Origin of the sequence: Actinoallomurus sp. NPDC052274, assembly GCF_040679475.1 — a bacterium.
GTDB classification, from domain to species: domain Bacteria; phylum Actinomycetota; class Actinomycetes; order Streptosporangiales; family Streptosporangiaceae; genus Actinoallomurus; species Actinoallomurus liliacearum.
Genome location: NZ_JBFAUT010000001.1, coordinates 186,854 through 302,196 on the forward strand (window position 1 = coordinate 186,854; position 115,343 = coordinate 302,196).

The 115,343-nt window shown below is 70.9% G+C and carries 105 protein-coding genes (2 of these 105 running past the window's edge); 68 read left to right on the forward strand and 37 right to left on the reverse strand.

What is annotated here, in order from left to right; all coding sequences use genetic code 11:
• The 5 genes from AB0K82_RS00955 to AB0K82_RS00975 form a co-directional block, all read left to right on the forward strand.
• On the forward strand, window positions 1-174 hold the end of the coding sequence (locus tag AB0K82_RS00955; protein ID WP_364391154.1) for an ABC transporter substrate-binding protein. It extends 768 nt beyond the left edge of the window; only the last 174 of its 942 coding nucleotides appear in the window; its start codon lies beyond the left edge, outside the window; its stop codon occupies window positions 172-174.
• Between the two features lie 2 nt (window positions 175-176).
• Window positions 177-1,085, forward strand: a complete 909-nt coding sequence (locus tag AB0K82_RS00960) for an amino acid ABC transporter permease (RefSeq protein ID WP_364391156.1) — start codon at window positions 177-179, stop codon at window positions 1,083-1,085.
• Window positions 1,086-1,114: 29 nt separating this feature from the next.
• Window positions 1,115-1,867 carry an amino acid ABC transporter ATP-binding protein gene (locus AB0K82_RS00965; RefSeq protein WP_364391500.1) on the forward strand — a complete coding sequence of 251 codons (753 nt, stop codon included), beginning with the start codon at window positions 1,115-1,117 and terminating at the stop codon, window positions 1,865-1,867.
• Window positions 1,868-2,119: 252 nt separating this feature from the next.
• On the forward strand, window positions 2,120-2,551 hold the full coding sequence (locus AB0K82_RS00970) for an alkaline phosphatase family protein (RefSeq protein WP_364391158.1): 432 nt from the start codon (window positions 2,120-2,122) through the stop codon (window positions 2,549-2,551).
• Between the two features lie 75 nt (window positions 2,552-2,626).
• Window positions 2,627-3,583: a LysR family transcriptional regulator gene (locus AB0K82_RS00975; protein ID WP_364391160.1), complete on the forward strand. Its 957-nt coding sequence runs from the start codon at window positions 2,627-2,629 to the stop codon at window positions 3,581-3,583.
• A gap of 21 nt (window positions 3,584-3,604) precedes the next feature.
• Here the strand turns inward: AB0K82_RS00975 and AB0K82_RS00980 are convergent, their stop codons facing one another.
• The 7 genes from AB0K82_RS00980 to AB0K82_RS01010 are packed head-to-tail and all read right to left on the reverse strand — an operon-like array spanning window position 3,605 to window position 9,952.
• Entirely contained in the window at window positions 3,605-3,982 is a 378-nt protein-coding gene (locus AB0K82_RS00980; RefSeq protein WP_364391162.1) for a hypothetical protein, read from the reverse strand.
• Window positions 3,983-4,029: 47 nt separating this feature from the next.
• Window positions 4,030-4,971, reverse strand: coding sequence for a 1-phosphofructokinase family hexose kinase (locus AB0K82_RS00985; protein WP_364391164.1), 942 nt, complete (start codon window positions 4,969-4,971; stop codon window positions 4,030-4,032).
• Complete coding sequence (locus AB0K82_RS00990) at window positions 4,968-5,771, reverse strand: DeoR/GlpR family DNA-binding transcription regulator (RefSeq protein WP_364391166.1); 804 nt, start codon at window positions 5,769-5,771, stop codon at window positions 4,968-4,970. Before AB0K82_RS00990 ends, AB0K82_RS00985 begins: the two co-directional genes overlap by 4 nt.
• Window positions 5,772-5,806: 35 nt before the next feature.
• A complete protein-coding gene (locus AB0K82_RS00995) occupies window positions 5,807-6,790 on the reverse strand; it encodes an ABC transporter substrate-binding protein (RefSeq protein ID WP_364391168.1) in 984 nt (327 codons plus the stop codon).
• Window positions 6,791-6,807: 17 nt separating this feature from the next.
• On the reverse strand, window positions 6,808-7,839 hold the full coding sequence (locus AB0K82_RS01000) for an ABC transporter permease (protein WP_364391170.1): 1,032 nt from the start codon (window positions 7,837-7,839) through the stop codon (window positions 6,808-6,810).
• Window positions 7,836-8,600: an ATP-binding cassette domain-containing protein gene (locus tag AB0K82_RS01005; protein ID WP_364391172.1), complete on the reverse strand. Its 765-nt coding sequence runs from the start codon at window positions 8,598-8,600 to the stop codon at window positions 7,836-7,838. The genes AB0K82_RS01000 and AB0K82_RS01005 overlap by 4 nt, the downstream gene beginning before the upstream one ends.
• A complete protein-coding gene (locus tag AB0K82_RS01010; RefSeq protein ID WP_364391174.1) occupies window positions 8,597-9,952 on the reverse strand; it encodes an FGGY family carbohydrate kinase in 1,356 nt (451 codons plus the stop codon). Before AB0K82_RS01010 ends, AB0K82_RS01005 begins: the two co-directional genes overlap by 4 nt.
• Window positions 9,953-10,049: 97 nt before the next feature.
• Between AB0K82_RS01010 and AB0K82_RS01015 the strand changes: the two genes are divergently transcribed.
• From AB0K82_RS01015 to AB0K82_RS01030, 4 genes are all read left to right on the forward strand, one after another.
• Window positions 10,050-10,886: a class II fructose-bisphosphate aldolase gene (locus AB0K82_RS01015; RefSeq protein WP_364391176.1), complete on the forward strand. Its 837-nt coding sequence runs from the start codon at window positions 10,050-10,052 to the stop codon at window positions 10,884-10,886.
• A gap of 61 nt (window positions 10,887-10,947) precedes the next feature.
• Complete coding sequence (locus AB0K82_RS01020) at window positions 10,948-11,640, forward strand: DUF6000 family protein (protein WP_364391179.1); 693 nt, start codon at window positions 10,948-10,950, stop codon at window positions 11,638-11,640.
• Window positions 11,641-11,946: 306 nt separating this feature from the next.
• Window positions 11,947-13,647, forward strand: coding sequence for a methyltransferase (locus AB0K82_RS01025; RefSeq protein WP_364391181.1), 1,701 nt, complete (start codon window positions 11,947-11,949; stop codon window positions 13,645-13,647).
• Between the two features lie 77 nt (window positions 13,648-13,724).
• Window positions 13,725-14,159, forward strand: a complete 435-nt coding sequence (locus AB0K82_RS01030) for a hypothetical protein (protein WP_364391183.1) — start codon at window positions 13,725-13,727, stop codon at window positions 14,157-14,159.
• Window positions 14,160-14,228: 69 nt separating this feature from the next.
• Here the strand turns inward: AB0K82_RS01030 and AB0K82_RS01035 are convergent, their stop codons facing one another.
• Window positions 14,229-14,396, reverse strand: a complete 168-nt coding sequence (locus tag AB0K82_RS01035) for a hypothetical protein (RefSeq protein ID WP_364391185.1) — start codon at window positions 14,394-14,396, stop codon at window positions 14,229-14,231.
• A gap of 186 nt (window positions 14,397-14,582) precedes the next feature.
• On the opposite strand from AB0K82_RS01035, the gene AB0K82_RS01040 reads away from it, so the two are divergent.
• Window positions 14,583-16,397, forward strand: a complete 1,815-nt coding sequence (locus tag AB0K82_RS01040; protein ID WP_364391187.1) for a CocE/NonD family hydrolase — start codon at window positions 14,583-14,585, stop codon at window positions 16,395-16,397.
• A gap of 239 nt (window positions 16,398-16,636) precedes the next feature.
• On the opposite strand, the gene AB0K82_RS01045 is transcribed toward AB0K82_RS01040, so the two are convergent.
• Complete coding sequence (locus tag AB0K82_RS01045; RefSeq protein WP_364391190.1) at window positions 16,637-16,810, reverse strand: hypothetical protein; 174 nt, start codon at window positions 16,808-16,810, stop codon at window positions 16,637-16,639.
• Window positions 16,807-17,250 carry an ATP-binding protein gene (locus AB0K82_RS01050; RefSeq protein ID WP_364391192.1) on the reverse strand — a complete coding sequence of 148 codons (444 nt, stop codon included), beginning with the start codon at window positions 17,248-17,250 and terminating at the stop codon, window positions 16,807-16,809. The genes AB0K82_RS01045 and AB0K82_RS01050 overlap by 4 nt, the downstream gene beginning before the upstream one ends.
• Before the next feature lie 311 nt (window positions 17,251-17,561).
• Between AB0K82_RS01050 and AB0K82_RS01055 the strand changes: the two genes are divergently transcribed.
• The 3 genes from AB0K82_RS01055 to AB0K82_RS01065 all read left to right on the forward strand — a co-directional run bounded on the left by AB0K82_RS01055 (window position 17,562) and on the right by AB0K82_RS01065 (window position 21,853).
• Window positions 17,562-18,419 (forward strand): helix-turn-helix transcriptional regulator, encoded by an 858-nt coding sequence (locus tag AB0K82_RS01055; protein WP_364391194.1) that lies wholly within the window; start codon window positions 17,562-17,564, stop codon window positions 18,417-18,419.
• Window positions 18,420-18,452: 33 nt separating this feature from the next.
• Window positions 18,453-18,578 carry a DUF397 domain-containing protein gene (locus AB0K82_RS01060; protein ID WP_364391196.1) on the forward strand — a complete coding sequence of 42 codons (126 nt, stop codon included), beginning with the start codon at window positions 18,453-18,455 and terminating at the stop codon, window positions 18,576-18,578.
• A 770-nt stretch (window positions 18,579-19,348) separates the two neighbouring features.
• Window positions 19,349-21,853 (forward strand): NACHT domain-containing protein, encoded by a 2,505-nt coding sequence (locus tag AB0K82_RS01065; protein ID WP_364391198.1) that lies wholly within the window; start codon window positions 19,349-19,351, stop codon window positions 21,851-21,853.
• Window positions 21,854-21,864: 11 nt separating this feature from the next.
• Here the strand turns inward: AB0K82_RS01065 and AB0K82_RS01070 are convergent, their stop codons facing one another.
• Complete coding sequence (locus tag AB0K82_RS01070; protein ID WP_364391200.1) at window positions 21,865-22,350, reverse strand: HIT domain-containing protein; 486 nt, start codon at window positions 22,348-22,350, stop codon at window positions 21,865-21,867.
• A gap of 611 nt (window positions 22,351-22,961) precedes the next feature.
• Here AB0K82_RS01070 and AB0K82_RS01075 point away from each other — a divergent pair.
• Window positions 22,962-23,393, forward strand: a complete 432-nt coding sequence (locus AB0K82_RS01075; RefSeq protein WP_364391203.1) for a cold shock domain-containing protein — start codon at window positions 22,962-22,964, stop codon at window positions 23,391-23,393.
• Between the two features lie 9 nt (window positions 23,394-23,402).
• Here the strand turns inward: AB0K82_RS01075 and AB0K82_RS01080 are convergent, their stop codons facing one another.
• The 3 genes from AB0K82_RS01080 to AB0K82_RS01090 are packed head-to-tail and all read right to left on the reverse strand — an operon-like array spanning window position 23,403 to window position 26,744.
• Entirely contained in the window at window positions 23,403-25,169 is a 1,767-nt protein-coding gene (locus AB0K82_RS01080) for an alpha/beta fold hydrolase (protein ID WP_364391206.1), read from the reverse strand.
• 50 nt (window positions 25,170-25,219) lie between these two features.
• Window positions 25,220-25,789, reverse strand: coding sequence for a TetR family transcriptional regulator (locus tag AB0K82_RS01085; RefSeq protein WP_364391208.1), 570 nt, complete (start codon window positions 25,787-25,789; stop codon window positions 25,220-25,222).
• A 40-nt stretch (window positions 25,790-25,829) separates the two neighbouring features.
• Complete coding sequence (locus AB0K82_RS01090; protein WP_364391211.1) at window positions 25,830-26,744, reverse strand: LysR substrate-binding domain-containing protein; 915 nt, start codon at window positions 26,742-26,744, stop codon at window positions 25,830-25,832.
• Window positions 26,745-26,831: 87 nt separating this feature from the next.
• Here AB0K82_RS01090 and AB0K82_RS01095 point away from each other — a divergent pair, with 87 nt between their 5' ends.
• Window positions 26,832-28,172, forward strand: coding sequence for an aspartate aminotransferase family protein (locus AB0K82_RS01095; protein WP_364391213.1), 1,341 nt, complete (start codon window positions 26,832-26,834; stop codon window positions 28,170-28,172).
• A gap of 66 nt (window positions 28,173-28,238) precedes the next feature.
• Here the strand turns inward: AB0K82_RS01095 and AB0K82_RS01100 are convergent, their stop codons facing one another.
• Both AB0K82_RS01100 and AB0K82_RS01105 read right to left on the reverse strand, forming a co-directional pair.
• On the reverse strand, window positions 28,239-29,495 hold the full coding sequence (locus AB0K82_RS01100; protein ID WP_364391216.1) for a hypothetical protein: 1,257 nt from the start codon (window positions 29,493-29,495) through the stop codon (window positions 28,239-28,241).
• A 2-nt stretch (window positions 29,496-29,497) separates the two neighbouring features.
• Complete coding sequence (locus AB0K82_RS01105) at window positions 29,498-29,866, reverse strand: hypothetical protein (protein ID WP_364391219.1); 369 nt, start codon at window positions 29,864-29,866, stop codon at window positions 29,498-29,500.
• Between the two features lie 91 nt (window positions 29,867-29,957).
• Between AB0K82_RS01105 and AB0K82_RS01110 the strand changes: the two genes are divergently transcribed.
• Complete coding sequence (locus tag AB0K82_RS01110) at window positions 29,958-31,781, forward strand: hypothetical protein (protein ID WP_364391221.1); 1,824 nt, start codon at window positions 29,958-29,960, stop codon at window positions 31,779-31,781.
• A complete protein-coding gene (locus tag AB0K82_RS01115; protein ID WP_364391223.1) occupies window positions 31,778-32,065 on the forward strand; it encodes a DUF6479 family protein in 288 nt (95 codons plus the stop codon). The genes AB0K82_RS01110 and AB0K82_RS01115 overlap by 4 nt, the downstream gene beginning before the upstream one ends.
• A gap of 4 nt (window positions 32,066-32,069) precedes the next feature.
• On the opposite strand, the gene AB0K82_RS01120 is transcribed toward AB0K82_RS01115, so the two are convergent.
• Entirely contained in the window at window positions 32,070-32,852 is a 783-nt protein-coding gene (locus AB0K82_RS01120; protein ID WP_364391225.1) for a MerR family transcriptional regulator, read from the reverse strand.
• Between the two features lie 300 nt (window positions 32,853-33,152).
• Between AB0K82_RS01120 and AB0K82_RS01125 the strand changes: the two genes are divergently transcribed.
• On the forward strand, window positions 33,153-35,189 hold the full coding sequence (locus tag AB0K82_RS01125) for a glycosyl hydrolase family 28-related protein (protein ID WP_364391227.1): 2,037 nt from the start codon (window positions 33,153-33,155) through the stop codon (window positions 35,187-35,189).
• A gap of 27 nt (window positions 35,190-35,216) precedes the next feature.
• On the opposite strand, the gene AB0K82_RS01130 is transcribed toward AB0K82_RS01125, so the two are convergent.
• Complete coding sequence (locus tag AB0K82_RS01130) at window positions 35,217-35,864, reverse strand: TetR/AcrR family transcriptional regulator (protein WP_364391230.1); 648 nt, start codon at window positions 35,862-35,864, stop codon at window positions 35,217-35,219.
• A gap of 96 nt (window positions 35,865-35,960) precedes the next feature.
• Between AB0K82_RS01130 and AB0K82_RS01135 the strand changes: the two genes are divergently transcribed.
• The 4 genes from AB0K82_RS01135 to AB0K82_RS01150 all read left to right on the forward strand — a co-directional run bounded on the left by AB0K82_RS01135 (window position 35,961) and on the right by AB0K82_RS01150 (window position 41,106).
• A complete protein-coding gene (locus AB0K82_RS01135) occupies window positions 35,961-37,304 on the forward strand; it encodes a cytochrome P450 (RefSeq protein WP_364391232.1) in 1,344 nt (447 codons plus the stop codon).
• A 78-nt stretch (window positions 37,305-37,382) separates the two neighbouring features.
• Window positions 37,383-37,583 (forward strand): ferredoxin, encoded by a 201-nt coding sequence (locus AB0K82_RS01140; protein WP_364391234.1) that lies wholly within the window; start codon window positions 37,383-37,385, stop codon window positions 37,581-37,583.
• 1 nt (window position 37,584) lies between these two features.
• The gene (locus tag AB0K82_RS01145) at window positions 37,585-38,856 is read left to right on the forward strand and encodes a cytochrome P450 (protein ID WP_364391236.1); all 1,272 of its coding nucleotides are present in this window, start codon (window positions 37,585-37,587) and stop codon (window positions 38,854-38,856) included.
• 192 nt (window positions 38,857-39,048) lie between these two features.
• Entirely contained in the window at window positions 39,049-41,106 is a 2,058-nt protein-coding gene (locus AB0K82_RS01150; RefSeq protein ID WP_364391238.1) for an NPCBM/NEW2 domain-containing protein, read from the forward strand.
• 109 nt (window positions 41,107-41,215) lie between these two features.
• On the opposite strand, the gene AB0K82_RS01155 is transcribed toward AB0K82_RS01150, so the two are convergent.
• Together AB0K82_RS01155 and AB0K82_RS01160 are read right to left on the reverse strand one after the other, a co-directional pair.
• Complete coding sequence (locus AB0K82_RS01155; protein WP_364391240.1) at window positions 41,216-41,986, reverse strand: enoyl-CoA hydratase-related protein; 771 nt, start codon at window positions 41,984-41,986, stop codon at window positions 41,216-41,218.
• Between the two features lie 101 nt (window positions 41,987-42,087).
• Window positions 42,088-43,287, reverse strand: a complete 1,200-nt coding sequence (locus AB0K82_RS01160) for an ROK family transcriptional regulator (RefSeq protein ID WP_364391243.1) — start codon at window positions 43,285-43,287, stop codon at window positions 42,088-42,090.
• A 256-nt stretch (window positions 43,288-43,543) separates the two neighbouring features.
• Here AB0K82_RS01160 and AB0K82_RS01165 point away from each other — a divergent pair, with 256 nt between their 5' ends.
• The 5 genes from AB0K82_RS01165 (at window position 43,544) to AB0K82_RS01185 (ending at window position 55,176) form a co-directional block, all read left to right on the forward strand.
• Window positions 43,544-47,167 (forward strand): glycoside hydrolase family 3 C-terminal domain-containing protein, encoded by a 3,624-nt coding sequence (locus tag AB0K82_RS01165; protein WP_364391245.1) that lies wholly within the window; start codon window positions 43,544-43,546, stop codon window positions 47,165-47,167.
• 122 nt (window positions 47,168-47,289) lie between these two features.
• The gene (locus tag AB0K82_RS01170) at window positions 47,290-50,415 is read left to right on the forward strand and encodes a GH92 family glycosyl hydrolase (protein WP_364391247.1); all 3,126 of its coding nucleotides are present in this window, start codon (window positions 47,290-47,292) and stop codon (window positions 50,413-50,415) included.
• 16 nt (window positions 50,416-50,431) lie between these two features.
• Window positions 50,432-52,096, forward strand: coding sequence for a hypothetical protein (locus AB0K82_RS01175; protein ID WP_364391249.1), 1,665 nt, complete (start codon window positions 50,432-50,434; stop codon window positions 52,094-52,096).
• 45 nt (window positions 52,097-52,141) lie between these two features.
• Window positions 52,142-53,767 (forward strand): SGNH/GDSL hydrolase family protein, encoded by a 1,626-nt coding sequence (locus AB0K82_RS01180; protein ID WP_364391251.1) that lies wholly within the window; start codon window positions 52,142-52,144, stop codon window positions 53,765-53,767.
• A 179-nt stretch (window positions 53,768-53,946) separates the two neighbouring features.
• Window positions 53,947-55,176 carry an ROK family transcriptional regulator gene (locus AB0K82_RS01185; protein WP_364391253.1) on the forward strand — a complete coding sequence of 410 codons (1,230 nt, stop codon included), beginning with the start codon at window positions 53,947-53,949 and terminating at the stop codon, window positions 55,174-55,176.
• A gap of 21 nt (window positions 55,177-55,197) precedes the next feature.
• Here the strand turns inward: AB0K82_RS01185 and AB0K82_RS01190 are convergent, their stop codons facing one another.
• Together AB0K82_RS01190 and AB0K82_RS01195 are read right to left on the reverse strand one after the other, a co-directional pair.
• Window positions 55,198-56,502, reverse strand: coding sequence for an enolase C-terminal domain-like protein (locus tag AB0K82_RS01190; RefSeq protein WP_364391255.1), 1,305 nt, complete (start codon window positions 56,500-56,502; stop codon window positions 55,198-55,200).
• Window positions 56,499-57,656, reverse strand: coding sequence for a GntR family transcriptional regulator (locus AB0K82_RS01195; protein ID WP_364391257.1), 1,158 nt, complete (start codon window positions 57,654-57,656; stop codon window positions 56,499-56,501). Before AB0K82_RS01195 ends, AB0K82_RS01190 begins: the two co-directional genes overlap by 4 nt.
• Window positions 57,657-57,890: 234 nt before the next feature.
• On the opposite strand from AB0K82_RS01195, the gene AB0K82_RS01200 reads away from it, so the two are divergent.
• The 7 genes from AB0K82_RS01200 to AB0K82_RS01230 are packed head-to-tail and all read left to right on the forward strand — an operon-like array spanning window position 57,891 to window position 64,823.
• A complete protein-coding gene (locus tag AB0K82_RS01200; RefSeq protein ID WP_364391259.1) occupies window positions 57,891-59,273 on the forward strand; it encodes an extracellular solute-binding protein in 1,383 nt (460 codons plus the stop codon).
• Window positions 59,274-59,277: 4 nt separating this feature from the next.
• Window positions 59,278-60,237, forward strand: a complete 960-nt coding sequence (locus tag AB0K82_RS01205; RefSeq protein ID WP_364391262.1) for a sugar ABC transporter permease — start codon at window positions 59,278-59,280, stop codon at window positions 60,235-60,237.
• Window positions 60,234-61,130, forward strand: a complete 897-nt coding sequence (locus AB0K82_RS01210; protein WP_364391264.1) for a carbohydrate ABC transporter permease — start codon at window positions 60,234-60,236, stop codon at window positions 61,128-61,130. Before AB0K82_RS01205 ends, AB0K82_RS01210 begins: the two co-directional genes overlap by 4 nt.
• 43 nt (window positions 61,131-61,173) lie before the next feature.
• Complete coding sequence (locus tag AB0K82_RS01215; protein ID WP_364391266.1) at window positions 61,174-62,022, forward strand: NAD(P)-dependent oxidoreductase; 849 nt, start codon at window positions 61,174-61,176, stop codon at window positions 62,020-62,022.
• Entirely contained in the window at window positions 62,019-62,687 is a 669-nt protein-coding gene (locus AB0K82_RS01220) for a ThuA domain-containing protein (protein ID WP_364391268.1), read from the forward strand. Before AB0K82_RS01215 ends, AB0K82_RS01220 begins: the two co-directional genes overlap by 4 nt.
• On the forward strand, window positions 62,672-63,772 hold the full coding sequence (locus AB0K82_RS01225) for a Gfo/Idh/MocA family oxidoreductase (protein ID WP_364391270.1): 1,101 nt from the start codon (window positions 62,672-62,674) through the stop codon (window positions 63,770-63,772). Before AB0K82_RS01220 ends, AB0K82_RS01225 begins: the two co-directional genes overlap by 16 nt.
• Before the next feature lie 43 nt (window positions 63,773-63,815).
• Entirely contained in the window at window positions 63,816-64,823 is a 1,008-nt protein-coding gene (locus AB0K82_RS01230; protein WP_364391272.1) for a sugar phosphate isomerase/epimerase family protein, read from the forward strand.
• Window positions 64,824-64,848: 25 nt separating this feature from the next.
• Here AB0K82_RS01230 and AB0K82_RS01235 read toward each other — a convergent pair whose 3' ends face one another.
• The gene (locus tag AB0K82_RS01235) at window positions 64,849-65,913 is read right to left on the reverse strand and encodes a lactonase family protein (protein ID WP_364391274.1); all 1,065 of its coding nucleotides are present in this window, start codon (window positions 65,911-65,913) and stop codon (window positions 64,849-64,851) included.
• Between the two features lie 125 nt (window positions 65,914-66,038).
• On the opposite strand from AB0K82_RS01235, the gene hypF reads away from it, so the two are divergent.
• Window positions 66,039-68,309: a carbamoyltransferase HypF gene (hypF, locus tag AB0K82_RS01240; RefSeq protein ID WP_364391277.1), complete on the forward strand. Its 2,271-nt coding sequence runs from the start codon at window positions 66,039-66,041 to the stop codon at window positions 68,307-68,309.
• Window positions 68,310-68,315: 6 nt separating this feature from the next.
• Here the strand turns inward: hypF and AB0K82_RS01245 are convergent, their stop codons facing one another.
• Window positions 68,316-69,839, reverse strand: a complete 1,524-nt coding sequence (locus tag AB0K82_RS01245) for a PucR family transcriptional regulator ligand-binding domain-containing protein (protein ID WP_364391280.1) — start codon at window positions 69,837-69,839, stop codon at window positions 68,316-68,318.
• A gap of 169 nt (window positions 69,840-70,008) precedes the next feature.
• Here AB0K82_RS01245 and uraD point away from each other — a divergent pair, with 169 nt between their 5' ends.
• The 12 genes from uraD (at window position 70,009) to AB0K82_RS01305 (ending at window position 81,144) form a co-directional block, all read left to right on the forward strand.
• On the forward strand, window positions 70,009-70,500 hold the full coding sequence (uraD, locus tag AB0K82_RS01250; RefSeq protein WP_364391282.1) for a 2-oxo-4-hydroxy-4-carboxy-5-ureidoimidazoline decarboxylase: 492 nt from the start codon (window positions 70,009-70,011) through the stop codon (window positions 70,498-70,500).
• 3 nt (window positions 70,501-70,503) lie between these two features.
• Window positions 70,504-70,815, forward strand: a complete 312-nt coding sequence (gene uraH, locus AB0K82_RS01255) for a hydroxyisourate hydrolase (protein ID WP_364391284.1) — start codon at window positions 70,504-70,506, stop codon at window positions 70,813-70,815.
• A gap of 2 nt (window positions 70,816-70,817) precedes the next feature.
• Window positions 70,818-71,699: a factor-independent urate hydroxylase gene (pucL, locus tag AB0K82_RS01260; RefSeq protein ID WP_364391286.1), complete on the forward strand. Its 882-nt coding sequence runs from the start codon at window positions 70,818-70,820 to the stop codon at window positions 71,697-71,699.
• Window positions 71,700-71,702: 3 nt separating this feature from the next.
• Window positions 71,703-72,572, forward strand: a complete 870-nt coding sequence (locus tag AB0K82_RS01265) for an FAD binding domain-containing protein (RefSeq protein WP_364391288.1) — start codon at window positions 71,703-71,705, stop codon at window positions 72,570-72,572.
• Window positions 72,563-73,036 carry a (2Fe-2S)-binding protein gene (locus AB0K82_RS01270; RefSeq protein WP_364391290.1) on the forward strand — a complete coding sequence of 158 codons (474 nt, stop codon included), beginning with the start codon at window positions 72,563-72,565 and terminating at the stop codon, window positions 73,034-73,036. Before AB0K82_RS01265 ends, AB0K82_RS01270 begins: the two co-directional genes overlap by 10 nt.
• A 64-nt stretch (window positions 73,037-73,100) precedes the next feature.
• Entirely contained in the window at window positions 73,101-74,495 is a 1,395-nt protein-coding gene (locus AB0K82_RS01275) for an 8-oxoguanine deaminase (protein WP_364391292.1), read from the forward strand.
• On the forward strand, window positions 74,492-76,792 hold the full coding sequence (locus AB0K82_RS01280; protein ID WP_364391295.1) for a molybdopterin cofactor-binding domain-containing protein: 2,301 nt from the start codon (window positions 74,492-74,494) through the stop codon (window positions 76,790-76,792). Before AB0K82_RS01275 ends, AB0K82_RS01280 begins: the two co-directional genes overlap by 4 nt.
• The gene (locus AB0K82_RS01285) at window positions 76,783-77,163 is read left to right on the forward strand and encodes a gamma-glutamylcyclotransferase (RefSeq protein WP_364391298.1); all 381 of its coding nucleotides are present in this window, start codon (window positions 76,783-76,785) and stop codon (window positions 77,161-77,163) included. The genes AB0K82_RS01280 and AB0K82_RS01285 overlap by 10 nt, the downstream gene beginning before the upstream one ends.
• Window positions 77,160-78,464 carry an allantoinase AllB gene (allB, locus tag AB0K82_RS01290; RefSeq protein WP_364391300.1) on the forward strand — a complete coding sequence of 435 codons (1,305 nt, stop codon included), beginning with the start codon at window positions 77,160-77,162 and terminating at the stop codon, window positions 78,462-78,464. The genes AB0K82_RS01285 and allB overlap by 4 nt, the downstream gene beginning before the upstream one ends.
• A gap of 3 nt (window positions 78,465-78,467) precedes the next feature.
• On the forward strand, window positions 78,468-79,496 hold the full coding sequence (gene alc, locus AB0K82_RS01295) for an allantoicase (protein ID WP_364391303.1): 1,029 nt from the start codon (window positions 78,468-78,470) through the stop codon (window positions 79,494-79,496).
• Window positions 79,497-79,659: 163 nt separating this feature from the next.
• Window positions 79,660-80,295, forward strand: coding sequence for a hypothetical protein (locus AB0K82_RS01300; RefSeq protein WP_364391305.1), 636 nt, complete (start codon window positions 79,660-79,662; stop codon window positions 80,293-80,295).
• 156 nt (window positions 80,296-80,451) lie between these two features.
• Complete coding sequence (locus AB0K82_RS01305; protein WP_364391308.1) at window positions 80,452-81,144, forward strand: YcnI family protein; 693 nt, start codon at window positions 80,452-80,454, stop codon at window positions 81,142-81,144.
• 252 nt (window positions 81,145-81,396) lie between these two features.
• Here AB0K82_RS01305 and AB0K82_RS01310 read toward each other — a convergent pair whose 3' ends face one another.
• On the reverse strand, window positions 81,397-81,681 hold the full coding sequence (locus AB0K82_RS01310) for a hypothetical protein (RefSeq protein WP_364391310.1): 285 nt from the start codon (window positions 81,679-81,681) through the stop codon (window positions 81,397-81,399).
• 2 nt (window positions 81,682-81,683) lie between these two features.
• Window positions 81,684-81,980, reverse strand: coding sequence for an NIPSNAP family protein (locus AB0K82_RS01315; protein WP_364391312.1), 297 nt, complete (start codon window positions 81,978-81,980; stop codon window positions 81,684-81,686).
• A gap of 159 nt (window positions 81,981-82,139) precedes the next feature.
• Here AB0K82_RS01315 and AB0K82_RS01320 point away from each other — a divergent pair, with 159 nt between their 5' ends.
• Window positions 82,140-83,189: a hypothetical protein gene (locus AB0K82_RS01320; RefSeq protein WP_364391314.1), complete on the forward strand. Its 1,050-nt coding sequence runs from the start codon at window positions 82,140-82,142 to the stop codon at window positions 83,187-83,189.
• 64 nt (window positions 83,190-83,253) lie between these two features.
• On the opposite strand, the gene AB0K82_RS01325 is transcribed toward AB0K82_RS01320, so the two are convergent.
• On the reverse strand, window positions 83,254-83,901 hold the full coding sequence (locus AB0K82_RS01325) for a TetR/AcrR family transcriptional regulator (RefSeq protein WP_364391316.1): 648 nt from the start codon (window positions 83,899-83,901) through the stop codon (window positions 83,254-83,256).
• Window positions 83,902-84,029: 128 nt separating this feature from the next.
• Here AB0K82_RS01325 and AB0K82_RS01330 point away from each other — a divergent pair, with 128 nt between their 5' ends.
• On the forward strand, window positions 84,030-85,055 hold the full coding sequence (locus AB0K82_RS01330; RefSeq protein WP_364391318.1) for an aldo/keto reductase: 1,026 nt from the start codon (window positions 84,030-84,032) through the stop codon (window positions 85,053-85,055).
• Window positions 85,056-85,122: 67 nt separating this feature from the next.
• Here AB0K82_RS01330 and AB0K82_RS01335 read toward each other — a convergent pair whose 3' ends face one another.
• Window positions 85,123-85,662: a DUF6817 domain-containing protein gene (locus AB0K82_RS01335; RefSeq protein ID WP_364391320.1), complete on the reverse strand. Its 540-nt coding sequence runs from the start codon at window positions 85,660-85,662 to the stop codon at window positions 85,123-85,125.
• Between the two features lie 470 nt (window positions 85,663-86,132).
• On the opposite strand from AB0K82_RS01335, the gene AB0K82_RS01340 reads away from it, so the two are divergent.
• The 5 genes from AB0K82_RS01340 (at window position 86,133) to AB0K82_RS01360 (ending at window position 89,685) form a co-directional block, all read left to right on the forward strand.
• On the forward strand, window positions 86,133-87,188 hold the full coding sequence (locus AB0K82_RS01340) for a hypothetical protein (RefSeq protein ID WP_364391322.1): 1,056 nt from the start codon (window positions 86,133-86,135) through the stop codon (window positions 87,186-87,188).
• A gap of 394 nt (window positions 87,189-87,582) precedes the next feature.
• Window positions 87,583-87,939 (forward strand): hypothetical protein, encoded by a 357-nt coding sequence (locus AB0K82_RS01345; protein ID WP_364391325.1) that lies wholly within the window; start codon window positions 87,583-87,585, stop codon window positions 87,937-87,939.
• Window positions 87,929-88,510 (forward strand): carboxymuconolactone decarboxylase family protein, encoded by a 582-nt coding sequence (locus AB0K82_RS01350; protein WP_364391328.1) that lies wholly within the window; start codon window positions 87,929-87,931, stop codon window positions 88,508-88,510. Before AB0K82_RS01345 ends, AB0K82_RS01350 begins: the two co-directional genes overlap by 11 nt.
• A gap of 37 nt (window positions 88,511-88,547) precedes the next feature.
• A complete protein-coding gene (locus tag AB0K82_RS01355; RefSeq protein ID WP_364391330.1) occupies window positions 88,548-89,036 on the forward strand; it encodes a hypothetical protein in 489 nt (162 codons plus the stop codon).
• Between the two features lie 316 nt (window positions 89,037-89,352).
• Window positions 89,353-89,685 carry a hypothetical protein gene (locus AB0K82_RS01360; protein ID WP_364391332.1) on the forward strand — a complete coding sequence of 111 codons (333 nt, stop codon included), beginning with the start codon at window positions 89,353-89,355 and terminating at the stop codon, window positions 89,683-89,685.
• Between the two features lie 339 nt (window positions 89,686-90,024).
• Here AB0K82_RS01360 and AB0K82_RS01365 read toward each other — a convergent pair whose 3' ends face one another.
• Entirely contained in the window at window positions 90,025-90,381 is a 357-nt protein-coding gene (locus AB0K82_RS01365) for a hypothetical protein (protein WP_364391334.1), read from the reverse strand.
• Window positions 90,382-90,433: 52 nt separating this feature from the next.
• On the opposite strand from AB0K82_RS01365, the gene AB0K82_RS01370 reads away from it, so the two are divergent.
• Window positions 90,434-91,483, forward strand: a complete 1,050-nt coding sequence (locus AB0K82_RS01370) for a hypothetical protein (RefSeq protein ID WP_364391336.1) — start codon at window positions 90,434-90,436, stop codon at window positions 91,481-91,483.
• A 257-nt stretch (window positions 91,484-91,740) separates the two neighbouring features.
• Window positions 91,741-92,088 (forward strand): helix-turn-helix transcriptional regulator, encoded by a 348-nt coding sequence (locus AB0K82_RS01375; RefSeq protein WP_364391338.1) that lies wholly within the window; start codon window positions 91,741-91,743, stop codon window positions 92,086-92,088.
• 8 nt (window positions 92,089-92,096) lie between these two features.
• Here the strand turns inward: AB0K82_RS01375 and AB0K82_RS01380 are convergent, their stop codons facing one another.
• From AB0K82_RS01380 to AB0K82_RS01400, 5 genes are all read right to left on the reverse strand, one after another.
• Window positions 92,097-92,687, reverse strand: coding sequence for an ATP-dependent Clp protease proteolytic subunit (locus AB0K82_RS01380; protein WP_364391340.1), 591 nt, complete (start codon window positions 92,685-92,687; stop codon window positions 92,097-92,099).
• On the reverse strand, window positions 92,684-93,310 hold the full coding sequence (locus tag AB0K82_RS01385; protein WP_364391342.1) for an ATP-dependent Clp protease proteolytic subunit: 627 nt from the start codon (window positions 93,308-93,310) through the stop codon (window positions 92,684-92,686). Before AB0K82_RS01385 ends, AB0K82_RS01380 begins: the two co-directional genes overlap by 4 nt.
• 286 nt (window positions 93,311-93,596) lie before the next feature.
• Complete coding sequence (locus AB0K82_RS01390) at window positions 93,597-95,120, reverse strand: glycosyltransferase family 39 protein (protein ID WP_364391345.1); 1,524 nt, start codon at window positions 95,118-95,120, stop codon at window positions 93,597-93,599.
• Between the two features lie 175 nt (window positions 95,121-95,295).
• Entirely contained in the window at window positions 95,296-97,062 is a 1,767-nt protein-coding gene (gene uidA, locus AB0K82_RS01395; RefSeq protein ID WP_364391348.1) for a beta-glucuronidase, read from the reverse strand.
• A 47-nt stretch (window positions 97,063-97,109) separates the two neighbouring features.
• Complete coding sequence (locus tag AB0K82_RS01400) at window positions 97,110-97,604, reverse strand: hypothetical protein (protein WP_364391350.1); 495 nt, start codon at window positions 97,602-97,604, stop codon at window positions 97,110-97,112.
• Window positions 97,605-97,762: 158 nt separating this feature from the next.
• Between AB0K82_RS01400 and AB0K82_RS01405 the strand changes: the two genes are divergently transcribed.
• From AB0K82_RS01405 to AB0K82_RS01440, 8 genes are all read left to right on the forward strand, one after another.
• A complete protein-coding gene (locus AB0K82_RS01405; protein WP_364391352.1) occupies window positions 97,763-98,065 on the forward strand; it encodes an urease subunit gamma in 303 nt (100 codons plus the stop codon).
• Between the two features lie 19 nt (window positions 98,066-98,084).
• Window positions 98,085-98,387, forward strand: a complete 303-nt coding sequence (locus tag AB0K82_RS01410; RefSeq protein ID WP_364391354.1) for an urease subunit beta — start codon at window positions 98,085-98,087, stop codon at window positions 98,385-98,387.
• Window positions 98,380-100,077 (forward strand): urease subunit alpha, encoded by a 1,698-nt coding sequence (locus tag AB0K82_RS01415; protein WP_364391357.1) that lies wholly within the window; start codon window positions 98,380-98,382, stop codon window positions 100,075-100,077. The genes AB0K82_RS01410 and AB0K82_RS01415 overlap by 8 nt, the downstream gene beginning before the upstream one ends.
• Window positions 100,077-100,895 carry an urease accessory UreF family protein gene (locus tag AB0K82_RS01420; protein WP_364391359.1) on the forward strand — a complete coding sequence of 273 codons (819 nt, stop codon included), beginning with the start codon at window positions 100,077-100,079 and terminating at the stop codon, window positions 100,893-100,895. Before AB0K82_RS01415 ends, AB0K82_RS01420 begins: the two co-directional genes overlap by 1 nt.
• A gap of 15 nt (window positions 100,896-100,910) precedes the next feature.
• Window positions 100,911-101,564, forward strand: coding sequence for an urease accessory protein UreG (gene ureG, locus AB0K82_RS01425; RefSeq protein ID WP_364391361.1), 654 nt, complete (start codon window positions 100,911-100,913; stop codon window positions 101,562-101,564).
• A complete protein-coding gene (locus AB0K82_RS01430) occupies window positions 101,561-102,313 on the forward strand; it encodes an urease accessory protein UreD (protein ID WP_364391363.1) in 753 nt (250 codons plus the stop codon). Before ureG ends, AB0K82_RS01430 begins: the two co-directional genes overlap by 4 nt.
• A gap of 164 nt (window positions 102,314-102,477) precedes the next feature.
• Window positions 102,478-103,284 (forward strand): DeoR/GlpR family DNA-binding transcription regulator, encoded by an 807-nt coding sequence (locus tag AB0K82_RS01435; protein ID WP_345349225.1) that lies wholly within the window; start codon window positions 102,478-102,480, stop codon window positions 103,282-103,284.
• Between the two features lie 83 nt (window positions 103,285-103,367).
• Complete coding sequence (locus tag AB0K82_RS01440) at window positions 103,368-104,894, forward strand: sugar ABC transporter ATP-binding protein (RefSeq protein ID WP_364391365.1); 1,527 nt, start codon at window positions 103,368-103,370, stop codon at window positions 104,892-104,894.
• 9 nt (window positions 104,895-104,903) lie between these two features.
• On the opposite strand, the gene AB0K82_RS01445 is transcribed toward AB0K82_RS01440, so the two are convergent.
• Window positions 104,904-107,360 carry a beta-L-arabinofuranosidase domain-containing protein gene (locus AB0K82_RS01445; protein ID WP_364391367.1) on the reverse strand — a complete coding sequence of 819 codons (2,457 nt, stop codon included), beginning with the start codon at window positions 107,358-107,360 and terminating at the stop codon, window positions 104,904-104,906.
• A 58-nt stretch (window positions 107,361-107,418) separates the two neighbouring features.
• Window positions 107,419-109,941 carry a LamG-like jellyroll fold domain-containing protein gene (locus AB0K82_RS01450; RefSeq protein WP_364391369.1) on the reverse strand — a complete coding sequence of 841 codons (2,523 nt, stop codon included), beginning with the start codon at window positions 109,939-109,941 and terminating at the stop codon, window positions 107,419-107,421.
• 248 nt (window positions 109,942-110,189) lie between these two features.
• Here AB0K82_RS01450 and AB0K82_RS01455 point away from each other — a divergent pair, with 248 nt between their 5' ends.
• The 4 genes from AB0K82_RS01455 (at window position 110,190) to AB0K82_RS01470 (ending at window position 114,966) form a co-directional block, all read left to right on the forward strand.
• Window positions 110,190-111,272: an ABC transporter substrate-binding protein gene (locus AB0K82_RS01455; protein WP_364391371.1), complete on the forward strand. Its 1,083-nt coding sequence runs from the start codon at window positions 110,190-110,192 to the stop codon at window positions 111,270-111,272.
• A 165-nt stretch (window positions 111,273-111,437) separates the two neighbouring features.
• Window positions 111,438-112,997 carry a sugar ABC transporter ATP-binding protein gene (locus tag AB0K82_RS01460; protein WP_364391373.1) on the forward strand — a complete coding sequence of 520 codons (1,560 nt, stop codon included), beginning with the start codon at window positions 111,438-111,440 and terminating at the stop codon, window positions 112,995-112,997.
• Complete coding sequence (locus AB0K82_RS01465; protein ID WP_364391375.1) at window positions 112,994-113,959, forward strand: ABC transporter permease; 966 nt, start codon at window positions 112,994-112,996, stop codon at window positions 113,957-113,959. The genes AB0K82_RS01460 and AB0K82_RS01465 overlap by 4 nt, the downstream gene beginning before the upstream one ends.
• Complete coding sequence (locus tag AB0K82_RS01470) at window positions 113,956-114,966, forward strand: ABC transporter permease (RefSeq protein ID WP_364391377.1); 1,011 nt, start codon at window positions 113,956-113,958, stop codon at window positions 114,964-114,966. Before AB0K82_RS01465 ends, AB0K82_RS01470 begins: the two co-directional genes overlap by 4 nt.
• A 93-nt stretch (window positions 114,967-115,059) precedes the next feature.
• Here AB0K82_RS01470 and AB0K82_RS01475 read toward each other — a convergent pair whose 3' ends face one another.
• A protein-coding gene (locus AB0K82_RS01475; RefSeq protein ID WP_364391379.1) for a hypothetical protein crosses the window boundary here: on the reverse strand, window positions 115,060-115,343 show its final stretch. It continues 619 nt past the right edge of the window; 284 of the gene's 903 nt are visible here — the last part of the coding sequence; its start codon lies beyond the right edge, outside the window — the gene reads right to left on this strand; its stop codon occupies window positions 115,060-115,062.

A 115,343-nucleotide genomic window follows, 5' to 3' on the forward strand; every position in this document is an offset into this window, starting at 1 on the left:
GGCACCGAGAGCCCCTGGGGCATCGGGATCAGGCCGGACAACAAGCAGCTCATCGAGTCCGTCAAGGGCGCGCTGGACTCGCTCATCCGCGGCGGTGAGTACGGCAGGCTGCTCAAGGCGTGGAACCTGGACCGGCTGGCCGTCCGGTCCGCCGTGGTCAACGGCGGTAAGTGACGATGCGCACCGAACCGATCGCCGACCCGTCGGGCACGCTCGTCCCCGTCGCGCGGACCTGGCACTGGGGCCGCTGGCTGGCCGCGGCCGTCGCGCTCGCGGTGGCCGGCTGGCTGGTCTACCTGGTCGTGGACAACCCACGCCTGCACTGGGACAAGGTCGCCGAATACCTCTTCAACGACCGGATCCTCGCCGGGATCTGGGTCACCATCGAGATCTCCCTGCTGGCGACGGCCCTCGGGCTCGTGCTGGGCGTGGTGATCGCGATCGCGCGGCTGTCGCACAACCCGGTGCTGAGCTGGATGGCCACGTTCTACATCTGGTTCTTCCGCGGCACGCCCGTGCTCGTGCAGCTCATCTTCTGGTACAACCTGGCCTTCCTGTTCCCCGAACTGGTGCTCAAGATCCCGTTCACCATGATCGGTCTCAAGTGGGACACCAACCAGGTGATGACCGGCTTCACCGCGGCCATGCTGGGCCTCGGGCTGAACCTTGCGGCCTACTTCGCCGAGACCGTGCGCGCCGGCATCCAGGCCGTCGACCACGGCCAGACGGAGGCGGCGTACGCGCTCGGCATGACCCCGGCCAAGCGGATGCGGGTCATCGTGCTGCCGCAGGCGCTGCGCATCATCATCCCGCCGACCGGCAACGAGTTCATCTCCATGCTGAAGACCACCTCGCTCGTCTACGTGGTCGCCGGGCACGACCTGATGACCAATGCCAGCCAGATCTACAAGGCGAACAATCTGATCATGGAGCTGCTGATCGTGGCGAGCCTGTGGTACATGCTCATGACCGCCGTGGCGACGTTCCTGCAGGGCAGGCTGGAGCGCCGATTCGGGTCCGAGGCCGTGCGGCTGGTGCGCGCCGGCGGCCTGGCCGCCCGGATCCTGCCGAAGGCGGCCGCGTGAACCCCGTCGTGGAGGCCTCGGGCGTCCGGATGAGCTACGGCGACGTGCAGGTTCTCAACGGCGTGGACTTCAGCGTGGCCGCCGGCGAGGTGAGCTGCGTCATCGGCCCGTCGGGCTCGGGCAAGTCCACGTTCCTGCGGTGCCTTAACGGCCTGGAGCCGGTGCTCGGCGGCAGCCTGCGGGTGCTCGGCGAGGAGGTCGGGTACGGCCTGCGCGACGGCAGGTACCACCCCTGGACGCCCAAGGAGTTCGCCGCCTTCCGCAGGAACATCGGCATGGTGTTCCAGCGCTTCAACCTGTTCGCCCACCAGAGCGCGCTGGAGAACGTCGCCTGCGGCCCCGTCCACGTGCTGGGCACTCCGGCGGACCGGGCACGGGTGCTGGCGATGGACCATCTGGACCGGGTGGGCCTGGCCGACCACGCGCACAAGCGGCCGCATCAGCTCTCCGGCGGCCAGCAGCAGCGGGTGGCGATCGCCCGGGCGCTGGCGATGAACCCGGCGCTGATGCTGTTCGACGAGCCGACCTCCGCGCTGGACCCGGAACTGGTCGACGAGGTCCTGGAGGTCATGAAGAGGCTGGCCGCCGACGGGATGACGATGGTCGTGGTGACCCACGAGATCGCCTTCGCCAGGGAGGTCGGCGACCGGCTGTCCTTCTTCGCCGACGGCGTGGTCGTCGAGCGGGGCCGCCCCGGCGAGATCCTGGCCGACCCCGGCCACGCCCGGACCAGGGCGTTCCTGTCCAGCGTGCTCGGCTCGAGGGCGCACCAGGAGCCCTGAGGGGCCGTACGGCGGCCGCCGGTCGAAGTGCCTCGTCCTGACGCAGCCCTTAACGCAAGGTTCGGACATACTTCACCAGACGCCACTATTCAGCCACGTCTCCGGCATTCACCCTCTGGCGGGGCACCGCCCCAGGGCCCCACACCCGACCCCTCCGGAGGTCCCAGTGATGCCACGCGCCGGAAGAAGACCGGCCCGCCGTACCCTCGCCGCCCTCGCGTCCGCGCTCGGCCTCGGGCCGCCGCGGCCGGGGTGTGGGCCGGGACCGGCGGCACCGCGAACGCCGCGGGCAGCGTCCCGACTCCCGACCACACCGTGGTCGTGATGCTGGAGAACCACGCCTATAGCCAGATCATCGGCAGTTCCAGCGCGCCGTACATCAACTCCCTCAAGACCGGCGGCGCCGTCCTCACCGCCTCCTACGCCCTCACCCACCCCAGTCAGCCCAACTACTTCGCCATCTTCTCCGGCTCGACGCAGGGCATCACGGACGACAGCTGCTACACCCCTGGGTTCAGCTCCGCCCCGAACCTCGCGTCCGAGCTGGCGGCCGCGGGCAAGTCCTGGGCCAGCTACAACGAGTCGCTGCCGAGCCAGGGCTCGACCACGTGCAGCAGTGGCGACCACGCCCGCAAGCACAACCCGTGGTTCGGGTTCGCATACCGGACTTTTCGTCGCGCGTGACCTCGCGCGGGCATGTCGCCGGATCCGGTGTGACTGGGGTTAAGTCAGCAACCCCATGTCGCATACTCCTCCGTTATGGAACTCGATATCCGGCATCTTCGGATGATCTGCGCGATCGCGGAGACAGGCAGCCTCACCCGGGCCGCCGCCCGGATGGGACTGTCGCAGCCCGCCATGACGAATCAGCTCCATCGGATCGAAGAACTCCTCGGCGGGGAACTCTTCGTCCGGACGCGCAGCGGGACGGAGCCGACCCCGCTGGGACGTCAGGTCATCTCCCGTGCCCGCATCGTCCTGTCAGAGATGGACACTCTGTTCGGTGACCTGCCCGGTCTCGCCGGACAGGTGCGGAGCATCCGGCTCGGCTCGGTCCACGTGGCCTGCGTCGCCAGCCTCATCGGCCGGGTCGCGGAGGAGCTTCCCGAGGCCGAGACGTCTCTGCGCATCGAGCCGTCGGCCGCGCTGCTGACCGACGCGCTCACCCGCGGCGACCTGGACGCGGCGCTCGTCGGCGTCATCGAGGGTTACGGCGTCCCGATGGCGGCGCCGATCGCGAGCCGCACGCTGGTGCCCCGATATCCGATCTTCGTCGCCTTGTCGGCCGCCCACATGCTCGCCGATCGTGTGGAGATCGAGTTGGCCGATCTCAAGGACGAGTGCTGGATCAGCCCTCCGGGCGCCGACGACGGCTCGCTCGCGGCGCTGCGCTCGACCTGCCGGGCGGCGGGCTTCGAACCCAACGTGCGGTACGACGCGCCGAGCGGTGAAGCCCAGCCGCTGGTCGCGCCGGGGTACGGGGTGCGGTTGGTGGACCCGACCTGGCCGGCTCAGCCGGGCACCGTCGTCCGCCCGCTGGCCGGCGATCCGCAGGTCGGGCGGCTGATGGTGGCCTGGCGCCGCGACCGGCTGAGCGACGGCACCGCCGCCGCGCTCTATCGGGGCGTGGCCCGGGCCTACACGGACCATGTGACCGACAATCCGGTCTTTCAGCGCTGGTGGGAGGCCCACCCGGCGATCCATCCGCTGATCTGACACCGGCGGGACGGCGCCGGCTCAGGGGAGGTCGGCGGGGAGGAGCAGGCCGAGGTCGTGGGCCGGCACGGGGTCTCCGGAACGTTCGCGGGCGGCGATCCGGCGGGCCTGTGCGGTGCGCGTCGCCTCCAGCAGCTCGCGGACCTCACGGCCGTGGCCGCGCGCGAAGGTCCCGGCGTCGGCCTCCAGGTGCGCGCAGTTCTCCGTACAGGCGGGCGACGGTGGTCTTGCCGGTGCCGGGGGACCGGAGAAGACCAGATGCCCGGCGAACGGCTCGCTGGACAGACCCTCCTGCCGGCGCCGCCGCTCGGTGGCCAGCAGGTCGAACATGTCGTGGATGCGCTGCTTCACCTGGGTGAGGCCGACCATGCCGTCCATGCGTTCGAGCAGCGCGGCCACCCGGGCGTCGTCCCGGCCGTCTCAGCGCCGCAGACCGACAGGACTCGCTACGAGTCGCGCAGGCGGCGGCCGACGTCGACGTGGTCGTGCAGGGTGACCTCGGCGGCGGTGTCGGTGCCGTCCGCGCGCAGCACGGTGCCCGGCTGCCGCACGGCGGCGGCCGACCAGCCGAGCGCCGAGCGCAGCGCCTCCGGCCCGCGCCCGCCCGCGGCGAGGAAGCCGGCGAGCAGGGCGTCGCCCGCGCCGACGGTGCTGCGGGTCTCCGCGACGTACGCCTCGCCGTGCACGGCCTCGCCGCCTTCGACGAGCACCGCACCGTCCGGGCCGAGGCTGGCGAGGACGGACTTCGCGCCCCGGTCCTGCAGGACACGGGCCGCGGCGAGGGCGTCGCCCAGGGTCTCGACCGGACGGCCGGCCGCCTCGGCGAGCTCGGCCGCGTTCGGCTTGATCAGGTCGGGGCCGGCCGCCAGGACGGCCGTCAGCGACGGCCCGGAGCTGTCCACGGCGATGCGCGCGGAGGTGCCGCGCGCGGCGGCCACCATGTCGGCGTAGAAATCCGCGGGCGTGCCGACCGGCAGGCTGCCGCAGCCGACGATCCACTCGGCCTCCTCACCGATCGCGGCGACCGCGTCGATGAGGGCCTTGAGCTCGGCCTCCGACAGCTCCGGACCGGGCTCGTTCACCTTGGTGACCGTGCCGTCGGGCTCCAGGACGCTGACGTTGCTGCGGATCTCGCCGTCGATCGGGACGGGGACGTAGTCCAGGTCCGCCGCGCGCAGCATCGCCTCCAGTCGCGCGCCCTCGGCGCCGCCGATGGGCAGGACGGCCCGGGTGGCGTAGCCGTGGCCGCGCAGGGCGAGGGACACGTTGACGCCCTTGCCGCTGGGCTCGCTCCAACTGCTCGTGGCCCGCAGGACGTCCCCGTGGGTCATGCGCTCCACGGTGAGGGTCCGGTCCACGCTCGGATTCGGCGTGACGGTCACGATCATGCCCGTATCACTTTCACTCCCCCGTCCTCGAGCCTGCGGACGTCGGCGTCCGGCATGCCGGTGTCGGTGATCAGAAGGTCGATCTCGGCCAGATCCCCGTACTTGAACAGGCTGATCCGGCCGAGCTTGCTGTGGTCGGTGAGCAGGACGCGTCGGCGGGCGGCCTTGAGCATGAGCCGCTTCACGGTCGCCTCCGACTCGTCCGGGGTGCGCAGGCCGTCCTCCGCGGTGAAGCCGTTGGTGCCGAGGAAGGCCACGTCCACGCGGATCTCCGAGAGGGCGCGGACGGCCCAGTTGTCGACCTCGGCGAACGTGCGGCTGCGGATCCGGCCGCCGAGCGTGTGCACGGTCAGCCGGGGCCGCGTCGTCAGTGTCATCGCGATGGTCAGGGTGTTGGTGAACACCGCGAGGTCGCGGTCGGCGGGCATGACCTCGGCGAGGCAGGACGTGGTGGACCCCGCGTCGATCAGCACGGACCCCTCCGCGGGGACCTCGGCGAGGGCGGCCCGGCCGATTCGGCGCTTCTCGTCGGTGTACTCGGTGCGCGCCCCGACGGCCGGCTCGAACGACAGGTCCTCCACGGCGACCGCGCCGCCGTGCACGCGGTGCAGCAGCCCCTGCCGTTCGAGCTCGGTGAGGTCCTTGCGGATCGTCTCGGTCGACACGGCGAGGCGGTCGGCCATGTCCGTGACGTCGATGCGTCCCGTGTCGCGCAGCGTCCGCAGCAGGAGCTGGCGGCGCTGCGCGGCGTACGGAGGGCGTCCGGCCCGTCGGGCGGAGTCACCAGTCGGTGCCACCACGGTCCCTTCTCTTCGAGGCGGGCCGAGGCCCGCGGCTAGCAGGTGGTCTTGTAGACGGCCTGCCGTCCTGTGTCGGTCGACAAGTCATCCTTGGTGATCGTCGTGGTCGTTGTCCCGATTTCAGCCGTCGGCTTCTTGCCGGTGAGGGACGCGACGAGCTGGTCGACCGCCTGGGTGCCGATCTGGTACGGCTGCTGGGCCACGAGTGCCTGCACGTCCCCGCGCTGCAGCTGCTGCACCTGGACGGGGCCGGCGTCGAAGCCGACGACCTTGACCTTGCTCTGCTTGCCGGCGTTGCGCAGGCCGGTGGCCGCGCCCTCGGCGGCGAACTGGTTGGTGGCGAACACGCCGGTCAGGTCGGGGTGGGCGGCCAGCGTGGCGGAGATGATCGACGCGGCCTTGGCCGGGCTGTTGTCGTTGATCTGCGCGCCGAGGTACTGGATGCCGGAGTACTTCTTGATCTCCTGCTCGAACCCGTGCTGCCGGTCGTCGGAGGTCGAGGCGCCCGCCTTGAAAGCGATGACCAGCACCTTGCCCTTCTGCCCGATCAGCTTGGCCAGGGCGTCCGCGGCCGCCGCGCCGCCCGCCTTGTTGTCGGTCGACACCCCGGTGACGGCGAGGCCGCTCTGCGCGAGGGTGGTGTCCACCAGGCCGACCGTGATCCCGGCCTGCTTGGCCCGCAGCAGCGGCGGCACCATCGCCTTGGCGTCGGTCGGGGCGATCAGCAGCCCGGCCGGCTTCTTGGCGATGACCCCGTTGACGATCGGGGTCTGCAGCGACGCGTCGAACTGCTGCGGCGCCTGCATGTCGACCTTCATGCCGTTCTTGGCGGCCTCCGCCTGGATGCCGCACTGCATCGTGATGTAGAAGCTGTCTCCGGAGACGCCCGGCACGAAGGAGATGGTCTTCCCCTTCACGCTTCCGCCGGTCGTACCGGATCCGGAGCCTCCGCCGCTGCTGCAGGCGGCCAGGCCGACTGCCAGCGCCGCGGCCGCTCCGAGCACACCGATGGTCCGCATTGATTCCTCCTGTAGGACTAAGGCCGTTCCCGGGCGGCCCGGCGCATCTGGTCGAGGTAGACGGCGGCGATCAGAACGACTCCGACCGCGACCTGCTGCCAGAACGCCTGGACGCCGAGTACGACGAAGCCGTTCTGCAGCACGGTGGGGATGAAGACGCCGATGACGGTGCCGATCATGAGTCCGCGGCCGCCGAAGAGGCTGGTGCCGCCGATCACGACCGCCGCGATGGTGGACAGGTTGTCGGTGGCATGGCCACCGAGGGTCGTCGTGGCGAACCGCGCCAGCGACAGGTAACCGGCCAGGCCGGCGAGCAGCCCGGCGACGGCGTACACCTTGATGAGGTGACGGGCGGAGTCGACGCCCGTACGCCGCAGCGCCTCCTTGTTGGACCCGGCCGCGTACGTGTAACGCCCGAACCGGGTCTGCGACAGGATGACGCCGCCGATGACGGCCACGACGAGCGCGATCACCACGAGCCAGGGCACCCCGGCGACGGTGCCGGAGCCGACGCTCATGACCAGGTTGAACGGCACGTCGCGCACGTCGACGCCGTTCGTGATGAGCAGCGCGACGCCCTGGGAGGCGCCCATCGTGCCGAGGGTGACGATCAGCGCGGGGATCCGCGCCTTCGCCACGAGGAAGCCGTTGACCAGGCCCCACGCCAGCCCGGCCACCAGCGCGGCGAGCAGGCCGACCAGCAGGACGCCGACGGACTGCCCGCCGAGCCCGTGCATGACCTTGGCGGAGATGACGCCGGCGAACACCAGCACGCCGCTGACCGACAGGTCGATGCCGGCGGTGAGGATGACGTACGTCGCGCCGACCGCCAGGACGAGCAGGACGGCGGCGTCGGAGGCGATGTTGACGATGTTCCCCGAGGTCGGGAACGCGTGCGGGCGCAGGACCGAGAAGACCACGCACAGCAGCACCAGCGCGCCGAAGATCCGGGTCGTCTCGCCGCGGCGCAGGCGGTCCGCGACGGTCCGCCAGGAACGGTCGGCGGCCGGCGGCCGCGAGTCCGCGGCCTTGGTCTGGGCGGTCGTCATGCGGCACGCTCCTCTGCGGTTCCGCTGGTCATCGCGGCGACGAGGTCTTCGACGGTGGCGTCGGCCGCGTTGAACCGGGCCACCCGGGCGCCGAGCCGCAGCACCTCCACCCGGTCCGCGACCTCGAGCACCTGGGGCATGTTGTGGCTGATCAGCACGACCGCGATCCCCGCGTCGCGGACCCGGCGGATCAGCTCGAGCACCTGCTGGGTCTGCACGACCCCGAGCGCGGCGGTCGGCTCGTCCATGAAGATCACGCGGCGGGCCCACATCGCGGCCCGCGCCACGGCGACGCTCTGGCGCTGGCCGCCGGACAGGGCGGCGACGGGCGCGGCGGCGTCCTTCAGATGTACGCCGAGGCGCTCCATCTCCCCAGTGGTGTCGCGGGCCATCGCGCGCTTGTCGAGGAAGCCGAGGCGGCCGAGCAGCCCGCGCCGGAACACCTCGCGGCCCAGGAAGAGGTTGGCCGCCGGGTCCAGGTCCGAGGCGAGGGCCAGGTCCTGGTACACGGTCTCGATGCCGAGGTCGCGGGCGGCGTGCGGGCTGTCGAGCCGTACGGGGTCGCCCTCGACGAGGATCTGCCCGGCGTTCGGCTGGTCCGCACCCGACAGGATCTTCACCAGCGTGCTCTTGCCGGCTCCGTTGTCGCCGATGAGGGCGACGATCTCGCCGCGGTACACCGTGAAGTCGGCTCCGCGCAGGGCCTGGACCTGCCCGAAGCTCCTTTCGATGCCGCGGGCCTCCAGCAGTGGTTCGGTCATTCGTTCCTCCCTGGGATGGCGGGGCACAGTCCCGCCGCCTGCCCGGCGAGCAGGGCCGCGCCGCGGGCGCCCGCCTGTCCGGCCGTGCTCCGGCGTGCGTTGCCGAAGGCGCGGCGGTGCAGCTCGACCATCGCCTCGCTGTTCGACCAGCCCCCGGTCATCACCACTTCGCGGTGTGCACCGGCGGCGCCGGTCACGATCTTCTGTAGGGCCGCCGCCCCCGACGTGGCCTCGTCGAGCGCCGCCCGCCAGACGGCGGCCGGGGTCGCGTTCCGCCCCGCGCCGCTGACCGTCGCGGTGCCGTCCCCGGCGAGCCGTACGCGCAGCGGGCCGGGGTCGGTCCGCAGCGCCGCCCGGTCGAGTTCCGGCAGGTCGTCGCGGTCCCGGCCGAGCAGCCGCAGCACGTGCTGGAGCAGCAGCCCGCCGCGCGTCGCGCCGAGCACCGACAGCCGGTCCGGTAGGACGTGCCGGCCCACGGTCACCCCGTGGCGCGTCAACTCGACCACCGCCGCCTCGGCGAGCGGCACGGGCACCGTACGGACCAGGGCCTCGGCGGTCCCGCACGAGTCGAGGACGTCGCCGTCGCCGGTGGCCTCCGCGCCCACCGCCGCGGCCAGGTGGTCGTGGCCGGCGAGGGTGAGCACGGCCCCCGCGAGGCGGTCACCGGCGCGGTCGGCGGCGACCCGCCCCAGCGAGGTTCCGCCCGCCACGGTCGGCGGGAGCAGCGCCGGGTCCATCCCGGACCACTCCAGCGTCGGCTCCCACCAGTTCCCCTCGCGCAGGTGGAACCAGCCCGTACGGGAGGCGAGGGAGAACTCCGACGCGGGTTCGCCGCCCAGGGCGTACACCACCCACTCGGCGACGTGCAGCCGGCGGACGGCCCGATCGAGGCCGCCGTGGTCGCGCAGCCAGCGGTGCTTGGTCAGCGACCACTGGGTGCCGAGCGGTAGCCCGGTCGCGGCGGCGAAGGTCTCCGCGCCGAGGTCCGCGTCCAGCCGGGCGGCCTGCTCGCTGTCCCGGCTGTCGTGCCAGGCGATGAGCGGGGCCACCGGCCGGTCGTCCCCGTCGAGGTACACCCCCGCCTCGGCCATGCTCGCCACGCCCAGCGCGGCGACCCGACCCTCGGGGGCCGACGTCAGCGCGTCATTCAGCGCGGCCTGCACGGCGGCGAGCACGCGCGCGGGGTCGGTCTCGGTGCCGTTCGGGGTGCTGCTCCAGGTCAGAGCGGCACTCCCGTGGGCGACCTCCCGTCCATCGGCCGTACAGACGGCCGCCTTGACGGAGCTGGTCCCCACGTCGACACCTACGAGCAGGTCAGGCACGAGAGAACACCACCGGGGCTTGAGTTTCATCCTGGTTAATTGGGGGTTACATGGTTATAGTTGGGATTCGTTGGGATCGTCAAGAGCGGACATCAAGGGACATTCCGCCCAGGGAGGGTGCTCGCCCGTGTCACTGAGCCGTACCGGCGACCTGGTCGCCGCCGCACGCGAGGCCGGCGAAGGCGTCGGCGCCTTCAACGTCATCACCGTCGAGCACGCCGAGGGCATCGTGGCCGGCGCCGAGCTCGCCGGCGCCCCGGCCATCCTGCAGATCAGCCAGAACGCGGTCCGCCACCATCTGGGCCGCGTCGAGCCGCTCGCGGCCGCCTGCGCGCTGATCGCGGAGGCGGCGCGCGTACCGATCGCCCTCCACCTCGACCACGTCGACGACCTCGGCCTGCTGCACCGGGCCGCCGACGCGGGCTTCAGCTCGGTGATGTACGACGCCTCGCACCTGGAGTACGCGGACAACCTCACCGCGACCCGGTCGGCGGCGGACTGGGCGCACGAGCACGGCCTCTGGCTCGAGGCGGAGCTCGGCGAGGTCGGCGGCAAGGACGGCGTGCACTCGCCGACCGCGCGCACCGATCCGGGGGAGGCGGTCGCCTACGTGGCCGACACGGGAGTGGACGCCCTCGCGGTCGCGGTGGGCAGCTCGCACGCCATGACCACCAAGAGCGCGAGCCTCGACATCGGGCTCGTGGCGAAGCTGCGCGCCGCCGTCCCGGTGCCGCTGGTCCTGCACGGCTCCAGCGGCGTCCTGGAGGAGGACCTGCGCCGGGCCGTCGCCGCCGGCCTCACCAAGATCAACGTCGGCACTCAGCTCAACGTCGCCTTCACCGCCGCCGTGCGCCGGAGCCTGACCGATGAGACGCTGACCGACCCGCGCAAGTACCTCCGCCCCGCCCGCGAGGCGGTGACCGAGACGATCGCGCAGATCATCCGCACCCTCACCACCCGCTGACCGCTCACACGGACGGCGCCGAACGCACCTCCTGCCGAGCCCCGGCCCGCGATGATGGGGTGTGAGTACGAGCCCGGACCATGACCCGGAAACCGTTCAGGCGCTTCAACGCCACGTCTTCGGGACCGGCGAATCGCCGGTCCCCGACCTGGCGCCGGAGAACGCGAAAGCGATCCGGCGGTACGTTGTTCGGAAACCCTGGAAGCCGCGCTATCTCAAGCTCCTGGGCGGGCTGTCCGGTCTCGACCACCGGTTCGAGAAGGCCCTCGTCAGGGACGCCCGTAAGATCAGCGATGAAGACCTGGACCGGCTCCTGTCGTGCGGGTGGCGCCCCCGTCTCGTCGCCGCCTGGCTGATCGGGATCGACCGTCGTGTCCGCTACCGCCAACGCCTCGGCGACCTGCTATTGGACAGCGAGGCTCCCTACGCGGGCCAGGGCTACTGCTTCGCCCTCGCCCGCTTCGCACAGGACGAGGACGCCGAGATCCTCGTCTCCTACCTGGACCGTTACCTGCCCCGACGAGAGTGCTACTACGACCAGGACTGGGCCATCGGTGCGCTGCTGTATCTCGACGACCGGCTCGGCACCCGCCACGCCGACCGATTCCTCGACACGGGCTTGTGGCGGTCCTCGGCGTTCGCGGACGTCGACCCGGCCGACTGCCGGAACCTGATCACCGGTCTCTGCGCGACGGTCGGCGAACTGGCCGATCCTCGCCCCCAGGGCAGGGGAGGGCGAGGCGCCGGCGCTTAGCCGTGCCATCGGCGTGGGCGTTCCGATCGCGTACCGGGGAATGCCCGACCGCGGAGCTATCGCCTCCATGCCGAGGCATCGGTCGGCCACCCGCTGGTGAACTCGGCGTGCTGACCGATGATCTAACAGGTGAATACCTCATTGGTGGATGGTCGCTTTCGGCTAGTGATCCCTGGAAACGCATGAGGCTGTGTGGAACGATGATCACCATTATGGCCAAGTGAATTGGGGGCCGGGCCGATGACGACCACGCATGTGTCCGATGACGCCAGGGACGCCGGTGATTCATCGCTCGAGGATGCCGATGTGCGGCGCATCCGACGGGTCATGGAGTTCACCCGCTCGTTGAGCACCGGCCGAGTGCTCGCCGAAATCCTGCCCGATGGCACGCCCGGGCACCTCGTCGCGGACATCGCGCGACACTGCCGCTTCGTGCACGGCTCGGTCATGGTCTTCCCGTCCGGCCGGCCGGAGGCCTTCCTCGCCCGGCTGGCGGAAATGGGACTGACCGCCGCGCCGCCCCAGCCGAGCACCGTCGTACGCGACAGGGTGGCCCGTGGATATGGCATTCCCGAAGAGGACGTGCCGATCCAGATCGTGCACGCCTCGATTACCGGCGGTGAACCCGATCACGGCGGCGAAGTCGAGATCTTCGTCTGCCCGGCGGGGTCCGGTGAGCGATTCGAACGGCTGATGGACGACGAACGCCGGGCCGACAACGAGACGCATTTCGCGCTCCACGTGCCCGAGCCGGACGTGACGGAGCGGCTGTGGAAGCTGCTCACCGGCCCCGGCGGAATGACGCCCGACGGCGGCGGCTTCAACCCCCACGAAGGTTCGGCCGGCCGCACCGTACTGTACTTCCGCACCGAGGGCCGGGTCCGGCCCCAGGGGTGGCCGCGCCGGCTGGAGCTGCTCGTCGACGGCCGGCTCGAGCTGTTGGCCACCCACTTGCGGTCGGCGGAATCGTCTCGTCCGGTCCACACCGAGCCGGAGCCGCCCGCCGACGAGGAGGCGACGCGGCAGATGTTCGAGATGCTGACCGGCGCGTGGACCACGCAGGCCCTGTGCGCGGCCGCGGAGCTGGGAATCGCCGACCACCTGAGTTCGCAGCCGGCGACCAGCGCCGAGCTCGCCATGCTGACGAACGCCGACGCCGACCTGCTGCACCGGGTGCTGCGCTACCTCGCCTCACTCGGCGTCGTGCGCCGGGACGGCGAGCGGTGGGAGCTGACCCGGCTCGGGAGGACGTTGCGGACCGGAGCACTGCGCGACGTCGCCCGGCTGTACGGCGGGATCTTCTACCGCAGCTTCGGCTCCCTCGCGCATGCCGTCCGTACGGGCGAGAACGCGTTCGAGCACGCGCTGGGCCTGCCGCCCTTCGACTACCTCAACGAGCATCCCGAGCAGGCCCGCGTCTTCCACGGCGCCATGGCGGCCGGGTCGTCGTGGTTCAGCGGGGTTCCCGAGGTGGTCGACTTCACCGACGCGGGCACCGTCGTCGACGTCGCCGGCGGCCACGGCGACCTGCTCCGCCACGTCCTGACGGCGGCTCCCGCCGCTCGCGGAGTGCTGTTCGACCAGCCCGCGATCGCCGACGCGGCCCGCGAGGTACTCGAGAAGGACGGCCTGCTCGACCGGTGCGAGGTCGTCGGCGGCGACTTCACCGAGCGGGTGCCGGAGGGCGGCGACGTCTACCTACTCTCCCGCATCCTCCACGACTGGGACGACGAGCAGTGCCTGAAGATTTTGGCGAACTGCCGCCGGGCCATGGCGGAGACCGCCCGGTTGGTCATCATCGAACGCCCCATTCCGACGGACGGCACCCCGTCCCTGGCCATCGCCTGGGACGTGCACATGGCCGTCAACAACATGGGCGGCCGGGAACGCACCGACGAGGAGTACCGCCGGCTGCTGCGCGCGGCCGGCTTCGACCTGGTCGACATCACGCCGCTCGCCTTGGACATGGCGGCCCTGACGGCCATTCCGACCGGTGGCACGGACTGACGCGAGAAGTCGAGCGCCCCAATTCCCACTTATGCTTCTGCTGCCCCAATTGTCCCAATATGGAACGGATGTGCCAGATGCGTAGGCTGAAGCAGAGGGCGGTGCTCGCCCTCGCCGTCACGGGCATGCTCGCCGGGTCGGTGGCTGTGAGCAGCCCGGCGGAGGCGGTGGCGTCACCGGCCGAGGCGTGCGGCAGCAACTATCACGAGATCGACCACCATGACCTGGGGAGCGTCGCGACCATCCACTTGCTGTACAACGGGACCACTGACTGTGTGGTCACGTCGAAGAAGGTCAACCTCGGGACCCCCACCCACGTGCTCGCCGCGATCGCCAAGGTGGAATCCGACGGCTCGTATTCGTTCATCAACGACCCGCCGTCCACCAGCACCAAGTACGCCTACTACGCCGGTCCGGTGAAGGTGAACGCTCCGCACACGTGCATCGTCTGGGGAGGCGCGGCAGACCCCGGCTGGGTGATGTGGTACTCCCAGCCCTCACACTGCGGCTGATATCGCCGAACACGCGAGCGGTTCCACGATCAGATTGCTGATCATGGAACCGCTTCCGTGCTCCAGGCGCTAGATCTTGTGATTACGGAGGAAGTCGGCGACGGCGAGGGTGGCATGGACCTGGGCCTCGGCGTGCAACTGGCGGATGACCTGCTGCTGACCGGGCACCGCGGGGTCCAGTTCACCGGCGGAGGAGAGCAGGTGTTCGGCGGCGTCGTAATGTTCCTGTCCCGTCATGGCGTGATTACTGCCCAGTGACGCCGTCTTCTACCGGCCCGGCGGCCGGCAGGTGCATGGCCCCTCGCGTCGGCCTGAATCGTCCAGGATCGGCCATCTTGTAGCGGCGACATCACTGCAAAAAATCTTTACTCTCGCTGGGCACCCCAGGCGGCCTTGCCTGGGGCTGATCTCAGCGGAGCGTGTATGAACCTGCGCAAGAAGGCATCGGCCGTCGCGGCGGCCGGTGCGCTGGCCACCACCCTCGCCGCGGGCGGTCTGCCCGCGGCGGCACAGGCGGCGTCGGCGCCTGCGGCGGATGACACCCCGATCACCCATGAGGAGAACCCGCGGGTGCCCGAGGGCGCGGCGTGGACGCAGGCGTACTTCCCGTCCTCCGACGGCAGCGGTGTCGTGCTGCACGCGGATGTGCTGCGTCCGGCGAACCTGCCGTCCGGAGCCAGGACCCCGGTGATCCTCTCGGTGGGCCCCTACTTCGCGCACGCGGGGCAGACCGGTCCCGAAGGGTGGGACCGGGTCGGACCGTCGGCGCGCTTCCAGGACTTCGTCGACGGCGCCCGCCTGATGGCGCGCGGCTACACCTTCGTGATGGTCGACCTGCGCGGCTTCGGCGGGAGCACGGGGTGCCTGGACTGGGTCGGACCGGGGGAGCAGGCCGACGTCCGGGCCGCCATCGACTGGGCGGCCAGCCGGCCCTGGTCGACCGGAAAGGTCGGCATGTACGGCAAGTCGTACGACGCCGTCACCGGGTTGGTGGGCAATGACCTGAAGCGGCCGAGCCTGAAGGCGGTCGTCGCGCAGGAGCCCGTCTGGAACATGTACAACTACCTGTTCAGCAACAGGGTCCCCCGCCCGAACGTCACCGGCACGCCGCTCGCGTACAACTCGATCGCGACGATGCCGCCGATGGCCGACGACAGCGACCGGTACAAGGCGGCCGCGGAGTACGAGAACAGCCATCCGGAGTGCCTGAGCGACAACCTGACCAACAACAACAATCCAGACCCGAACTCGGCGTACTGGAGGGCCCGCGACCTGGCCGCCCACGCGCGCGGCACCAGCACGCCGCTGTTCGTGACCCAGGGCTTCATCGAGCCCAACACCAAGCCCGAGGACATCGAGGAGTACCTGGGCAACCACCATGGCCGGGAACGCGGCTGGCTCGGCCAGTGGGAACACGTACGGGGCAACGACACCGACGCGAACGGCCGGCTGTCGCAGGGACGTGCCGGCTGGTTCGACGAGGTGATGCGGTTCTACGACCAGTACCTCCGCGGCGTCCAACCGTCGGTGACCGACCCGGCGTACGCCGTCGAGGACAGCCTCGGCCACTGGCGCGCCCAGCGGACCTGGCCCGTGACCACGACGTCCTACGACGCGCGGCTCTCCTCCGGCCGGTACGTCGACGACGGCAGTGCCCCGGCGCCCGCGGCTTCGGCGGCGAACCGTGGCCGCTGGGACATGGAGCGGGCACCGCGGATCGAGCCGCTATCCGGTGCCGAGAAGGACGCCGCCAAGCGGAGCGACACCGCCGCCTCCAGCTTCTGGACCTGGTCCACGCCCGCGTCCCGGACGCTTCGGCTCACGGCTACGCCGCGGATCACGCTCAACGCGAGCACGACCGGGAACGTGATGGTGCGCCTGTGGGACGTCGCCCCGGACGGCACGGCGACGATGTTCGACGAGAACGTCGCACTGCTGCAGAGGAAGGGCCGGATCTCCTTCGACCTGAAGGGGACCGACTGGACCTTCCAGCGAGGGCACCGGCTGGGGGTCCAGATCGGGACGATCAGCTCCAACGGCTGGTGGGACGTTCCGTCGGGTCACACGGTGGCGGTCTCCGGCGCGCGGCTCGCCCTGGACGTGCTGGACGCCCGGTCGGACGTGCCGACCCAGGGTGACCGCTCGCCGTACCTGGACCAGTACCTCGCGGCGTACACCACGACGCTCACCGACGTCGGCCCCGGCACCTTCCCGCTGACGGCGTCCCGCGACCGCTGACCGGCCGGCGCTTCGCAGACGAGCGGCTGCCCGGCACCCGCTGATGCGCGCGCCGGGCAGCCAAGCCGTCGTTCTCGAGCGGCGCGAGGGGGAAGCACCCGTGTCCCTCATCACGGGTGCTTCCCCTCACCGAGACGGCGGCAGGATGACTGGGGGATAACGCAGCCGCCGCCGTCCCGGAGCTTGTAGACGGGGTAAGCGGTGTGGTCAGCGGGCGTGGCCACCACGGGTGGAGCGAGCTACCGACCGCAGTGCTTGCGCCCGATACCTCGGCACTTCGGGCACGAGCGGCCGAGGCTGGTGATGAGGCCGCTGCCTTGGCACCGGCTACAGGGACCGAAGAGGTAGACGGCGAGGCCCCACAGGGCGAACACGATGGCGAGCGCGATGAAGGCCCGGACGCCCTCGCTCACAGCGCGCACCTCTGCTCGGCCCAGACGAGCTTGCCGCCCTCGCGGCAGTGGACCGCCGACCAATTGACGCACAGACACTCGATGATCCCGAGGCCCCGGCCGTTCGTGTCGAGAGCATTCGCTTGGCGCTTGGTCGGCAGGACCGGGTTGATGTCCCAGACCTCGGTGAACAGGCTGGGCCGGTTCAGCCGCAGCCGGAGCTTGACGCAGCCGATGTCGCTCGCGCCGGTTGTCTGCTGGAAGACTTCGGTGGCCTTGATGGCATTGGTGACGAGCTCGCTCGTGATGAGGACGGTGCTCTCGACCAGTTCGTCGGGGAGACGCCAGTGCAGGGTGACTTCCGCCACGAGCCGCCGGGCGAGCGAGACCGCGTTGGGGACGGCCGCCAGCGTTACCGCCTCGTGCCGATGGATGGGAAAGCACGCCTGGTGCGGGGTCACGACAAGTCCTCCACTCTGGCGTGGGAGAGCTCGCCGCGTACTCGAAGGAGATAGGGACGCCCCGGTCGGGGTTGGTTCGGCACGGAGACCACCGCCTTCGCCAGTCGCCTGGCGCGCTTACGAATTGTGAGTACGTCGAACGCTGTCGCAGGATACGTTTGCGTATGATGCGGCAGCGGGTGAGACCAGAATGCAGACGACCAAAATTGATCGCAACATACGTCGGCGTATCATTCCGATGATCTTGCGGTCTTGTCCCCATTCGACCCCAATGTCTGCGGTTAGGTCCGTCCCGAATGAGAGGAAAAGGCATGGCCGGAATTCCGAATCCGACCGTTAAGCGCAAGCGCCTCGGCATTGAGCTGCGTCGCCTCCGGGAGCAGGCCGGCCTCACCTGCGAACAGGTCGGTGAACGGCTCGACTGCTCCGGCACCCGTATCAGCCGCATCGAGACCGGCCGCATCAGCGCGGGGCCAGGTGACGTACGCGAGCTTCTGGACGTCTACGGCATCGAGGGCGAAGAGGCTGCGGCCATGGTGAAGCTGGCCCGTGACGCCCGCAAGAAGGGCTGGTGGCATACCTACGGCCTGACGATGCCGAACTGGTTCGAGGCCTACGTGGGCTTCGAAGCCGAAGCCACCACCTTCCGCGACTTCCAGCCGCTCTACATCCCCGGCCTGCTCCAAACGCCGGATTACGCCCGCGCCGTACTGCAGGCCGCACCCAACAGCGGCGAGTCCGAGGATCTCGACCAGCGGGTGGACCTACGCATCAAGCGCCAAGCCATCCTCACCCAGCCGAGCCCGCCGCAACTGTGGTTCGTCCTCAGCGAGACCGCGCTCCGGGTAGAGGTCGGTATGCCGGCGATCATGGCCGCGCAGCTCCGCCACCTCGTCGGCTTGGCGAACCATCCCAACATCAAGCTGCAGGTCCTACCGTTCACCGCCGCCGCCCACGTCAACCCGGTGACCGGCTTCCGCATCCTTGAGTTCCCGGACTCGCGTGACCCGACCGTCGTCTACGTGGAGCACCTCACTGGCGCCCTCTTCCTGGAACACGAGGAGGAGATCAGCCAGTACGCCACGATCTTCGACCACCTGCGCGCCGAAGCCCTCGGCATCTCCCAGTCGATTCAGCTGATCTCCCGCATCGCAGACGAGATAGCCTGAAGTCTGACTTGAACGATCTGAAGGAGGTGCGGGATGACAGCAACCGGGCCCGACATGGACTCTTCCCGTGCCATCTGGCGCAAAAGCACGCGCAGCAACGGCGGCGAAGGCGCGTGCGTCGAAATGGCCGTCCTCAACGAGGACGCCGACGACGAGTAACACCTCACCCCCGAGAAGCCCTGACCACGCTTCGGCGGCCAGGGCTTCCTTATTCGGTGCGGATCGTTGATCGGGTAACTGTGTAGGCCATCGGCAGGTCGCATCAGGACATGACCTGTCCTACGGAAGGGGCCCGTTGATCCGCTCGACGTGTCGCGCTTCGCCGCGATCACCAGCTCAGATTTCCCCCGGACCGTCTGGCCGAGCTGCGCACGATAGCGCTACGCGCCATTGAGGTAGCCAACGCCACCTACACGCACGAAAGGTCATCGAGGCGGCCCACAACGACGGACGTGTCATCGCCACCGTGAGTAACAACTCGCGCCGAGCCGCCACGCGCTACCTCACCCGAGCGATGGTCAAGCATCTGGTGGGACTGAAGTGACAACATCTACCGGGACACGACAAACGGCCAGACCTGCCGGGAGAGGACTTCTTTACGTCTCCAAGAGCGCCGCTACGCGCCGCCAGCCGGACCGACGCAGCGGGCGTGCGGCCTGTGCCGGCCGGTCCCGCTGTGCCGGTCCGGCGGAGGTGTCCTGAGCACGGGCTCTCCCGACGGTATGAACGGGCACGGCGAGGTAGGCCAAAAGTGGCCATCTCTGGCATACCACCGCATTGGATAGCTAAGGTTGCGCTCCACCCTCCACGCTCCACGGACTTCTAAGGTCTGTCACTGCTTGGAGGACGTCGCCTCAAGCAACGCGGGAGAGGTAGTGCCGGGTTTTACCGCAGACTCGCTGCCCACGGCCATCACTAGCTTGTTCGAGATGAACAACTACGTGGTCGAAGGCCCAGTGATGATTCACGGTGCCGAAGTCGACCTAGTTGCTACTCCCCTCGCTGATCCCTTCGGGTCGAAGATTTACATTGAGGCAACAATTGAGTATGTCGACAACGAAAAATATCGAAAAGATGTAGGCAAGCTGGCAATGCTCGGTGAGCTAGAAAGAGATGCAAAGAAGCTCATCGTCTCCTCTAGGGGATTCTCTCTTCCTGTCAAAGAGCGGGCCAGCAAGACTCGTATCGAGACGCTTACTTTCGACGATCTGTTCGCTCGGTTTGAGCGCTTTGACCCTTACATAAATTCCGTCTTGAATGAGGGTGCACTAGCAAAAGAGCTGGAAAGTTTGAACTCCATTTACGAAGAGCCAAACTTTGAGGACTCGCTCGGAGTTCATCAGGCAACCGACTGGCTATCACGGTGGCGCACTAGTGCCACAGAGGACAGTCGCTGGCTCATCATTGCTGGAGAGTATGGAACAGGAAAGAGCGCCCTCACCAAAGTCCTTCAGCGCAGATGGACGGAGGATTATAGGGCAGACGCCAAGCTCGCCTTGCCTTTTCGAATAGAATTGAGAGATTTTACGAGGCAGTTCGATGCTCGTGGCCTACTCCATCATTTTCTTGACAATAGCGGCTTGGGTCATATTCCTATAGAGTTCGTCTTTAAGCTGATTCGCAGTGGCCGCGTGCTCCTTTTGCTAGACGGATATGACGAAATGGCGCAATATCTGTCGGCCAGAGAGCGGCGCGTGTGTCTAGAAGCTTTGGCGCAGCTATCTAGTGACGGTGCCCAGGGAATCCTGACAAGCCGACCGAATTATTTCTCAGAAGTCGAGGAGTTTCACGTCTTCGACATCCTGTACGCCTCACTCGAACGCGGTCGGATGACTCTGACTCACGAATCCCAGTCTCTTGTGAACAAGGAGCGAGAACTCGACAGCTTCATTGAAAGTCATTTCTTGCATCGGCATGAACGAAATCTTCAAGATCTCACGCCTCGTCAAACTGAAGAATTGGTAAGGCGGGTTCTTGCGCATGACTCAGAAGGTCAGGCTGCTGTGCTTTCGGTGCTGCGACGTGTCTTTCGCACAACTGACGAGGGGGCGTCGCTATCGCTATCCGGCAAGCCGGTGATCATCGCTTATCTTCTCGATGTTGTTGAGCAGCTGAAGGAGAACCCCAGACTTGAACAAACGCCTCTGACCGAGTGGGAAGTCTACAAGTTGGTAGTTGACGAGCTGATGATCAGGGATTTTCGTCAGGCGGGGCATGTGCTTCCTGACAGGCGGCGCTCCTTCTTGCGGATGCTAAGCGAGTGGCTGTCTCGCAAAGAGAGCCTGGTCATCGGTGAAGCCGAGTTCCGTGAGCTAATCAAGAAGGATTTCGCGAATGACCTGCGATATCGAAACGCGGAAGATAAGAACCGTCAGGTTGAGGAATACTTCGAAGATCTACGTCGCTCTGGAACGCTCACTAGATCATCCGATGCGAGCAAGCCGGGATGGCGTTTCTCTCATAACTCCTTGAGGGAGTTTCTGCTCTGCGAGCATTTGCTTTCGCGGCTAGAGCGTAGACGCTTTCCAGAAGAGCGAGTTCCTATCACTGATGCTATGCGCTTGTTTGTAAGATCTCGAGACCGGGCAGATCTCAAAAAACTGTTCAGTGACTTCATGCAAGTATGGGGAACGCGCGCTGGAAACATGGGGGCGGGGAGAATTCTAACTCTCCTATGGGATGGGTTGCTCGAACTATACTCAGGTGATGACGACCCCGTAAGGCAGGTGCTCGTTCGACTCGGTGACGGTTCAATCGCATTGAACGACTGTTCCCTGGAGCGCATCAGCCTCAATGTTCGAGGGAGGCCATCCGATCTGTCTAAGGCGAACTGCAGAGGTGCAGAGTGGCAAGGTATTGATGCGGGGAACACCAAGTTCGAAGGAGCGAATTTTAGGGAGTCCATCCTTGAATCAGTTAGTTTCGAGGATGCCGACCTCGCCGATTCAGATTTCCGTGACTCTCTCATAGTTGATTTGAATATTGTAGGTGCTAACATTGCTGGCGCCGACTTTCGTGGGATTGCTGAAGACTCTTCATTTCTAGTCGAAGGAAGTGACGGTCGTTCGCGTAGAATTGACGGCCTGGAGGCTCTGGGATTTCTTTCTTATCGGGGTGCCGAGACGGATGCAGTCAGCCCGTTTCTTGTCTTTCAGTACCATCCAAAATTTGCTATCGTTGAAAAGATATGCACCAAGCTGAGCGAGCAGAACCTAAGGCAGCGCTTGGGGGTAGTGCAGAAGGGTTCTGCAAGGCAGGATGTAGACTTCGCCAAATCTTTCCTCTCCTATCTGGAAAAAAATAAGCTAGTGAGAAGTCCCGGCGGCAGGTCGGACCTTGTAGCAGCAACTCCGGAGGGGCGGCGAGTATTTACTGCCCTAATTGAGCACAAGCAACTGGAGCCAGTGCTGACCAGGTTTTTGTCCGAAGTTTGATCCTGGCCTAATTAACGGCCGCGTGCAGAGCCAGGTACGGGTGAACGCGCAGCGGCTGGTCGGACGTCGTCGATCGACGCCGCTTGCTCGTGTGGTCTGAGCGCTTCGGCCAGCTGTGCGATTGGATCGGCGGGGATGTGGTGATGGGATTGTCCGGCCGGCCAGGTCGAGAATCGGTCGTCCGGCCAGCGCGGGACTACGTGGAAGTGCAGATGCGGGACCGACTGTTCTGAGCCGGGACCACTGGCGTGAAGGACGTTCACGCCGCTGGCGTCCAAGGCGGTGCGCATGGCCATGGCCAGGTGCTGGACCAATGCCATGGCGTCGGCGAGCGGGCCGGGTGGCGTGTCGAAGATATCGGCGTAGTGCTCCGTTGGGATGACCAGCGTGTGTCCTGGGGCGAGAGGGCGCAGCGGCGCGAACGCGGCGACGGAGGACTGACGAGTGACCCAGCGCGCGGTGCCCGACTTGAGCAGTTCACAGAAGACGCACCTCATGACCGGCGATACTGCCACTGTCGGACAACGGAGACTCGGCCGATGGCGGCGACTCACGTCGGCGACTCCTGATGCCGTGATGACATTCGTCGGTGTAGTCCGTCGGCGGGTTTTCGTGATCCCTGGCATTCGCTGGCCTCTAGAAGCACCATCTACCAGTGATCATGGCTTACGGCCCAGCGATCGCCCCGTCGGCCACCTTGTGCGCAGTCGTCACCCGCTGAGCAGGAACCGGACGGCGGACGATAGGTGCTCTCTCGGCACGGGTCCGTTGCCTCCGAGAGAAGGGAAAGCATCCGCTTCCCCCCTCGCGGGTGCTTGCCCCTCTGCTCGGCCCAGACGAGCTTGCCGCCCTCGCGGCAGTGGGCCGCCGACCAGCTGACGCACAGGCACTCGATGATGCCGAGGCCGCGGCCGTTCGCGTCGAGAGCATTCGCTTGGCGCTTGGTCCGCAGGATCACGTGGCTCCCGGGACGACGGCCTCCGGCCCGGGTCAGTGGATGGAATAGATTGATTCAGGAACGCGGGCGGCGCCGTGACCTGGCGGTTCGGCGAGGGGTGAGTGGCGCGTTCTATTTCGGTGAGTCGCGGATGGTGTGAGGTCGGGTTCAGTGGTCAGAGGGCGTGTGGTCAAGTTCGATGAGGTTCGCGGGTACGGGTTCGTCGCGCCCGACGACGGCGGCGACGACGTGTTCGTCCACGCGAACGACCTTCTCGTCGACAAGCGTGTGTTCACTCCGGGTGCGAGCGTCGAGTTCGAGGTGATGGACAGCGGCCGCGGCCGCAAGGGCTATGACGTACGGGTCGTGGCCGCGGCGGAGAAGCAGGGCGGGGCGCCCGAGCTGACGGGCTCGCCGGAGCGGGCGGCCGAGGCGCCGCGCGTCGAGGAGGGCACCTGTGAGTTGCTGTCCGCCGCGGAGCTTCGCAACGAGCTCACCGAGGCGTTCATCAAGGCGGCTCCCGAGCTGACGGGCGCGCAGATCATGCGCCTGCGGGACGGGGTCATCGCGCTCGCCGCCGGGTACGGCTGGATCGAGGATTGAGCCCGACGGTCAGGCGGGGTCGAGGCCGGCGGCGACCGCCTCCGGATGGGTGATGAGCAGGTGGTGACCCGCTCCCGCGACGGTGGACACGGGGACATCGCCGGTGTCGCCGACCAGCGGGTCGAGCTCGCCCACGATGAGCCGTACCGGCACGGGCGCGGCGGCCAGCAGGTGCCGCAGCGACGCGCGTTCGGCGGGCCGGTGGGCGAGGGCCAGCCGCCGGGCGGTCCGCCGGGCCACTCCGGGTCGGCGCAGGTGCGCGTGGGCGCTCTCGATCGCCGGATGCGGCGACGGGGCGCCGAGCAGCGCCGTGGTCAGCCGCTCGGGGGAGCTGCGGCTCAGTAGCGGCGTGGCGAGCGCGGGCACGCGGAGGAACCGGGGCGCGGGCCGTTGCAGGAAGTACGGCGAGACGAGGATGAGACGGTCGACCCGGTCGGGGTGCGCGGCGGCGAAGCGAAGCGCGGGCGCGGCGGCGGCGGAGTGCGCGACGATCACCGGGCGGGTCTGCAGGGGAGTGAGCAGCTCGGCGAGCCATTCGGCCTCGGTGGCGGTCGGCACGCCGGAGCGGCCGAGGCCGGGCAGGTCGGGGACCAGGGCGGGCGCGGCCAGCTCGCCGATCATCCCTGCCCAGGCCTCGCCGTCCAGCGGCAGGCCGTGCAGCAGGACATAACGAGGCGCGGTCCGTTCGCCGGCCAGGTAGGTACGCGCCCCGGCGACCTCGTGGAATCCACCGGGTAGCGGCGATTCGGCTGCCCCGAACCGGTCCGCGACCAGCCGGTCGGCCCAGTGCCGCAGAGCGGCCCGCACGGGCGGCCGGGTCAGCCCCGCGGCGGCCGCGACCTTGTCGGCCGAGCCGGTGTCATACCGGTCCTCGGTCAGGAAGGTGAGCGTCTCCGGTTCCACTCGGCTCACCGCCCGCGGCAGGCGCCGTACGATCGGCAACGGCACCAGCCGGCGTGGGGCGCGGACACCGAGATGTTCGGCCAGCAGGCGGACCAGCTCGGGAAGGTCAGGCGTCGCGTCGTCCAGTATCCAGTGCAGACCGCCCGGCTTCGGATCGTGCTCGGGGATCGCCGCCGTCAAGCGGGCGAAGTAGTCCACCGGGACCACCGGGACGAAGGTGCGGGACGTGCCGGCCAGGGCGGGCAGCCGTCCCGCCCAGAGGTTCTGGACCAGTTCGGCCAGGCCGATGTACTGGCCGGCCTCCCCGGTGCCGGAGTGGCCGATCACCGTGCTGGGGTTCACGACGGTCAGCGGCACCCCCTGCCGCGCGGCGGCGACCCGCACCGCCGCGTCCGCCTCGGTCTTCGACGCGTCGTAGGCGCCCCTGGCACGGTAGAGCGCGTCGAGTTCGGCGGCCGGGATCGGGTACGCAGGCGCCGGGTCCAGCCCGACGCGGTAGCCGGACACGTGGATCAGTCTGCGCAGCCTCGGCCGGGTCGCCGCCCAGTCCAGGACGTGCAGGGCCCCGTCGACGTTGGCCTTCCGTGCCGTCTCCCGGTCGAGGCCGAACCGGTACACCGCGGCCGTGTTGAACACGTCTCGCACGTCGCCGAGCGTCTCGTCGTCGGCGGCCGTCAGCCCGAGTCCGGGTTCGGTGATCTCGCCCCGGACCATCGTCAGGCGCGTCGGGTCGGCGCCGTGCGCACGCACCCAGTCCCGCAACTCCGTTTCCCGCCCCCGGACGATCGCGGCGACCGCCCGGTTCTGTTCGAGCAGCTCGAGTACCAGCCAGCGACCGAGGAGACCGGTCGCACCGATGACCACCGCGTCCATGAGCCCACCTTTATCTAGACCGATCTACATATTTTTACGCGAAAAAAAACTCAGCCGAGCACCGCGGCGATCCGGCGGCCTACTCGGTCGATCGGCTCCCGGCTGCGCTGTGCGCGGGCGAGGACCAGGGCGCCCTCGATCAGCGCCAGCACCGTGGTGGCCACGTCTTCGGCCTCCGTCGCCTCGCGTCCGTCCGCGCGCAGCCGGTCGGCCAGCCGCCGCTGCCAGCCCGCGTACACTTCGGCCGTGATCTGCTGCAGGGCGTCGTTGGACGAGGCGACCTCCAGTGCCACGGTGGCCACCGGGCAGCCCTTCGCGAAACCCGACGCCGTCATGCGCTCGGCCAGCGCGTCCAACAGGGCGTGCACCAGCGCCGGCACGCCGGCCGCCTCCTCGGCCAGCTCCGCGAGCAGACCGTCCACCTCCCGGCCGGCCCCGGTCAGCGCTTCGCCGACCAACTGGTCCTTGCCGCCGGGGAAGTGGTGGTAGAGCGAGCCGCGCGGCGCGCCGCTCAGCGCGAGCACCTCGTTCAGCCCGGTGCCGTGGTAGCCCTTCGCCTCGGTGAGGGTCCGGGCCGCCTCGATCACCCGGGCCCGTGTCTCGTCGCCCTTCGCCGCCATGCGCTTGACAATAGACCGATCTACATAAAAAGGCCAGCCGTCACAGGGGAGACGCCGCCGATGGAAGGTCCGGGTTCTGGCGCAGCGCGTCGACGACCAGGTTGACCGCGGTCCTCGACGCGGATCCGCGCCGGACCGCCGCGGCGATGGTGCGCGTGACCGGCGCGGCGAGTGTCTGGGTGGCGACCCGGTACCGCGGGTCCACGGCGAGGCCGGGCAGCAGGGCGATCGACAGCCCGGCCTCGACGTGCTGCAGGGCCATCAGGTAGTTGCTGAACCGGCACACCACCCGCGGCTCGAACCCGGACTGCCGGCACAGCCTGGTCGCGAGATTCGCCATGTAGGACTGGGGGATGTCGAACGCCCAGGACTCGTCCACGCAGGCGGCGAGATCGATCGGGCCCCGCCGTGCCAGCGGGTGCGCGGGCGGCACCACGAGCACGATCTGGTCGGTCGCCAACGGCACGATGTCCACGTCCGGGTCCAGGGGAACCTCGACGAAGTCCGTGGTCGTGATGACGATGTCGGCGTCGCCGGCCCGCAGCGCCTGCATGCTCTGGTGCGGCTCGACCTCCAGCAGCTCGACGTCGACGTGCGGATGCGAGCGCGCGATCCGGGTCACCACCGGCACGGCCAGCCCGTGGATCGCGCTCTGGAAGGCCCCCAGCCGTACCGACCCGGCCGGCTCCTCGCCGAGACCGCGCAGCTCCGCCTCGACCGCGTCCATGTGGTCGAGGATCGCCCGCGCCCGCCGCGCGAGGATCAGCCCGGCGGGCGTCAGCCGGACCCGCCGTCCGGTCCGTTCGAGCAGCCGCGTACGCGTCTCGGCCTCGAGCACCGCGAGCTGCTGCGAGACGCTCGACGCGCTCAGGTGGGCGGCGACCGCCACGGCCCGGATGGTGCCGAGAGCGTCCAGCTGGCTCAACAAGCGCAGGCGCACCGGATTCAGTGTCATGCCGCCATCTTTGTTCGGTTCTTCCGAACAGGAAAGCCGGAATTATGAGATGGACGTGTCGCTCGGACGTCTCCTAGCGTCGTGAGCATGACCGCTCCGACCACAATTCCGGCGTCCTCGGCCGACACGTTCTGGGCCGACGCCGACCGGTACCTCACGCGCTACGCCGGCGCCGGCGACTTCACGCGTAAGATCATCGATCGCGCCGAGGGCAGCGTCCTGTTCACCGAGGACGGCGAGGAGATCCTCGACTTCACCTCCGGTCAGATGAGCGCGATCCTCGGCCACTCGCATCCCGAGATCGTCGCCACCGTGCGGCGGCAGGTGGCACACCTCGACCACCTGTACAGCGGCATGCTGAGCCGCCCCGTCGTCGACCTCGCCCGGCGACTGGCCGAGACGCTCCCGGCGCCGTTGGAGAAGGCGCTGCTGCTGACGACCGGCGCCGAGTCGAACGAGGCGGCCATCCGGATGGCCAAACTCGTCACCGGCAAGCACGAGATCGTGTCGTTCGCCCGGTCCTGGCACGGGATGACCAACGCCGCCGCGAACGCCACCTACAGCGCGGGTCGTAAAGGCTACGGCCCCGCCGTGCCGGGGAACTTCGCCCTCCCGGTGCCCAACGCGTACCGGCCGGACTTCACCACCGCCGACGGCGAGCTCGACTGGCGGCGCCAACTGGACTTCGGCTTCGAGCTGATCGACGCCCAGTCGGTCGGCAGCCTCGCCGCGTGCATCGTCGAGCCGATCCTCAGCGCCGGCGGGATCATCGAACCGCCCGTCGGATACTTCGCCGCCCTGCACGAGAAGTGCCGCGAGCGGGGCATGCTGCTGATCCTCGACGAGGCGCAGACCGGGCTCTGCCGCACCGGGAACTGGTACGCCTTCCAACGGGACGGGATCGTCCCCGACATCCTCACGCTCTCCAAGACGCTCGGTGCCGGCCTTCCCCTCGCGGCCGTGCTCACCAGCGCCGAGATCGAGCAGGAGGCGCACGACCGCGGCTTCCTGTTCTTTACCACGCACGTGGCCGACCCCCTGGTGGCGGCCGTCGGCAACACCGTCCTCGACGTCCTGGCCCGGGAGCGGCTCGACGAGAGGGCGGCGGAGCTCGGTGGGTTCCTGCGCCGGGGCCTCGAGGCGATCGCCGAGCGGCACCCGGTCGTCGGGGACATCCGTGGCCGCGGCCTGCTGGTCGGCCTGGAGCTCGTCCTGGACCGGGAGACCAAGCAGGGGTCGGACGAACTCGGCGCGCTGGTCACTCGGCGCTGCCTCGAACTCGGCCTGCACATGAACATCGTGCAGCTCCCCGGCATGGGCGGGACCTTCCGGATCGCGCCGCCGCTGACCGCCACCGAGGAGGAGCTCTCGCGGGGCCTGGCCATCCTGGACGAGGCCATCGGCGACGCGACCACCCGGCTCGGCTGACCTAACCACCGATCCCGCGAACTCATCCGCTGAGGAGGGCGAGCAGGCCCGCGCAGGTCAGGGCGATCATCGTGACGGCGAGCGGGATCTGCCCCCGGACCGCGCGGGCCGGGGGGGGGTGCGCAGGGCCAGGTCGTGCGCGGCGATGGTGGCGGCGATGTGGCCGAGCACGATGGCGTTCACCTGGACGAGCGCGGTGAGCCAGGACGGCACGGCGGCGTAGTCGACGCGGCGTCCGGTGGAGCCGAGCAGGTTCAGCCCGGTGCCGTACGGGTCGCTGGCCAGGATGACCGTCATCTGGCCCTCGAGCAGGAAGAAGGAGAAGTAGTGCGCGACGGTGTACCCGAGCGCGATGGGCAGTAGCGTCGCGGCGAACCGTACGGGCGGCGCGCCTGGGGGCTCGCCGGTCACGGCGGCGGTGACGCGCATCGCGCCCAGGTACAGCGCGGCGACGACGCCGATCGCGGCGGCCAGCCCCAGGGAGCCCGCCGTCAGGCTGCGCGGGTCGACGTTGTCCCGCCAGTAGGTCGTACGGGTGATGCCGTCGAATCCGGTGGATCCGATCAGCACGCAGGCCACGGCGACCAGGCCGGGTTCGGGGTCGCCGCGCGTCAGCCCGGTCAGCGGCGTCCGCAGGACGAGGGTGCCGTCGTCGCGCCGGCCGATCGGGCAGATCCGGGCCAGCAGTGCGGAGTACGCCTCGAAGCCGTCGCCGAACGCGAACCAGGACGCGCCGTACACCGTCGCGAGGACGAGGTTGACCAGCGCGTACCCGAGGATGAGGAGGCCGACCAGGCGCGGGTCGGACCGGTCGGGCGCGACCAGCTCGAACCACACGAACCCGGTGAGCCAGGCGGCCGCCGGCCAGTAGCCCAGGCGCCGGGGATGGGCGCGGCCGGACGCGCCCGTGAGCCGGCCCAGTGCCGCGTGCAGGGTGCGCAGCGGGTTCACCCGCCGCCAGACCGGGCCCAACAGCACGCTGGCCGGCACCAGACCCACCCAGAACGTCACGAACAACGCCCACGGCGCGAAGTTGCGCTGGTCGGTCGGCGGCCCGGTCAGGGCCACCAGGACGACGACGGCCGTGGCCAGGAGCGTGATGACGCGTCCGGCGGCCGTCAGGGCGCGGGCGTCCAGCGCGCGGGCGAGCCGGGCGGGCAGCGGCCGGCCGTCGTCGGGGGATAGGCGCGGCCGCCGCCACGCGACGGTGAGAGCGAGGAACGACGCGGCGATCGCGGCTCCGCCGCCGAGGATGGCCGTGAGCCCGTCCATCGGCAGATCGGTGCGCCCGCCGAGCCCGTGCGCGAGGACGGTGGCGTGCACGGTCAGTCGACCTTGAGCTCGAACGCCCGCGCACCCGACTTGTGCAGCTCCGCCTCGAACACCCCCGGCTGGTCCGCGACGAACCGCAGGACACCCGGTACGCCGGGCCTCAGCTCCAGTTCGCGGTCGTAGCCGTGGAGGTGGAACTCGTCGGCGGCGTCACTGGTGACGTCGATCTCCACCGTCCGGCCGCGGCGTACGGTGACCCGCGGGCTCGCCGTCCGCACCTTCCCGCCGGTCACGGTCACGGTGACCTTGACCGCGGGCGCGGCGGTCGCGGTGGCCTGCGGGGCAGGGGCCTTGCTCCCGCACCCGACCGTGGTGAGGAGCGCTGCGGCCGCCGTCGCGGCCAGAACCCGCCGACGTGACATGACTCTCCTTCCGCCCAATGTGACATCGATCAATGTAACAGTAGAAGATGTCATAGTTTGTGGACGCCTACCAGCGGCCTGAGGAGTGCGTGTGGTGCAGCAGCTGATTCAGCCGGCCCGCGGAACGGCGATGGGCCTCCTCGCCGTCCAGTCGAAACCGGCCGGGGGAGGCGCCCTCGGCCAGGTGCTGATCGCGAGCGGCGCGGCCGCCGTGCTGACCGCCGCGCTGCTCGTCCTGGGCATCGGTCACCGGAGCGGCCGGATCCGGCTGCTGAGCCGCCTGGCCGCCTGGTCCGAACGCGGGCCCGGCCGGGGGCTGCCGGGCTGGGCGGCCCTGCCCTCGCTCGTGTCACTCGTGTCGCTGGTGACCGCGCTGCTAGGGATGTATTGGGACATCTCGCTGCACATCTCCCGCGGTCGTGACGCCGGGCCGCTGGCCAACATCGCCCACTATCCGATCCTCATCGGCCTGTTCGGCATCTTCACCGCGGGTGTCCTGGCGGTGGTGCTGCCCCTGGGGGAGAGGCTCGGAGCCGGCGCGGTGCGCATCACCCGCGACTGGTACGCGCCGGCCGGGGGAGTGCTGCTGGCCGGCGCCGGCTTCTACGCCCTGCTCGGCTTCCCGCTCGACGACATGTGGCACCGGATCTTCGGCCAGGACGTCACGCTGTGGGGCCCGACCCACCTGATGCTCATCGGCGGCGCCGGGCTGTCCCTGGTCGCCCTCATGATCCTCGAACGGGAGGGACGCGCGCACCGCGGCGACGTGGCCGTCCGCCCCTGGGCCCGCCACGCGCGGCGTGCGGCCATGGTCGGCGGGTTGCTGATCGGGCTGTCGGTGTTCCAGGCCGAGTACGACTTCGGCGTCCCGCAGTTCCGGCTCGTGCACCAGCCGTTCATGATCGCGGTCGCCGCCGGGTGCGCCCTCGTGGTGGCGCGGCTGTGGATCGGCCGGGGCGGGGCCCTGTCGTCGGTCGTCTTCTACATGCTCGTACGCGGCGGGGTCTCGCTCGTCGTCGCCGGGATCATCGGACAGCTGTGGGCCGCGGTACCCCTCTACTTCGCCGAGGCCGTGTGCGTCGAGCTCGCCGCGACGGTGCTGGCCCGCCGGCCGCTGGCGTTCGGCGCGGGCGGCGGCGTGCTGATCGGCACGGCCGGATTCGGCGCGGAGTACGCCTGGAGTCACGCCGTGATGCGCCTGCCCTGGACCGGCGACATCGTCCTGGAAGGCATGATCATGGCGGTCGTCGGCGGTGTCGCCGGTGGCCTGCTCGGCGCCCTGCTGTTCCTCGGCCTGCAGGGACGGCTGCCCCGCCCGGCCGTCGCCCGTACGGTCTTCGCCGCGTCGCTCGTCGCGATCGCCGCCGCCGTGACGAACGGGCTGCTCGTCACCGTGCCGAAGGACGTACGGGTGTCCGTCACGCTCACCGACCTCCGCGGCGACGCCGCGCACCGTACCGCCGGTGCCCGGATCACCATCGCCCCTGCCGACGCCGTCAAGGACCCGGCCTGGGTGACCGTGACCGCCTGGCAGGGCGGCGGTCTGCACGTCGACCGGCTGACCGCGCTCGGCGGCGGCACCTACCGGACGACCGGCCCGATGCCGCTGTCCGGTCAGTGGAAGACCCTGGTCCGGCTGCATGACGGGCGGTCGATGGGCGCGGTGCCGATCTACCTGCCCGACGACCCCGCGATCGGAGCCAAGCGCATGCCGGCCCGGCCGCAGTCCACCCGGACGGTCCAGAACGAGCGCCGGGTCCTGCAGCGCGAGCTCAAGAGCGGTGTCCCCGGCTGGCTGTGGACCGTCGCCTCCGCGGTCGTCCTGTGCTGCTCGCTGACCCTGATCATCGCGCTCGGCTGGGGCGTCGCCCGGGTCTCCCGCCGGCTCCCCGCGGTGGCGGAGGCGCAGCGGTGAACGGGGTGGTTAACGCGGCCGTGAGCGGGGCGGGGACGCCGCTCGCGACGCACTCGGCGGTCACCGCGATCCCCTTCTTCGTGCCGACGATCGTCGTCGTCGCGATCATCGTCGTGGTGGTCTGGCGGGACCGCCGCCGGCACCCCGGCGAAGACGACCACCGCCCGCACCCGGGCGGGGATGACGGTCGCCCGCACCCCGGTGAAGACGATCGTCGCCCGCGGTCCGGCGAGGACGAGGCGCCGGGTTCCGGGACCGGGAGGGACGGGCCGTCGGCGAGGTAGGGTCTCAGCCCTCGTCGCCCTCGGCGGCCTCCGGTGTCCGGCGGGTGTCGCGGGCCACGGCGGCGGCGAGCTCGTCGCCCAGCGCCGCGCGCACCTCGGCCTCCATGCAGCGGGCCAGCAGCCCCTCGACCGCCAGCTGCGCGAGGGGCCGGAGCCGCTGAACGAACGTCGCGGCCTCGGCGATCTGCTCGCCGCTGACCAGGCGCTCGGCGCTGAGGTCGCCGTGGACGCGCGCCAGGTCGACGAAGCGCCGGGCGATCACCGCGCAGTCCTCCCGGATCCGTCCGGCGATCTCGAACACCGCGGGCAGCGGAATCCCCGCCGCCACCAGTTCGGTGCCGACGTGCAGCAACCGCGGACTGGGGACCTTGTAGCGGTCGTCGCCCTCGGCCTCGAGGAAGCCGTGCTCCTCCGCGAGCCGCAGGAGCGCCGGGGCGTCCTCGCTCTCCGGATCGACGGCGAACAGCTTGACGAGCTCGGCGGCGTCCAGGTGACCGGGGATCTCGTCCGACCAGGGGTCGGTGAGCACCTTTTCGAGGCCGAGCAGGTCGCTGAGGTTCCGGCCGCGTTCCCAGGCCGAGATCAGCTCGGCGATGGTGGCGAGGGTGTACCCCCGGCCCAGGAGCTGGCCGATCAGCCGCAGCCGGGCCAGATGAGACTCGTCGTACAGCCCGACCCGACCCTGCAGCCGGGGCGGCGGAAGCAGCCCGCGATCCTGGTACGCCCGGATGTTGCGCACCGTCGAACCGGCGGCATGGGCGAGCTCATCGATTCTGAAAACGGACATGCCACCGCATCTGTCGTTCGGGATCGGCCTTACCTACGGATGCTACCGGCGTGCCCTGCGCGAGAACCCGTGCACACGGCCGTACGGAGGCCGCGCCGTCGCAAATGGCTGCAAGAAACAAGCAGAACATCGGTTTTAGTGGACAAAGCAACGAAAAGTCGTCCGAAGAGCCTTGTGGAGGGGGCAACGGCGGTTTAGTGTCGCCTCACCCGAACGGTGGCCGGCCCCCCGTCTCGACCGTTTCTTCAGCCCTCCGAGAGAAGCGAGCACTCGATGTCACGGAGCATCCCAGGCCCTGTCATGAGGTGGTACGGCCGGCCGTCGCGGTCCATCGCGGCCGCGGTCGCGGTGGTGACCGCGGCCACCGTCGGGCTCGGCGGTGCGCTCGGCGGCACGGCCGTCGCCGGCGCGGGCGACGCCGCCGCCCCGGTCGTGACGCGCGCCGCCCTCGACCCCTCCCTCGTCGCGGGCCGGGGCGCGAACGTCGACTTCGCCGAGCAGGAGGCGGAGAACGCCCGTACGAACGGCACGGTGATCGGCCCGGACCGCACCCCGTACACGCTGCCCTCGGAGGCGTCCGGCCGGAAGGCCGTCAAACTGACGCCGGGGCAGTACGTCGAGTTCACGCTGCCCGCCCGGGCGAACGCCCTCACCGTCCGCTACAGCATCCCGGACGCAGCGCGGGGCGGCGGCATCACCGCGCCGCTCGACGTCTCGGTGAACGGCGCGAAGCGGAAGGTCATGACGCTGACCTCCCAGTACGCGTGGCTGTACAACCAGTATCCGTTCTCGAACGACCCGAACGCCGACCTGCTCCACCCCGACTGGTGGATCACCGAGTGCTCCTGCGTCCCCAACGCCACGACACCGGCCCCGACGATCACCAAGCCGTTCCGCCCCAGCCACTTCTACGACGAGCAGCGGCTCCTGCTCGGCCGCACGTACCACGCGGGCGACAGGGTGCGGCTGACGGTCCCGGCCGGGAGCAACGCGGCGTGGACGGTCGTCGACCTGCTGGACTCCCAGCTCGTCGGGGCGCCGCGCGTCGTGCCCGGCGCGGCGAACGTGCTGGCGTTCGGCGCCGACCCGCTCGGCCGGCGGGACTCCGCGGCGGCGTTCGACCAGGCGATCGCCTTCGCCAAGCGGGCGCGACTCAAGGTCTACGTCCCGCCGGGCACGTACCAGGTGAACCGGCACATCGTCGTCGACGACGTGACGATCGAGGGCGCCGGAAGCTGGTACACGATCATCAAGGGGCACGAGGTCGCCCTCGGCTCCCCGGCCCCCGACGGCTCCGTCCACACCGGCGTCGGCTTCTACGGCAGGGACGCGTCGGCGGGCGGCAGCCACAACGTCCACCTGTCCGGCTTCGCGATCGAGGGCGACGTCCGCGAGCGCGTCGACACCGACCAGGTGAACGGCGTCGGCGGGGCCATGAGCGACTCGACGATCGACGGCCTGTACGTCCACCACACCAAGGTGGGCATGTGGTTCGACGGGCCGATGACGAACCTGCGGGTCACGAACAACGTCATCGCCGACCAGGTCGCCGACGGTCTCAACTTCCACACCGGTGTCACGAACTCGGTCGTGACCGGCAACTTCCTGCGCAACACCGGTGACGACGGCCTCGCCATGTGGTCCGAGAAGACCGCCGACGCCCGGAACACGTTCGACCACAACACGGTGCAGACGCCGGTCCTGGCGAACGGCGTCGCGATCTACGGCGGCGCCGACAACACCGTCTCGGACAACCTCATCGCCGACCCGATCCGGGAGGGCAGCGCCATCCACGCCGGGTCCCGCTTCGGCGCGGAGGCGTTCACCGGGCGCCTGTCGGTCGCGGACAACACGACGGTCCGCTCCGGGACGTACGACCTGAACTGGAAGATCGGCCTGGGCGCCGTCTGGTTCTACGCGCTCGAGAAGAGCATCGACGCGGACATCGAGGTGGTCGGGGACCACTTCCTCGACAGCACCTACAACGCGATCATGTTCGTCAGCGACTGGCCGGTCAAGGACCGGTACTCGATCACCAACGTCCACTTCAAGGACCTCCGGATCGACGGCACGGGCACCTCGGTGGTCAGCGCGCGGGCGGCCGGGTCCGCGTCGTTCCAGAACGTCGTCGCCCGGGGCGTCGGCGCGGTCGGCGTCAACAACTGCGGGTCGTTCAACTTCCCGTCCACGGGCTCGGAGTTCACGCTGACGGATCTGGGCGGCAACTCCGGCGGCGGCACGACCGGCCCCTGGCTCGCGCCGTGGGAACTGCCGAACACCATCACCTGCGACGACAACCCGCCGGTCGTCGCGCCTCCGGCGCCGTCGACCTGGTGACGCCTGCCGTCGGGGGCCGGCGGCCGGTCACACCGAGGTGCGCGGGGCGAGCAGGGCGATCGAGGACCGCACCGCCACCTCGGTGATGTCACCGATCCGGCCGCCGTCCTCGACGGTGGTGGCGGTGAGTTCGCGCAGCCCGCCGAGCAGCATGACCACGACCTGCCGCGACGCCGGCCCGGCCCCCGCGGCGCGCCACTCCGCGGTGTCGCAGAGCGTCTGGATCACCGTGATGAACGCCTCCATCACCTCGCGTTGCAGGCGGCGCGCCGCGTCGCCGAGGGACGGCACGTCACGGATCCAGCTCAGCATGATGGCGGGCTCGGACTCGGCGCACGCGATCCAGGTCTCGACCGCCTGCCGGACCTGGGTGGGCCAGGGGGCGGTCTGGTCGACGGCGGCCGAGATCTGCCGGATCATCTCGGCGTTGGCGGCGGTGAGCAGCGCGATGAAGCACTCGTCCTTGTCGGTGAAGTGCTCGTAGAAGGTGCGCCGTGAGGTCCGCGCGCGGCGCACGACGTCGGCGACCGTGGTGTTGCGGTATCCCTTCTCCACGATCGATGTGGAGAGCCCGTCGAGCAGTCGCCGACGGAACCCGCCGGGGTCGTCGGAGGCGGGGGTCCCGGAGGCGGTGGGCACCTCCGCCTGAGCGCGCAGTCGCCACACGGTCGTCACGCTGTCACCTCTCGTCGGGGCGAGGCCTTGAACCGGATGGTACATCGGCGTACCGTCGCGGTACGGCCGCGTACCACGCGAGAGAGGTGCTGCTCCATGACGACCGTGACGCTCCCGCCGGGTCCGTCGTCCCCGCGGTTCGTGCAGGGCGCGTTCGCGGCGGCCGCCCGGTCGCGCGGAATGCGACGGCTGCGCGCCCGTTACGGTGACTCCTTCACCGTCAACGTGCCGATCTTCGGCCGGGCGGTGGTCATCAGCGATCCCGCCGAGATCCGGCAACTGTTCACCGCCGGCCCCGACCTCATCGAGAACGTGCAGCCCAATCTCGGGCGGGTGCTCGGCTCCGGCTCGCTCTTCGCCCTCACCGGGGAGGAGCACCGCAAACAGCGCAAGCTGCTGGTCCCGCCGTTCCACGGTCGCCGGCTGGCGGCCTACGAGAGGATCATCGAGGAGGAGACCGTACGGGAGACGGCGTCCTGGCCGGAGGGCCGGGCGTTCGCGACCCTGCCCTCGATGATGCGGATCACCCTGGGCGCCATCCTGCGCGCGGTCTTCGGTGCCGACGGCGCCGAGCTCACCGAGCTGCGCACGCTGCTGCCGCCGTGGGTCGCCTACGGCTCCCGGCTGGCCGTGCTGCCGATTCCGAAGACCGACCTCGGGCGGTGGAGCCCGTGGGGCCGGTTCCGGATCGCGCGCAGCCGGTACGACGCGATCGTCGCCCGGCTGATCGACCGGGCGGCGGGGGAGGACCTCGACGGACGCGACGACGTCCTCGCGCTGCTGCTGCAGAGCCGGTACGACGACGGCTCGCCGATGAGCCGCGCCCAGATCGCCGATGAGCTGCTCACCCTGCTCGTCGCCGGACACGAGACGACCGCGACGACCCTCGCCTGGGTGATCGAACGGCTTCGCCGCCATCCCGCGATCCTGCGGGACCTCGCCGAGGAGGCCGACGCGGGCGGCGGCGCGCTGCGCGAGGCGACGATCACCGAGGTGCAGCGCACGCGTCCCGTCATCGACCTCGTCGGGCGCCACGTCAAGGTCGACGGCTACCGGCTCGGCCGGTGGACGCTGCCCAAGGGGTGCACCGTGCTGGTCGGCATCAACCTGTTGCACGCCGACGAGTCGGTGTTCCCGAACCCGCGCGCCTTCGACCCGTCCCGCTTCCTCGACGCCAGGCCGGACCTCTACGAGTGGATCCCGTTCGGGGGCGGCCGGCGGCGGTGCATCGGCGCGGCGTTCGCGAGCATGGAGATGAACGTCGTTCTGCGCACCGTGCTGCGCGACTTCACGCTGACACCGACCGCCGAGCCGGACGAGCGATGGCACTCGCGCGGCATCGCCAACGCCCCGGCCAAGGGCGGCCGGGCGGTCGTGCGCCGCCGGAATCCTCGCGCCGTGCCGTCCGCGCCGGGTGCGGCGGCCCGAGCGGGGACATGAGCGAGCGCGACGGCGGCCACGGCATGCTGGGAATGTCCGGGCTCAGCGCCGTCGTCAGCGGTGAGAGGGAGAAGCGCAGTGAAGGTACAGATCGACTCCGGTCGCTGCCAGGGGCACGGCCGCTGCTATGACCTCGCCCCCGGCCTGTTCGGGGACGACGACGAGGGCTTCGGGACGGTCCTCGGCGACGGCACCGTGCCGCCGGACGGGGCGGAGGACGCGCGGCGCGCGGCCGTCAACTGTCCCGAACGCGCGATCGACCTGGTCGAAGGGGACTGACATGACGGTAGACGACCGGTTCACCGAGGACTACCGGGACGCGCGGGGGGACCGGCCTCTCGGCATCCGGAACGAGATCGTCACCGGCCCGGTCGCGGACTGGGCGACCGACTTCTCCCACATGGAACCGGAGTGGGCCGCGGACCCGTACCCGATCCAGGACGACCTGCGGCAGCGCTGCCCGATCGCCCGTACGGAGCGGTTCGGCGGCGGATGGCTGCCGACGCGCTACGAGGAGGTCGCGGCGATCGCCTACGACACCGAGCGCTTCTCCTCCCGGTCGGTCGTCATGAGCAACTTCCGGCCGCCTCGTGAGATCGCCCCGATGGGCGCCGTGCCGCCGATCTCCTCCGACCCGCCGTTCCACCAGCACGCGCGCAAGCTGCTGCTCCCGGCGTTCACCAAGACCGCCGTCTCCAGGCTCGAGCCGGCGACCCGCGCGTTCTGCCACTCGCTCGTCGACGCGTTCGAAGGCCGGGACGTCGTCGACGCCGCCCGCGACTACGCCCAGCACATCCCCGTGCGCGTCATCGCGGACCTGCTGGGCTTCCCCGAGGAGGAGGGGCCGCGCTTCCGGGAGTTCGTCGAGAACACGCTCGAAGGCGTCAACCTGCCGCCGGAGGAGCGGATCGCGCGGATGGACCGGCTGTTCGACTACCTGCTCCTCCAGATCCGCGACCACGTCGAGTCCCCCCGCGACGACCTGACGACTCATCTCCTGAACGCCGAACTTGGCGGGCGGAAACTGGAGCCGTCGCACGTGGCGGGCACGATGGCGCTGCTGCTGATCGCCGGGATCGACACGACCTGGAGCGCGATCGGCGCCTCGTTGTGGCACCTGGCCAAGACGCCCGCGGACCGGGAGCGTCTCGTCGCCGAACGCGCGCTGCTGCCGACGGCGATGGAGGAGTTCCTGCGGGCGTACGCTCCGGTCACGATGGCGCGGCTGGTGAAAGAGGACATGCACTGGCACGGCGTGGACATGAGGGCCGAGGACTGGGTGCTGCTGTCGTTCCCCGCGGCCAACCGTGACCCCGCGCAGTTCGACCGGCCGGACGAGGTCGTCATCGACCGGGAGGTCAACCGGCACGCCGCGTTCGGCCTGGGCGTCCACCGTTGCGTGGGTTCGCACCTGGCGCGCATGGAGCTGCGGGTCGCCCTCGAGGTCTGGCTGGAGCGGATCCCGGCGTTCACCCTGGAGGACCCGGACGCGGTCACGTGGGCGGCGGGCCAGGTCCGCGGCCCCCGTACGCTCCCGGTCCGCATCGGCTGACGGCCGCCTCCGGAGCGGCCGGGCAGGGGGCCGCGCGCCGGGGTGCCGCGTCCGGCGAGCGCCGTCGTCGCGGACGGCCTCGTCCGGCCGCGATGAGCCCTTGTTCGAACAAAGCCGACCAGGTACAAACAAGGCGGCGCCCCGATTTCGAACGCGTTCGCTCAGCAGCCCCCGTCACGCTGGAGCCCCGCCATGCGTCGAATCCTCCGTGCCCTCATCGTGCTGGCCGTCGGCACGGTCGGCCTGAACCCGCCCCCTGCCACCGCCGCGACGCCGGTCGTCGCCACCCAGACCCCGCCGATGGGCTGGAACAGCTGGAACAAGTTCGGCTGCAACATCAACGAGTCCCTGATCAAGGGGATCGCCGACTCCATGGTCGCGGTCGGCCTGGACCGGCTCGGCTACAAGTACGTCAACATCGACGACTGCTGGATGGCCGGCACCCGGGACTCCGCCGGTCGTCTCCAAGCGGATCCGACCCGCTTCCCGTCGGGGATCAAGGCGGTGGCCGACTACGTCCACGGCAAGGGCCTGAAGCTCGGCATCTACGAGTCCGCCGGTACCGCCACCTGCCAGGGACTGCCCGGCAGCCTCGACCACGAGACCACGGACGCCGCCAGTTTCGCCGCCTGGGGCGTCGACTACCTCAAGTACGACAACTGCAACAACCAGGGCCGACCAGCCGCGCAGCGCTACAAGACGATGGGCGACGCGCTCAAGGCCACCGGCCGGCCCATCGTGTACAGCCTCTGCGACTGGGGTCAGGACCAGCCGTGGATCTTCGGCCCGGCCACCGGCGGCAGCCTCTGGCGGACGACCGGCGACATCAGCGACTCCTGGGCGAGCATGACCTCGATCCTCGACCAGCAGGCCGGACTCGAGCCGTTCTCCCACCCGGGCGCGTGGAACGACCCGGACATGCTGGAGGTCGGCAACGGCGGCATGACCGACACCGAGTACCGTGCCCACTTCTCGCTCTGGGCGCTGCTCAACGCGCCGCTGATCCTCGGCAACGACCTGCGCTCGATGAGCGCCGCCACCAAGGCCGTCATCACGAATCCCGACGTGATCGCGGTCGACCAGGACTGGGGCGGTTCCCAGGGCCGCCGGATGCGCGACCTCGGCGGCGGCCTGCAGGTGTGGGCCAAGCCGATGTCGGACGGCTCGGTCGCGGCCGTACTCCTCAACCGGTCCGGCTCGACCGCGACCATCACCACGAGCGCGGCGGAACTCGGGCTGGGCGGGTCGAGTTCGTACGCTCTGAAGGACCTGTGGAGCGGTGCCACCTCGACCAGCACGGGGAGCGTCGCGGCGAGCGTGCCGAGCCACGGCGTGGTGATGTACCGCGTCACCCGGACAGGGACTCCGCAGGCCGCCCGCCCCGCCGGCACCTACCAGGTGAGCGACCTCACCTGGCTGACGTCCAGTAACGGCTGGGGCCCGGTCGAGCGGGACGCCTCGAACGGCGAGCAGGCCGCCGGCGACGGGCACACGCTGACGATCGGCTCCACCACGTACGCGAAGGGCCTCGGCGCGCACGCCGACTCGGCCGTCCACCTGTGGCTGGGCGGATCCTGCAGCCGGTTCAGCGCCGACGTCGGCATCGACTCGGAGGTGGGCTCGGGCCACGGCAGCGTCCGGTTCGCGGTGTACGGCGACGGCCGGCTGCTGGGCTACAGCGACGTGAAGTCGTACGGCGCCGCGACCCGGCTCGTCGTGCCGACCGGCGGTGCCCGGACGCTCGAGCTGCGGGTCACCGACGCCCGAGACGGCGTCGACTACGACCACGCGGACTGGGGCGGCGCCCAGATCACCTGCGGTACGCCGGGCACCGCGAAGGACCTCTCGTGGACCACGGCGACCAACGGCTGGGGCCCGGCCGAACACGACCAGTCCAACGGCGAGCAGGCGGCCGGGGACGGCGGCGTCCTGACCGTCGGTGGCGCGTCGTACCCGAAGGGCGTCGGCGCCCACGCGGCCGGGGACATCACCGTGAACGCGTCCGGTTGCACCCGTTTCACCGCGGCGGTCGGCGTGGACGCGGAGACCGGCGGGCGGGGCAGCGTCACGTTCTCCGTAGTCGGCGACGGGGTGACCCTGGCCTCGACCGGCACGCTCACCCCGGGGGCCGCCACGACGATCGACGTGGACGTCACCGGCCGCTCCACCCTGCACCTGGTCACCGGCGACGGAGGCGACGGCAACACCTACGACCACGCCGACTGGGCGGGCGCCACGCTCACCTGCTGATCGACGGTCGATCCGGCTCCTCGCCCCGCACGGCGGCAGGGCGAGGAGCCCGGACCGCTCACGCCGCCCGCCAGGGCCGGTCCGGTGGACGGACATTCATCGGACAGCCCTACGCAGGCCACTCGGGGGCGCGCTTGTCCAGGAACGCGCGCATGCCCTCCCGAGCCTCGGGCGTCTGGCTCGCGGCGGCCATCACTTCGATCGCGTACGTGTACGCGTCCGCCTCCGGCCGGTCGAGCTGGGCGTACATCGCCTGCTTGCCGAGCGCCTTGCTGCGCGGGCTGCCCTGCGTGGCGCGCTCGAGCAGCTCACGGGTGGCCTTCTCCAGCTCCTCCCCGGGCACGGCGCGGTTGATCAGACCCCATTCGAGGGCGGTCGCGGCGTCGATGGCGTCTCCGGTGAGGGCCATCTCCATGGCCCGCTTGCGCCCGATGTTGCGTGCGATGGGGACCATCGGCGTGTGGCAGAACCAGCCGCCCTTCCCGCCGGGGGCGGCGAACCGCGCGGTCCGCTCGGCGACCGCGAGGTCGCAGGCGGCCACGAGCTGGCAGCCGGCCGCCGTCGCCATGCCGTGCACCTGGGCGATCACGACCTGGGGCACCGCGTGGAGCGTGTCCATCAGCTCCCGGCACGCGAGCAGGATCTCCCGGGTGGTGGCGAGGTCGGCGCCGGCCAGATCGGCGAAGTCGTGCCCGGCGGAGAACACCGGACCGTTGCCGGCCAGCACGATCCCGCGCGCGTCGGTCTCCCCGACCTGGCGGAACGCCGCCGTCAGCGCCCGCATGTGCGACAGGGACAGCGCGTTGCGCCGCTCCGGGCGGTTCATGGTGATGATCCCGAAGGGACCGTCCGTCTCGATGAGGACCTCGTCGACGCTCATGGTTCGACGCTACGTCCCCGAGCCCCCGTACGGCCACGCCGGCACCGGCCCGCGTCCGGCCGGCGGTCGCTGCGGAACACGGTCTGCGTCCCTGCTCCCGGTCAGCGGGCGAGGGTGGCGGTGAGGACGCGGGGGGCGTCGGCGAGGACCATGCCGGCGGCGCCGCGGACCTCCGCGTGGTCGCCGAGGCGCCCGCCGGTGACCCGGACGGACTCGGCGGCGGGGGCCAGCGCGTAACGGCGGATGGCGCGGGTCATCGGCCGGAACAGGCGGTCACCCGCGGCCGCCAGGTCGCCGCCGACCACGATGAGCTCCGGATCGAGCATGGTGACGAGGTTCGCGAGGACCCGGCCGATCTCCTCGGCGGCGTCCTCCAGCGCGCGGACGGCGCCCCGGTCACCGCTCTTGATGAGCGGGAGCAGGTCGGAGACGGCCACCGGATATCCCCAGCTCGTCTCCAGGAGACGGGCGATGGCGATCGGGCTGGCCACGGTCTCCAGGCAACCGCGATTGCCGCACCGGCAGACCCGCCCGTCCGGCGTCGCCCGGATGTGGCCGATCTCGCCGGCGAGGCCGCCGGAGCCGCGCAGGTGCCGGCCGCCGGAGATGATCCCGGCGCCGATCCCGGCCGACAGCCGGATGTAGATCATGTCGTCGACGTTGCGGGCCGCGCCGTACATGCGCTCGGCGAGGGCTCCCGCGTTGGCGTCGTTGGCCAGCCGTGTCGGCAGGCCGGTGCGCCGCTCGAGCTCGGCGCCGGGCTGGACGCCGACCCAACCGGGCATGATCCCGTGCGCCTCCAGGACCCCATCGGGGTCGCGTACCGGGGCGGCGATGTCGACGCCGAGGCCGAGCACGCGCCGTGCGTCGACGTTCCGTTCCCGCAGCGCGCGGTGGACGAGGTCGGCGGCCAGGTCGAGCGTCTTGTCAGGCGCCCGGTCCACGTCCGTGGCGACGGCGTCGTCCCAGATGGGCGCCCCGCTCAGGTCGCACAGCGCCACCCGGACGTGCTGGTGGCCGATGTCGGCTCCGACGGCGTAGGCCGCCGAGGCGCGGACGGTGATGATCTGTGCCGGCCGGCCGGTGGGCCGTGTCTGGTCGTCCGGCTCGCTCTCCTCCACCAGACCGGCCGCCAGCAGGTCCGCGACGAGTGAGGAGACGGTGGCCCGGGACAGGCCGGTGACCTGGACCAGTTCGGAGCGGCTCGTGCCGTCGGTGTCGAAGAGCGCCCGCAGGACCCGGAGCCGGCCCACCTCGCGCAGGTTCAGTGGGGTATCGATCGCTGACTCCTCGCACTTCATTCGGTTTCAGGCTAATGAAGCTGTCCGCAGGCGGACACTGGGTTGACTTGCGCTTAATGTCATCGTAACTATGGCCTGCGTCAGGTAACAACCCCGCAATGTACGCCTAAACCTGGCAATGCTGCGCTGTCGTGCACCGTACGCGGGAGTCGATCCGGTCCGGTCGGGGGCTCGACCCACGAAGGGAGGACGGTGGCGCCGTCGGCGACGGCGCATGGTTCTACCTCCGCCAGCTTCATGATCAGGAGTCACCCTGATGGCACAACCCACGTCCTCGTGGCGGCGCATCCTCGTGGCCGCCGCGTCTTCATTCGCCTGCGCGATCGGTCTGGCCGGTATCTCGGCGACGCCGGCGCTGGCGGACACGACGCCGATCTACCTGGACACGCACTACTCGTTCGCGGAGCGAGCCGCGGACCTGGTCTCGCGGATGACGCTGGACGAGAAGGCCGCCCAGTTGCACACCAACGACGCGCCGGCGATCCCGCGGCTGGGCGTCCAGCGGTACACCTACTGGAATGAGGGCCAGCACGGCGTCAACACGCTCGGGGCGAACACGAACCACGGTTCCGCCTCCGGTGGCGTGCACGCCACCAGCTTCCCGACCAACTTCGCCTCGTCGATGTCGTGGGACCCCCAGCTGATCTACGAGGAGACCACGGCGATCTCCGATGAGGCGCGCGGTTTCCTGGACAAGTCGCTGTGGGGCGCAGGGCAGAACAACCTCGGCCCGGACAAGAACGACTACGGCTCGCTGACGTACTGGGCGCCGACCGTCAACCTGGACCGGGACCCGCGGTGGGGCCGGACCGATGAGGCCTTCGGGGAGGACCCGTACTTCGCCGGGCGGATGGCCGGCGCGTTCGTCAACGGCTACCAGGGCCAGACGCAGACCGGGAAGTCCACCACGCCGTACCTGAAGGTCGCCGCCACCGCCAAGCACTACGCGCTCAACGACACCGAGAAGGACCGCACGGGCATCAGCTCGGACACCGATGACCGGACGCTGCGGGAGTACTACACCGCCCAGTTCCGGGACCTGATCGAGAAGGACCACGTGTCCGGGCTGATGACGTCCTACAACGCCATCAACGGCACGCCGGCCGTCGCCGACACCTACACCGCCAACCAACTCGCCCAGCGGACGTACGGGTTCGACGGCTACATCACCTCCGACTGCGGCGCGGTCGGCACGACGTGGCGTCTCCCGCCGGGCGGGCACGACTGGGCGCCGCCCGGCTGGACCACCGACCATCAGGGCAACCCCACCTGGACCAACACCGCGACCGGAGCGAAGCTGTCCGGCCAGGCGGGCGGGCAGGCGTACGCGCTGCGCGCCGGCACCGACGTCAACTGCACCGGTGACGAGGCCACCGCGCAGAACATCCGGGACGCGATCGACGCCGGTGTGCTGAGCGAGGGCGTCGTGGACACCGCGCTGGTGCATCTGTTCACCGTCCGGATGGAGACCGGGGAGTTCGACCCGCCGAACCGGGTGAAGTACACCAAGATCACCAAGGATGTCATCCAGAGCCCCGAGCACCAGGCCCTGGCCACGAAGGTCGCCGACAACTCGCTCGTGCTGCTCAAGAACGACGCCGCGCCGGGGACGAAGAGCCCCCTTCTGCCGCTCAACGCCTCGAAGCTGAACAAGGTCGTGATCCTGGGCGACCAGGCGAACACGGTGAACCTGGGCAACTACTCGGGTGAGCCGACGCTGCAGGTCAGCGCGGTCAAGGGCATCACCGCCGCGGTCAAGGCCGCCAACCCGGACGCCTCGATCGTCTTCGACGACGCCAAGACCTCGACCACGGCCACCACGCCCGCGGTGCTCAGCGACCAGACCAAGGCCGACATCACGTCCGCGGACCTGGTCATCGTGTTCGTCGGCACCGACCACGGCGTCGCCGACGAGGGCAAGGACCGGACCACCCTCGCGATCCCGGGCAACTACCACTCGCTGATCGACCAGGCCACGGCGCTGGGCAACGACAAGATGGCCCTGGTGATGCAGACGGGCGGCCCGGTCAAGATCGACGACGTCCAGGCGAAGTTCCCCGCGATCGTCTTCAGCGGGTTCAACGGCGAGAGCCAGGGCACCGCGCTCGCCGACGTGCTGACGGGCCGGCAGAACCCGGCCGGGCACCTGAACTTCACCTGGTACAAGGACGACTCCCAGCTGCCGGCGATGTCGAACTACAACATCACCACGGCGGGCACCGGTGGCCTCGGCCGGACCTACCGGTACTTCACCGGCACCCCGACCTACCCCTTCGGCTACGGCAGGAGCTACACGAGCTTCGCCTACTCCCACATACGGGCGAACGGCGCCTCCGCGACCGCGAACGGTAAGGTCACCGTCCGGTTCGACGTCACCAACACCGGCCACGTCGCCGGCGCCACGGTCGCCCAGTTGTACGCCGCGACCCCCTTCAGCGTCCCCGGCCTCGAGATGCCGAAGAAACGTCTCGTGGGCTTCAAGAAGACCGCGGTGCTGCGGCCCGGCGCCACCGAGCGCGTCTCCATCACCGTCGACGTCGCCGACCTGGCCGTCTGGGATGCCAAGGCGATGCGCTCGTTCGTGCCGAACGGCACCTACCGGTTCCAGGTCGGGGCCGACGCGGCCGACATCGCCGCCGCGCCGGCGGTGAAGATCACCGGGCAGATCACCCCGAAGGTCCAGTACGTCACCGTGCAGCCCGAGTCGGTGCAGTACAAGGTCGGCGACACCATCGACCTGACCGGCAAGAACCAGTGGATCAAGGACGACACCGACCACAGCAAGGAGCAGCGCAACATCGAGGTGACGGCCGACAACATCGTCGAGGCCGTCAACAACGACCAGTCCTTCGCCGACCTCACCCACGCGAAGGTCCACTACGGCAGCAGCGACCCGCACGTGGCCACGGTCGACGCCGGCGGGCACGTCAAGGTGGTCGGCTCCGGCGTCACGACCCTCACCGCGAAGGTGGGCGGGGTCACCGGTTCGGCGGTCATCACCGCCAAGTACCCGTACTCCGTCACCGCGCCCTCGACCGTCGAACCCGGCGACGGCCTCACCGCCACGACGACGTTCACCAACTCCGGCCCGAACGCGCTGAGCGACGTGACGATGTCGCTCACCACACCGGACGGCTGGACCGCGGAGGCCACCTCCCCGGCCACCTTCGCCCAGGTCACCGCCGGTCAGACGGTGAAGACCACCTGGACGGTCAAGGTCCCGGCCGACGCGCCGCGCAACGGCTACGACCTGCAGGCCAAGGTCACCTACACCGACAAGGGCGGCGAGCGGAGCGGGGACGCGGCCACCAACGTCGGGATCCCCTACGCCTCCCTGGCCGCCGCCTACAACAACACCGCCATCAGCGATGACGCCCGGCCGTCGGAGGGCAATCTCGACGGTGGCGGCCTCAGCCTGTCGGCCCAGGCACTCGCCGCGGCAGGCATTACACCGGGTGGCAAGGTCGCCCACGGCGGGTTCACCTTCACCTGGCCGGACGTCCCGGCGGGCAAGCCGGACAACGTCCTCGGAAGCGGGCAGGCGTTCGACTTCTCGGGGTCGGGGTCTCAGCTCGCGTTCCTGGGGCTGGCGAACAACGGCACTGCCTCGGGCAGTGGGCTGATCACCTATACCGACGGCACGATCCAGCCGTATTCGATCAGCTTCCCCGACTGGTGGGCGAGCGGCGGGGACACCGTCGCCACCTTCCCCTACATCAACAACCAGTCGGGGAAGCAGAACCAGACCGTCCACCTCTACATGTCCACCGTCAAGTTGCAGGCGGGCAAGCAGGTGCAGTTCATCACCCTGCCCAACGTCGGCACGGGCGGCAGCGGCGCCAACGCGATGCACGTCTTCGCCGTCGCGACCGACGGATAGCGGCCAAGGGCCGGGCGGTCGGCACCACCGCCGACCGCCCGGCCCCGTCGGGGTCACCTTCGTGAGAACCACCTCGCGTGCTCCCCGGCGAGTGACGCGGGCGATAGACCAGGAGGCTCGTGGTGCGACCACGAAGCGGCAGATGGAACGGGCTCGGGATCGCGGCGATGGGACTGGTGGTGTGCGTACTGGGCACCCCGTCCGCGGTCGCCGTCACGCCCGTACGACCGGGACCGGCCACGCCGGTGTCCGATCCGACCGACTACGTCAACCCGTTCATCGGCACCAAGAAGGGCGTCGACTGGGAGAACACGTTCCCCGGCGCGACGGCGCCGTTCGGGATGGTGCAGTTCAGTCCCGACACGCCGTCCGGGCCGACCGGCTACTCCTACACCGATGACGCCATCAAGGGCTTCAGCCTCACCCACTTCTCGGGTGGCTGCTCGTCGTTCGGCGACCTCCCGATCCTGCCGGTGACCGGCACGATCGGAACGAACCCGGCCGGGCGCACCGAGCACTTCTCGCACGACGAGGAGCACGCCGCGCCCGGTTCGTACTCCGTGCGGCTCACCGACTCCAACGTCCAGGTCGAGCTGGGCGCCACCGAACGGACGGGGATCGCGTCGTTCCGCTACCCGGCCGGCAGCCGGGCCCAGGTGCTCGTCAAGTCGGGCACCAGCCTCGGCGGCGACCTGGCCGCCGATGTCACGGTGGTCGGCGACCGTGAACTGACCGGCACCGCGACGGCCCACGGGCTGTGCAACAACTCCAAGTACACGGTCTACTTCGACGTCACCTTCGACCGGCCGTTCACCGCGCACGGCGCCTGGCAGGGCGGCACGGTCACGCCCGGCTCGTCGAGCGCGACCGGCTCCGGCTCCGGCGCCTACCTGACCTTCGACACGTCCGCCGACAGTACGGTGACCGCCAGGATCGGCCTGTCGTACGTCAGCACCGCCGGCGCGGCGAAGAACGCGGCGGCCGAGATCCCCGGCTGGAACGCCGCACGCGTCCAGAACGACACGCGCGCGGCGTGGCGCACCCTGCTGCGCAAGGTCGCCGTCGGCGGCGCGTCCGCCGACGAACTCACCCTCTTCTACACCTCGCTGTACCGGTGCTTCCAGGCGCCGAGCGTCTTCAACGACGTGGACGGCCGGTACATCGGCTTCGACGACGCCGTCCACCGGGTGCCCGCCGGGCACACGCAGTACGAGATGTTCTCCGACTGGGACATCTACCGGTCGCTGGCGCCGCTGCAGGCCATGCTGTACCCCGACCGCGCCGGAGACATGGCGAACTCACTGCTGCGCGACGCCGAGCAGCAGGGCGGTTGGTGGCCGAAGTGGCCGGCGCAGAACATGACCGGCAACGTGATGAACGGCGACAACGGCGTGCCGTTGTTCGCCCAGTACGTCGCGTTCGGCGCCAGGGGAGTGGACGTCGCCGGCGCGCTGCCCATCATGAAGAAGGGCGCCACCCGGTCGGAGAAGATCGGCTGGGGCTGGGTGGAACGGCCGGGCGTGGAGGACTACGTCCGGCTCGGATACGCGCCCAACAACGCGGACTCCCAGGGCGACCATGGGTTGCAGGGCGGGTCGGAGACCCTCGAGTGGGCGATCGACGACTTCGCCATCTCCCGGCTCGCCGCGGCGATCGGCGACCGCGCCACCGCCACCGAGTACGCCGAGCGCGGCCAGAACTGGCAGCACATCTTCGACCCGAGCACGGGCTACCTGCGGCCGCGCGACGCCTACGGCGCCTTCCCCGCCGGTCCCGGCTTCCAGAGACCGCCGGCCGGGGTCTTCGGCCAGGACGGCTACGACGAAGGCAACGCTGCGCAGTACAACTGGCTGGTCCCGCAGGACCTCGCGGGTCTCGTCACCGCGATGGGCGGCAGGGACAAGGTGATCCCGCGGCTGGACGACTTCTTCAGCGAGCTGAACGTCGGTGGCAACGACCCGTACGACTGGGCGGGCAACGAGATCGACACCGCCGCGCCGTGGGTGTACGACTACGTCGGGCAGCCGTGGAAGACCCAGAAGGTCACCCGGCGCATCGAGACCGAGCTGTTCACGACCGCGCCGGACGGGCTCCCCGGCAACGACGACCTCGGCGCGCTGTCCTCCGAATACGTGTGGGCGGCGCTCGGCATGATGCCGGCCACCCCCGGCACCCCGACCCTGGCGCTGAACAGCCCGCTGGTGAAACGCGCCGTGATCAGCCTCGGCACCGGCCGGAAGATCACCATCGACGCGCCGCGGGCCGCCGACGACGCGCCGTACATCACGGGCATGCGGCTGAACGGCCGGCCGCATGAGTCCACCGCCCTGCCCGCGTCGTTCGCCACGCGCGGCGGCGCGCTGGACATCGACCTGTCCACCCGTCCCGACACCCACTGGGCCACCGGCGACAAGGCCGCACCCCCGTCCTACCGGGCCCATGAGGTGCCGGCGGTCGGCTACATCACCCCGACCGGCACCCAGGTGATCCGCGGCGGCACGAGCCTGCCGGCCACGGTCGGCGTCGCCACGCTCGCCGGGCACGCCGGCAAGGTCCGCTGGACGGCCACGTCCGATGTCGCGGGGGTGAGCGTGACCCCCTTGTCCGGCACGTTGGACCTCACCCATGCCGACACCGCCCACGTGCCGGTGACGATCGCCGTCGCACAGGGCACGGCGTCGGGCTACCACCCGGTCAAGGTGACGTTCCACGCCGCCGACGGGACGGCGCTGCCGGGCGGCGCGGTCGTGGTGACCGTACCGGCGGCCGACGGCGCCGCCACCGCCTGCGACACGCTCGGCAGCACCGATACCGAATGCGGGCTGCGGCTGCGCGACAACGGCGACGGCCACACCACGCCCGTCACCGTCGGCGGCCGCTCCGGGCGCTCGACCACGGACGGTTCGCCCTACGAGTACTTCGACGTCGACAACACCATCGTCCCAGGCGGCCACTACACGGCGACGGTGACGATCGACTACTACGACCACGGCACCGGCGGTTGGAGCCTGCAGTACGACTCCACCGAGGGTGCCTACAAGCAGAGCCCGTCGGTCGCCAAGACCGGCACCGACACGTGGAAGACCGCGACATTCACCGTCGACGACGCGGCCTTCGGCAACCGCGAGAACGCCGGATCCGACTTCCGCCTGGCCAACGGCGGAGACACCGGCACCATCGGGCGGGTCCACGTCACGGTGTCCGGCGACAACGTGCTCGCCCTCCACCTCTGCCCCGACGACAAGTGAGATGAACGGAGTCGCCATGGGAATGTCACGCCGCGCGTTCATTCGTGGCTTCGCCGCCGGCGGGTCGGCCGCCGTCGGCCTGGCCGCGCTCGGCATCGATGTGAGACCCGCCGCTGCGAGCTCGGCCGCCGCCAGCCCGGCCGGCGACGTGGTCGGCAAGATCACCGTCGGCTACCAGGGGTGGTTCGCCTGCACGGGCGACGGCGCCCCGATCAACGGCTGGTGGCACTGGAGTCAGAACTGGAGCCAGGCGCCCTCGCCGTCCAACAACAACATCAAGGCCTGGCCGGACATGCGCGAGTACGCCAAGGCGTACCCGACCGCGTACGCCGACCTGAACGGCGGCGGGGCCGCGACGCTGTTCTCCTCCTACGACCAGCAGACCGTCGACACCCACTTCGCGTGGATGAAGCAGTACGGCTGCGACACCGCCGCCCTGCAGCGCTTCAACCCCAACGGCGGCGAGGGCGCCACGCGCGACGCGATGGCGCAGAAGGTGCGCAGCGCCGCCGAGTCGCACGGCGTGAAGTTCTACATCATGTACGACGTCACCGGCTGGACGAACATGCAGTCGGAGATCAAGACCGACTGGACGAACAAGATGTCCGCGTACACGGCCTCGTCCGCGTACGCGCGCCAGAACGGCAAACCGGTCGTGTGCATCTGGGGCTTCGGTTTCAACGACTCCAACCATCCCTGGAGCGCGTCGGCCTGCCTCGACGTCGTCAACTGGTTCAAGGGCCAAGGCTGTTACGTCATCGGCGGGGTGCCGCGCGAATGGCACGTCGGCGGCGGCGGTGGCCGCTCGGGGTACGACGGCGTCTACCTGGCGATGAACATGATCAGCCCCTGGATGGTCGGCGCGATCGGCAGCGCCGCCGACTCCGACAACGCCTACACCACCTACACCGTGCCCGACCAGGCCTACTGCAACGCCAACGGCATCGACTACCAGCCGTGCGTGCTGCCCGGCGACGTGTCGGTGCCGAACCAGCGCGCGCACGGCGACTTCATGTGGCGCCAGTTCTACAACATGGTCCGGGCGGGCGCGCAGGGCATCTACATCTCGATGTTCGACGAGTACGGCGAAGGCAACCAGATCGCCAAGACCGCCGAGAACGCCGCCATGGTCCCGTCCGGTTCCGGCCTGCGGGCGCTGGACGAGGACGGCACGGCCTGCTCGTCGGACTACTACCTGCGGCTCACCGGGGACGGCGGCCGGATGCTGAAGGGCCAGATCGGCCTGACGGCCACCCGGCCCACCCAGCCTGTGGTCACCGGCGGCACCCAGGTGATCAGCCTGCGCTCCCGCGCGAACAACGACTACGTCACCGCCGAGAACGCGGGCGCCTCCGCGCTGATCGCGAACCGTACGGCGATCGGCACCTGGGAGCAGTTCGACCTGGTCGACGCGGGCGGCGGCGCGATCGCGCTGCGCGCCCACGCCGACGACCAGTACGTCTGCGCCGACAACGCGGGCGCCTCACCGCTGATCGCGAACCGCACGGCGATCGGCCAGTGGGAGTCGTTCCGCCTGATCCACAACGCGAACGGCACCGTCAGTCTGCTCGCGCTGGCCAACAACATGTACGTCACCGCGGAGAACGCGGGCGCTTCACCGCTGATCGCGAACCGTACGGCGATCGGCCAGTGGGAGCAGTTCGACCTCGTCGTGTCCTGACGTGACCGCTCATAGCCGCCCATGGCCAGAGGAGATTCCATCGTCATGCACATCTACGCCGACAAGGCCCGGTCGGCGGGATGGGCCGCCGCCGCCGTACTCGTCGCCGGAACGTTCACCGCACCGGCGGTAGCGGCTCCGGTACGGGCGCCCGCCGCTCAGCCCGCGGCCGACTCCTGGACCGGAACCTGGTCCGCCTCGCCGCAGAGCACCGGCGCTTCGTTCAACCAGCAGACGCTGCGCCAGATCGTGCACACCAGCATCGGAGGCACCGCGGCCCGGGTGCAACTGTCCAACGCTTTCGGCAGCAAGCCACTGGTGATCTCGGACGTGCACATCGCCCAGTCCACATCGGGCTCCGGCATCTCGACGAATACCGACAAGCAGGTCACCTTCGGCGGTCAGAGCTCGGTCACGATCCCGGCCGGCGGCACCGCGATCAGTGACTCCATCCCCGTCGCCGTCCCCGCCCTGTCCAACGTCGCCGTCAGCGTCTATCTGCCACAGGCGACCGGACCGGCCACCGGCCACTCCCAGGGCACCCAGACCAACTACATCGCCGGCGGTGATGTCAGCGGCTCCGCGACGCTGAGCGGCGCGCAGACCACCGGAAGCTACGCCTTTCTCGCCAACCTGGATGTGCAGAATCCGGCGGCCCAGGGTGCGGTGGTGACGCTCGGCGCGTCGATCACCGACGGCGTCGCCTCCGGGGCGAACGACAACCGGCGCTGGCCCAACGACCTGGCGCAGCGGCTGAACGCCAGTGGGCGGACGATCGGCGTGCTCAACCAGGGCATCAGCGGCAACCAACTGCTCAAGGACGGAGCCGGTCAGAGCGCGCTCAACCGGTTCGACCGCGACGTGCTCGCCCAGCCCGGCGTGCGCTGGGTGATCTTCGCCGACGACCCGATCAACGATCTGGGATCCAGCCAGGCGAACGCCGACGATCTCATCAACGGCATCAAGCAGCTGATCTCCCGCGCCCACCAGAAGGGCATCTCCTTCCTCTGCGCCACGCTCACGCCCTACCAAGGCGCGTCGTACTGGACACAGACCGGCGAGAACGGCCGGGAGGCGATCAACTCCTTCATCCGCGGCGCGGGCAGCGGCTGCGACGCCGTCGTCGATCAGGACACGGCCACCCACGACCCCGCCAATCCCACCCGCTACCTGCCCGCCTACGACAGCGGCGACCATCTGCACCCGAATGAGACCGGCCTGCAGGCCATCGCCGACTCCGTCGACCTCGGCATCTTCGGTCAGGCACCGTCATCCGGGCCGGTGATCAGCCTGCGCGCGCACGCGAACAACGAGTACGTCACGGCCGAGAACGCCGGTGCCCAGCCGTTGATCGCCAACCGCACCGCGATCGGCTCCTGGGAGCAGTTCGACGAGGTCGACCGGGGCAACGGAGACATCGCCCTCCGCGCTCATGCGAACGGCGAGTACGTCACCGCCGAGAACGCGGGCGCCCAGCCGTTGATCGCCAACCGCACCGCCATCGGTCCCTGGGAGACATTCCAGCTGATCCACAACAGTGACGGCAGCATCAGCCTGCGCGCCCAGGCCGACAACGAGTACGTCACCGCCGAGAACGCCGGTGCCCAACCGCTGATCGCCAACCGCACCGCCATCGGCCCCTGGGAGGAATTCGACCTGATCACGAACTGACACGCGATATCGGTTGATGTCAGACAAAATCTCCAGGGATGGCGAGGGTGAAGGCGGGACGCTCAGGGGCGATTACGTCGACTTCATGCCTTAAATCAAGTTATAAGCGCCGATCTTGCCGTGGTTCCGTCGACCGTGCTTGCTAACCTCGGGAGGTAAACGCCGACATCGAGGAGTCAGTGATCGATACCCCGCTCAACCTTCGAGAGGTGGGGCGGCTCCGGGTGCTCGAGGCGCTGCACCACGTGGGTCATACGAGCCGTTCGCAACTCACCAGGCTCACCGGGCTGTCCAGGGCGACCGTCTCCTCGATCGTCAGCGACCTGCTGGCCGCGGGCCTGATCAGGGAGGAGCCCGACACGTCGGGTTCGCGGGACCGGCCGACCGGCCGGCCGGCGCAGCCACTGACGCTCCTCTCCTCCGCCGCCTACGCGGTCGCCGCCGACATCGGCCACCAGCACGTCCGGGTCGCCGTATGCGACCTTCACGGACACCCGATCTGGGACACCGCCGTGGCCAACGACACCGATCGAGCGCCTCACGAGACCCTCGACCGAACCGCCGACCTGATCCATCAGGCCCTCCGGGAGAAGGACATCCCCACCGGCGACGTCCTGGGGTTGGGCGTCGACATCGCCGCTCCGGTTCGCACCGCCGACGGAGCCTTGGAAGCGCGCGGCATCATGCCCGGTTGGGTGGGGCTTCGGCCGGGTCGTGAGCTGGAGCAGCGGACCGGTCTGACCACCTGGGTCGCCAACAACGCCGATGCCGGCGCTCTCGCCGAGCGCATGTACGGCGCCGGGCGCGGCACGGCCGACATGATCTACATCAGGCTCTCCACCGGCGTCGGCGCGGGAATCGTCAGCGGCGGTCGGCCGCTGACCGGCGCGGGGGGCCTGGCCGGCGAATTCGGCCACATCGCGGTCGACCCGCGCGGCCGTATCTGCCGATGCGGAAATCGCGGATGCCTGGAGACGGTGGCGGGCCCGGCCGCCGTCGCCAGGCTCCTGGAGGACAGCCGGGGCCACCGCGTCACCGTGCCGGATCTGCTGCGGCTGATCGAGGAGGGCGATCGGGGGGCCGTCCGCGCCCTGGAAGACGCGGCCGAGCACGTCGGCCGTGTCCTGGCCGACCTCGTCACCCTGCTGAATCCCGAGTTCATCGTCGTCGGCGGTGAGTTCGCGGCCGTCGGGCCGAGGCTGTTCGGGCCGATGGAGCGGGCGATCCGGCGTCACGCCCTGGCGCCCGCGGCGGAGGACGTCACCGTCGTACCGGGTGAACTCGGCGACCAGGCCGAGGTGCGAGGTGCCGCCGGCATGGTCCTCGCCCACGCCCCCCGGATACTCGCCGAACGCTTCGTCTCCGCCGAACGCCGGGGGGATCATCACGACCCGATCGGCGCTGCCTGAGCGGGTCCCGGGTCGGCTCGGTCACGGGGGCTCCAGGCCGCCGTCGGGACGGCGGACCTGGGCCGCCCAGCGCTCGTGGAGGAACTTGGTCGGCGGATACCTGACGGCCGCCTTCTCATCGAGGTCGACACCCCAGCCCGGAGCGTTCGACGGATACAGGTGGCCGTCGCGGACGACCGGTGTTCCGGGGAAGACCTCGTGGGTCGCGTCGTTGTAGGTGTGCGATTCCTGGTACCCGAAGGCCGGGGTCGAGATGTCGACCGCCAGATTGGCCGCGACGCCGACGGGGGAGATGTCGCCCGGGGAGTGGAACGCCGTACGCACGCCGAACAGCTCGGCCAGCGCGACGAGCTTGCGCGTCGGAGTCAGCCCGCCGACGGCGGAGGTGTGCAGGCGCAGCAGGTCGACGCCACCGTGGCGGATCAACCGCGCCGCGTCGGTCACCGCGCCGATCTGCTCGCCGACCGCGATCGGCACCGGAGAGGCGGCGCGTACCTCCGGGAGCCGGTCGTAGTGCTCCGGGGCGACGACGTCCTCGAGGAACGACAGCCGGTAGGGCTCCAACGCGCGGGCGAGCACGACGGCCTGTTTGGGCGTCAGCCGGCTGTGCACGTCGTGCATGAGGTTCACGCCGTCGCCGAGGCGGTCGCGTGCCGCCGCGAACAGGCCGGGTGTCGCGCGCAGATAGCGTTCGGCGTCCCAGCCGTCCGGATGCGGTGACCGCGGATAGCCTCCGGGTGTCCCCGGTGCCCCGTAGGTGCCGAGGCCGGGGCCGCCGACCTGGAGCCGGACATTGCGGTAGCCCTGGTCGATGAGCGCCTCGGCCTGCTCGAGCGTCTCCTCGATCGTCGCCCCGGCCGCGTGGGAGTAGACCTCGACGGCGGCTCGGCTGCGACCGCCGAGAAGTTCGTAGACGGGCATGCCGGCTCGTTTGCCGGCGATGTCCCACAGGGCCTGGTCGATTCCGGACAGAGCGTTGTTCAGCACCGGACCGCCCCGCCAGTAGGACGAGTAGTGGATCAGCCGCGTGATGTCCTCGATGTCCGCGGGGTGCCGGCCGATGACCAGTGGTGCGAGGTGTTCGTCGATCGCCTCGGCCACGGCGGCGTACCGCTGCGTGAACGTCGCGCAGCCCAGTCCGTACAGGCCCGGCTCGGACGTGTCGATACGCGCGACGATCAGCGGAGTGCCCTCCGGCGCGGTCACGATGGCGCGTACGGCGGTGACGCGCAGGCCGTCGCGGGCCGGCCACGGTGGCAGGGCCTGCGGCAGCCCGCCGGACGGGCCGAGCAGGCGGTCGGCGTCGTTCTTCGGTGCGGTCGTCATTTGACCTGCCGTTCCGTACGGCGGCCGGCGGACCGCTCGGTGCCGATGACGCGAAGGTGGCCCATGGCGGACTGGCGGGTCTGCACGGTCACCGGCAGCACGACCAGCTCGGGTCTTGCCGCGCCGCCGGGCTCGGTGATCCGCTCGTGCAACAGGCGCATGGCGCGCCGGCCCATCTCCCGTGACGGCAGCGATATCGCCGCGGCCGTCAGCGGCAGCACGTTGAAGGGGCCCGCGGTGTCCATCCCGGCGAGGTCGACGTCGCCAGGGATCTCCCGGCCGAGCGCGATGAGGTCCTCCGCGGCGGTCGCCAGCGTGTAGCCGTTGGCGCACAGCAGCACCGTCGGCGGCTGCGGCCCCTCGAGCAGCTCGGCGAGGAGCGCACGGCGCGTCTCATCGGATTGGCCGTAGTAAGGCCGCAGCACCGTCAGATCCTGACGGATCGGGATGTGATGCTCCCGTAGCGCCTGGATATGCCCGGCGAGACGGTCGCGGACGCTGGTGACGTCGGTCTCGTCCCACAACGTCGCGATGGTCCGGTGACCTGCGTCGATCAGGGCGTTCGTCAGGTCGCGACCGGCGGCGAAGTTGTCGGCGACCACGGCGTCGTGGGCCAGGTCGGGGCGGTAACGGTCGACCATCACCAGCGGTACGCCACGCCGGCGTGCCTCGGCATAGGGAGAGAGCACGGCGGTGCCATCGGCGGGGTAGACGATGATCCCGTCGACCCGGTGCTCCAGCGCCTGGAACAGCGCCTTCTCCTCACGGGCCGGGTCGCCTTCGCTGTGGTTGAGGAAGAGCCGATAGCCGAGTTCGGCGCAGACCTCCTCGACGCCCGCGAGTAGTTGGCCGATATGCGGCCCCTGGAACTGCAGGACACACGCGATCGTGCGGTCCGCCGCGTCGGACGCCGGCGCGGACGAGCGCTCGGCCACGAACGTGCCCTGCCCCCTGCGGCGCACGACGTACCCCTCGGCGGCGAGCTCGTTGAGGGCCCGCACGGCCGTCGCGTGGCTGACGTTGAAGCGCTCGCAGATCTCCCGCTGGGTCACGAACGGGCGCCCCGGGGCGTACTCGCCGGCGGCGATCGCGGCCAGCAGGTCTCGCTTGACCTGCTGGTACAGGGGGCCGTCGGCACTGTTGGTTGACGTCAATCGATCTCCTTGCCCGGGCGCACCACGATATCGAACCCGCGCGGCTCTTGGTGAGAATTTAGCATGTTAATCCTGGCGTCGATCGCCTGCAGGATGCACCGTTCTCGATCAACTTTAGGCTATTGACATGTTAAATCTGGCCCACCTATGGTCAACGCACTCGATCCGAGATCGGCCCGGCCAGCGAGGGACTTTCGGGGCGGCCTTCGTACGGCGGTGATGCAAGGAGGACGCGTGGGCACAGGGCTGCGCACAAGCAGAAAACGAGTCGTGCACGCGGTCGCGGCGGCCACGGCGTTGCTGGCGGCCACGACCGGCTGCGCCGGCGGGAGCGGAGGCTCCGGCGGCGGCAAGACGCTGACGATGTGGACGTTCAAGCAGACTCACGTCAAGGCGCTGGAGGCCGCCGCCGCGAGCTTCACGGCAAAGACCGGCATCACGGTCAAAATCACCGCGTACACGCCGGACGACACGTACACCAGCAAGGTGCAGAGCGCGGCGGCCGCCCACAACCTCGCGGACGTGCTCGAATTGCACGCGGCCGGTGAGGACCGGGTCTTCGGCGCCTCCGGAATCCTGACCGACCTCGCGTCGAGCGTGGACGCCGGCTGGAAGGGCCAGTACCTCCAGGGCACGGCCGACGCAGGTCTCGTCACCGACTCGGTCTATCAGGCTTCGCAGAAGCCGAAGTCGCCCTGGAAGGGCATCAAGAAGGGCCAGATGTTCGACGTCCCGTTCACCGCGGGCACGTTCGGGATCGTCTTCGCCAACAAGAGCAAGCTGCAAGCGGCCGGGATCGACCCGACGAAGCCGCCGAAGACCTGGGAGGAGCTGATCTCCTGGATCAAGGCGACCCACGACAAGGACCCGGCCGCCGGCGGAATCGCCATGGGCCTGAAGGTCACCTCCACTGCCTTCGACTGGGCGCTGCAGCCGCTCACCTACGCCTATCTGGGCAAGCCCGCGTACCAGGCGCTGTTCGGCCAGGACCGCTCCCAGGCGTGGGGGAGTCCGAACGGGCAACGCGCGCTCACCGTGTACGACAAGATCACGCCGTACTGGACGGCCGGCAGCCAGACGCTCGGCATCGATGACGCCGACCAGGCCTTCGCCCAGGGCAAGTCGGCCTTCGACATCGGCGGCACCTTCACCATGGCCTCGATCAAGCAGGACGGCATGGATCCCGGCGACATCGTGGCCTTCGGTCTGCCCGCCGCGCAGGGCAGCGCGGTGCAGGATTTCAAGCTCGCCCCCATCGCGCTGACCGGCCTGGGGATCTCCGCGCAGAGCAAGAACCAGAAGGCCGCGCTGCAGTGGGTCCGGTATCTGTCCGACAAGGAGCAGGCCGGGGCGTTCGCGCAGGCCTCGCTCGACCTGCCCGCCACGGACCTGGGAGCCGACGCGAGCAGGCTCGTCGGCAAGGATCTGAGCTCGCTGGAGGCCGTGTTCGGCACCGGCGACAACGCCTATGACGCGAGTAACAGCACCTTCTCGAGCTCGTCCTGGGACATCGAGAAGGCCGGCGACCTGCTGGTCAAGATGTCACCGCTGAAGGAACTCAGCCCGGCCGCGCTCAACACCCGACTGGGCGCGTACGCCGCCAGCACGTGGAAGTGACACGGTGACTCCGCGCAAGACCTCCGGCGGGAACCGGCCGGTCTCATCCGCCGCCCTCACCCGGGGGCGGCGGGTGCGGGAGGCCGTCACCGGCTACGCGTTCGTGCTGCCGGCCGTGGCCCTGTTCGCCCTCATGGGCGTCTACACGGTCGGCTACGGCCTCGCGCTCAGCTTCGCCCGCTGGAACGGTTTCACCCCGAACTGGACGTGGGTCGGGTTCGGCAACTACCTCGACCTGCTCTACCGCGATCCCGCCCATGCGCCGGCGGTCCACGGCGCCGCGCTCCACACCCTCGTCGTGGTCATCGCGGTGCCGCTGCTGACGGTCGCCGTCGGTTTCCCGCTGGCGGTCGCGCTCAACCGCATCACGTTCCTGCGATCGGCGTTCCGCACCGTCTTCTTCCTGCCCTACGTCACGACCGGCATCGCGGTGTACTACGCCTGGACGTACGTGCTGCAGCCGGACGGGTCGCTCAACTACATCCTCAAGCACCTGGGGCTGGGCACGCTTTCACAGCCCCAGGGATTCCTCGGCAACCCGACGACCGCCCTGCCCACCCTGATCGTGGTGATGTCGTGGGGGGCGATCCCGGTCGCGATGCTCCTGTACCTGACCGGCCTGCAATCGATCGACGGTTCGATCATCGACGCGGCGCACACGGATGGCGCGGGGAACCTCCGCACCGCGACGGCGATCATCTGGCCACTGCTGCGTCCCATCACGGCGGCGGTGGTGATGCTCAACATGCGCGACGCGCTGCAGGGCTTCCAGATCTTCCTCGTCATGACCTTCGGCGGGCCCGGCGGGCACACCAACGTGCTCGGCCTGGAGACGTACAAACTCGCCTTCTTCTCCAACCTGACCCCCACGCTCGGCCTGTCCAGCGCCTTGGGCTGGATGCTGTTCGTCGCGGCCCTGGTGCTGGCGGGGATCAACGTTCGCGTCCTACGGAGGCGCACATGACCGCCCCCACCCTCTCCGCCGACCGGGCCGCTCCCGCGGCCGACACGGTCCGGACGCCGTCCACCCGCCGCGGCGGGCGCTTCTCCGCTCGGACGGTGACGTACCTGCTGTTGCTGGTGTACGCGGTCGCCAGCGTGTACCCGTTCCTCTGGATGGCCTCCGCGGCGTTCAAGGACGGAAAGGAGATCCGCCTCAGCGGCCATCTGGTCCCGCACCACCCGACGTTGTCGACGCTCGGCCGCACCTGGACCGAGCTGCACTTCCTCCGGTACTTCGGCAACAGCCTGGAGGTGACCGCCGTCACCACGATCGGGGTGCTGGTGATCTACTCTCTGGCCGGCTATGCCTTCGGCGTGCTGCGATTCCCCGGCCGCAGAGCCCTCTACGGCCTTTTCATCGCGCTGTTGTTCGTGCCCGGCGTGACCGTGCAGTTGCCGGTCGTCCTCCTGCAGAGCAAGCTCGGCCTGCTCGGCACCCACCTCGGGATCATCCTGCCGTTCATCAACGGTACGGCGCCGCTGTCGATTCTCCTGCTGACCAACAGCTTCCGCGGTGTGCCGCGTGAATTGAGGGAGTCGGCGCGGTGCGACGGCGCGGGGGAACTGCGCACGTTCTGGTCGATCTACCTGCCGTGCTGCCGCCCGGCGCTGATCACCATCGCGGTGCTGACCGCGATCCCCACCTGGAACGAGTACGTCCTGACCCGCGTCTCCCTCAACAACCCGTCCACCTACACCTTGCCGATCGCGCTGCAGAGCCTGAATTCGACCACGTCTCCGCAGCAGAACGTGCTCATGGCCGCGTCACTGATCATCGTGGTGCCGGTCATCATCCTCTTCGTCCTGCTCCAGCGGTACTTCGTCAACGGCCTGCAAGGCGCGGTGAAGGGGTGACTCCCGCGCGTCGGGGCGGTTCTCAATCGGGGAGAGAGTCCAGTTGAAGATCTTGGTAACCGGTGCGGCCGGAATGCTCGGGCGCGAGGTGGTGGTCCGGCTGGTCGCCGACGGGCACAGCGTCCGCGCGCACGACCGCGTTGCGGCGACGGATGAGGCCGACGAGGTGATCGTCGGCGACCTGCGGGACGAACTGCACCTGGTGGAGGCGCTCGGCGGGGTGGACGCGGTGGTGCACGCCGCGGCCCTGCCGTCGCCGTTGAGCGACACGGAACACCGCGTCTTCACCAACAACGTCGAATCGGCCTACCACGTGTTCGACGCCGCGGGCCGTTCCGGGATCGGCCGGATCGTCAACGTCTCCAGTCTCTCCGCGATCGGGCTGGCGTGGGCGCGGCGTCCCGTCTCGCCGGAGTCCGTGCCGGTCACCGAGGCCCATCGGTACGTCGGCGAGGACGTCTACGGCCTGTCCAAACACGTGGGCGAGCTCATCGCCGCGACGGTCAGCCGGCGCTGGGACACCACGGTGGTGAGCCTGCGCTTCCCTTTTCTGGGGACCGGCGAGCGGCTACGGCACCACCTCGCGCGGGTGCACGCCGATCCCGGCCTCGACGCCGCCGCGCTCTGGGGCTGGCTGGACACCCGCGACGCGGCCGGCGCGGTGGCCGCGGCGCTGACCCGGCCGCTGGACGGCCACGTCCTGATCAACGTCGCCGCTCCGGACACCACCGCCCTCGTGCCGACCGCCGAACTGCTGCGGCGCTACCACCCGGCCACGCGGATCGACACCCCGCTCAACGGCTTCGAGGTCCCCTTCTCCACCCGGCGCAGCCGTGAACTCCTCGGCTTCACGCCGGTCCACGCCTGGCGTACGACGAAAGGCACAGCATGACCCCATCCTCCGGCAAGACGGCGCTCGTGGTCCGAGGCGGCTGGGACGGCCACCTCCCCATCGAGGCGAGCGACCGGTACGCGAAGGTACTCGAGCGAGGCGGATACGACGTGACCACGTCGGAGAGCCTCGACAGCTACCTCGACGCCGACCTGTTGCGGAACACCGACCTGATCGTCCAGTGCTGGACGATGGGCACGATCACCCACGAACAGGTCGCCGGGCTGTCCGCCGCGGTCCGCGCCGGCACCGGATTCGCCGGCTGGCACGGGGGCGTCATCGACGCCTTCCGCGACGCGACCGCCTACCACCTCATCACCGGCGGGCAGTTCGTGCACCACCCCAGGGGTTTCGTCGAATACGAGGTGCGGCCGGTCCCGGGGAAGGAGGAGCACCCCGTCATCGCGGGACTCGAAGCCTTCACGGTGCGCACCGAGCAGTACTACGTCCATGTCGATCCCACGATCGACGTGCTCGCGGTCACCGATTTCATCGACGATCCGGACCTGCCCGGCGCGGCGGGCACCACCGTGCCGGTCGCCTGGACCAGGCGGTGGGGAGCGGGACGGGTGTTCGTCACCACGCTCGGCCACGCGCCGGCCGATCTCGAGGTGTCGCAGACCCACGACATGATCACCAGGGGGCTGACGTGGGCGACTCGCTGAGGCTGGGGCTGGTCGGAGTCGGCCAGATCAGCGGCGCGTACCTGAAGACGCTGCCGCGCCTGACCAACGTCACGCTGACGATGGTCGCGGATCTCGACGGTGCCCGTGCCGCGGCCGTGGCCGCGCAACTGCCCGATGTCCGGGCGGTCACCCCGGAAGAGCTCTACGCGGCGGACGACGTCGACCTCGTGCTCAACCTGACGATCCCACGGGCGCACGCCGAGGTGGCCCACGCGGCGATCGCCGCGGGCAAGCACGTCTACGGCGAGAAGCCCCTGGCCGCGACCACCGAGGAGGCACGCGCGATCCTCACGGCCGCGGCCGAGGCGGGCGTCGCCGTCGGCTGCGCGCCCGACACGGTGCTGGGCACCGGCGTCCAGACCGCGCGGGCGAGCCTCGACGCCGGCGACATCGGCAGCGCCGTCGCGGCGACCGCCTTCATGGTCACCCCCGGGCACGAACGCTGGCATCCCGCCCCGGAGTTCTACTACCAGCCCGGCGGCGGTCCGCTCCTGGACATGGGGCCGTACTACCTCACGGCGCTGGTCACACTGCTCGGTCCGATCCGGCGCGTCGTCGGCATGTCCGCCACCCCGCGCGCGACTCGCGTCATCGGCAGCGGCCCCCGGGCGGGCACCCGCTTCCCCGTCCAGGTGCCCACGCACGTCACCGGCGTCCTCGAACACACCGGCGGTGTCCTGTCGACTCTGCTGATGAGCTTCGACGTCTGGGACGCGCAGCTGCCGCGAATCGAGGTCTACGGCACCGAAGGAAGCCTGTCGGTGCCCGACCCGAACGGCTTCGACGGGACGGTACGGATCTTCGAGGCGGGAGGAACCGGATGGGCGGAGGTGCCCGTGCGCGGCGGCTACCCTGACGCCGCGCGCGGCTACGGCCTCGCCGACATGGCGCGTGCCCTCGCAGAGGGCACCCGCCACCGCGCCGACGGCGAGCTCGCCTACCACGTCCTCGACGTCATCGAGTCGCTCCTCGAGTCGGCCGGTACGGGCGCCGCCGTCACGGTGGGCAGCACATGTGCCCGTCCGGCCGCCGTCTCCCCGGGCGCCCGCCCCGAACAGTCGTGAGGCAGACCGTCGCCGACCCGCTGACGTACATCAGGAGGCTGCCATGCCCCGACCGATCACCTTGTTCACCGGTCAGTTCGCCGATCTGCCCTTCGCCGACGTCTGCCGGCTCGCCGCGCGATGGGGGTACGACGGCCTGGAGATCGCCTGCTGGGGCGATCATTTCGACGTCGAAGCGGCACTCCGCGACGACGAGTACATTCCCCGGCTACGGGAGACCCTCGACCAGCACGGGCTGCGCGTCTGGACGATCTCCTGCCATCTCACGAGCCAGGCGGTGTGCGACTCGATCATCGACGAGCGCCACCGGCGCGTCCTGCCCGACCGGGTGTGGGGCGACGGGCGACCCGAAGGCGTGCGGCGGCGCGCCGCCGAGGAGATCAAGAACACCGCTCGCGCCGCGGCCCGGCTCGGGGTGAGTACCGTCGTTGGATTCACCGGTTCGTCGATCTGGCACACGGTGGCGATGTTCCCGCCGGTGCCCCCCGAGATGGTCGAGCGCGGGTTCGCCGACTTCGCCGAGCGCTGGAACCCGATCCTCGACGTCTTCGACGAGGTCGGCGTCCGCTACGCGCACGAGGTGCACCCGGGCGAGATCGCCTACGACTACTGGACCACCGTACGCGCCCTCGACGCGGTCGGCCGCCGGCTGGCGTTCGGCCTGAACTTCGACCCCAGCCACTTCGTGTGGCAGGACCTGGACCCCGTCGGCTTCCTCTACGACTTCCGTGACCGCGTCTACCACGTCGACTGCAAGGAGTCCGTGAAACGGTTCGACGGGCGCAACGGGCGCCTCGCCTCCCATCTGCCCTGGGGCGACCCGCGCCGCGGCTGGGACTTCGTCTCCACCGGCCACGGCGACGTCCCCTGGGAGGCCTGTTTCCGCATGCTCAACAGCATCGGCTACGACGGCCCCATCTCCGTCGAATGGGAGGACGCGGGCATGGACCGTCTCGTCGGGGCCGCCGACGCCCTCGCCTACGTCCGCGCTCTCACCGCCATCGAGCCTCCTGCCACGGCGTTCGACGCCGCGTTCAGCTCCACCACGTGATCCGCTCCTGACAGGCGCCCCGGGATCAGCGACCGGCGATCTTCCGGGGCGCGACCGCGACACAGGTGGGCGTGGACACCGGGTAGTGCGCCGTGAGCGACGGTGCGCCGGTCGCCGGGTCGACGGTGAAAGCGGTCACGAGATCGCTGTTCTGGTTGGCCACATAGAGCCACCGTCCGGCGAGCGTGAACTGCCGCGGCCACGCTCCACCGCTCGGCCACTCGCCCACCGGACGCAGGCCGTCCGGCTCCGTGGCGAACACGCTGATCCGGTCGGCGCCCCGGACCGCCAGGTACAGGAAACGACCGTCGTCCGACAGGCCGAGATGCGAGGGGAGGTCGCCGTCGGCCGCGGCGATCGTCGCGGGCACGGTGCCGGTGACACGGGGGCCGTTCGCCGTCTCACTCAGAGTGATCAGCGCCGACGCCAGTTCACCTACCACGTACGCGCACGGCATCGACGGATGACGGATCAGCTGGCGTGGTCCGAACCCCGGTGGCAGTGACAGGCACTCGACCTGCTCGAGTCGGCCGGCGGCCGACAGCCGGTAGGCGCGGACCTCGTCGGTGCCCAGATCCACCGCGCTCACCGTGTCGTCGGCTCGACGCGGCACGGCCATGTGCACATGGGAGGCCTCCTGGCGCTCCGGATGCGGCCCGTGCCCGCGATGGCGCACCAGGTCCACACGCTCGACCAGCCGGCCCGCGTCATCCAGTTCGAAGACGGCGAGACTGCCCCCGCCGTAGTTGGCGCACAGCAGGTACCGCCGGTCCGGCGTCAGCGCCAGGTGACAAGGCGTCGCACCGCCGCTCGGCAGGACGCCCATCGGCCGCAACCGACCGTCCGGCTCGGCGCGCAGCGCGGTGACCGTGCCCTCGGTGAGCTCGTTGGCGGCGTAGAGCACGGGCAGAGCGGGATGCCATACCAGGTAGGACGGCGCGGGTACGGCGACCGAGCCCGCCGGCTCGAGCGTCCCGTCCCGGGGGTCCTGCCAGAACGTCGTGATGCCGATCCCGTGCCCGCCGGCCTCCTTCGTGTACGAGCCGACGCACACCAACCGGCCGGTACGGGATCGAGTGTCGTGCGGCAACGGCTCCGTCCTCTTCGTCGGCGGCACTCGTAGATCGTCCCAGACGACACCGACCGATCTCCCGGGCGGCCCCCTCCCCTCGGGAGAGGCGACTCGCCGGCCTCCGGATGGGAAGAATCGGAGGAGTGCGGGTTCGGACCGGTATCAGGGTCGAAGGCATCGTGCAGGGGGTCGGGTTCCGGCCGTTCGTGCATGGTCTGGCCACGGCTCTCGGCCTGGCCGGGCTCGTGGGAAACGACGCGGGCGGCGTGTTCATCGAGGTCGAGGGGGAGGACGACGCCGTCGACCGGTTCCTGCGCGGGCTGCGCGCCCCGCCGCCGCTGGCCGTGATCGAGCGGATCACGACCCGGCCGCTCCCGGCGGAGGGCGGCGGCGGATTCGCGATCGTCGGGAGCGACGCGGGCGGCCGGCGCAGCGCGCTGGTGTCCTTCGACTCCGCGACCTGCCCCGCGTGCCTGCGGGAGCTGCGGGACCCCGCGGACCGGCGCCACGGCTACCCGTTCGTCAACTGCACCGGCTGCGGGCCGCGGTTCACGATCGTGACGGACGTGCCGTACGACCGGCCGAACACCACGATGGCCGGGTTCGCCATGTGCGCCGACTGCGCCGCCGAGTACCACGACCCGGCCGACCGCCGGTTCCACGCCCAGCCGGTGTGCTGCCCGGCCTGCGGGCCACGGCTCGTCCTGCGGGACCGCGAGGGGCGCGAACGGGCGGGCGAGCCGATCGAGGAGGCGCGCGCGCTGCTCCGGCGCGGCGGGATCGTCGCGGTGAAGGGCCTGGGCGGCTACCATCTCGCCGCCACGGCCGCGGACCGGGCCGCGGTCGCGGCCCTGCGGGCCCGCAAGCACCGGGAGGACAAGCCGTTCGCGGTGATGGCCCCCGACCTGCCGTCGGTGCGCCTTCTCGCCGACCCGGAGCCCGCCGAGGAGACGTTGCTGACGAGCGCCGCCCGGCCGATCGTGCTGCTGCGGCGGAGGGCCGGCGCGCCGCTGGCCGAGGCCGTCGCTCCCGGCAACCGGTCGATCGGCGTGATGCTGCCGTACACGCCGATGCATCACCTGCTGGTGTCGGAGCCGTTGGTGATGACGAGCGGGAACGTCTCCGACGAGCCGATCGCCTACCGCGACGAGGACGCCCTCACCCGCCTGCGGGACATCGCCGACGCCTTCCTGACCCACGACCGGCCGATCCACGTGCGCACCGACGACTCGGTGGTCCGGGTCTTCCGGGGGAGGGAAATGCCGGTGCGCCGGTCCCGCGGCTACGTGCCGCGGCCGCTGCCGGTGCCCGCGGGCGGTCCGGCGGTGCTGGCCTGCGGGGCGGAGCTGAAGAACACCTTCTGCCTCGCCGAGGGCGGGCGCGCCTTCGTCTCGCACCACATCGGCGACCTTGAGAACTATGAGACGCTGCGGGCGTTCCGCGAGGGCGTCGGGCACTTCGAGCGCCTCTTCGCCATCGCGCCCGCCGTGCTGGCGCACGATCTGCACCCGGAGTACCTGTCCACCAAGTACGCCGTGGAACGGGCCGAGGAGCGGGAGCTGCCGCTGATCGGCGTGCAGCACCACCACGCGCACATCGCCGCCTGCCTGGCCGACAACGGGCACGCCGGGCCGGTGATCGGGGTCGCCTTCGACGGCACCGGGTACGGCGCGGACGGCACGCTGTGGGGCGGGGAGTTCCTCCTCGCCGATCTGACCGGTTTCCAGCGGGCCGGGCACCTGCGGCCGGTGCCGCTGCCGGGCGGCGCGACGGCGATCAGGGAGCCGTGGCGGATGGCGGCCGCGTACGGCGTGCCGGCCACGCTGGCCGTCGCCCGGCGCAACGCCGCGATGTGGGACCAGGTCGTCGCGGTCGGGCGGGCCGGCCTGGGCGCGCCGCCGACGTCCAGCGTGGGCCGGCTCTTCGACGCGGTCGCCGCCGTGCTCGGCGTGCGCGATCGGATCAACTACGAGGGCCAGGCCGCCGTCGAACTCGAGCAGCGCGCCGACCCGTGGGAGCGCTCGGCCTACCCGGTCCGGCTCGAGGACGCCGGAGACGGCGGTCCGTCGTTCGTCGTGCCGGGGGCCGAACTCGTCCAGGCGGTCGTCGACGACCTGCTCGCCGGCACGTCCGTCCCGGCCATCGCCGGGCGGTTCCACAACGCGGTCGGTGACCTGGTGGTGGCCGGAGCCGTACGGCTGCGCGAGGCGACCGGCCTGACCACGGTCGCGCTGTCCGGCGGGGTGTTCCAGAACCTCCTGCTGCTCGAGCGCGCCGTCACCGGCCTGGAGGCCGCGGGCTTCGCCGTGCTGGTCCACCACCGCGTGCCGCCGAACGACGGCGGCATCAGCCTCGGCCAGGCCGCGGTCGCCATCGCCCGCGCGGCCACGGAGCCGGCCGGTCCCACCTCTTAGGTCGCGTCAGCGCAGGCGGAGGGCGAGGAAGAAGTCGACGCGGTCCTCCAGGCGGGCGAGGTCGCGGCCGGTGAGCTCCTCGACGCGCTGGATGCGGTACCGGACCGAGTTGACGTGCAGGTGCAACCGGTCGGCGCACCTGGTCCAGGAGCCCGACACCTGCAGGAAGGTCTCCAGGGTGCGGATCAGGTCGGCGTGGTGGGCCTCGTCGTAGGCGTGGAGGGGGCCGAGCAGGCGGTCGCGGAACGTGATGCGGGCGTCGTCGGGCACGCTCGCGAGCAGCAGCGCGTGCGTGGCCAGCGCGTCCGGGCCGACGACGCGGACCGGGCCGGCGCCGTCGGCGGCCAGCCTGCGGGCGTGGCGGGCCTCGGTGACGGCGCCGCGCAGCCCCTCCACGGTGGCCGGCTCGCCGACGCCGACCGCGATGCCCCCGCCGGTGAGTCCCGGGGCCAGGACCGAGAGGGCCCGCCGGACCCGCCCGGCGAGGCCGTGGTCGGGCCCGGCGGCCGGGACCAGGGCGACGACCTCGTCCTCGAGCAGGCCCACGGCGGACCCGGCGGGCAGGATCTCGCGGAACAGCCGGTGCAGCTCGGCCGGGCGCACCGTGTCCCGGGCGCCGGCGGCGACGGCGACGAGCGTGGCGGCGGTGTCCAGCCCGGCGAGTTCGAGCCGGGGGAGGATCTCGGCGGCGGGGGCGTCGGCCAGGACGAGGCGGACGAGCTCCCGGGCCAGCCGGCTCGCGGCGTTCGAGCGTTCGCCGGAGCGGGCCCGTTCGATGGCCACGATGGCGGTCAGCTCGGCGGCAAGGGCCCGGCGCTCGGCGGGCCATTCGGTGCAGTCGCCCTCGCAGACCAGGAACCAGTCGGCGACCCGCGCGGCGCCGTCCGGGGACACGGCGAACATCGAGAGGCCCGGGCCCGGCAGCACGGCCGGCAGGCGGGGCGCCGTGAGGAAATCGCGGGTCAGGTCGGTGGGGGACAGCGAGCCCGGCAGCTCACCGGGGCCGGCGATCAGCCGGCCGGGCGGCGCCAGCACCCAGCACCGCATGCCCAGGTCGCGGCCGACCAGGTCGAGGAGCGGGCCGAGGCCGGCGCCCTCGGTGACGCCCGCCACCAGGGTGCGGTGGCGGCCCAGCACAGCGGTCAGGTCGGCGGCGCGGGCGGTGGACAGGCGCCGCATGACCTGTTCGGTCACGCTGGCGAAGGCGACGTCCTCCGGCACGCGGAACAGCGGCAGGCCGTGCCGGTCGCAGGCCTCGACGAGGTCGGCGGGGATGGTGGCGGCCTCGGCGTCCCAAGCGGCCAGCGCGGAGACCCGGGCCCGGGTCAGGGCCCGGACGAAGACCTCGGTGTCGGCGGGCCGCGTGCGCCACACGAGCCCCGACAGGACCAGCTCACCACCGCGCAGGTAGCGGCCGGGGTCCTTCAGGTCGGTCGTGACCACCCAGCGGATCGTCCGGTCCAGCTCGTCCTGCCCGGTGATCAGTTCCAGCCGCAGATCCGGGATGGCCAGCAAGGTCCGCAGCCGCACGACCCGGCTCCCTTCATCGTCGATCGCTGGGCACCCGGCGGTAAAACCGGCGGCCGAGACTGGAGGAACCTACAGAAGACCATGAAACCGGACGATTCTGCTTCGGAGGTCCTGCGTCTCGACCTACCCAGACCGCGCTGTGTGTACTGGCCGGAACGGGAGAGGAGAGATGGTGGGAGCGGAGGGGTGGATCCCCCGGGAGGCGGACCTGCTGACCTGCTGCGCCTCCCGCCGTTGGGCCCGTACGGTCGCGGCCGGGCGGCACGGCGATCCGGCCGCGCTGCGGGCCGCCTCCGCCCGTGCTCTGGCCGAGCTGGACTGGGAGGACGTCATGGAGGCACTGGCCGCCCACCCCCGGATCGGGGACCGCGTGGCCGGGTCCGGGCAGGAGGCCCGGTGGTCCCGCGGCGAGCAGTCCGGGCTGGACACCGCGGCCGAGGATGTCCGGCGGGCGCTGGCCGAGGGCAACCGCGCGTACGAGAAGCGCTTCGGGCACGTCTTCCTGGTCTGCGCCACCGGATGCCGCGCCGCCGAACTGCTCGCCCGGCTGCGGGCCCGCCTGGGCAACGACATCGGGACCGAACGCCGGGTCGTCCGCGCCGAGCTCTCGAAGATCGTCGATCTCCGCCTCACCAGGTTGGTCAAGGAAGAAGGGCGCTGAGGGATGTCCCTGTCCACCCACGTACTCGACGCCGAGGTCGGACGGCCGGCCGCGGGCGTGCCGGTGCGGCTGGAGAGCCGCGCGCCCGACGGGTCCTGGCAGCCGGTGGCCGCGGGCCGTACGGACGCCGACGGCCGGCTCGGGGACTGGCCGGCCCCGGGCGCGGGCGTCCACCGGCTGATCTTCGAGACCGAGGAGATCTCCGCGTTCTATCCCGAGGTGACGGTGGCGTTCCGGATCACCGAGCCCGATCGGCACCACCACATCCCCCTCCTGCTCAGCCCGTACGCCTACTCCACCTACCGGGGGAGCTAGCGATGAGGCTGGGCCCGAACCGGTACGGCAAGGCCGAGACCCGCGTCGTTCGGATCACCAGGGACGGCGGTCTGCACGGCATCAAGGACTGCAACGTCGGCGTCGCCCTGTCCGGGGACATGGCGGCGGCCCACCTGGCCGGCGACAACGCGGCGGTGCTGCCGACGGACAGCCAGAAGAACACCGTCTTCGCCTTCGCCCGCAAGTACGGCATCGCCGAGATCGAGGAGTTCGCGCTGCTGCTGGCACGGCACTTCGTCGACTCGCGGCCGAGCGTCCACCGCGCGCGGGTCGCGATCGAGGAGTACTTCTGGGACCGGATCCCGGGCGAGGACGGCACGGACGGTACGGGACACTCCTTCGTCCGCTCCGGCCGCGAGACCCGCACCTGCGTCGTCCACTACGACGGACCGTCGCGGCGGGTCACGGTCGTGTCCGGCCTGACGGGGCTGACCGTCCTGAACTCCACCGGCTCGGAGTTCCACGGCTTCGCCGAGGACGAGTACACGACGCTCCCGCCGACGCGCGACCGCGTCCTCGCCACCGAGGTCCGCGCCGCGTGGCGGCACCGGGCCGAGCACGACGGGTACGCCGCGTCGTACGCGCGGGCGCGCCGGGCGCTGCTGGCGGCCTTCGCCGGAACGCACAGCCTTTCTCTGCAGCAGACGCTGTACGCGATGGGCTGCCGGGTACTGGAGGAGTGCGGGGAGATCTGCGAGATCCGCCTGTCGATGCCGAACAAGCACCACTTCACGGTCGACCTGACGCCCTTCGGCCTCGACAACCCGCAGGAGGTGTTCTTCGCCGCCGACCGCCCGTACGGCCTGATCGAGGGCGCGGTCCTCGCCGACGACGCCCCCGACGCCGGATTCGCCTGGGAGTAGCGGATGGACTTTCTACACCCCACGACCTGGGAAGAGGCCCTCACAGCGAAGGCCGAGCGCCCGGACGCCCTGCCGATCCAGGGCGGCACCGACGTCATGGTCGAGCTGAACTTCGACCTGCGCCGCCCGTCGGCGCTGCTGGACCTGGGGCCGGTCCGCGAACTCGCCCGCTGGGAGACGCTGCCCGACGGGACCGTCCGCGTCGGGGCGGGCGTGTCGTACGCCCGGCTGATCACCGAGCTGGGCGACCGGCTGCCCGGCCTGGCCCAGGCGGCCCGTACGGTGGGCTCCCCGCAGATCCGGACGCGTGGCACGGCCGGCGGCAACCTCGGCGCGGCCTCGCCGGCCGGCGACGCGCATCCGCCGCTGCTGGCGACGGACGCGGTCTACGAGGTCGAGTCGGCGGCGCGCGGCGTCCGGCTGATCCCGGCCACCGACTTCTACCTCGGCGTGAAGCGCAACGCGCTCGAGCCCGACGAGCTGATCCGCGCCTTCCGGACGGCGCCGGCCGCGGGCCCGCAGTACTTCTCCAAGATCGGTACCCGCAACGCGATGGTGATCGCGGTCTGCTCGTTCGCCGTCGCGCTGTTCCCGGCCGAACGGCGGGTCGGCACCGGGCTCGGCTCCGCCGCTCCGACGCCGCGCCGCGCGTACGCGGCCGAGGAGTTCCTGGCCGCCGAGGCGGACTGGGACGCCGATCTGGACGACGTGGTGGCCGAGCGCTTCGGCGAGCTGGTCCGGACGGCCGCGAGCCCGATCGACGACGTGCGCGGTACCGCCGAGTACCGCCGGCACGCGCTCGGCGTGCTGGCACGCCGGGCGCTGACCTGGGCGTGGCACGACCATCGGAGAGGAGCCCGCGAATGCGCGTGACGTTCACCGTCAACGGCCGTGAGGAGGTCGCCGACGACGTGTGGGAGGGCGAGAGCCTGCTCTTCGTCCTGCGCGAGCGTCTCGGCCTGCTCGGCGCGAAGAACGCCTGCGAGCAGGGCGAGTGCGGCTCCTGCACGGTCTACCTCGACGGCCTGCCGGTCTGCGCGTGTCTCGTCGCGGCCGGGCAGGCGCAGGGCCGCGAGGTCCGGACGGTCGAGGGCCTGGCGGGCCCGGACGGGCTCGCGCCCGTCCAGCGGGCGTTCGCCGAGTGCGGCGCCGTGCAGTGCGGTTTCTGCACGCCCGGCCTGCTCGTGCAGGCCGACGACCTGATAACGCGGGTGCCCGACCCCTCCGACGCGGAGATCCGCGAGGCGCTCGCGGGCAACCTGTGCCGCTGCACGGGGTACGAGAAGATCCTGGACGCCGTGCGACGTGCGGCCGAGCTGAAGGCCGCGATCCCATGACCGAGCGAAGCGAGGGAATCGGTAGGCACAGCACCTTGGTCATGGGGCCGACGAAGGAGGTCCCGTGACCGAGCGAAGCGAGGGCATCGGCAGGCACAGCACCGTGATCATCGAGCACGCCTACCTCGCGCCGGTGGCCGGCGCGGAGATCCCCGACGGCCACCTGGTCATCGGCGGGGACCGGATCACCGCGATCGGTCCCGGCCCGGCGCCCGCCCTCCCCGGCGCGCAGCGGGTGGAGCGGATCGACGCGCGCGGCTGCCTGGTCACGCCGGGCCTGGTGAACACCCACCACCACCTCTACCAGTGGGCCTCGCAGGGCATGGCCGCGGACGACACGCTCTTCGACTGGCTGGCCACCCTCTACCGGCCCTGGGCGAAGATGGACGCCGAGGTCGTCGGCGGGGCGGCCGCCGCCGGGCTCGGCTGGCTGGCCCGGTCGGGCGCCACGACCGTCGCCGACCACCACTACGTCTTCCCGAAGGGCCGCGGCGACCTGCTCGCCGCCGAGATCGACGCCGCCCGCCGCGTGGGCCTGCGGTTCCATCCCTGCCGGGGCTCGATGGACCGGGGCGAGTCGGACGGCGGGCTGCCGCCGGACGAGGTGGTGGAGACGCTCGACGACATCCTCGACGCCACCGCCGCCGCGATCGACGCCCACCACGACGACTCGTTCTCCTCCATGCTGCGGATCGCGGTGGCCCCGTGCTCGCCGTTCTCCGTCAGCGAGGATCTGCTGGTCGAGTCGGCCCGCCTGGCACGGGCCAAGGGCGTGCGGCTGCACACCCACCTCGCCGAGACGCTCGACGAGGAGGAGTACTGCCAGGAGCGGTTCGGCCGCACTCCGGTCGAGTACATGGAGCGGGTCGGCTGGCTCGGCGGCGACGTGTGGTTCGCGCACACGGTCCATCTGAGCGACTCCGACATCGCCGCGATGGCCGGCGCGGGCACCGGCACGGCGCACTGTCCCAGCTCGAACGCGCGGCTCGGCTCGGGCATCGCCCGCGTCCGCGACCTGCTCCGGGCGGGCGTCCCGGTCGGCCTGGGCGTGGACGGCCCGGCGTCGGCCGAGATGGTCCCCCTGATCGGCGAGCTCCGGCAGGCCGTGTACCTGCAGCGGGCCAGGTACGGACCGAGCGCGCTGACCGCCCGGCAGGCCCTGGAACTCGCCACCCTCGGCGGCGCCCGTCTCCTGGGCCGGGCGGACGAGATCGGCTCGCTCGAGGCCGGCAAGCTCGCCGACATCGCCGTCTGGCGGGTCGACGGCTTCCACGCGGCCGTCGAGGATCCCCTGGTGGCGCTCGTCCACGGGCAGGCCCCGCCGCTGGCCAGGCTGCTGGTGGGCGGCCGGACGGTGGTGGAGGACGACGTGCTCGTCTCCGCGCCGCAGGACGAGATCGGCCGGGCCGGCGCCGACGCGCACCGCCGCCTGATGGAACTGGCGAAGGAGGTCCTGTGACGACGTCGGCCGCGCGCGGGAACGTCGTCGCCCCGGGCCGGGGCGGGGTGGGCGACAGCGCGCTCCGGCCCGACGGGACGCTCAAGGTCACCGGCGAGTTCGCGTACGCCTCCGACCTGTGGATCGACGGCACGCTGTTCGGCGCGACGCTGCGCAGCCCGTACGCGCGGGCCAGGATCCGCGCCATCGACCTCGGCCCCGCCCTCGCCGTGCCCGGCGTCGAGGCGGTCCTCACCCACGAGGACGTGCCGGGCACGAAGGTGTACGGGCTGGACCACGCCGACCAGCCCGTGCTCGCCATCGGCGAGGTCCGGTACCAGGGCGAGCCGATCGCGATCGTCGCGGCCGACCACCCGGAGACGGCCCGCCGCGCCCTGGAGCGGATCAGGATCGACTGGGAGGTCCTCGAGCCGATCACCGACGCGCGCGCCGTCGTCGCGGACCCGGACGGCCTCAAGGTGCAGGAGCGCGGAGGTGTCGTCCGCCATCAGCCGGTCCGCGTCGGGGACGTCGCCGCCGCCCGCGCGCGCGCCGAGGTCGTCGTCTCCGGAGAGTTCTCCGTCGGCATCCAGGACCAGGCGTTCCTCGGGCCGGAGTCCGGCCTGGCGGTCCCGGCCGAGGACGGCGGGCTCGACCTGTTCGTGGCCACCCAGTGGCTGCATCAGGACCTGCGGCAGATCGCCCCGTGCCTCGGGCTGCCCCAGGAGAAGGTCCGGATGACGCTGGCCGGGGTGGGCGGGGCGTTCGGCGGCCGCGAGGACCTGTCGATGCAGATCCACGCGGGCATGCTGGCGCTGCGCACCGGCCGGCCGGTCCGGATCGTCTACAACCGGTACGAGTCGTTCTTCGGCCACGTTCACCGGCATCCCGCGCTGATGCGCTACGAGTACGGCGCGACCCGCGACGGCCGGATCGGCTACGCGACCGCCGAGATCGTTCTCGACGGCGGCGCCTACACCTCCTCCACGCCCAACGTCGTGGCGAACGCGGCCTCGCTCGGTCTCGGCCCGTACGAGATCCCGAACCTCGAGATCGACGCCTACGGCGTCTACACCAACAACCCGCCGTGCGGCGCGATGCGCGGGTTCGGGGCGGTGCAGGCGTGCTTCGCCTACGAGTCGATGATGGACCGGCTGGGCGCGGCCTGCGGGCTCGGCCCGGTGGAGATCCGCCGGATCAACGCCGCGGGCCAGGGGTCGAAGCTGGCCACCGGCCAGGTCATCGACTCACCGGCTCCCCTCGCCGAGATGCTCACCCGGCTGGCGGCGATGCCGCTGCCGGCCCCGCCGGACCGCACCGACCTGCGGAACCTGCCGGGCGGCGTCTCCCAGACCACCCACGGCGAGGGCGTCGTCCGCGGCGTCGGCTACGGCGTGGGCATCAAGAACATCTGCTTCTCCGAGGGCTTCGACGACTACTCGACCGCGCGCGTACGGCTGGAGGTCGCCGGCGGCGAGCCCTCGGTGGTCGTGCACACCGCCGCGGCGGAGGTCGGCCAGGGCCTGGTCACGCTGCAGGAGCAGATCGCCCGGACCGAGCTGGGCGTCGACCGGGTCACCGTCGCCCCGGCCGACGACCGGGTCGGCGACGCCGGGTCGTCCTCCGCCTCCCGCCAGTCGTACATGACCGGCGGCGCGGTCCGGGCGGCCTGCGCGGCGGTCCGCGCGGAGGTGCTCGCCCTCGCCCGGGCCCGGCTCGGCACCGAGGACGACCTGTCGCTGGCCGGCGGGAAGGTCGTGTCGGCGTCGGCGGGCGCGGTGGCCGCGATCGCCGACGTCCTCGGCGACCGGGCCGTCGAGCACACCCGTGAGTACCGGCACCGGCCCACCGTCCCGATGGACCCGGTCACCGGGCAGGGCGACACCCACGTCCAGCTCGCGCTCTGCGTGCATCGCGCCGTGGTCGACGTCGACGTCGAGCTGGGCCTCGTCAAGGTCGTCGAGCTGGCCGCCGTCCAGGACGTCGGCAAGATCATGAACCGGCTCTCGCTGGAGGGCCAGATCCACGGCGGCACGGCGCAGGGTCTCGGGCTCGCGCTGATGGAGGAGATCGTCGTCCAGGACGGCCTCGTACGGAACCCGTCCTTCACCGACTACCTCATCCCCACCATTCTCGACATGCCGCCGATGCGGCTGGACATCCTCGAGAGCCCCGACCCGCACGCGCCGTACGGCCTGCGGGGCGCCGGCGAACCGCCCACCCTCTCCTCGACCCCCGCCATCGTCGCGGCCGTCCGCGACGCCACCGGCCGCCCGCTGAACCGGGTACCGATCCGACCGGAGCACATATGCCGCTGATGTTCCTGAACGGCGGGGGGATGCGCGGCGGACCGCTGCACCACCTCCTCGACGGCGCGCCACAGGTCGCCGCGACGACGACCGCGCCCCGGTACCGCCTGTACTCGGTCGCCGACCGGTTCCCCGCGCTCCTCCCGGTCGCGCACGGCGGCGCCCCCGTCACCGGCGAGGTCTACGACGTGACCCTGGACGTCCTGCGCGACCGGCTGCTGCCCGCCGAGCCGCCCGAGCTGGAACTGGGCGTGATCGAGCTCGCCGACGGCACGTCGTCCCTCGCCATGGTGCTGCGGCGCCCGCCCGCGTCCTTTCCCCAACTGCTCGACATCACCGACCACGGCGGCTGGGCCGCCTACCGGCGAACCGCCCCATGAGCGGCTACGACCTGGTCGTACGCTCGCGGCGCACGGTCCTCCCGGACGGGGAACGGCCCGCGGCCGTGGCCGTACGGGACGGGCGGATCGCCGCCGTCACCGGCCACGACGACGCTCCGCCGGCCGGTACCCGAGTGGACCTGGGCGAGGTCGCGCTGCTCCCCGGCCTCGTCGACACCCACGTCCACGTGAACGAACCGGGCCGTACGGAGTGGGAGGGCTTCGCCACCGCGACCCGCGCGGCGGCGGCGGGCGGCGTCACCACGATCGTGGACATGCCGCTCAACTCGCTCCCGCCGGTGACCACCGCCGCCGCGCTGGCGGTCAAGAGAGAGGCGGCCGCCGGCCGGTGCCGCACGGACGTCGGCTTCTGGGGCGGCGCGGTGCCGGGCAACACGGCGGAACTGCGGGCCCTGCACGGCCTCGGGGTGTTCGGCTTCAAGTGCTTCACCGCCGACTCCGGCGTGCCCGAGTTCCCGCCGCTGTCGCATGAGGAGATGGAGGAGGCGTTCCGCGAGATCGCCTCCTTCGACGGGCTGGTCATCGTGCACGCCGAGGACCCCGGATCCCTGTCCGTCCCGGTCGGCGGCGCGTACGACGCGTTCCTGGCCTCGCGGCCGCCGAGCGCGGAACAGAAGGCGATCGAGCAGGTGGTCCGGCTCGCCGAGGCGACGGGCGTACGGGCCCACATCCTGCACCTGTCGGCCGCCGACGGCGTCGAACCCCTCAGCCGGGCACGGGCCAGGGGAGTGCGCGTGAGCGCCGAGACCTGCCCGCACTACCTGACCCTGTCGGCGGCGGACGTACGGCCCGGCGCCACGCACTTCAAGTGCTGCCCGCCCATCCGCGACGCCGCCGGCCGGGACGGGCTCTGGCGCGCGCTCGCCGCCGGAGCGATCGACTGCGTCGTGTCGGACCACTCACCGTGCCCGCCCGAGCTGAAGCGCGGCGGCTTCGACGAGGCCTGGGGCGGGATCTCCAGCCTGCAACTCGGCCTGCCCGCCGTCTGGACCGAGGCGCGCAGGCGCGGTCACGAGCTGGCCGACGTCGTGCGGTGGATGTCGGCCGCGCCCGCGGCGCTGGCGGGCGTCACCGGAAAGGGCGCGATCGAGGTCGGGAACGACGCCGACCTGGTGGCCTTCGCCGCGGACGAGGCGTTCACCGTCGACCCGGCGGCGCTGCGCACCCGCCACCGCCTCACCCCGTACGCGGGCCGCGAGCTGACCGGTGTCGTACGGGCCACCTGGCTGCGCGGCGAGGTCGTCGACGACACGCCGCGCGGGCGCCTCCTGAGGAGGTGACGGGTGGCCGACTTCACCGCGCTGCCCGATCTGGCGGTCCGGAGCCTCGGCGGCTCCGTGCCGGCGGCGAGCGACGAGTCCTTCGCGGAGCGGGAGAACCTGATCAACCCCTGGGCGGCCGAGCACCGGGCGGCGACCTTCGGGCGCAAGGGCCAGGTGTACGACGGCTGGGAGACGGCCCGGCGGCGGCCGTCGACGCTCGGTCTGGCGGTCGACGACCGCGGCCACGACTGGGCGCTCATCCGGCTGGGCCTCCCGGGCGTGATCCGGGGCGTCGTCGTCGACACCGCCTGGTTCCTGGGGAACTTCCCGCCGTACGCGTCCGTCGAGGCCTGCGCGGCCGAGGGGTACCCGTCGGTCACGGAGCTGGCCGCCCGGGACTGGACGGAGATCGTGCCGCGCAGCCCGCTGCGCGCGGACGCGCGGCACCGCTTCCCGGTCGAGGCGGCGCGGCGGTTCACCCACGTCCGGCTGAACATCTTCCCGGACGGCGGCGTCGCGCGGCTCCGGGTCCACGGCGAGGTGATCCCGGACCCGCGACTGCTCACCGGCCTCACGGTGGACCTGGCCGCCCTGGAGAACGGCGCGCGGGTCACCGGCTGCTCGAACCTGTTCTACTCCCGGCCGGAGAACATCCTGGCCCCCGGCCTGCCGCGCGACCAGGCCGAGGGCTGGGAGACCGCGCGCCGGCGCGACGACGGCAACGACTGGGTGGTGGTCGAGCTGGCCGCCCCGGGTGTGCCGAGGCTCGTCGAGATCGACACGACGCACCTGAAGTCCAACGCTCCGGGCTGGGTCGCGCTCTCCGGTCGGGACGCCCGGACGTCAGGGGAGTGGACGCCGGTGCTGCCGCCGACGAGGGTCCAGCCGGACGGCCGTCACCGGTTCCGGCTGCCCTCGGCCCCCGAGCTGACGCATGTCCGATTGGACATCTATCCGGACGGGGGCATCGGCCGGCTCCGCGTCTGGGGCGACCTGACCGAGGACGGCGAGCGAACCCTTCACGACCGCTGGAACGCCGTCGCCGATTGACCCCCGGAGACTCGATCCCATTCGACGAACGCGGCCGGCCCGGACCGACCTCGGCCCGAGAAGATCACGGGGCTCGGGCGGAGCAGCCGCGCGGTGTAGTCTCCCGGTACTCCATGTCGTAGTCGTTGGTGAGGTCATGCGTCCCCCGGGCTGGTTCCGCTTGATGCGCGCCGCGGTTCTCGCCGTGGTGTGCGTCGTGCTGTCCCTGGTCGGGCATGACCTGATGACCTCCCGCCCGGCACCGGCGTGGGCGGGCTGGACCGCCGTCGCGGCGGTGACCGCGGTCGGCTACCACCTGGCCGACCGGCGTCGGTCCGCGCGGTGGATCCTGCTGGCGGTCGAGGCCGCTCAGCTCTGCCTGCACGAGTGGTTCGCCTGGACCACTCCCGCCGATCCCGGCTCGACGCCCGCACACCTGGCCATGACCACACACGGCGGCATGCACACCGCCATGGGCTCTGGTGCGGCCGTGTCGATGAACCACGGTTCCGGGGCGTCCGGCCTGGGCATGGCCGGGGCGCACGCGCTCGCCGGAGCGCTGGTCGCGCTGTGGCTGTACGCGGGGGAGCGGGCCGCCTGGCGGGTGCTGGCCGTCCTCGCCGAGGCGGTGCTCGGCCACGCCCTGCGGGTCCTCCTCCTGCTGGCGTGCGTCGATCGCGCGGCCTCGCGGCGGCCCGCCGGGGTGCGGCGTCGGTGGGGCGCGGACCAGACGCCCCCGGCCATGGCGGTGTTGCGGCACTTTCTGGTCCGGCGCGGCCCTCCTCGGGGAAGCGGCGCCGTTCTCCGCGCCGCCAGGTGATTCACGGCTCTTCGCCGCACCCTCACCCAGGTCGTTTCGCACCGTGAAGCCGGTCCCCGCCCACGCGCGGCCGGGGCGCTCCGCGACGCCTCGTGGGACGGAACGGGCCGTGGTCACCATCACGTCGTTCGCACGCCCTTGTCCCGAGGAGTACCCATGTCCTTTCCGCATGTCGCCAAGCGCCTGCTGACCGGCGTCGGCGTCGTCACGGCCGCCGTCGTCGCCCTGGCCGTGCCCGCGTCGGCGCACGTCACCATCAACCCGAGCACCGCCGAGCCGGGCGGTTACGCCGCGTTCAACGTCCGGGTTCCCAACGAGGAGCCGGACGCCGACACCACGAAGGTGCAGCTGTATCTGCCCACCGACCACCCGATCGCCTCGGTGTCGGTGCAGCCGGTGCCCGGCTGGACGGCCGAGGTCACCAAGAGCCGTCTGCCCAAGCCGATCAAGGTCGAAGGCGGCGAGCTCACCGAGGCGGTCACCGCGATCACCTGGTCGGGCGGAAAGATCGAGCCCGGACAGTTCCAGCAGTTCTGGGTATCGATGGGGGCGCTGCCGACCGACACCCCGAAGCTGTACTTCAAGGCCCTGCAGACCTACACCGACCACAGCGGCAAGACCAGCGTCGTGCGCTGGATCGACCTGCCCGGCGGTGGCCCTGAGCCGGAGCACCCGGCGCCGTCCCTCACCCTGGCCAAGGCGACCGCGCCGCAGGCGAAGCCGATCGTCAAGAAGACCGAGAACGGCACGGGGACCGCCCTGGGCGCCGCGGGCCTGGTCGCCGGCCTGCTCGCCCTCGGCGTCGCCGTCATCGCCCTGCGCCGATCCGGCAGGTCGACCGGCGCCTGAGGAGTCCGCACATCCGCCCGGCGGCCGGGTCCGCCCGGCGTTCAGGTCCGCCCGGCGTTCAGGTCCGCCCGGCGGCCGGGTCCGCCGGGCGGCGCTCCGCCTGCCGGCGCAAGGACGTGAAGCGATGTTCCGAACCGTGCCCACCTACGTGGGCGCGGGTACCCGTTACGAGGAACTCGTCGTCCGCTACGAAACGACCAACCTCATCGCAGCCAGCACGAATGGCTGTGACCAGCACGATCGCGAGAGAACCTAAGGGCGGGTCGATCGCGGTTCACCGGAGTGCCTGTCCAAGCCCTCCGTTTCCGGAGGCGGCCACACTCCGACGGTCTGGACCAGGTCGACGCTCCACGGCACGTTCCTCATGAACGCGATCAGCTGTCCGAGAATGACATCGGGGTCGATCCCCTTGGCGTCGAGCGCGTCGATGTCCGCGTGCACGGTCGCCGGGCCGGGCGGTGTTCCATCGCCCTCGTCGAGCAGCCGGAACGCGGTCTCGCCGTCCGGCGCCCGGAAGTAGTCGTACAGCACGCCCATGGTCACTCTTCTCCGTGTTCGGGAAGCAGCGGCCGCATGAAGGTCCGCTCGTAGCGGAGCACACACCCGCTCTCGTCCCTGATGCGATCGGCCGCGACGAAGTCGGGGTCGACGCCGAAGAGCTTGCGATACTCCTCGTAGGCGGCGAGGCTGGGAAAACTGAACAGGGCGAGGGCCCTGTCGCTGGCGCCTTCGGCCGGCAGGAAGTATCCGTGGTGCGTGCCGCCGTGGCGATCGACCAGTTCCATCCAGCGGCGGCTGAAGCGTTCGAACGCGTCGATCTTCGCCGGATCGATCACGTACTCAACGACACAAGTGATCACAGTTGACCCTACAACGCTCGTGATCACGACAGGGGGTGGCGCCTGGCCGAGAGCGCGTTGTGGGACGCGGCTCATCGTTCCCGGCATAGGGTACTCTTCGTACCTTAAATCGATCACGGACGGATCGGAGCAGCGATGCGCGCCTTCGGCATCAACTACGACACCGGTTTCACCTCCGGCGGGACCACGACCCACGAACCGTTCCTCCCCCATGTCGTTCAGCGTGAGATGCGGGTGATCCGTGAGGATCTGCACTGCGACGCGGTCCGCGTCACCGGCGGTCACGCCGACCGCCTGGAGACCGCCGCGCGGGCCGCAGCCGACGCGGGGCTGGAGGTCTGGTACTCGCCGTTCACGAACGGCCTGTCCCAGGAGGAACTTCTCGCGTTCCTCGCTGACGCCGCCGAACGTGCCGAGCGCCTGCGCCGTGACGGCGCGCGCGTCGTGTTCCTCACCGGTTCCGAGATCACCATGTTCACCGACGGCTTCCTGCCGGGCGACACGTCGCAGGAGCGATCGGCGAACCTGGCCGATCCCGCCGCGTTCCGCGCCCTGCTTCCCCGGCTGCATGCCACGCTCAACGCGTTCCTCGGCCGCGTCGTCACCGAGGTCCGCGCCCGCTTCGGCGGCCCGGTCGGCTACGCGTCCGTCGCCTTCGAGGGCGTGGACTGGACGCCGTTCGACATCCTCGCCACCGATTCCGGGTATCGCGACGCGACGAACGCCGACGCGCTCCCCGACGCGCTGCGCGCGCAGGTGGCGCAGGGCAAGCCGTTCGGCGTCACCGAATTCGGTTGCGGGACCTTCCGTGGCGCCTTCGACCTGGGCGGACGCGGGGACTCGATCGTCGAGTGGAATGAGAACGCGCGGCCGGTGCGGCTGGCCGCCGGGACGGTGCGCGACGAGCGGGAGCAGGCCGCTTACATCCGGGAGCTGCTCGACGTCTACGACGCGGCCGGCGTCGACGCCGCGTTCGTCTACACCTTCGCCCGCTGGGACCTGGCGACCACGGACCTCCATGATCCGGAGCTCGACTTCGACGCGGCCAGCTTCGGGGTGGTCAGGGTCCTGCCGCCCGGCGCGGCCGAAGGGCCGTACGCGGAGCTGGGGTGGGAGCCCAAGGCCGCCTTCCACGTCATGGCCGAGTTCGGCCAGGCCCGGATGAAGAAGGCCGCCGAGGCCTGACCCTGCGGCGCTGTATCACGCCGTCCCTCAGACGGAGATGCGCCGGTAGACCCGGCTGACGGCGTCAGGAGGGAGAGCGGTCCGGATCGGCGCCGTAGCGCAGTCCGTCGATGAGGAGCGCGACCATGCGCCGGCTGTAGGCGGCTCCCTCGTCCGCCGCGGACATGCACAGACTGGCGACGGCGTACAAAAGGTCCTTGGCGCTGATGTCGGCACGGATCTCGCCGCTCGCCGCGGCGGCTTCGAGCAGGGACCCGAGGGCGGGTCCGAATCGCCGCATGAAGTAGCCGGGTAGCGCGTCGAACGCCGGATCGCCGGAGTGCAGGGCGGTGGCGAGTCCGCGCTTGGTCGCGAGGAACTCGGTGTAGCGGTGGAGCCACTTGGCGAGTGCCGCTCCTGGCTCGTGCGCCGCGGCCAGCACCGGGGCCGCGTCGGCGCAGGCGTCCACCTCGCGCTGGAACACGGCCTTGACCAGGTCCGAGCGCTGCGGGAAGTGCCGGTAGAGCGTTCCGACGCCGACGCCGGCCAGGTCGGCGATCTCCTTGGCGGGCGCGTCCACGCCCGAGGTGCCGAAGACGGTCTTGGCCGCGTCGAGCAGGGAGTCGACGTTGCGCTGCGCGTCGGCGCGCCGCCGACGCGGCGCGCGTTCGGGTGCGGCCGGGCCCGGGGAGCCGGTCGAGTCGACACCGGTCGGCACCGTCTTCTCCGTCACGACACTCCTTCGCTTGCTTAACCGGAAAGTCTTTCCGTATAGTTCCGGAAGAGTGTTCCACTTACGTTCAGGGTACGGCATCGACCGAGCGCTCACCACGCCTCGACCTCGACCTCAGGAGTGACCGTATGCAGTACCGCGTTCTCGGCCGGACCGGCATCAGAGTCAGCCCCTACGCGCTCGGCGCGATGATGTTCGGAGCCCACGGCAACACCGACCACGACGACTCGACCCGCATCATCCACAAAGCGCTGGACGCGGGGATCAACTTCATCGACACCGCCGACGCGTACGCCCACGGTGAGTCGGAGGAGATCGTGGGAAAGGCGCTCAAGGGGCGTCGCGACAACATCGTCCTCGCGACCAAGCTGCATCTCCCGATGGGTGATGATCCCAATCAGCGCGGCAACTCGCAGCGCTGGATCATGACCGCGGTCGAGAATTCGCTGCGTCGCCTGCAGACCGACCACATCGACCTCTACCAGATCCACCGGCCGGACCCCGACACCGACGTAGAGGAGACGCTTTCCGCGCTCTCGGACCTGGTCCACAGCGGTAAGGTCCGGGCGATCGGGTCGTCCACGATGCCCGCCTCCGACATCGTCGAAGCCCAGTGGGTGGCCGAGCGGCGCGGTCTGGAACGGTTCCGCACCGAACAACCGACCTACTCGATCCTCAACCGCGGCATCGAGGCCGAGGTGCTGCCCGTCGCGCAACGCTACGGGATGGGCACGCTGGTGTGGAGTCCGCTCGCGCAGGGGCTGCTCACCGGGCGCATCCGTAAGGGACAGCAGACCGACCTCCGCCGCGCCGCCTATTTCAAGCATCTCAGCGACGAGCGCCGGCTCGATGCCGTCGAGCAGATCATTCCGCTCGCCGAGAAGGCGGGCCTGCGGATGACGCACCTCGCGATGGCATTCGCGATCGCTCATCCCGGTGTGACCAGCGCGATCATCGGGCCGCGCACGATGGAGCAGCTCGATGACCTGCTCGCCGGTGTCGACGTCACCCTCACCGACGAGATCCTCGACCGGATCGATGAGATCGTTCCGCCCGGCACCGACGTCGGCATGCTCGACATGGCCTACCTGCCCCCGGCACTCCAGCGCCCGGACCTCCGCCGCCGACCCGTCGGTGAACGCGCCGCCGCCTGACCGCACCACCCTCACCGCTCTCGTACGGCGGACGCCCCCGCGGCGCCCGCCGTACTGTCGATGCAGGTCAGGGCGGGGTCGCCTGGAGGGCCTGCCAGGCGGGGGCGCTGAGGAGTTCCCGCCATGAGGTGAACAGCCGGAGGAGACCTGGTCCATGCTGGGCGCGCAGGTCGGCGTTGACCCGCATGATGTCCAGCTCGTTGGCGGCGGTGAGCTCGGCGAAGTCCCGCCGCAGCGGTAGGGATGGGCGGCTTACGACGCCGGTGAACCGATCCTTGAACGGTCCTTCGGGCTCGGCGAGATGGGGGTAGGAGAAGCCGCGGTCGCAGCCGGCGTAGAAGCGGACGAGCCGTTCGGCCTCCGCGCCGATGAGCGCGGCGAACTCGTCTCGCTCGGCCACGTCGCCCAGTGCGGTGGGGAAGCCATCGGTGCCGTAGTACGCATGGCACAGCCCGGCGAGCCGCAACGCCGGTCGCGCGCCCCACTCCGTGAGCAGCGCGTGAACGCGCTCCAGATGGGCCAGCAAGGTGCCGCCCGGATGCGGGATCTCGTTCGCGCCGAGAGAGGCCAGTGACTCGACCAGGGTCGCGGTCCGATCGATGGTCATGTGGCGCCTCCTCGCGACGGTCGAGCTCCATTACATCGGCGATCCGCCGGGAACGACAGCCGAGCAGGTCGACCTGCTCGAGGCCGAGCGTCTCGGTGAAGGCGATGATCTGGCGGGCGGTCTCGGCGACCGACCCCGATGGCGCGCCGCTCGACGAGCCGACCCCCGCATAGTCGACGAGGATCACCTCGCGAGACGCGGCGAGGCCGTCGGTCAGGGCCGGGTCCCTGGTTGTCGAGGTTGCCGCGGCCGCCCGACGGCGCCGCGCGGGGGCGACGGCGGTGAGGGATGGTCGAAAGGGCGGAAGCCGTCGCCCCGGCGGACACGACGACGCGCCGCCGGAGTGTGTTCACGTTGAGTAGTTGATCTGTTTCACTGTGTTGCGTACTTGGTCAACGAAGGAGAACCGGATGCCGACGACCGTCCCGCCCGCCGTATCGACCGCTCATGCCGGGCGCTCCCGGAGATCCATGCGCAATGCGATCAGCGCGGCGGCGGTGGCGGCCGCGGCCGCCACCGTCCTGCTGGTGGGAACCGCGCCACGCGCGCATGCCTTCGGCACGGTCGGCCATCTGGCCGAGCACGAGCGGATCACGAGGGCTGCGCTGGGCTGCGCCTCCGGTGCCGGCTCCGACTGCTTCGAGCCGCGGTCACTGGATCAGGTCGCGGGCAAGAAGGGAACGTTCGGCGCGGTGGGCTCCCCGGACAACCCGCTGACGGGGGAGATCCTGACCTCCGCGGCGCACTGCGACAACGCCGACTACGTCGACGGCCCCGACTACCGGCCGCAGGATCGGCAGCGAGCGACCGCCGCCCTGATCGAGTGCGTCGATCACGCCCGCGCCCGAGTACGCGCCGGCCTCCGCCGAGCCGCCGACCTGCTCGACCACGAAGGCCGCATCAGACCGGGAGAGGTCAGCCTCAAACGCTCGCTGTTCCCGCCGCGCCCGAGCGGTGACTGCACCTTCAACCGGGTGTCCGGCCGGGCCAAATGCGATGTGATCGAAGAGTTCGGGCGTGCGCTGCACGCGGTCCAGGACTTCTACTCGCACAGCAACTGGGCCGATCAGGCCGCGGCCGGGCCGGTCGGTGTGCACAATCCGCCCGGTGGCCGGCAGAGCGGCGTCAGCCCGCTGTTCGCCCTGTTCGGAGCCGAGCCGACCGGTACGAACGTGCCCGGCTGGCTGACCACCGGCTGCTTCGACGCCAAAGCCGCCATCAGCGGCGAACGGGCCGGGTGCACCGACGGCGGCCGGACCCGGCTCAAGCACGCCTGGATCAACAAGGACCACGGAGTGATCGACCCTCGTACGGGCGTCACCTCCTGCGCCGAGGACGGCAAGAACGTCTGTACCGCGCGCGGCCAGGTCCAGGACAACTTCGGTCGCGCGGTGCGCCTGGCCATCGACGACACCCGCCGCCAGTGGCACGATTTCGCCGCGGCGGTGCGCCAGGCCTATCCCGGGCGCGGCGACCGCATCATCTGCGCCCTCACCCACGACGATCCGACGAAGACCTGCCACTGACCCCCGAATCGGATCCGAACGTAGATCAACGGCCTGTTCGTCCCGCTGTGGAAGCTGGTCAACGACACCCGCCACCTCGCCGCCCTGCCACCGGAATTCCCGGGCTTCGTCGAACGGGAAGCTCAGGCGGACGCGCTACGGGTCCTCGGACTTCTGTTGATCACGGGCCTGCTCCAAACCTCGCGGACAAGTCGTGGAAGACCTCGTCGCTGTCGCGGACTTCCACGTAAAGTACGACTTGATCAGGGGCGTGCCTGATAGCCGGCGGCGTACGAGCCTCCGTCCTGAGTGGGCGGAGGTTCTCGTCATATCGGGCCCCGTCCGTCCACTCGGATGCTCCGGCGGCGTCGGTCAGAACGTACAAGTCTTATGCATGAGGGCAGATAGCCGAAGTGTGAAAAAGGTGGAGGGCATCGTGCCGGATATGGACAAGAAGCGAGCAGCGCACCGAGCTCTGGTGGATCGCGTGCTGAACGGGGCGGGCAGGGCATCTGCGGAGCAGCGAGCGCGCGCCTTCGGCAACGACGGCCTCTCCCCGCCGTTGGACGCGCTGATCGGCAAGGTCGTCGACAGACCGGCGCAGGTCACCGAGGCGGACCTGGCTGCGGCGAAGGCGTCGGGCTGCACTGAGGACCAGCTTTTCGAACTGGTGATATGCGCTGCGGTCGGCCAGTCCGCCCGGCTGTATGAAGCCGGACTGGCGGCCCTGGCCGAAGCGACCGGCGACGGGAGGCCGGATCATGCGACTTGACATCCTCAACCACGGTTACCGCCGCAGAACCAAGCTGCTGTTCGCGCTCATCCGGCTGTTCTCCGGGCACCCGGTACCGGACGCCGCCAAACTGGTCTTCTACCGGCCCGATTTCTACGGCGCCCGGGCCAAGGAGTTCACCCACGAGGCGATGCGCGGGCCGTCCGCCTGGTCGGTGGGCGACCGGGAGCTGATGGCGGCTTACGTGTCCACGGTGAACGAGTCCGCGTTCTGCGTCGGCGCGCACACCGCGACCGCAAGGCAGGCGTACCAGGACGGGCCACGCGTCGCGGCGGTGCTGGCCGACCTCGAAGCGGCTCCCGTCGCAGAGCCGCTGCGGGCGACGCTGCGAATGCTCGGCAACCTGACCCGGGAGGGAGAGGTCGACGCCGAGGACATGCGGGAGGTGTTGGCCGCCGGTGTCTCACCCCAGCAGGTCCAGGACGCGCTGGCGGTCTGCGTCGCCTTCAACACCACCGACCGGCTCGCCGACGCCTTCGGGTTCGTACTGCTCAGCCCCGAGGGTTTCGAGGCGGGAGCCGAATACCTGCTCAAGCGAGGTTATCGGTAGCCCGCCCCGCCGGCCCGGTGAGAAGTAGGCTCATCGGGTGAGCGGTGATGCGTCGAATTCCCCGGATGATCGGTCAGCCCAGAACCCGCCTCTGCGTCCACGCCGGTTGCGGCAGGCCCATCCGACGCGGCGTGGCCTGATCCTTTCGTGGTGGGGATTCACCGCCACGTTCACTGGGTTGCGTTTGCTGACCTGGGCGATCCACGTTCACGTTGCGGGACTGGGCAACGTCCACGTCGGTCGTGTCCATATCCACCATTACATCTGGGGGATTCTGCTGTTGATCGCCGTCGGCGCAAGCGGGCTCGTAGAGAGGTCCCCTCTCTGGCGGACCTGGATGGGCCTCGCCTTCGGGATCGGGCTGGCCCTTGTGGTCGACGAAGCCGCGTTGCTGATTGAGTTGAAGGACGTGTACTGGAATCGCGCGGGCGGAATCAGCGTCGCCGTCGCGATCATCCTCATCGGTGTGGCCGGCAGCATCCTCGCACTCACGCGTGCGCCGCATACCGAGGCGACCGCGCCCTGAGGAGGGCGAGACCCGGAAGGCGGCGGCTCTGAATGCTCGGCGACCGCGATCCAGAAAAGGGCCAAACCCCCTATGTCGGCACCACGGGTGGGTCCTTTCCGAGCATCCGGAACGATCCCACGCGATGGCCATCGGGATATAAGGGGGCATCACCTGGATACGACCGACCCACCCGGCCGGCGGTGCCGGTATCCCGCGAGCTCCGCCGACATCGGGGCCGGGGCAGGGTGTGCAGAGCGTCGGATGCAGCGATGAGTTGAGGGCGCGACGGAGGTCAGTACGTGCGAGCAGTCCGGCGACTAAGGGAGGGCCTGCCATGGCCAAGTTCGTGAGCATCGGGTACGGCGACCAGGAAGGTTATGACCGCACCGACGCGGCGGTCCGTGACCTGGCGCACGCGCATGACACTCGCCTGCGAGCGGCGGGAGCCGAGATGGGGATCGCGGAGTCGCCCGTACAGGTGCGAAATCACGATGCTGCCGGCATCAGCGTGGAAAGCGGGTCGTTCATGTCGTCGGCTCTCCCGGTCGCCGGGTTCGCCATCATCGAAGCGGCGACGCTGGAGGAAGCGATCCAGCTCGTATCAGAGACTCCCTGCGCGGTCGCACACGGTGTCGTCGAGGTCTGGCCGTTGCGGGAGACGCCGTAGTCCGCCGGCTGCGGCATGCGCACCTCGGCGGATGAGCGTGTACGCCGGGACGGGTTAGGTTCCGGAGGCCATGCCTGCGCGCGTCACCCACCGACCGCGAGCCCGTCAGCGGCGTGACCGGCCAGCCGGTCTTCGGCTGCGTCACCGAGCAGGCCGGCGTGCTCAAGGGTCACGAACAACGCGTCTGCGGCACAGCTCACCGTCCCGGCGGCTGTAGCGGCGCTCGTGCCGGCGCCCCCAGTCGGCACACTCCTGACCTAGCTGACCGCGCCGTTCTTTCGATCAGAGATCGTGGCCCATTACCGGATCGCGGCAGATCCGGGCGTCTGTGGCATGCAGTCACTGACCGTAAGAGAATCGAAGGTCGGCGAAGAGCAGGTGGTTGAGTCGCCGCCGAAGGTGCCCGGTCTTGCTCTGGTCAGGAGCTTCGTCAGGGGTGAGCAAGGTGAACTTCAGCGAGGTCTCGCCGCCCACGGACGTCAGCTCGAGATGCACCTGGTCGTTGGGTCTACTTGGCCAAAGCGATGACCAGACGACCCGGTTGGGCTTTTCGGCTTCCAAGACCCTCGGCTCTACTTCATCGGAGAGCAGGCTCAGCCATGGCCGCGCTCCCCGCCGATGAGGTTCCACAAGCGACTCCCAGACCACTGACGGGGGCGCCGGCAGTTTGCGTGCCCTCGAGCCGATTTCGATCACCTCAGAATCGTATGGGGACTCGCACGGCGCTCGATCTTTCAACGACAGCCAGGTGCGCCTCTCCGCGGTAGAAGCGGATGCGGTGCTATTGATCGCCGTAAACTACGCGACCGTGGCAGAGATCGTGCTGCTCGGCGAGGTGACCTGTCCGTCGGGCGAGTTGGTGCTGATGGACGGCGGCTACCTCGGGCTATGGTCCGGCGACCGCACACCGGACGACGTGGAGCGGCCCGACGACGCGCCTGCCGTCGACTTCGAGGTGGTCGGCCGCGATGCAGACGCCGCGGCCCGGTCGTTCGACCGGCAGTCCGGCCGCACCCTCTACGACATCCCGCACCACGCCGTCGCAGAGTTCACCTCGCACTTCGATGACCACTGCCGTGAGCGCGGCCACCAGGCGTCGCTGCGCTCCTTTCCACGGCAGGTCCCGCACCGTGACCGCGTCCGGCGAGCGATCGCCGGAAACGACCCGGACTTCCTGATCAGCGGCGTGCCGGTCATCGCCATCGGAGGCTTGCCGACCGACCGCCCGCTGCCGGTCACCGCGACACCGCACAGCGACTGGGGCTGGACGCACATCCGCATCGTGGTCAGCGACGAACCCGTCGTCGCTACCTGCTCGCTGGGCAAGATCGGCGTCGACTACGCCCGCTTCGTGTTCGCCGACGCGGACGCGTTGAACGTGTGGGTACACGACGACCCGATCGACGGGCTCGCGGACGTCGTGTTCTGGGGCAGGCACGAGACGGAGATCGCGGCAGAGTTCGGTGCCACCCGTACCGGCATGCCCGGCGAGGATAACTACGGCTGGCTGAACCTGCCGGTCCGCGACGCGTACGCGAAGGCGATCGCGTTGCACGATCGGAAGATGGCATCGGACCGTAAGTTCGCCTTCGATTTCCGGCCACACTCACACCACTGGCGGGTCATGGCTGATGTTCGCGCGTCGGAGAATGAGGCCGCCTCGATAGAGGTCGGCGGTGCCCGCATCATGTTCGCGATGACGTCCGTGGGCGACGGGTTCTTCCCCGTCCATGTCGAACTTGACGCGGCGGGTGCCCCGGCCGCCATCGAGGTAACGATCCGAGGCGCTGGGGATTGACCGCGGTCAGACCACTTCCCGGTTGAATGCGAGCCGTCTGGCGCCTGCGTCCGGAGGCTGGTCGTCCGCTCGCCGGCTCAGGCTCTCCGAACGCGACCAGCGGCATGACAGGACGTTGGCTTCAGTAGGGGCGGTGTCGAATGCCGGCGTGTCGACGACCGACGGGGCGACGATGCCCCGCAGGCTCAGGGCCGCAGGTGTTTCGCCTGGAGAGGAAGCGCTGCCCTCGGTGGCCGGACCGGTGCCAGGATGACCGCATGGCGGACATTCTCCAGTTCCAGCGGAATCACATCCCCGCACCGGATCGTGAGCCGGAGCCGTTGTGGCGCGAGGTGCTCGGCCGAACCCTGCGCTCGGCCAGGGAGGAGCAGGGTGGGCGCCTCATCGACGTCGCGGAGCGGGCCGGCATCTCGCCCCAGTACCTGTCCGAGATCGAACGCGGTCGCAAGGAGCCGTCGAGTGAGATGATCGCCGCGGTCACCGGTGCGCTCGGCATCGACCTGGCCGACCTGCTCGCCGGCATCGCGGGCGATGTCCGGCGGCGCCGCAGCGCGAGTCCCACGGTCGGGCGCCGTCCCGCAGGACCCGTGCTCATGGCCGCATGAGACCGTGGTCAGGTTCGGTGGTCGATGACCTGGTCCGCTAGCCCGTAGCTGACGGCGCTCGCCGCGTCGAACACGCGGTCCCGGTCGGTATCGTGCCGCAACTGCGCGACATCGTGACCAGTGTGCTTCGAGAGGATCTCCTCCAGCTGCGTGCGCACCCGTATCACCTCGTCCGCCTGGAGAATGAGGTCCGGGATAGCGCCGCGGCCCTGCGCTGCGGGCTGATGCAGCACCACCCGGGTGTGGGGCAACACGGAACGGCGTCCAGCATCGCCGGCAGCCAGCAGCACCGCGCCGGCCGCGACCGCCTGGCCAACGCACGTCGTCGCCACCGGCGCCTTGATGTAGCGCATGGTGTCGTACAGCGCGAGCATCGCTGACGGGTCGCCGCCCTCGGAGTTGATGTACAGGTTGATCTCCCGCTCCGGGTTGTCCGCCTCCAGGTACAGCAACTGGGCGATCAACGCGTTCGCCACGCCGGAGTCGATCGCGGTGCCGAGGTAGACGATCCGCTCCGCCAGCAGGTGCGAGTAGACGTCCATGATCCGCTCGCTCCCCGCGACCCGCGTGATGACGTTGGGGATGGTGTATGTGCTCACGCGCGGACTCCTGTCGCCGAGCCGAGTCCCAGCGTGTGCGGCCGCACGGGCACGACCTGGCTCAGATCGTTGACGATGTGGTCGATGAAGCCGTACTCGCGGGCCTGCTCGGTGGTGAACCAGCGGTCGTGTAGCGAGTCAGCGAAGATCCGGTCGATCGGCTGGCCGGTGTCCTGCGCGATGAGGCCGAGCACCGTGTCCCGGGTGTGCCGCAGGTCGTCGGCCTGTACCTCCACCTCGACGGCCGATCCGCCGATCCCCGCCGAGCCCTGGTGCATCAGGATACGGGCGTGAGGTAGGGCGAAGCGTTTGCCCGGCGTGCCCGCAGACAGCAGGAACTGCCCCGCACTGCACGCCAGTCCCAGCGCGAGGGTGGCCACGTCGCACGGCACGAGCCCCATCACGTCGCGGATGGCCAGCATCGCCGGGACGGAGCCGCCCGGCGAGTGGATCCACAACGCGATGTCCTTCCCGGGATCCTCGCTCGCGAGGGAGAGTAGCTGTGTCGCGAGCACCGTCCCGTTGTCGTCGTCGAGCGCGCCGTCGAGGACCAGTATCCGCTGGCTGAAGAACCGTTCTCGGAGCCGGTGGTCGAACAGCGGCTGCTTCTCATCGTTCGTCATGCCCCGACCATGCCGCCTACGTGGCGCCAGCCGCCGGTTTCGCTGCTGTGAGCAGATCAGCCCTCAGCAGGCCAGGTATTTCGACGGGCACCTGTCGGTGCTGCCGCAGGCCAGCCGGATCGGTGAGCTTACCCGGGCCGAACTGGCCAGAGATGGTTCGGGACGCCTGGTTGTCACCACGTCAGCCCGTCGAACCATGCGCGCTCATCGTCAAGGGAGTGGGGGAATCGTCCACCTCGATCCTGGCCTGCGAGCGGCGACCCTCTGCCCGCCAGGCTGACCGGGTTCAGTCGAAATGCTGGAAGCGGGGCCAGGCCGCTGCCCAGCCGCCCGCTGGGTCGCGGCAGACCGCGATGATGCGGCCCTGCTCCTCGTTGTCGACGCCGACGCCATTGTCGAGTACGCCCGCCACGGTGCAGCTGCCGAACCGGGCCTGCAGGTAGGGCAGCGGCAACCCGACCACCACGGCCACCGTCGCCGCCTCCGGGGGTGGCCCGTACCGGTACAGCTCATTCTGTCCGCTGTAGATCGGCAGCGGCAGCCGGTGGTCCGGGCCGTACCGGTCCAGCGCACCCGCCTCGCCGTAGTTGCCGGTCACGATGACGGCTTTGGCGCGATCCGCCTCCGGTAGCGCCGCGTAGACGGCCGCCACCTCTCGGGTGTAGGCGGGCCAGCCGATCTGGTCGCGGGTCGCCTGGTTGATCGCCGGAATGGGGGTGTCGCCGAGCACGTCGACGGGCAGCAGTGGCAGTGCGAGCATGAGCGTGACCGCGGTGTTGAGGGCGAGCCCGGCGACGACCAGCGCCCGCCGCGGTCCGGGTCGGCGCGCCGCCCAGTCCACGGTCGGCACGCACCCGGCGGCGAAGAGGAAGCCGACCAGGCCCACCGGATAGTAGATCTGGCCGCCGGAGATCAGCACGATCACCAACAGCACCGGGTATGCGCCGGCGAGCGCCCGAGCAGGGCGCCAGGCCGGCCGCCGGAACAGGGCGACGAGGCCGGCCACCCAGATCGCGGTGACCGGCGGGCCCAGCAGGAACAATTGGAACGGCAGCAGCTGCACCCGGGTCGCGCCGCCCTTGTTCTCGGACAGGGCGGCGGCCATGTCCAGCTGCGGGAACCCGTGCGTGGCCTGGTAGATCAGGTTGGGCGATCCGATCAGCACGGCTAGGCCCACACCGGTCCAGAGCCAGCGCGAACGCAACGCCGAGCGCGGGCCTGACCAGAGCAGCCCGAACGCCAGGCTGACCAACAGCAGCACGATGAGATGCTTGTTATAGAGGGCGATCCCGGTCACCGCGCCCGCCGCCGACCACCATCGCGGCTCACCGCGGAGCAGGGCGCGCAGCGCGAACAGGATCACCGCCGCCCAGACCGGCAGGTCAACGGTCGCGGTCAGCATGACGTGACCGAACAGCAGGGGCACCGCCGCGAACGCGTATCCCCAGGCGCACAGCGTCTGCGCGCGACGGCCACCGCCCAACTCGCGGGTGATCAGCGCGGTGAGCACGATCGCCGCCACCACGCAGACGGTGGCCGGCAGGCGCATGGCCCAGACCGTGTCGCCGAACACGGCCGCCGAGGCGCGGGCCAGCAGCGGAGTCAGCGGCGGCTGGTCGACGTAACCCCAGGCCGGCCGCAGCATCCGGAAGTACAACTCGTCGCGGTGGTAGTCGTACCGGTTGTTGGTGGCCACCAGAACGGCGGCGGCCGCGGCGGCCGCACCGCCGATCGGCAGCCAGGCGATCGGCGGGCGGACCGGCTCGTCCGTGGCGATGACGGGCGCCGAGATCGATGCTGGGGTGTCCACGGACGCAGTATCCACCCGTGGTGGCAGTCGGGAACCGCCGTTCAGCCGAGGAACTCGCCGTCGCCGACGGCGATCGTGTCCGGCGGCCGGCGGCCGACCGTGGCAGGAGGCTGAGCGCCGATTCAGCGGAATGACGCTCGACGGTTCGGGCGGCGCGTGCAATCCGGTCGGGAGGTCAGTCCCCCTTCGGACGCCAGCGGCGGCGGAGGGCGAAGGCGGCGGCCTTCGGGCGGCGGTCGCGGGTGAAGACGCCCTTCTTGTTGCCGTCGGCGCGGTTGACGCCGTAGCCCGTGGCGAAGTCGGCGAAGTTCCAGACGTGCTCGCCGATGACGGAGTCGACGCGGTCGAAGACCCGGTGGAACGTCTCCAGCAGTTCGATCTGGTAGTCCTCGGTCCAGGTGCCCGCCGCGACCGAGCGCACTCCGGCGATCGCGTCCGCGCCGTACTCCGTGACGATGATCGGCTTTCCGCGCAGGCGCACCCACTCGCGCAGTTCCGCCTCGAGTTCGCGCTCCGCCGTGACCAGGTCGCCGGTGTCGATGTACCAGCCGTTGTAGCGGTTGAGGCAGATGACGTCGAACAGGTCGCTCATGACGTCCTTGTCCGGAGGCAACTGGACCTGGGCGAAGCAGACCGGGCGGCTCGGGTCGGCCGCGCGCGCGGCGCGTACGAGCGGCTCGAAGTACGTGCGGGCCTCGGGGCGGGCCGAGTCCGGTTCGTTGGCGATGCTCCACATGACCACGCTCGGGTGGTTCTTGTCGCGGGCCACGAGTTCCTGGATGGCGCGCAGGTGGGCCGCCTGGGTGGTGTCGTCGACCGCCGCCCAGATGTGCGGGGGATCGCCGGGCACGAGGGTGTGCGCGATCTCGAAGTTGAGCCCGACGGCCGGGGTCTCGTCGATGACGACGATGCCGTGCCGGTCGGCGTACTCCAGGACCTCCTCGGCGTACGGGTAGTGCGACGTGCGGAAGGAGTTGGCGCCGATCCAGTCGAGCAGCGCGAAGTCGTGCACCATGTGTACGTCGTCGTGGCCCTTGCCGCGGACGGGGTTGTCCTCGTGCTTGCCGAAGCCGCGGAAGTAGAACGGCTCGCCGTTGATCAGGAAGCGGTCGCCCTCCACCTTCACCTCGCGGATGCCGACCGGCAGCGCGTACTCGTCGGCGTCGTCGCCGCTCGTACGGACCTCGAGGCGGTGGAGGTGGCCGTGACCGGGGCGCCACAGGGTCGCGTCCGGCACCTCCAGCGTGCCGGCGGCGGTCGTGCCCCGCGCGCGTTCGGCGCCGTCGGCGTCGCGCAGCACGACCTCGGCGACCTGGCCGGCCACGACGTCCACGCGGTAGTGCACGCGGGCGTCCGCGCCGGTCACCTCCGTGGTGACGGTGATGTCGCGGACGTACGAGCGGGGGGTGGCGCAGAGCCAGACGGCGCGGTGCAGCCCGGCGTAGTTGAAGAAGTCGTGGAAGTACCGCTGCCGGCGGCGTCCGTCCGGCAGGACGTCGACGATGCCGGGCGGGATCGTGGAGGGCTCCAGGCGGTTGTCGACCACGACGGTCAGGCGGCCGGTCCGGCCGGGCTTGGCGTGCTCGGTCACGTCGCACTCGAACGGCGTGTAGCCGCCCTCGTGCCGCCCGACCTCCACGTCGTTCCACCACACCACGGCGCGGTGCGCGGCGGCGTCGAAGCGCAGCACGACGCGCCGCCCCGCCCACCCGGCCGGGATCCGTACCTCGCGCTGGTACCAGACGTCGCCGACGTGGTCGTGGGCGTCCCGGGTGGCCGGAACGTCGTTGAAGCTCGCCGGAACCGGCATCTCCACGGCGTCCGGCAGCGGGCCGCGCCACCACTGCCCGGCCCGGCCCCGGCCACCGGGGTCGAGGGCGAAGGCCCACAGCCCGTTGAGGCTGACACGTTCGCGGCTGGACGTCTCCTGAGGACGGAGCAAGGGAACCTCCGGGTGGTGAGGGGCCGGGATCTCTCGTCTACCGACCGTCAGACGGATTCATCGAGGAGATGCGCGTTCCAGACGGCCGCCGCCTGCTCGTGGGAGTCGACGCCGGCGAAGAAGACATCGGCCAATGCGGCGTAGTCCGGTTCGACGACGTCCGTGACCTCGATGAATTTCGGCCGGTACACCGCGAATCCCTGCGGAGCCGATTGCGGCCGGTAGGGCACGGCCATCTTCATCGACCGCCGGGCCGGAAGGTATTCGACGGCGTCGACGACCAGCGCGTCGACCCGCCTCCCGTCGAGGTTGAGGTAGGCGTCCGCGACGAACACCGCGCGAACCCAGTCGGGCCGGCCCGCTTCCAGCGCTTCCTGGCCGGCCTTGGCCGCGTCGGCGACATCGTCGGCCATGAGACGGTTCATGCCGTGACCGCCGGCTGCGTCCGCGTGGCCCAGCAGGGGAATCAACGTGTCACCGCCGGAGACGCTCCAAATGCCGTGGGCAGCATAGAAACCGGCCATCCGGGAAACCTCGTACATGATCGGCCAGCGTAGCGAACGCGGCGGTCCCGAGAACGTGGCCGCGTCGCGGGGTTCCGGCGCCACGTCGTATGGTCCGCCTCCGATTCCTGTGAAGTTCCTGTTACATCGGTGATCGGCTCGTTCCCAGCGGCTCCGGGCGGAGTTAGCGTCCGTATGTGCTGATCACTCCACATGAGCGGGAGCGGCTGCTCATCCACGTGGCGGCCGGGCTCGCCCGCGACCGGCGCGCCCGCGGCCTGCGGCTCAACCATCCCGAGGCCACCGCGGTCATCGCCTCGTACGTGTTAGAGGGCGCCCGCGACGGGCGGACCGTCGCCGAGCTGATGGAGGCGGGACGTACGGTGCTCACTCGCGAGGACGTCCTGGACGGCATCCCGGAGATGCTCGACTCCGTGCAGGTCGAGGCGACCTTCCCCGACGGCACCAAGCTCGTCACCGTCCACCGGCCGATCCCGTGACGCCGGCGAGGGGGACGCGATGAGCTCCGGACTCGTCCCGGGCGAGATCGTGGCCGGGGACGGCCCCGTACGCCTGAACCCCGGCCGTACGCGCCGGACCGTCACGGTCGTCAACACCGGCGACCGCCCGGTGCAGGTCGGCTCGCACTATCACTTCGCGCAGGCCAACGACGCGCTCGCGTTCGACCGGGAGGCCGCGCGCGGCCACCGGCTCGACATAGCGGCCGGCACCGCTGTGCGGTTCGAACCGGGTGTCACGCGTGAGGTGTCGCTGGTGCCGCTCGCGGGACGCGCGGTCGTACCGGGGCTGCGCCATGACTGACATCTCGCGGTACCGTTACGCCCGGCTGTACGGCCCGACCGCCGGCGACCGCGTACGCCTGGCCGACACCGACCTGTTCATCGAGGTCACCGAGGATCTGAGTCAGGGCGCCGGGGCCGGCGACGAGGCGGTGTTCGGCGGCGGCAAGGTGATCCGCGAGTCGATGGGCCAGGGCACGGCGACGCGCGCCGAGGGCGCGCCCGACCTGGTGATCCCCGGCGCCGTGGTGCTGGACCACTGGGGCGTCGTCAAGGCCGACGTCGGCGTGCGCGACGGCCGGATCGTCGCGCTCGGCAAGGCCGGCAACCCGGACACGATGGACGGGGTCCATCCCGACCTGGTGATCGGGCCGTCGACCGAGATCCTGTCCGGCAACGGCCGGATCCTCACGGCCGGGGCGGTCGACTCGCACGTCCACCTCATCTGCCCGCAGCTCGTCGAGGAGGCCCTCGGGGCCGGCGTCACCACGCTCATCGGGGGCGGCACCGGCCCGGCCGAGGGCACGAAGGCGACGACGGTCACCCCCGGCGCCTGGTACCTCGCCCGGATGCTGGAGGCGATGGACCCCTTCCCGATCAACGTGGCGTTGCTCGCCAAGGGAAACACGGTGTCCGAGGAGGGCATGGGGGAGGCGCTGCGCGGCGGCGCGTCGGGTTTCAAGCTGCACGAGGACTGGGGGTCGACCCCGGCCGCGATCGACGCGTGCCTCCGCGTCGCCGACGCCTCGGGCGTCCAGGTGGCGCTGCACTCCGACACCCTCAACGAGGCCGGGTACGTCGAGTCGACGCTGAACGCCATCGGCGGCCGCTCCATCCACGCATACCACACCGAGGGCGCGGGCGGCGGGCACGCGCCGGACATCATCACGGTCGCCGCGCACCCGAACGTCCTGCCGTCCTCGACCAACCCCACCCGGCCGCACACGGTCAACACGCTCGACGAGCACCTCGACATGCTCATGGTCTGCCACCACCTGAACCCGGCGGTGCCGGAGGACCTGGCGTTCGCCGAGTCGAGGATCCGTCCGACGACCATGGCGGCCGAGGACGTCCTGCACGACCTCGGCGCCATCTCGATGATCGGCTCGGACTCCCAGGCCATGGGCCGGATCGGCGAGACCGTGATCCGCACCTGGCAGACCGCGCACGTGATGAAGGCCCGCCGGGGCGGCCTGGACGACAACCTGCGCGCCCGCCGGTACGTCGCCAAGTACACGATCTGCCCCGCGATCGCGCACGGTCTCGACGCCGAGGTCGGCTCGGTCGAGGTGGGCAAGCTCGCGGACCTGGTGCTGTGGGACCCGGCGTTCTTCGGCGTCCGGCCGCACGTCGTGCTCAAGGGCGGCATGATCGCCTGGGGTGCGATGGGGGACGCCAACGCCTCGATCCCGACGCCGCAGCCGGTGTTCCCCCGGCCGATGTGGGGCGCGACCGCGGCCCCGGCGACGTCGGTGCACTTCGTCGCCCCCGCCGCGCTCGAGGACGGGCTGGCCGGACGCCTCGACGTGCGGCGGCCCCTGGTCGCGGTGAAGGACACCCGGCGGCTGGGCAAGACGGACATGCCACTGAACGACGCGCTTCCGGACATCAGGGTAGACCCGGACACGTTCACGGTCACCGTCGACGGGGACGAGGTCGAACCCGCGCCCGTGTCCGAACTGCCCATGGCCCGTCGGTACTTCCTGTTCTGATGGACGCGCCGATGGACGCCGCGCTGCTGCTGCTCGCCGACTCGCGGCTGCCCGCCGGCGGGCACGCGCACTCCGGCGGCCTCGAGACGGCCGCCGCGACCGGCGTCGTCCACGACCTCGCCACGCTCGCCGCCTTCCTGCGCGGCCGGCTCGCCACCACGGGACTCCTCACGTCCGGCCTGGCGGCGGCCGCCTGCGCCTACGCGCACGAGTGCGCCGGACCCGAGGGCGATGGGCCGCCGGGCGAAGCCGTTCCCGTACGACCCGGCGCGCGGGCTCGTACGGCGGCGTGGGCCGGCCGGGGCCGCCTTGACGCCGAGGCGAACACGCCGTCGCCCGCGTACGAGTCGGCACCCGGCATCGGCTGGGCCCGGCTCGACGCCGAGGCGGACGCGCGCACGCCGTCGCCCGCGCAGCGGCGGGCGTCGCGGGCGCAGGGACGGGCGCTCCTGCGCGTCGCCCGCGGTCTGTGGCCCGCCTCCGTCCTCGACCTCCTGACCGGGGCGGCCGGCGGTCCGCACCAGCCGATCGTCCTGGGCGCCGCGGTCGCCGCCGCGGGCGGTGCTCCGGTACGGGCGGCGCAGATCGCGGCGTACGGCTCGGTGACCGGGCCCGCCTCGGCGGCGGTCCGCCTGCTCGGGCTGGACCCGCTCGGCGTGCACCGCGTCCTGGCGGGCCTCACCGCGCGCGTCGACGGCGTGGCCGCGGAGGCGGCCGGGTCCGTCCGCGCCGGCGACCTGCCGGCGGCCTCCGCACCGGCCCTGGACGTGTTCGCCGAACTGCACGACCGCGCCGACCCGCGCCTGTTCGAATCCTGACGATCGGAGGCATCCTTGGGACCCCACCACGGCCACGACCCGCACGAGCCGCGCCCCCACCGGGCGCTGCGGGTCGGCATCGGCGGCCCGGTCGGCAGCGGCAAGACCGCCCTGGTCGCCGCGCTGTGCCGGCTGCTCCACGAGGAGGCCGCGCTGGCCGTCGTCACGAACGACATCTACACGACCGAGGACGCCGACTTCCTGCGCCGGAACGCCGTGCTCGACGACGACCGGATCGCGGCGGTCCGCACCGGCTGCTGCCCGCACACCGCGATCCGCGACGACATCTCCGCGAACCTGGACGCCGTCGAGGCCCTGGAGGACCGGCACGGCCCGCTCGACCTCGTCATCGTGGAGAGCGGCGGGGACAACCTCACCGCGACGTTCAGCCGCGGGCTGGTCGACCGGCAGATCTTCGTCCTCGACGTGTCCGGCGGCGACAAGGTCCCCCGCAAGGGCGGTCCGGGCGTCACCACCGCGGACCTGCTGGTGATCAACAAGACCGACCTCGCGGCGTTGGTCGGCGCCGACCTGACCGTCATGGCGCGCGACGCCGAGCGCGTACGGGCCGGGCTGCCCATCGCCTTCACCTCGCTGCGGGAACGCCCGGACGTCCCCGAGGTCCTCGGCTGGGTGCGCGCCGCGCTCGCCGAGCACGCCGCCGCGTGACCACCGTCCGCGCGCCCTCGTACGCCGCCGCGACCGGCACCGGCTTCACGGCGCGGGCGGCGGTGCGCGCCGAGCGCGGTCCCGGCGGGCGGACCCGCATCACGCGGCTGCGGTCCGACGGCCCGCTGGCGCTGCGCGAGGCCGACGGGGCCGTCTACCTCGTCGGCGCGGGCGCGGGACCGCTCGGCGGCGACGACCTCGAGCTGACCATCGAGGTCGGGCCGGGCGCGCGGCTGGACGTGCGCTCGGCCGCGGCGACGCTCGTCCTGCCGGGACGCCGGGGCGCCGGCGCCTCGCGCCTCGTCGTACGGGCCGACGTCGCGGCCGGGGGCCGGCTCGCCTTCACTCCCGAACCCGTGATCGCGGCGGCCGGCTGCGACCACCGCGCGCCGGCGGAGGCGACCCTGGCCGAGGGCGCGGACCTGGTGTGGCGGGAGGAGATCATCCTCGGCCGCCACGGCGAGCCGCCGGGCCGCTATACCGGCCGGTTCGACGTCACGGTCGGCGGGACGCCGCTGCTCCGCCACGAGCTGCGGATCGACGAGGACGCGCCGAGCGGCGCCGTGCTCGGCGACGCGCGGGCCGTCGGGACCCTGCTGGTCACCGGCGCCACCGCCGAGCCGTACGCCGAGGAGGGGCTGGCCGTCCTGCCGCTCGCCGGGCCGGGCGTCCTGGTGACGGCCCTGGCAGCCGACGCCGTACGGCTGCGGGAGCGCCTGACGGCGGGCCGCCGCCGGGTCTCCTCGTGATCACCCGCCGGGTCGAGAACCTCACGAAGAAGGCACGCGGAGCCGTGCTCGGGAGCCGGTCGCGGCGGCGGTTCGCCCCTGCGGACTCGCTGATCGGGTGCGCCGTCGGCCCGGCGGGTGGCTACGATCTCAGGAAGTGGGAGCTTTCGCCTTCAGGGGGGACCGTGAGCGACGTCCCAGGGCCGTCGGACGGTCGCAAGCCGGTGTTCGCCGCCGAGCGCCGTAAACGCATCCTCGAACTGCTCCGGGCGAACGGCACGCTGTCGCTGCGTCAGCTGGCAGAGGCCGTCCAGTCGTCCGAGGTGACGGTGCGCCGTGACGTACGCGCGCTCGAGGCCGACGGCCTGCTGGACCGCCACCACGGCGGGGCCTCCCTGCCCGGCGAGCTCTCCCGCGAACCGACGTACCTGCAGAAGGCCCAGGTCGCCGGCGACGAGAAGGCCGCGATCGCCGACCTGGCGGCGGCCCTGGTCGAGGACGGTGACGCGATCGCCATCGGCCCCGGCACCACGACGCACGCGCTCGCGCAGCGGCTGACCGGCCACACCGACCTCACGGTGGTCACCAACTCGCTCCTGGTCGCCCAGACCCTCGCCGGCTCGCCGCGCATCGAGGTCGTGGTGACCGGGGGCACGTTGCGCGGTCCGGTACAGGCACTGATCGGCAGCGCGGCGGAGCGGTCGCTGGCCGGGCTGCGGATGCGCCGGGTGTTCATCTCCGGCAACGGGCTGACCGCCGAGCGCGGTCTGTCGACCCCGAACATGCAGGTCGCGGGCACCGACCGGGCGCTGGCCGAGGCGGGGGAGGAGGTCGTGGTGCTCGCCGACCACACCAAGGTCGGGGTGGACACGATGGTGCAGACCGTGCCGCCCGAGCGCATCGATCACCTCGTCACCGGTGAGGACGCCTCACCGGAGGAGCTCCACGAGCTCAGCGCACGGGGCGTACGCATCCACGTCGCCCGTCTCTGAGCCCCGCCGGTTCCACCCTGGTGGCCGACGGCCGCGGCGTGGTATTACCTGCGGTACACCGGCGCGTTACCGGGAGGTGCGTCGTGACCGACAGAGCCCTTGAGGCGGCCGGGATCCTCAAGACGTTCCCCGGCACGGTCGCTCTCGACCATGTCTCAATCACGCTCGCGCGCGGCGAGGTGCACGCGCTGACCGGGGAGAACGGCGTGGGCAAGTCCACGCTCGTCAAGATCTTGTCGGGGGTGCACCGGCCCGACGCCGGACGGCTGCGCCGGGACGGCGAGCGGGTCCGCTTCGGCAGCCCGCTGGACGCCCGCCGCGCCGGCGTCATGGCGGTGCACCAGGACAGCGCGCTCATCCCGTCGCTGAGCATCGCCCGCAACCTGTTCGCCGGCGCCGAGCCGAGGGGCCGGCTCGGCCTGATCGACCTCGCGCGGATGAACGACGAGGCCGCCGGCGTCCTCGCTGGTCACGGGCTGCGGGTCGACGTCCGCCGGCCGCTGGCGACGCTGGACCCCGGCGCCCGTACGCTCGTCGCCCTGGCCCGCGCGGTGACGGCCGGCGCGGAGGTCCTCGTCCTCGACGAGCCGACCGCCGAGATGGAGCCGCCGCAGATCGAGACCCTGTTCCGGGTGGTGGCCGAACAGCGTGAACAGGGCCGGGCGGTGCTGTACGTCAGCCACCGGCTCGACGAGCTGTACCGGCTCGGCGACCGGCTGACCGTGCTGCGTGGCGGCCGGGTGGTGCACAGCGGGCCGTTCGCGGGTCTCGAGCGGCGCACGCTGGTGTCGATCATGCTCGGGCGGCGGCTCCCGCAGGTGTCGCCCGCCCTGCCCGAGTCCGCCGCCGAGGCACCGGCCGATCCGCCGTACCTCCGCGCCACCGGGCTCACGCGCCGGCACGCGCTGGCCGACGTCTCGCTGGAGCTCCGGGAGGGCGAGGTGCTGGGGCTGGGCGGCCTGCTGGGGGCCGGCCGCTCGGAGACCGCCAAGGCCATCGCGGGCGCGCTGACGCTGGACGCCGGCCAGGTCACGGTGGCCGGCGCGCCGCTGCGACGGCGCTCGATCGCGGGTGCGATCCGGGCCGGCGTGGGCCTCCTGCCGGAGAACCGCGCCACCGAGGGGATCATCCCGTCGCTGTCCGTCCGCGACAACATCGCGCTGGCCGCGCTGCCGCGGCTGTCCCGCTTCGGCCTCGTGTCGGGCGCGCGGATCGACCGGGTGGTGGAGACCTTCATGCGCCGCCTGCGCATCAAGGCGACGTCGCCGCTGCAGAAGGTCGCCGAGCTGTCCAGCGGCAACCAGCAGAAGGTCCTCCTCGCCCGCTGGCTGGCGATGCAGCCGAAGGTGCTGCTGCTGGACGAGCCGACGCGCGGCATCGACGTGGGCGCCAAGGCGCAGTTGCGGGACCTGCTGGACGAGCTGGCCGTCGCGGGCCTGGCCATCCTGCTGATCTCCTCCGACCTCGAGGAGCTGGTGTCCGGCTGTGACCGCGTCGTGGTGCTGCGCGACGGCGCCGTCGCGGCCGAGCTGACCGGCCTGGAGATCACCGAGGAGCGCATCATCACGGCCATGGCCTCCGCCGGCGGATCACCGCCGGCGGAGCGCTGACCTGCTCCTTCAGACCTGGTCGACCCTCCATTCGAGGATGCCGCCCGACACGCCGTCGCCGAGCCGGGCCTCCAGCCGGAACGCGCTCGCCCGTACCGGCGTGAAGGTCGTGCGGTTGTACGTGTCGCGCGCGGTCCCGTACGCGGACGGGTTCTCGACCGGCGTCCAGGTATCGCCGTCGCGGTACAGCAGCCGCCACGACACCGGGACGCGGCACTGCCCGTGTCCGGTGTCGTCGAACCAGTACACGGCGGTGGCCGCGGCCGTGATCGGCTCCGGGTGGTCGTACTGGACCCACTCGACGCCGCCGCGATGGTCCCACCAGGTGAAGCGCGGGATCGACTCGTCGCCGGAGGACGCCGGTTCGATCCCGTCGCACAGCGCCTCCGTCGTGTCCCCCTGCCACAGGTGGGAGGCACTGGCGACCGGCACGAGCCGCCAGTCCCGCGCGTCCGCGCCGTGCCCGATGACCGGGAACGCGGTGACGCGGAGCCGCGCGGCGCCCATGGGGATGAGCGTGACGGTCTCCGCGCGTTCGTCCGAACGGACGGGACCGTCCTGCAGCGGCCGGATGACGTTCTCGTCGTCGGTCCGCCAGTTGGGGATGCGGCGGGCCCGCGCCCGGATCTCGAGGGGCGCTCCCCGCCGGGTGAACGGGTTCCCGCGCGTCGGCCGCCGCCGCAGGCTGAACGACCGTCCGTCGAGGCCGTAGTTCCACGGGGAGCCGGCGGTGACCTCGTACTCCGGCCACGCCGTCGTGCCGGCGAACCGCCGCCAGTTCTCCTCGATGGCGAGGGAGAAGGTGAGCGGGCCGTACTCCACGGAGACCGCCCCGTGGTTCTTCTCCCAGGTACGGGTGGTGGCGCGCATGGGGAGACGGAGCTCGACCCGGTCCCCCTGCCGCCAGGTTCGGGTGACGACGACGTAGCACGGCGGCGCCGCCCGCAGGGGAACGGGAGAGCCGTTCACCCGCAGCGCGGGCTGCTCGCACCAGCGCGGCACGCGCAGGTAGAGCGGGAACTCCACGGGCCGCGGCGTGGAGATCCGCAGCGTCACGCTCTCCTCGAACGGGTACCCGGTCTCCTCGGTCACGGTGACGGTCGTGCCGTCGCCGCCGACCTTCGCCGTCACCTCGGACGCGGCGTACATCGAGGCGCACAGCCCGGCGTCGTACGTCGCCAGCCACAGCTCCTCGGCGTAGTACGGCCAGCCCATGCCGTAGTTGTGCGGGCAGCAGCGGTAGTCGTGCACGCCCGGCATGTAGGCCTGCATCGCGAAGTCGTTGTCGAACTGGCCGTGGGTCTTGGCGACGTTGTCGAGCTGAACGCCGTTGGCGCTGGTGATGTAGTGCGTACCGCGCTGCGCGGGGTCGAAGGCGGCGGGCAGCGAGTTGACGGCGATGTCCTCGCAGCGGTCGGCCCACACCGGGTCGCCGGTGATCCGGGTCAGCAGCTCGAAGCTGTGCATGAGCTCGACGAACCCGCAGGTCTCCAGGCCCTGCCGGGGATCGGTGAAGTACGGGCGGCAGTTCTCGTCGCCGGCGAACCCGCCGCCGGGGAACTGGCCGTACGTGCCCATCACCGTGTCGTAGTCCCGGTAGGTCGCCGCGCGCAGCGCCGGGTCGCCGGCCAGCACACCGTACTGCGCGGGCTCGCGGAACCCCTGGGCGAGGTTCACGTTGTGCGGGGTCGGCAGGCCGGTGACGTAGTCGGCGGAGCCGGCGTGGATCTTGCGGACGAGGTCGAGGAGCCGCCCGTCCCCGGTCCGGTTGTAGGCCCAGTACACGCTGTCGATCGTGTCGCCCCAGCGGTACGCGCCCCAGCCGCGCCGGAAGACCTCGGCGGGCTGCCGGTTCTGGAAGTCGAAGTACCGCATCAGGAACGGCGTGATCCGCTCGTCGCCGGTCGCCTCGGCGTACGAGCGGAGCGCGTCGAGGACGGGCATGTGCGGCCAGAAGTCCGGGCCGCCCTCCAGGGAGGTGCGCAGGGCGGCCGGGCCGAACCAGCCGTCGGCCAGTTGCGTGGCCAGGATGCCGTCCACCCACCTGCGGGTCAGGCTCCGCACCCGCTCGTCGCCGGTGACGAGGCCGAGGTCGGTGAAGCCGCGCAGCCAGTACGGGAGCTCCTCCCAGCCTCCTTTCGCGGGATCGACCCACCCGTTCGTGTCGTAGACCAGGTAGTCCGATACCTCGGGCATGCGCCCGTTCAGCCCTTCGACCTGCAGGTCGAGCTGGCGCCGCAGCCATCCCCTCGGCCGCACGCTTCCCGGCGGCAGCTTGAGGAAGGGCGCCGGCCGCAGTGGCGCGCGGTTCGGCGTGTAGTGCCCGCCCGCCGAGGCGGCCTCCACCGTCCGCAGGACCCGCACGCGGTCCCGGGTGTCCGCGTCGGCGGGCCGTCCGCCGATTCCGGCCGCGGCCACGCCCCCGGTGACGGTGAGGCCGCGGGTGAGGAACGTCCGTCGTTCCATCCGACTCTCTCCTTCTCACGGGAGGCGGGAGGGACCCGAGGGTCCCTCCCGCGCCGCGTCACTTGCCGGACTGGTAGAGCTTGGCGACGTCGTCGGCGGACAGGGCCCGGTCGAAGACGTGCACCTGGTCGATGGCGCCGGTCCAGTAGTCGACCGGGTTGCCGCCGTACCTGCCGCGGCCGATCACCGTGTGCCCGGTGGACCGGTCGCCGAGGCAGGCCGCCGCGCTTCCGGCCTTCTGCCCGTCGACGTACAGGGTCAGCGAGCCGGTGGCGGCGTCACGGACCCCGACGAGGTGGTACCAGCGCCCGGTCTCCGGGGCGGTCGGCGCGAGCGCCCGTACCCCGGCGAAGCTGAACGCGAACCGGTCGTCCGCGCCGGAGTACTGCAGGTAGAAGGCGCTGTTCGTGTCGCCGTCCTGGCTGACCGCCGTGGCGAACCCGCCGCGCCGGTCGAGCTTCACCCAGGCGGACACGCTGTAGTTCCCGGTGGTGTCCAGGATGGCCGCGCCGGTGTCGGCGAACTGGTTGGAACCGTTGAACTGCAGCGCGGACCCGGAGTGCCCGGCCGTCCACGCCGGCCCGTTCACGAGCGTCGCGTCGTGCGTGCCGACCGTGTCCTTGGCGACCGTGCCGGCCCCCTCGTCGAGCGGGTAGAAACTGACGCCGTCGAGTCCCGGCGTGCCGGGCGGGAAGCTCTGGCCGCCGCCCTGGCCGACCGAGCCGGAGGCCTTGATCAGGGCCTGGTTGGCCGCGCGGACCTGCTCGGCGCCGGGCTTGAGCACCTGGCGGTCGTAGGTGTAGATGCCGTTGAGCTCGTTCTCTACGTCGGTGATCTGGGTGTAGACCGACGCGGACACGCCGCACCGCTGCTCCACGTCGAGCAGGCGGTTCTGCAGCTCGGTGTAGCGCCGGGTCAGCGTCGCCGAGTCGGGCTCCATCTCGTAGGCGAAGCCGTTCGCGGGGTCCCACATGTGGCCGTCGACCTTGAGGCCGAGCCCGCCGTACTCCCCGTCGACCGCGGCCCGCGCGCCCTGCTGGACCGGGGAGCCAGGGCCGACGTAGGTGTGGTCGTCGTAGATGTCGCCCGAGCCGATGTTCGGGATGGACTCACAGCAGTTGGTGCCGCTGTCGATGTCCACGAGACGGCTCGGGTCCCAGCCCTTGACCTGCGCGGCGATCCGATCCGGCTCGTACTCGCCCCAGCCCTCGTTGAAGGGCACCCACACGACGATGGACGGGTGGCTGCGGTGCTGGTCGACGAGGTCGCGCAGCTCGGTCTCGAACTGCGTCTTGACCGCCGCGGACGGCGAGTGCCCGGCGTACGTCGCGGGCATGTCCTGCCACACGAGCAGCCCGAGCCGGTCCGCCCAGTAGTACCAGCGGTCGGGCTCGACCTTCACGTGCTTGCGGACCATGTTGAAGCCGAGGCGCTTGTGCGCCTCCAGGTCGAACCGCAGGGCGGCGTCGGTCGGCGCGGTGTAGATGCCGTCCGGCCAGAAGCCCTGGTCGAGCGTGCCGACCTGCATGACGAACTTGCCGTTCAGCAGCATCCGCACCTTGCCGTCGGGGCCCTTCCCGAGGCCGATCGAGCGCATCCCGAAGTAGGAGCCGACCTCGTCGACGACCTTGTGACCCTCCCGGACCCGCACCTTCAGCGTGTACAGGTACGGGTCGTCCGGCGTCCACAGGTGCGGCTTGCGGATCGGCACGCTCAGCTCGGCGTTCGCCGCGCCGACGGCCCGGCCCACCGGGCGGTGCCCGGCGTACGCGACGGCCTCGACCGTCGCCCCCGGGCTCCCGGCGACGTGCGTGGTCAGCCGCAGCGTCTTGCTCGCCAGGTCCGGCGTCGCGTCCAGGCGGGAGACGTACGACGTGGCGACCGGCTCCATCCAGACGGTCTGCCAGATCCCGGAGGACGGGGTGTAGAAGATGCCGTCACCGGGCTTGCGCTGCTTGCCGAGCGCCTGGGAGCCGATGTCGGTGGGGTCGTCGACGCCGACCAGCAGCTCCTGCGGGCCGTTGCCCCGGAGGGTGCCGGTGACGTCGGCGGAGAAGCCGTCGTAGCCGCCCGTGTGCGTGGCCACCTGCGTGCCGTTCACGTAGACGGTGGCGTGGTAGTCGACGGCCTGGAAGTGCAGGACGAGCCGGCCGCCGTGCCAGGACTTCGGCACGGTGAACGTCCGGCGGTACCACATGTGGTCGACGTGACGCTTGATCCCGGACAGCGCCGACTCGACCGGGTACGGGACGAGGATCCGCTCCGCCAAGGTCCTGCCGGTCGGCGGCGCCTCGCCGGCGGACGCCTCGGCGAACTGCCATTCGCCGTTGAGGTTCTGCCACCGGGACCGGGTCAGCTGGGGCCGCGGGTACTCCGGGAGGGCGTTGGTCGGGGAGACCTGGTCGGTCCAGGGCGTGGTCAGCGGCGGGGTCTGGGCCTTCCAGGCCGCGGCGACCGGCGCGGAGGCGGAGGCGGGGGCGGGGGCGGGGGCGACGAGTGCGGCGAGGAGCGCGACCGCGAGGCCGATGATGACGGCCGGGCCACGGGGTCTGGCGAGGCTGGGTGATCGGAGGGCGGGCACGGCAGACTCCCATCTGTTGGAACAGGGTGATGGGCGGATGGGCGCAGCGCGGCGCGCGGCTGCGCCGGAACGGACGGAGGCCAGGAGGACTGGGACGGCCGGTACCGGTGAGGACAGCATGAAGGCCGCTGATCGATCCTGCAAGATTCAGACCGAAAAATGCGTCCGATGCTGATCGCTATTGACAGAACTCGATCGCGGGTGCGTCAATTACCGGAATCTCGCCTCCGCCTGGGGAAGGACCTGCAATGACCGTCCCTCCGTACCGCCAACGCCCGGTCGCGCTCACCACCACGTTCCTCGCGATGACCGCCCTGCTCGCCGCCGGCTGCGCCAAGTCCGAGAAGGACCAGGCGACCGGCGGTGGAAGCGCCCAGGCCGGGCAGGTGGTGCAGAGCCCGTCGGGCTCCGCGCCCTCCTGCACGATCAACAGGTTCGGGGGCGCGAAGTTCGACCTGAAGACCTCGGTGGTCGGGTTCTCCCAGTCCGAGAAGGAGGCCAACCCCTTCCGCATCGCGGAGACGGCCTCGATCAAGGCGGAGGCGAAGCAGGAGGGGATCACCGGCCTGCGGACGACCAACGGCCAGTCGCAGTTCAGCAAGCAGATCAGCGACGTCCAGCAGCTCATCGCCCAGGGCGCGAAGGCGCTGGTCATCGCGCCGCTGAACTCCGACGGCTGGGAGCCGGTGCTGCAACAGGCCGCCGCCAAGCACATCCCGATCATCACGGTCGACCGGAAGATCAACGCGACCGCCTGCAAGGACTACGTGACCTTCATCGGGTCCGACTTCTACCAGCAGGGCAAGCGGGCCGCCGACCAGATGATCAAAGCCCTGAACGGCAAGGGCAAGGTCGCGGTCCTCCTCGGCTCGTCCGGCAACAATGTGACCACCGAGCGCACCAACGGCTTCAAGGACGAGATCGCCAAGCAGGCGCCCGGCATCCAGATCACCTTCCAGCAGACCGGCGACTTCGCCCGCGAGAAGGGCCAGCAGGTCACCGAGCAGATGATCCAGAGCCACCCCGACGTCAATGCGATCTACGCCGAGAACGACGAGATGGCGCTGGGCGCGGTCACCGCCCTCAAGGGCGCGGGCAAGAAGGCCGGCGACATCAAGATCGTGTCCGTGGACGGGACCCGCAACGCCGTGTCCCAGATCGTCAGCGGCTGGATCTACGCGGTCGTGGAGTCCAACCCCCGCTTCGGCCCGCTGGCGTTCCAGACGCTGAGCAAGTTCGTGAACGGTGAGCCGATCCCGGACAAGGTCGTCATCTCCGACCGGGAGTACGACTCCTCCAACGCCAGGCAGTCGCTCGCGTCCGCGTACTGATCGATGCTCCGACACGACCGGGGGTGCCCATGACCGAGCGAAGCGAGGGAATCAGTAAGCACAGCACCTTGGTCATGAGGCCGACGAAGGAGGTCCCATGACCGAGCGAAGCGAGGGAATCGGTAAGCACAGCACCTTGGTCATGAGGCCGACGAAGGAGGCCTCATGACCGAACCCGTCCCCGACCAGCGCGATCCGGGAGACACGCCGGTGCTGCAGGCGCGCGACATCGTCAAGCGCTTCACCGGCGTGCTCGCCCTCGACCGGGTGTCCCTGAGCCTGCGGCCCGGCGAGGTCCACGCTCTGGTCGGCGAGAACGGCGCGGGCAAGTCCACCCTCATCAAAGTGATCACGGGCGTGCACCGGCCGGACGAGGGCGAGGTGCTCCTCGCGGGCCGGCCCGCCGGGTTCACCGGTCCGCTGGAGGCGCAACGGGCCGGCGTGCAGGCGGTGCACCAGGAGATCGGGCTGGTCCCGGACCTCAGCGTGGCCCGCAACCTGCTGCTCGGCCGCGAGCCGCGCCGCGCCCTGGGGCTCATCGACACGCGCCGCATGCATCGGCTGGCCGCCCGGACGCTGGAGTCGTACGGCGTGCGGGTGGACGTCCGGCTGCCGCTGCGCTCCCTCGGCGTCGGCACGCAGCAGATGGTCGCGCTGGCGCGCGCCGTCTCGGTCGACGCCCGCGTGGTCATCATGGACGAGCCGACCTCCTCCCTCGAACCGCGCGAGGTCGAGACGCTGTTCGGCGTCATCGACCGGCTCCGCGAGCGGGGGATCGCGGTCATCTACGTCAGCCACCGCCTGGACGAGCTCTACCGCGTCTGCGACGGCGTGACGGTCCTGCGCGACGGCCGGGTCGTCCACCAGGGCGCCCTCGCCGATCTGGACCGGCTGCGCCTCGTCTCGCTGATGCTCGGCCGCGACGTCGCCCAGGTCCGCGCCGAAGGCGTCACCCGGTTCTCCGGAGCGCACGAGGCGTCCGGCGGACCGCTTCTCGAGGCGAACGGGCTGTCCAGCCGGCACCTGCTCGACGACGTGTCACTGGCCATCCGGCCCGGCGAGGTGGTCGGGCTGGGCGGCCTGCTCGGCGCGGGGCGCACCGAGACGGCGAAGGCCATTGCCGGCGTCCTGCCGCTCGACGCGGGCGGGGTCACCGTCGCCGGGTTCCCGGTCCGCCGGGGCTCGGCCACGGCCGCCGTACGGGCGGGCATCGCGCTGCTGCCCGAGGACCGCAAGGCGGAGGGCATCGTGCCGACCCTGTCGGTCCGCGACAACATCGCGCTGGCCGCCCTCCCGCGGCTGGCCCGCGCCGGCGTCGTATCGGACGCGCGCATCGACCGGATCGTGGACACCTTCATGGCGCGACTGCGCATCAAGGCGACCGGGCCGCACCAGCCGGTCGCCGAGCTGTCCGGCGGCAACCAGCAGAAGGTCCTGCTGGCCCGCTGGCTGGCCACCGAGCCCAAGGTGCTGCTGCTGGACGAGCCGACGCGCGGCATCGACGTCGGCGCGAAGGCGGAGGTCCAGGCGCTCGTCGACGAGCTCGCCGAGGCGGGCCTCGCCGTCCTGCTGATCTCCTCGGACCTGGAGGAGCTGGTCGAGGGCTCGGACCGCGTCGTGGTCTTGCGCAACGGCGCCGTGGTCGGTGAGCTGACCGGGGACGAACTCACCGAGGAGGCCGTGATGACCACGATCGCCGCCCACGCGCGCGAGGAGGTCGGATGAGCGACACCGCCGTCGCGCTGCCCCGGCCGACCGGCGCCCGGGTGCTGGCCTGGCTGCAGAACTACGGCGTGTACGCGGCGATCGTCGCGCTCGTCGTCGTCAACATCGCGATCACGCCGCACTTCCTCAGCACGGAGAACCTGCGCACCCAGCTCGTCCAGGTCGCACCGGTCGTCATCGTCTCCCTCGGCATGGCCCTCGTGATCGGTACGGAGGGCGTGGACCTGTCCGTCGGTTCGGTCATGGCGCTGGCCACCGCGCTGATCCCGCTCTACCTCGGGTACGGCGTCGGCCCGGCGATCCTGGTCGCCCTGGTGGGCGGCGTCGCGGTCGGGCTGGTGAACGGCTCGCTCGTGGCGTTCGTCAACGTCCAGCCGATCGTCGCCACGCTGTGCCTGTTCGTCGGCGGACGCGGCCTGGCCCTCGTGCTGGCCGGCGGTCAGCTCAAGGACGTGCACGACGCGACCCTGCTCGACCTCGGCTCGTCGAGCCTCGTCGGCGTCCCGCTGCCGGTGGTCGTCGCGGGCGTGCTGACCCTCGTGGTCACGGGCGTCGTCCGGCGTACGACCTTCGGCCGGCAGCTCGTCGCGATCGGCGGCAACCGCACGGCCAGCGTCCTGTCCGGGCTGCCGGTCCGGCGGGTCCTCCTGCTGGTGTACGTCCTGTCCGGACTGCTGGCCGCGGTCGCGGGCGTGCTGGCCACCGCCCGCCTGCAGGCCAGCGACCCCTCGTCCCTCGGCCTGCTGATGGAGCTCTCGGCGATCACCGCGGTCGTCGTCGGCGGCACGCCGCTCACCGGCGGCCGGGTGCGGGTGCTGGGCACCGTCGCGGGCGCGCTGCTCATCCAGCTCGTACGGGCGACGCTGATCAAACACGACCTGCCCGACTCGGTCGCCCAGATGGTGCAGGCAGTGATCATCCTTGGCGCCGTGTACGCGGCGAGGGGAGGGGCCGGACGATGACCACCGAGCAAGCGACGGCCGACACGCCCGTCACCCAGGACGCCTACGCGCTGAGCCGGCGCGACCGCGCCTTCGGCCTGATCCAGCGGCACGGCGCGACCGCGGTGCTGGTCCTCCTGCTCCTGGTCGGCTCGCTCTCCTTCAGCCACTTCCCCACGGGAGAGAACCTCGGCGACATCGCCATCACGTCGTCGTTCCCCGCGATGGTGGCGCTCGGCATGACCTTCGTCATCATCACCGGCGGCATCGACCTGTCGGTCGGCTCGGTGTTCGCGCTCGGCGGGGTGCTGGCCGCGTACGCCGTTCGGTGGGGGACCCCGGCCGGGCTCCTGGTGCCGCTGGCGGTGTGCGGCGCGATCGGCCTCGTCCAGGGTCTGCTGATCGCCCGGGTCCGGCTGGCGCCGTTCATCGTCACGCTCGCCGGCCTGCTCGGCGCCCGGGGCCTGCTGCTGTCGATCTCGCATGAGGGCGCGACGACATACCTGATCCCGCACGGCTCGGTGCTCGCCCGGCTCGGCCAGGGACACCTGTTCGGCCTGGGCTACCCCATCTACCTGACGCTCGCGCTGTTCGTCATCGGCGGCGTGCTGCTGCAGCGGACCGGGTTCGGCCAGGCGGTGTACGCCATCGGCGGCGCGGAGGACGCCGCCGCGCTCATGGGCGTACCCGTCACCCGGACGAAGATCACCGTGTACGTGCTGTCCGGCGCGCTGGCCGGTCTGTCCGGCGCGCTGAACGCCGCGCGCCTGTCGTCGGGCGTGACCATCCTCGGCACCGGCATGGAACTCGACGTCATCGCGGCGGTCGTCATCGGCGGCACGCTGCTGACCGGCGGCGCGGGCTCGGTCAGCGGCACGATCGCCGGCGTCCTCCTCCTCGGCGTCATCCAGAACCTGATCAACCAGATCGGTGACCTGTCCTCGTCCTACCAGCAGGTCGTCAGCGGCGCGTTCCTCGCCGTCGTGGTGGTGGCGCAGACCTACCTCAGCCGAGCCCGCCGACTGTGACCGGCCACGCAACCCGAATGGCCGCGACCGGGGAGGGCGATGGGGCAGTACGGGCAGCGCCCTCCCGAAGCGATCACCTGCGACTGGCACACGTCATCCGCCGTTGGCCTGAAGCGCCTTCCTCAGCGCTGTGAGCTGCCCGGCAACCTGCGCCTTCAAGGGGGCGAGGGCGGCGGTGTGCTGGGCGATCGAGCTCTTCTGGTAGCCCGCCTCGAGGGTGGTGAGGGTCTGGACGTAATGCACTTGCTGCTGACAGGCGACGTCGGCGACAGCCGTCTTGATCTCCCGTTTGGTCACCGGGCCGTTGAGGTTGAAGCCGGCACTGGCCGCCAGCGGGGTGGCGTAACGGGAGTAGCCCTTGGCCGTCATGCACTGCC

Coding starts and splice junctions, on each gene's coding strand:
- AB0K82_RS00960 (WP_364391156.1), top strand. CDS start 177: ATGCGCACCGAACCGATCGCCGACCCGTCGGGCACGCTCGTCCCCGTC.
- pucL (WP_364391286.1), top strand. CDS start 70,818: ATGAGGCTGGGCCCGAACCGGTACGGCAAGGCCGAGACCCGCGTCGTT.
- AB0K82_RS01010 (WP_364391174.1), bottom strand. CDS start 9,952: ATGAAACTCAAGCCCCGGTGGTGTTCTCTCGTGCCTGACCTGCTCGTA.
- AB0K82_RS01065 (WP_364391198.1), top strand. CDS start 19,349: ATGAACAACTACGTGGTCGAAGGCCCAGTGATGATTCACGGTGCCGAA.
- allB (WP_364391300.1), top strand. CDS start 77,160: ATGAGCGGCTACGACCTGGTCGTACGCTCGCGGCGCACGGTCCTCCCG.
- AB0K82_RS01125 (WP_364391227.1), top strand. CDS start 33,153: ATGAGGTGGTACGGCCGGCCGTCGCGGTCCATCGCGGCCGCGGTCGCG.
- AB0K82_RS01160 (WP_364391243.1), bottom strand. CDS start 43,287: ATGAAGTGCGAGGAGTCAGCGATCGATACCCCACTGAACCTGCGCGAG.
- AB0K82_RS01335 (WP_364391320.1), bottom strand. CDS start 85,662: ATGACCATCGATCGGACCGCGACCCTGGTCGAGTCACTGGCCTCTCTC.
- AB0K82_RS01420 (WP_364391359.1), top strand. CDS start 100,077: ATGGACGCGCCGATGGACGCCGCGCTGCTGCTGCTCGCCGACTCGCGG.
- AB0K82_RS00965 (WP_364391500.1), top strand. CDS start 1,115: ATGAGCTACGGCGACGTGCAGGTTCTCAACGGCGTGGACTTCAGCGTG.
- AB0K82_RS00985 (WP_364391164.1), bottom strand. CDS start 4,971: ATGATCGTGACCGTCACGCCGAATCCGAGCGTGGACCGGACCCTCACC.
- AB0K82_RS01055 (WP_364391194.1), top strand. CDS start 17,562: ATGGCCGGAATTCCGAATCCGACCGTTAAGCGCAAGCGCCTCGGCATT.
- AB0K82_RS01415 (WP_364391357.1), top strand. CDS start 98,380: ATGACTGACATCTCGCGGTACCGTTACGCCCGGCTGTACGGCCCGACC.
- AB0K82_RS01005 (WP_364391172.1), bottom strand. CDS start 8,600: ATGACCGAACCACTGCTGGAGGCCCGCGGCATCGAAAGGAGCTTCGGG.
- AB0K82_RS01310 (WP_364391310.1), bottom strand. CDS start 81,681: ATGGGCGTGCTGTACGACTACTTCCGGGCGCCGGACGGCGAGACCGCG.
- AB0K82_RS01035 (WP_364391185.1), bottom strand. CDS start 14,396: ATGACGGGACAGGAACATTACGACGCCGCCGAACACCTGCTCTCCTCC.
- AB0K82_RS01360 (WP_364391332.1), top strand. CDS start 89,353: ATGGCCAAGTTCGTGAGCATCGGGTACGGCGACCAGGAAGGTTATGAC.
- AB0K82_RS01090 (WP_364391211.1), bottom strand. CDS start 26,744: ATGACACTGAATCCGGTGCGCCTGCGCTTGTTGAGCCAGCTGGACGCT.
- AB0K82_RS01400 (WP_364391350.1), bottom strand. CDS start 97,604: ATGTACGAGGTTTCCCGGATGGCCGGTTTCTATGCTGCCCACGGCATT.
- AB0K82_RS01135 (WP_364391232.1), top strand. CDS start 35,961: ATGACGACCGTGACGCTCCCGCCGGGTCCGTCGTCCCCGCGGTTCGTG.
- AB0K82_RS01330 (WP_364391318.1), top strand. CDS start 84,030: ATGCAGTACCGCGTTCTCGGCCGGACCGGCATCAGAGTCAGCCCCTAC.
- AB0K82_RS01455 (WP_364391371.1), top strand. CDS start 110,190: ATGACCGTCCCTCCGTACCGCCAACGCCCGGTCGCGCTCACCACCACG.
- AB0K82_RS00995 (WP_364391168.1), bottom strand. CDS start 6,790: ATGCGGACCATCGGTGTGCTCGGAGCGGCCGCGGCGCTGGCAGTCGGC.
- AB0K82_RS01340 (WP_364391322.1), top strand. CDS start 86,133: ATGCGCAATGCGATCAGCGCGGCGGCGGTGGCGGCCGCGGCCGCCACC.
- AB0K82_RS01000 (WP_364391170.1), bottom strand. CDS start 7,839: ATGACGACCGCCCAGACCAAGGCCGCGGACTCGCGGCCGCCGGCCGCC.
- AB0K82_RS01190 (WP_364391255.1), bottom strand. CDS start 56,502: ATGACGACCGCACCGAAGAACGACGCCGACCGCCTGCTCGGCCCGTCC.
- AB0K82_RS01155 (WP_364391240.1), bottom strand. CDS start 41,986: ATGAGCGTCGACGAGGTCCTCATCGAGACGGACGGTCCCTTCGGGATC.
- uraH (WP_364391284.1), top strand. CDS start 70,504: ATGTCCCTGTCCACCCACGTACTCGACGCCGAGGTCGGACGGCCGGCC.
- AB0K82_RS01040 (WP_364391187.1), top strand. CDS start 14,583: ATGAACCTGCGCAAGAAGGCATCGGCCGTCGCGGCGGCCGGTGCGCTG.
- AB0K82_RS01385 (WP_364391342.1), bottom strand. CDS start 93,310: ATGACGAACGATGAGAAGCAGCCGCTGTTCGACCACCGGCTCCGAGAA.
- AB0K82_RS01095 (WP_364391213.1), top strand. CDS start 26,832: ATGACCGCTCCGACCACAATTCCGGCGTCCTCGGCCGACACGTTCTGG.
- AB0K82_RS01150 (WP_364391238.1), top strand. CDS start 39,049: ATGCGTCGAATCCTCCGTGCCCTCATCGTGCTGGCCGTCGGCACGGTC.
- AB0K82_RS01265 (WP_364391288.1), top strand. CDS start 71,703: ATGGACTTTCTACACCCCACGACCTGGGAAGAGGCCCTCACAGCGAAG.
- AB0K82_RS01165 (WP_364391245.1), top strand. CDS start 43,544: ATGGCACAACCCACGTCCTCGTGGCGGCGCATCCTCGTGGCCGCCGCG.
- AB0K82_RS01460 (WP_364391373.1), top strand. CDS start 111,438: ATGACCGAACCCGTCCCCGACCAGCGCGATCCGGGAGACACGCCGGTG.
- AB0K82_RS01230 (WP_364391272.1), top strand. CDS start 63,816: ATGCCCCGACCGATCACCTTGTTCACCGGTCAGTTCGCCGATCTGCCC.
- AB0K82_RS01350 (WP_364391328.1), top strand. CDS start 87,929: ATGCGACTTGACATCCTCAACCACGGTTACCGCCGCAGAACCAAGCTG.
- AB0K82_RS01030 (WP_364391183.1), top strand. CDS start 13,725: ATGCGTAGGCTGAAGCAGAGGGCGGTGCTCGCCCTCGCCGTCACGGGC.
- AB0K82_RS01320 (WP_364391314.1), top strand. CDS start 82,140: ATGCGCGCCTTCGGCATCAACTACGACACCGGTTTCACCTCCGGCGGG.
- AB0K82_RS01085 (WP_364391208.1), bottom strand. CDS start 25,789: ATGGCGGCGAAGGGCGACGAGACACGGGCCCGGGTGATCGAGGCGGCC.
- AB0K82_RS01300 (WP_364391305.1), top strand. CDS start 79,660: ATGCGCGCCGCGGTTCTCGCCGTGGTGTGCGTCGTGCTGTCCCTGGTC.
- AB0K82_RS01060 (WP_364391196.1), top strand. CDS start 18,453: ATGACAGCAACCGGGCCCGACATGGACTCTTCCCGTGCCATCTGGCGC.
- AB0K82_RS01145 (WP_364391236.1), top strand. CDS start 37,585: ATGACGGTAGACGACCGGTTCACCGAGGACTACCGGGACGCGCGGGGG.
- AB0K82_RS01375 (WP_364391338.1), top strand. CDS start 91,741: ATGGCGGACATTCTCCAGTTCCAGCGGAATCACATCCCCGCACCGGAT.
- AB0K82_RS01220 (WP_364391268.1), top strand. CDS start 62,019: ATGACCCCATCCTCCGGCAAGACGGCGCTCGTGGTCCGAGGCGGCTGG.
- AB0K82_RS01175 (WP_364391249.1), top strand. CDS start 50,432: ATGGGAATGTCACGCCGCGCGTTCATTCGTGGCTTCGCCGCCGGCGGG.
- AB0K82_RS01305 (WP_364391308.1), top strand. CDS start 80,452: ATGTCCTTTCCGCATGTCGCCAAGCGCCTGCTGACCGGCGTCGGCGTC.
- AB0K82_RS01470 (WP_364391377.1), top strand. CDS start 113,956: ATGACCACCGAGCAAGCGACGGCCGACACGCCCGTCACCCAGGACGCC.
- AB0K82_RS01445 (WP_364391367.1), bottom strand. CDS start 107,360: ATGGAACGACGGACGTTCCTCACCCGCGGCCTCACCGTCACCGGGGGC.
- AB0K82_RS01285 (WP_364391298.1), top strand. CDS start 76,783: ATGCCGCTGATGTTCCTGAACGGCGGGGGGATGCGCGGCGGACCGCTG.
- AB0K82_RS01270 (WP_364391290.1), top strand. CDS start 72,563: ATGCGCGTGACGTTCACCGTCAACGGCCGTGAGGAGGTCGCCGACGAC.
- AB0K82_RS01080 (WP_364391206.1), bottom strand. CDS start 25,169: ATGGACGCGGTGGTCATCGGTGCGACCGGTCTCCTCGGTCGCTGGCTG.
- uraD (WP_364391282.1), top strand. CDS start 70,009: ATGGTGGGAGCGGAGGGGTGGATCCCCCGGGAGGCGGACCTGCTGACC.
- AB0K82_RS01465 (WP_364391375.1), top strand. CDS start 112,994: ATGAGCGACACCGCCGTCGCGCTGCCCCGGCCGACCGGCGCCCGGGTG.
- AB0K82_RS01070 (WP_364391200.1), bottom strand. CDS start 22,350: ATGAGGTGCGTCTTCTGTGAACTGCTCAAGTCGGGCACCGCGCGCTGG.
- AB0K82_RS00975 (WP_364391160.1), top strand. CDS start 2,627: ATGGAACTCGATATCCGGCATCTTCGGATGATCTGCGCGATCGCGGAG.
- AB0K82_RS01410 (WP_364391354.1), top strand. CDS start 98,085: ATGAGCTCCGGACTCGTCCCGGGCGAGATCGTGGCCGGGGACGGCCCC.
- AB0K82_RS01105 (WP_364391219.1), bottom strand. CDS start 29,866: ATGTCACGTCGGCGGGTTCTGGCCGCGACGGCGGCCGCAGCGCTCCTC.
- AB0K82_RS01180 (WP_364391251.1), top strand. CDS start 52,142: ATGCACATCTACGCCGACAAGGCCCGGTCGGCGGGATGGGCCGCCGCC.
- AB0K82_RS01210 (WP_364391264.1), top strand. CDS start 60,234: ATGACCGCCCCCACCCTCTCCGCCGACCGGGCCGCTCCCGCGGCCGAC.
- AB0K82_RS01120 (WP_364391225.1), bottom strand. CDS start 32,852: ATGTCCGTTTTCAGAATCGATGAGCTCGCCCATGCCGCCGGTTCGACG.